This is a genomic window from Bacillus cereus group sp. MG9, assembly GCF_040459995.1.
Lineage (GTDB): Bacteria > Bacillota > Bacilli > Bacillales > Bacillaceae_G > Bacillus_A > Bacillus_A mycoides.
Window position 1 is genome coordinate 661,029 of the sequence record NZ_JARVHC010000001.1, and the last position, 115,343, is coordinate 776,371.

The window sequence follows — 115,343 nt, forward strand, 5'->3', positions numbered from 1 at the left end:
GCTTTTTCGTTATTTGTTTAGCTTCCTTCGTAAGTTGTTTCGATAATTCTTTATTTAGCTTTTTTCTTTCACCCATTTTATAAAGATTATCCCTTGGGGCTTCAAGTGCTACAACTTTTAGTTGGAGCTTAATGTTAGCATAAACATTTCCTTTTTTATCCGTTGTTATTTTTAAGTCTCGTTTTAATTTCCTATTACTCACTTCCATTGTTAAATAATCAGATGTCGTCTCTGATTCATTGCTAGTAAGTTTTTGGGTTATACGGGCACTTGTTCCCATTTTTCCAGTTAATAATACGAAGAGAACCGACTGTCTTAAAGGTAAATGTCCAGTTAATTTGTCTTTATTAAATAAAGCTATTCCATTGGTTACAACTTCTTTTCCTTTTAGCTTTATAGACGGGAGGGTGAAGTCTTTGCCCGGATCTAACATTTTTGTAGCAGCTGTTTCTAAAGTTTCTTCTGGAAACACACTCATATCCTCTAGGCTTTTAATTTTTTTCTTTAGAAAATCCCCAATCAGTAAATTCCCTACTTTCTTTTTGTTGAGTATCTCGGATGTGCCACCATCTACTGAAATAAGTTTTACTAATGCGGTTGGATTTGATGGATCTCTAAATCCAACATCTAAATAGGAAAGTATTCCTTTCTTCTGAATTGTAGTTCCTAATAGCTCTATTCCATATTTAAAATAACGAATGTTACCTGTCACATTTTTTCTCAAAGAATCACTTGTGTCACGCACGTTATAGCCAGTTGCTGAATGCACTTCATTTTCGAATGAAGATTGTTCACCACTCGAGCTTTTTACGAGTTCAATGGTTTGCTGTAGTTTATTATTTTCTATAATGTCAAACCCGAGACTATAGGCTAATCTAGCTTCTCTTAATGGTTCTTGGTCCCAACAACCGGAAAGGAGTAGGCTAAAGCATAGTACTGTACACAGTTTAGCTATTCTTTTGGACATAATTCTCTCCTTTCTTAGTTCTTAATAAGGAATAAAGGAGAAATAAAAAAGGAAGAACGACAATGAAAATATAAGTGAATTTATCTGTGAAATTCGCAAGTATTTTTAGTTGTTCTGGTGTGTCTATAAATATTGCAACAAAAAAGGAGATGAGACCAACAATTGGAACAGCTTTCTTATGATTAGCTATATTGAATATATGACCGATTCCTATTGAAGCTGCACAATAATAACTAGCGATAGAAGCTACAACGGTTATCATCCATATTGGAATGAAAATTAAGTCAGTCCGGTCTACAATTCCGATATGAAGAGAGCGTAGCAAATAAGCAACTGGTTCAGGGATAAGTTCAACTTGTTTCGGACTAAATACGATAAAACAAATCAAAACTGTAAAAGCATAAAATAGTGTTACTAATCCGTTAGCAATAGAAATTGCTTTCAGTCTTGCTGCTGGTTTGCCTTTTACATATGGATAAGCAATAAGAATAATTTCAAAGCCATACATTGCTGTAATGGTTTCTTTTGATGCTTGGATAATGTTCCACCATCCGGCTTCTGCAATTGGAAAGATATAAGAGAAATCAGCGCGAGTTAGTCCAAGAGCAATTAAAAGGGCCATAGGGATAATTAAAATGGAGGCCATGACGTAAAAGCGGACGATAACTTTAAATGTGTTATAAGCTAAATAAACGCAAGTGATTGTAAATAAAATTAGAATTGCAGACCAAGGAGTTGCTTGTAAAATCCATACTTTAATGACATTACAAGCATTTAACATAACAGTCATCCCGATGATGATAAAGTAAACAATATAAGAAAAACCTAGTAGTTTCCCGAACCTATTTCCAAACATTGTACAAACAATTTCATATATATTTTTGTCAGGAAATCTTTTGAGTAAAAGCCACATAAGCAAAATAATTAATTGAATTGCAAGACCAGCTATGAGTGCAGAAATCCAGCCGCCGCCTTTAGCAATTGGATGAAGACGATTTGGAAGAGACAGTATACCAACACCAATTTGACACTGAACAACGAAGAAGGTGAACTGTGGAAGTGTAATTTTACTTTGCGTGTTTGTCACCGTTCTCATCCTCTCTCGTTACATGTTGTCTTTGCATTTTTTTCGGCTTTGGATCATGGGGGCGTTCCCAAAATGACCAAATAGGAAGTCTTACAAAAGAATCTTTCATGTCTTTTATTCGCATGGGCGCAATAGGAGAAAGGTATGGCGTATGGAAAGAATGCAGCTGACATAAGTGGACGAAAGTAATAATTAAACCGAAAGAAATTCCAACATATCCAAATAGAGCAGCTAAAATCATTAATGGAAACCGAAGAATTCGAACGGCTGAACTCATATCATTTGATGGAACGAGAAAAGACGCAATTGCAGTTAAAGCTACAACGATAATCATTGTATAAGAGACAAGTCCAGCCTTTACAATCGCATCACCAATTACTAAACCTCCTACGATACCGATTGTTTGTCCAACTCGGCTCGGCAGACGAATACCAGCTTCTCTTAATAATTCGAAGATTAATTCCATTAAGAGTGCCTCAAAGATCGGAGGGAGTGGTACCTTTTCTAATGAAGCTTTAATTGTATAAACGAGTTCGAGTGGTAATACATCAGGATGAAAGGCGACGGTTGCGATATATATAGCTGGTAGGAGAAAAGCGATTAAGAAACTTACTAAGCGAATCATTCGCACGAAAGAACCGACAATCCAACGGTTATTATAATCATCTGGTGATTGATAAAAAGCAAATAGTGTAACGGGAACAATAAGGGTAGTTGGGTCTCCATCAGATAAAATAGCAACGCGTCCTTCCATTAAGTTAGCGACAGTTCTATCAGGCCTTTCTGTATTTAATTGTTGCGGAAATGGTGAGAAAGAAGTGTCTTCTATAAATTCTTGTATGTAACCTGGTGGCATTAGTGCATCGGTCTTAATCGTTTCTAATCTTCTTTTTACTTCTGTGACGAGATCATCATTAGCTATATTTTGCATATAAACAATTGCTATTTTCGTGTGCATCTCTTCACCAAGGATAAAATATTTAACGACTAAATTTGGACTCTTAATTAGTTTCCGTACGGAAGCTAAATTCGTAACTAAATCTTCAACAAAACCAGAATGTGATCCACGTACAACGCCTTCATTATCAGGCTCTGTTATATCTCTTTTTAAAGATAAAGCCGTTTCAAAAATACAAAAGCTCTCGACATGCTCATGGAAATATAAAGATTTACCTTGTAATAAAAGTTGCACACCATAATTTAAATTTGTTTCTTTTTTCATATTCAATGTAGAAAAAGCTTTTTCTAAAGACAAATCAGATCGAGTTAATAGTGGTTCAAGAGCTAATTGGTGAATTAAATTTGGATCTGCTAAAGATTCGATATATAAGATTGTTCCTTTTCCATTTTGAAAAGGGACATCTAATTTTTTTATGTCATCGGAATGAGAGAGCTTGTTTTCAATGTAATTAATGTTTTCCGAAAGTGATGGAAACATATGCTTTTGATTCTTACTCTTTTGTTGTTCTTTTTGCTCTGTCATAATTTCCACCTCTGTTAGAATAAAGTTACTTCTGTTAATTTTTGTTTTTTGTGAGAAATTTATGCTTGAATTATTTGAAAAAACAGCTTGGAAGCTCTGTTGCGTTATCTTCTATACTTAAAGAAAATGAAAAGTAGGGGGATGGAAAGAAAGCGTATAGTAGATTAGTGATATTAATATATATCTTTTGTACTATAGAGGATAAGCCTAGAGGTATGTATAATTACATCATTTGATGAATAGGAAATTTATGAAAATCAATTTATACTAGTATTGTGTCTTGCCTCTTTAGGTATAGCGCACAGCCGGTGATTGGCTAGTGGGAGTTTTTCCATTTTGCCAGTGCCGGTTTTTTGTTGGATAATAGAGAAAATGAATACTTATAAAGAAAGAAGGGACTGTTTTGAAAGATGTAAATTCTATTTCTACGAGAGAAAAAGTTGCTAGCTTTTATCTTTATTTCATTTCTTTTTTGGGGTTAATTACTATAACTATCTCTTTACTTGAAATTAAAATCCCTTCTCATCCAACAATACTAATATTGTTATTAATATTTATGGGGATTGCGGAATATTTTCCTGTACGATTTTGGAGAGGAACTAGCTCGCTTACCTTTCCAATTATTTACGCCATGAATTGGCAGTTTGGAATACATATAACTATTATTGCTATTGTATTCGTTACACTAATTATTCACCTGCATCGTCGTTCACCGATACAAAGAATGTTATTTAACAGTACACAACATGCTCTTAGTTTGATCTTGGCAGAATGGTTTTCAAATGAATGTCTGTCTTTATTGATTAGCAGAATGGATATGTCAGTACTGTATGAGAAATTAATATCCTTGTTATTGTTTTGCTTGTTTTTTGTTTTTTTCAACAACCGTTTATACGATTTGTTAATGGTGCTCCTTCCACAGCCGTATTCGATATATCAATGGTATAAAAAAACCATAACGGTATTTCTTTGTGAAACTTTTGGTTTATCGTATGCTGCTCTGATGCATTTATTAAGTAGTACGTATAGTGTGGAAATAAACGAGATTACAGTACTGTTTTTCTTTTTTCCACTTGTAGCAATTTCAGTTATCAGCTCTTTTTCTGTGCGAATTAGGATGGAAAAGGAACGATTATACGAACTGTTTCTTATTACAACAGAAATTAGTCGTGGACTAACTGGAGGGAACTTGAAACATATTAAACAGGCACTTAAAGGTTTTTTTGGAATACAAGCATATGTAATATGGACAAAAGATGATGGAAACTGGAATCTTCTATTAAAAGATGGAAAAGTAAAACTTGATATTTCTGATGATTCGGATAAGTTCGAGGCGTTTGGAGAAATCTCTAAAAATCTTGTATTTAATGATTGGAAAACTGGTGCGGCTCCTGGAGATGAAATATTCAATGATGTCATACGCTCGCTTGTTTATTTTCCTCTTAGTGTAAATGATGAATTAGTTGGAATGTTTGTTGCAGGAAAAACTAGAAATGCGGGTTTTTTTCCGGAGGATGTACAGTCTTTAGCTACGTTTTCTAACCAATTAGCTAACGTAGTTAAAACAAGAATATTGATTTCTGAACAGGAAAAAAGAATGATTTTAGAAGAAAGAAATAGAATTGCACGCGAAATTCACGATGGTATCGCGCAAGCATTGGCCGGGGTAATATTTCAACTAGAATCCGCTCAGAAAAAATACCATGATAAACCAACTGATATGCAACAAGTAGTAGAGAAAAGTATTAAGGATTTAAGGGAAAGCTTAGGGGAAGTTCGCTATTCTATTTATGCTTTAAAACCGTATCCGACACAACAATTAGGGCTTAAACAGGCGATAGCAAGTAAAATAAAATCTTTAAAACAAGAATATGAACTAGACATTACATATCATGAAAGAGGCCATTCACGTGCGCTTAGCTTTTCAAAAGAAAGAGTCATTTTTGATACATTACAAGAGAGTTTACAAAACATTGTTAAACATGCACAAGCAGAAAAGATTGATGTTTTGCTAAGCTATCAAAGTGAGCACGTGCTTTTAAGGGTTAAAGATAATGGGGTTGGCTTTTCACTATTTGAGTCTATGGTTAAAACGAAGCATGAACCACATTATGGTATATTACATATGAATGAACAAGCTGAGCAACTAGGGGCTACTTTACAGATTGATAGTTCTGTAGGTAAAGGGACAGAAATTACACTGTTAATTCCAGATTCACAAACAAGGGGTGCGTAAAATGATTAAAATATTAGTAGTGGATGATCATGCTTTTTTACGAGACGCAATTCGGAGCATACTAGAGGTTGAATCTGATATGAAAGTGGTTGGAGAGGCGAGCTCTGGGGACGAGGTATTGGGAAAAGTAGAGGAATGTAGACCAGACTGTATTTTGATGGATATTAATCTTCCGGGAAAAAATGGAATTGAAGCTACGGGATTAGTGAAAAAAAAATATCCTAATTGCCGAGTACTTGTTTTTACAATGTATGAGCATGATGAGTATTTAATGGATGCGCTTCAGTCTGGCGCTGATGGTTATTTATTGAAGGATTCATCATCGGAGCAGGTAGTGGCAGCAATTCGAATGTTATATCAAGGCGATTCAGTCATTCATCCTCGTATGACGAAAAAATTAATTACATATCATCAGCAACAAATGAAATTAGAACCAAACGAAAATGAACTGACAGAGCGTGAAAAGGAAATTCTCTTTGAATTGGTTAAGGGACTGAGTAATAAAGAAATTGCTGAAGTTCTATATATTAGTGATAAGACAGTTAAAATTCACATCAATAAAATTTTTAAAAAACTCAATGTAAAAAGTCGTTCACAAGCAGTGATTTATGCTGTTCGAAATCACTTGGTTCCACTCGATTAAATAAAAAGATGTCTAAAAGAACTACCCGCTTCTTTATTTTGTATTACAAAAAATAAAGAAGCGGGTAGTTCTTTTGTACTATTTAGACATAGAATCATTAGAACAAAAATTACTCCTTTTGTTCAATATTCAGAAAAATCAAAATGTGAAATAATAAAAATAGAATTATTGATTAACACTACTAATAATTCACGTTGTAAGTCACTATTGTTGGAAATAATTCATGGGAGCTTTTATAGAAAGAAGATTAGAAGTGTGGGGATGGCGGTAGGAGTCTTGGAAATTCTCAATCATTTTAAATAGATTTCAGGTTGATAGAATTGCCAATGCTGAACAAGGTTTTGAGAATCAATTTGTTTAGAAAAAATAATTTTGTAATTATAAGGGGATGCCATATGAAGAAAAGGAAATTTGGAAAGATTCTTATTGGAACGCTAACTGTTGGTATGCTATTGTCTCAAGGAATTCCATATAACGTATTGGCAGAAGAGGTAAATACATCTACTTTAACTGGAATTGATGATGCAAGCTCTATATTGAAGGGACTTACAAAGGAACAACGTAATGCTTTAAAGACGTTAGATACAAAACCGGGTTTTGTTATTTCACCAGGTATCAATACAGCAAGTCCTGATAATGTGAATGTGATTGTAGAGTTTAAGCAAGCACCTAGCAAAATCGAGATGTTAAAACAAGCAGCTAAGGGGAAAAAAATAGCCCTTTCAACTGCGGAACAAAAGGTAGAAGCATCTCATAAAGAATTTAAATCAGAGTTTGAACAGCTTCAAAAGAATAAAGATAAAGGGACGAATTTTAAATCTGCCAAAATAACAAGAGAATATAAGAATGCTTTTAATGGTGTAGCGATTTCGTTACCTGCGAATATGATTAAAGACTTAGTTCGCACTGGTATTGTTAAGCGCGTATGGGAAGATAGTGAGGTCAAAATTGATTTACCGAAAGAAACAGCTAAAACGGCTGTTGAACCCAAAATGGCAGATAGCGTACCACAAATTGGTGTGGACAAGCTGCATGCTGAAAAAATAACGGGTAAAGGAATTAAGGTAGGGGTACTGGACACTGGCATTGATTATAACCACCCTGATTTGAAGGATGCATATAAAGGATATCGTGCAAAGCAAGGTGAAGATCCAAGCAAAATAGATCCGAACTCAATAAAAGGGTGGGATTTTGTTAATAATGATGCTGATCCAATGGAGACAACGTATAAGGATTGGCAAAATTCTGGAGGATATCCTGAAATTTATGATGGAAGTGCATACTATACATCCCATGGTACTCATGTAGCTGGGACAATCTCTGCAGACAAAAAGAATAATGTTGATTACGCGGTTACGGGAGTCGCTCCAGATGTAGACTTATATTCATATCGTGTATTAGGACCATATGGAAGTGGTCAAACAAGCGGCATTCTTGCTGCGATTGATAAAGCAGTGAAAGACGATATGGATGTTATCAATTTATCATTAGGTGCGTCTATTAATGATCCTTTATATCCTACTTCTGTGGCAGTGAACAATGCGATGTTAGCTGGTGTTGTTACAGTAGTAGCAGCAGGTAATAGTGGTCCGGGAGAAGGTACCCTTGGATCACCTAGTGCAGCGGCACTTCCGATTACAGTTGGAGCAAGTGACGCTGCGATGACTATCCCAACGTTTTCCGCCAATGCAGGTGATTTACATGTGGATAAGATGATGCTACTTGGAAAAAGCTTTACTGATAAGATTGAAGATTTGAAAGGTCAATCCTTATCGGTTGTATATGCAGGGCTTGGGAAATCAGATGATTTTACAGGGAAAGATGTTAAAGGGAAGTTAGCTCTTATTCAACGCGGTGAGATTACATTTGATGAAAAAATTAAAAATGCTAAGGAAGCAGGCGCAAAGGCGGTAATTGTATACAACAATGTAGATGGGGAAATTACAAGTTATCTTGGGGAAAATACTGCATCTATTCCATCGTTCCGCTTAACAAAAGTAGATGGTGAGAAATTGCAAGCAAAAGCTGTACAAGGAGATGTGTCGTTAGCGTTTGGGGAACTTAGTAATATAAAAACAGAGGGAGATCACTTAGCTGATTTCAGCTCCCGTGGTCCTGCAACTAAAACAGATGATATTAAGCCAGATATTGTAGCACCAGGTGTGTCTATTTTCTCAACTGTTCCTGAATATATTAATGATCCAAAGGATGGAGAAAATTATCCGGTAGCGTATGGACGTATGTCAGGTACATCTATGGCAACTCCTCATACAGCGGGGGTGGCAGCACTCATTTTGCAAGAACATCCAAACTATAGTCCGTTTGAAGTAAAAGAAGCGCTTATGAATACTGCAGTTGACTTAAAAGAAGCGCGCTCTGTATTTGAGGTGGGATCAGGCCGAATTGATGCGTATCGTGCAGTTCATGCAGATACATCTATCGAGGTTATCGATAAAACATCAAATGTTGTAAATGATGAAGAAGTAGAAATTGAAGAAAAAACAGGTTCTATTGCATTCGGATATAAAAATCAACTGGGAAATGGACCAATTAAAGATAGTCGAAAAGTCTTAATTAAGAACAACAGTAAAACAGATGGAAAAGAGTTCAAATTAGAAGTAGATTTTTCACCAACAAGTGTAGGTGTGCAGGATGCAGTAAAGAATGGTGTGAAGCTGAACGTACAAGATTCTATTAAAGTGGCTTCTGGTACATCAGGGGAAATTAGTCCTGAAATTATCATTCCAGAAAACGCAGAATTCGGTAGGTATGAGGGCTATATTCATATTTCAAATAAAAACAATGAAAAAGAAGTATATCAAGTACCGTTTGCAGTTAAATTCACAGAAAAAGGGATTGAATCTGTAGATTTGGATAGAGATGCAATGGCAACAGATGGATCTAAATTCCATCCGTTTATGCAAGCACCATTCTCAGGGTTAGCATTTAAATTAAACAGTCCATTGGAAGCAATTGACACGGTTGTAAAAGATCGAAAAACAGGTAAGGCGTTAGGAATTGTAGGAACACTTAATGCAAGTACATTAACTCCTAATATCGAATATTACATGTTTACTGGCATGGGGGGATATGTATTCCCATTTACAGGAGATCCGAATCATCCGATTGGAGACAAGCGAGTTATGTTGCCTGACGGAGATTACCAATTGGACTTTGTTGGATACGATAAAGATGGAAGATCTTATACAAAAGGCGACAGTATTATCATTGATAATTTGATACCTGAAATGAAATTTACGGATGTACAACCTGGTATTCATGAAGTAAATGATTCCATGTTCAAAGAAGAAGACGGCCAGCGGGCATTATGGGTGCATGGTAATATTTATGATTCTACAGTGGATGCATTAAAGGCAAAAGGCCTGCAGTATGATCAAAAAGCTAATCAAATTGCATATTATCAGAACTCGGCCTTTCCATCAGGTTGGCTGAATACAATTCAAGCAAATGGTGATTTTAAATTTGGAGTACTTCCAGAGGAAATAAATGAGCCGTTAAACTTAAGATTATTTGGATATGACCTCGCAACTGCAGGGAATATGGCAACTGGATTTAAAGATTACGTCTTTGTAAAAGAAGGGACAGAATACGCTGTTCCAAGCTACGACAAAGGTAACATAAAATTAGGAGAAAAAATTACATTAACTTTAAATCTCAATAATGTAAAACAACTTATGTCAGGTGCATTTGACATTCCTTATAGCAAACAGCTGTTTAAATTTACAGATGTGAAACCAAATCCAGCGCTTGCGGAATATGCAAAACAACATGGATTGAATATTAAATTAGAAGATCCGGTGATAAATGAAGAAGGAAACTGGGAAAACAAGGTGAAAGTTGGTGCATCGTTAGAAGGAAAAGAATTTAAAGGACTAGATGGAGATACACCATTTTTAGATGTTACATTCGAAATGACGAGCGATGAATATTTTAATGATGTAACTGCATTTGGAGCAGATAAATTCTCTTATACAAAAGCTGGTACATCAGAAGGTATTGAAATTCCTGTGTTTAAGGATAAATCTTTCTCTATTATTTCGAAACATTCAACAGTTACAGGGTATATTGGACCAGAAGCATTCTTGCATGAAGAGGGGTATTTAGGTAAGAATGATTACACAAAACTAGGAGCAAAAGTGTACGCAGTTGGCAAGGATGGAAAGAAATATACAGGAACGGTTAGTGATAGTGGGCAATTTGAAATTCATAATGTTCCTGTAAGCGATAAAGAATATGATATTTTCGTAGAAATGCCAGGTCATTTAAATAGTAAATTCACAACAAAAATAGGAAAAATGCAGGATGGAGAATTAGTGGGACAAAACTTTAGAGCTGACATGGATGACAACCTTGCAGGTGATGTAAACGGCGATAAAATGGTAGATATTCAAGATGCTAGAATAGCAGCTTTATCGTATGGAAAAGGAAAAGGATCTGTAAAAGATGGAGATATAAATCAAGATGGTGTTGTAGATGAAACAGATATTCGTTTTATCGAGAAAAACTTCTTGAAAAAGGGTCCAGATGCTAAAGAAAATCAGAAACCGAAAGAAAATGTAGGGCCAGTGACGTTAGATAAAATCTTACGCTCTATTGGTTTAGAACCAAAAAAATAAGGGGATACACTTCTAAGGGAAACTAAGCGATAAAGCAATGAACACAGAAGAAAATGGGTTTTGCTAACAATGAACCGGTAATGATTCACTGTAACATTACCGGTTATTTAAAAAAATAGCTATTTGGGTACATGAAGTAAATAGTTTAAAGCTAGTTTGCTTTTGTTATGGGACAAGGTAGTTGCTTAATTATTATTGTTTGTGGGATGGAAATAAGGTTTGTAGTTTGAACTTTAAAAATAGGGGGACTTGTGAAATGAGTATTAAGAAAAAACTTGGTATGGGTGTTGTAACTGCAGCGCTTGGTTTATCTTTAATTGGCGGGGGAACATATGCGTATTTTAGTGATAAGGAAGTATCACAAAACACGTTTGCAGCGGGTACTTTAGATTTGAGCGTTAATCCTGAAGTTGTTATTAATGTCGACAATATTAAACCAGGTGATGAAATGGAGCGCGGTTTTCAATTAGTTAACAAAGGAACCTTAGCGATAGGAGACGTGAAACTTCTTACAGATTATAGTGTAATCGATGCTAAAGGAGATAATGGAAATGCTGATTTTGGTGATCATATCCGTGTTGATTTCTTATGGAATTTGGATAAAAATGAGGTTCCAATTTGGTCTACTACATTATCTGAATTAAAGGTAGCTACGCAAAATGGAAGTATTCCTGACCTTGTACAAAAAGGTGTTGTAGACCGAGAAGGAAATGGACTTGCTCCTGGTGATGATGATACTTTCTATGTAATGTTCACATTTGTAGATAATGATGAAGAGCAAAATGTATTTCAAGGAGATGCACTGAAGTTAAATTGGACCTTCAATTCAATGCAGACAAAGGGTGAAGATAAGTAAATATAAAGGTAAATGTTATATATAAGAATGAATTGATGAAGAATTGAGCAATAGTATTTTTAATAGTGTAAAGGTTGATTTAGTGAATCAGCCTTTTTTGTTTTTAGATTTTTTTATGTGTAGGGATTGAATTTTTTATAGTATTCATAGCAGTACCTCTCACAGTTATGGCGAATTAAATAGAGGATATATAGGAGGGATGGAAACATATGCTTTTTGCTAGTATCTTGTTATGAATTTTCGTGTTCGGCCATAATTTCCACCTCTTTTAAAGTACAATTGTTTCTGTTAATTTTTGTTGTTTGTGAGAAATTTATGTTTGGATTATTTGAAAAAGTAGCTTGAAAGTTACGTTACGTCATCTTTTATACTAAAGAAAATAGGATATAGGGGATGGTATAGATGACTTTAAGAAATATGTGGGGATGGAAAGAAATCTTATATTTATTTGTGTTTGTATTCATGATTGTTCCAGTAACAATTGAATCTCTTTTTTATGATTATGCTTTAAAAATACTAGGGAACTCATTATATGCTGGAGTATTAATGGGACTTATAATGGCAGTGATATTTACGTTTGTAGTATATCTTTTTTGCATAAAAAGATATAAACTGTCGTGGAAAGATATTGGAATTCGGAAGCTTTCATGGAAAGATTTATTGTGGACATTTGTAGCGGTTATTTCTTTGATTGTAGTTAGTATTGGTGTATTAATGATAATGGAGAAACTGGGGATTTCTTTTGAAAATAGTAAAACGGAGACGATCCAAGATGATAAATCAATATATTCGTTTTGCATCGCGGTAATTGGAGCGGCGGTTATATCACCAATCTATGAAGAGATTTTATATAGAGGTGTTTTTTATACATTTTTTCGTGATAGGTATGGTATATGGGGCGGTATGCTTATAAGTTCAACAATATTTACTGTTGTTCATATCCCGACATATAACACATTACCGGTGAATTTTTTAAGCGGAGTAGCATTTGCGTGGTTATATGAGAAAACAAATTCTATTTTATCGGCTATGATTGCCCATGCACTATTTAACTTCATAGCAGTACTTCTCACATTCATGTCGAATTAATTATAGGGTACATATAGGAGGGAATAAATATGGAAATAGCTGTGGAACGAGTTTTTACAAATGAGATTTTAGCAGAATCTGCAAAGATATTTAATGTGAAAGTAGAAGAAAACCGACTTGGTGATTTTGAAAATTATATTTTTAAGGCGAAGGGTAAAAATAATGAAGATTACGTATTACGCTTAACTCATTCTTCTCATCGTTCTAAAAAAGAGGTAGAGGCCGAACTAGATTTTTTACGGTATGTTGCGGAGCATGGGGCGAAAGTGGCGGGACCTCTTAATTCAATATCTCAAAATCTTGTAGAAGAAATCGGAGCGGAAGATGGTACTTTCTTTTTTGCGTCTTTATTTACATATGCAAAAGGTGAGCAAGTAAAAGGAGAAGAATCGCCTTATTGGGGAAATGCTTACTTTGAAGCGTGGGGAAAAGCGATCGGACAATTGCACCGCCTTACAATGAATTACCCTAAAACAGACTACCGTGATACGTGGGAAGAGGATGAAAGTAGTATTGTTAATGAATTAGAAGATGAGAAAGTGAAAGAAATTGCTGCTGTATTAATGGAGGAAATAAAGGCTCTTCCAATTGAAAGAGAAACATTCGGCCTTATGCATGGTGATATTCATCCAGGTAATTTTCATTATGATGGAAAAGAGCTAACAATTTTTGATTTTGATGATGCGGCCTATAATTATTTTATTCATGATTTGGCAATGGTTCTTTATTACTCTGTTCTTTTTACACCATGGACAGTGGAGGAGAAGACGACATTCGCTCGTAAACAGTTACAAGTGTTAAGAAAAGGGTATGAATATGAGCACAGGCTAGCGGAAACTTGGTATGAATCATTACCGTTATTTTTACGTTTACGTGATATAGGTTTATACGGTACGCTCCAAAAGAAGTTTAAAGGGAAAGATATGCCAAATCATTTCATAGAATTAGCGGAACAACTCTATGAAAGAATTATAAAGAAGGAAGCAATTGTGAATATATAATACATTCATATCGAAACAAAGTATACAAAATAAATGTATACTTTGTTTTTTTATACAAAAATATGTTTGTTTTATTAAAATAATATTGTCATAGATTCGGTATACATTTATAATTTTTATATATTCTGAAAATTCTTAACAAAAGGAGGTAGAGGAGTATTGGAGGCTATCGTAAGTTGGATAAATAATATTGTTTGGAGTCCCGCACTTGTCTATTTATGTTTAGGAGTAGGCTTATATTTTTCCATTCGAACGAGGTTTTTACAAGTAAGACATGTAGGAGAAATGGTGAAGCTTACATTTAAGGGAGAAAAGTCTGATGCGGGTGTTTCTTCGTTCCAAGCGTTAGCACTTTCGTTATCAGGGCGCGTTGGAACCGGAAATATTGCGGGTGTTGCAACGGCTGTTGCCTTTGGTGGTCCAGGCGCTGTATTTTGGATGTGGGCGGTAGCCTTTCTAGGAGCTGGTTCTGCATATGTAGAATCGACGCTTGCACAAATATATAAGACGAAGCATCAAGGGCAATTCCGCGGTGGTCCTGCTTATTACATTGAAAAAGGACTAGGTGTTAAATGGTACGCATTAGTGTTCGTCGCAGCGACAATTCTTGCAACAGGAATGCTGCTTCCAGGTGTTCAAGCGAATAGTATTGCTGTAAGTCTAGAAACAGCTTTTGGTATTAATACTTCTGTATCAGGGGCGGTATTAGTAGCGGCATTAGCACTTATTATTTTTGGTGGAGTTAAGCGAATTGTTAACGTAGCGCAAGTTGTAGTACCGTTTATGGCGCTTGGCTATATTTTAGTAGCTTGTGTAATTGTAGGTATGAATATTGAAAAATTACCAGACGCTTTCATGTTAATTTTAAAAAGTGCATTTGCATTAGAAGCAGCTTTTGGCGGGATTATTGGTTTAGCAATTTCTTGGGGTGTAAAACGTGGTATTTATTCAAACGAAGCAGGGCAAGGAACTGGGGCCCATGCAGCAGCAGCTGCTGAAGTATCGCATCCAGCTAAACAAGGGTTAGTACAAGCATTTTCCGTTTACATTGATACATTATTTGTTTGTTCAGCAACAGCATTTATGATGATTATTACAGGCATGTATAACGTATTTGATGCAAGCGGAAAAAACTTTATCGTCAATAAATTAAATGGTGCACAGCCAGGTCCTGGTTATACACAGGCAGCAGTAGAATCTGTTTTCCCTGGATTTGGAAACGGTTTCGTAGCAATCTCTTTACTATTCTTCGCATTTACAACAATTATGGCTTATTACTACATTGCAGAAACGAATATAGCTTACTTAAATCGTGATAAAGACCGTCCTTGGATGTCTATCGTACTAAAGTTTGTATTCTTAGGAGTTGTATTCTACGGTTGTGTAAAAACAGCAGAAACAGCATGGGCTTTAGGAGATATTGGTGTAGGAATTATGGCATGGGTTAACATTATTGCGATTCTATTATTACAAAAACCGGCATTGATCGCATTAAAGGATTATGAAAAGCAGAAAAAAGAAGGAAAAGATCCAGTGTTCGATCCGCAGAAATTAGGAATTAAAAATGCTGATTTCTGGGAGCATGAATACGGGAAAGATAAAAAAGAAGAAGTATCTTAATAGAATAGGAATGAGAGAGCAAAGGGAAATCCCTTTGCTTTTTTTATGGACAAAATGCAGATGAAAGTTATTTTTCCGGCTATTTTTGAATATAAAAAGAATGTACATGCTTTGTTAGGGGAAGGGGGGAGTAGGGTGATTGAATTTCGTAATGTAAATAAATATTATGGTGACTTTCAAGTTTTAAAGAATATTAATTTACAAGTTCAAAAGGGGGAAGTAGTGGTGGTCGTTGGTCCTTCAGGATCAGGAAAAAGCACACTGCTACGATGCATAAATCAATTAGAAACTATTACGGATGGAGAGTTAATTGTACAAGAAATGGAAGTACACAATATGAAAACAGATATGAATGAGTTGCGCCGAAATATTGGGATGGTTTTTCAACATTTTTATTTATACCCACATAAAACGGTGCTTCAAAATATTACACTAGCACCAATTAAAGTAAATAAAGTTTCAAAAGAAGAAGCGGAGAAAACAGCGATGTTTTATTTAGAGAAAGTAGGAATTCCGGAGAAGGCTAGTGTATATCCACATCAACTATCTGGAGGACAACAGCAAAGGGTAGCGATTGCAAGAGGGCTTGCGATGCAGCCAAAAATTATGTTGTTTGATGAGCCAACGTCTGCTCTTGATCCAGAGATGATCGGAGAAGTACTTGATGTTATGAAAGCATTAGCCAAAGAAGGCATGACGATGGTTGTTGTCACACATGAGATGGGATTTGCACGTGAGGTAGCAGATAGGATTTTATTTATGGATGAAGGTCAAATTATTGAAGATACAACACCAACACAATTCTTTGCGAATCCTGAACAAGAAAGAGCTCGTTTGTTTTTAAGTCGGGTGTTAAATCATTAAAGGAGGAATTTCATGCTTAAAATGAAAAAGCTGTTTACTTTAATTGTATTTTCATGCTTATTCGTGCTTGTTGTCGCTGGATGCGGGGGTAAAAAAGACGAGGCGAAAGAAACAAATACGAAGCAGGGCGGGGTTGTCGAACAAATTAAGAAGCGCGGGAAATTAGTAGTCGGGGTGAAGAATGATACGAATTTATTTGGATTAAAAAATCCTTCAACAGGGCAGGTAGAAGGATTCGATATTGATATCGCGAAGGCGCTTGCGAAAAAAATTCTTGGTGATGAAAAGAAGCTAGAGCTGAAAGAAGTAACGTCTAAAACACGTATTCCAATGCTGAAAAATGGTGATATTGATGCCATTATTGCGACAATGACAATTACGGAAGAGCGTAAAAAAGAAGTGGATTTTTCAGATGTATATTTTAAAGCGGGGCAATCGTTACTTGTGAAGAAAGGAAGCAATATTAAAAGTATTGATGATGTGAAACAAGGAGTTAAAGTATTGGCTGTAAAAGGCTCAACGTCTACAAATAACATCCGTCAAAAATCACCAGAAGCAACAGTATTAGAGTTTGAGAATTATAGTGAGGCATTTACAGCGTTGAAAGCAGGTAAAGGCGATGTTTTAACGACAGATAATGCGATTCTTTATGGAATGGCAAAACAAGATTCTAATTATGAAGTTGTAGGGAAAAAATTTACGGATGAACCGTACGGAATTGCAGTTCAAAAAGGTGCGGATGATTTAACGAAAGAGATTAATAGCTTGCTAAAAGATATGAAGGCGAATGGGGAATACGATAAATTATATGAAAAATGGATCGGCCAAAAGCAAGAAAAATAAAGTGAAACTTTAATCAGTAGGGGGAGGGTTCATCCCCCTACTGATTATTAGTCTACACCAATCGGGATAAATAGTAAGAATGAGAGGATGAGGGATGCTCATCCTCTTCTTATAAAGAAAGAGGTGATTGTATTTGCCTGATTTTTCTATTTTGACAAACAACATTGATATGTATTTAGAAGGATTTAAATATACGGTAATGTCTAGTGTTATTGCGCTAATAGGAAGTTTTGTTTTAGGGATTATTATGGCAGTGATACGCATTGCACCTATTCGTATTTTGAATTGGATCGGATCCGCCTTTGTAGAGTTTGTTAGAAATATTCCACTCGTATTAATTGCATTCATTTTCTATTTTGCTTTGCCTGTAATAGGAATTACTTTCAACGGTTTTGTAGCAGGGACAGTTGCGCTTACAGTTTATACAGCGGCTTTTATTGCGGAAGTAATTCGTGCTGGTATTTTATCAGTCGCGAAAGGTCAAATGGAAGCAGCACGTTCTTCAGGATTAACTTATACGCAAGCGATGTATCATGTCGTCTTACCTCAAGCGATGAAAATCGTCATTCCTCCTCTAGGAAATCAATTTCTCAATTTAGTAAAAAACTCTTCAATACTCGGAATTATTGCTGGAACGGATTTAATGTATCAAGGAGACTTAATTTCAACGAAGACGTTCGTTACGTTTGATGTATATATATTTGTCGGGATGTTTTATTTAGTATTAACAATACCGCTAAGTATGCTAGTGCGTTATTTAGAAAAACGCTTGGCAAAGGAGGCGGTATAAATGGATTTTAAAGGAGCGATAACAGGTGATCATATCCTCTTTTTATTAAAAGGATTACTCATAACGTTAGAGGTAGCGCTCGTAGCAATTGTACTTAGCTTTATTATTGGTAGTGTAATAGGGATATTGCGCTACATGAAAATACCTGTCGTCTCACAAGTATTAGGAATTATCGTTGAAGTGATTCGAAACTTACCACTACTTTTAATTATATTTTTCACATATTTTGCGCTTCCAGAAGCAGGCTTGAAATTAGAGATTATAACAGCTGTAATTGTTGCTTTAACAATATTTGAAGCAGCAATGATATCTGAAATTGTTCGAAGTGGTTTATTATCGATTGAAAAAGGACAGATTGAGGCCGCAAGATCTTCAGGATTAACGTATGTTCAAGCACTGTGGCATATCATTTTACCACAAGCATTAAGAAGAATGGTCCCGCCGCTTGTCAGTCAGTTTATTTCATTGCTGAAAGATACATCATTAGCAGTTGGTATATCACTGCCAGAGCTTATGCATAATGCTCAAATTATTAGCGGGCAGAATGTAAATTATATGATTCCAACGTTTATAGTAGTAGCTTGTATGTATTTTGTTGTAAACTACGGTTTATCAATTTTATCTAGAAGATTAGAAATACGTTAACTCTTACAAAAAATGTAAGAGTTTTTTTCCTTATAAATCCTTTTTTGCCTCAAATTAGTATCGTGAGCTCTTAATAGTTGAATTTTTATATTGTTTTATCAGAAAAGTTTTAATTTTATATAGAAATTGTAATCGCTTTCGTGTATATTTTTATTATCAGAAAATTTTAAAAAGAGATAGGGGTACTTGTAGGGGGAGGATTAAGATGCAGCAAACAACGAATGAGCAATTACATCGTACGATGAAGAGTAGACATTTATTTATGATCGCACTAGGTGGTGTAATCGGAACTGGTTTTTTTCTAGGTTCAGGTTACACCATTAATCAGGCTGGACCAGGGGGAGCCATCCTTTCATATTTAGTGGGCGGATTTATTATGTATTTAACAATGCTTTGTCTTGGAGAGCTAACGGTAGCAATGCCAGTTTCAGGATCTTTCCAAAAGTATGCGACGAAGTTTATTGGACCAGGAACTGGATTTATGATCGGTTGGCTATACTGGATTGGATGGGCAGTAACAGTAGGATTAGAATTAACATCGATCGGTTTAATGATGAAAAGATGGTTTCCGAATGTTGATGTTTGGGTATGGTGTCTCGTATTCGGAGTTATTTTATATGCTTCAAATGCAATATCAGCGAAGAGTTATGCTGAATTAGAGTTTTGGTTCTCTAGTATTAAAGTAGTTACAATTATTGCATTCATTTTACTTGGTGGTAGCGCATTACTAGGATTCTTACCATACGATGGAAAAGAAGCAGCGCCTCTTTTCTCTAACTTTGTAAGTGATGGTGGGCTATTCCCAAATGGACTAGCTGCAGTGCTTCTTACGATGATTACAGTTAACTTTTCCTTCCAAGGAACAGAGTTAATCGGGATTGCAGCAGGAGAGAGTCAGAATCCTGAAAAAACAATTCCACGTGCGATTCGTAATACAGTATGGCGCATTATGTTATTCTTCATTTTAACAATGACAATTTTAGTAGGGTTAATTTCTTGGAAAGAAGCAGGGATAATTGAAAGCCCATTCGTAGTTGTATTTGATAAAATCGGTATTCCATATGCAGCTGATATTATGAACTTCGTTATTATTACAGCTCTTCTATCTGTAGCGAACTCAGGGTTATATGCAGCAACGCGTATACTATGGTCACTTGCAAATGAAGGAATGGCACCAACTTCTTTCAAGAAAGTAAATAAACGTGGTATTCCGATTACAGCGTTAGTCGTAACGATTGCTGTAGCGGCGTTATCTTTATTAACAAGTTTCCTTGCAGAAGATACAGTATATATGTATTTATTATCTATAGCTGGTTTATCGGCTGTTTCAAGTTGGATCATTATTGCTTTATCACAACTTCGCTTTAGAAGTCAGTATTTAAAAGGCGGAGGGAAATTAGAGGACTTAAAGTATAGAACACCACTATACCCGCTTGTTCCAATTTTAGCGTTAATTACAAATAGCATCGTTGTTATTAGTTTAGCGTTTATTCCAGAACAACGAATGGCGTTATATTGTGGTATTCCATTTATCATTTTCTGCTATATATATTATTATATGAGTAAGAAACGGAAGAAGCCGATGAAAGTGGAGATGGAAGCGAAGTATGAAAATAAAAATTAAGCATGATGATATAGAGGCAGATTTATCGTATGGTCCATTAGCGATTGGAAAAGAAAATGGGTATTCACCGTTACAATTACTCGTTTCTTCTATCGCAGGATGTAGTGCAATTGTTTTTCGAACGATTTTAGAAAAGAAACGTATTGCATACGATACGTTTACAATTGAAACTGAAATTGGTAGAAGTGAAGCTTTATCAAAACCAGTTGAAAGTGTTCATTTGCACTATAAAATTAAAGCGCAAAACATTACAGAAGAACAATTAGACAAGGCACTGCAACTTGCGGTGAAAAATTGCACAATTGTTCAATCTGTAAAGGATAGTATAAAAGTTACAGAAACAATTGAATTAGTAAAGTGAAACATAAAAACGTGAGATAGGGCGCTCACGTTTTTATGTTTTTAATAAAGGGGAAAGTATGTTGGAATGTTTAGGTTGTAAATTAGCAAATGAAGAAGAAATTATATATAAAGTGTATGAAGATGATTATGTAACTTGTTTTTTAGATCATGCGCTTTCTATACAGGGCATACTTTAATCGTTCCAAAGCAGCATGTTGTAGAAGTAGACGAATTAGATGATTGTGTAGCGCAAGCGATTATGGACGCTTCTAAGCTTATTTCAAAGGCTATTAAGTTATTATATAAACCAGACGGAGTTACAATTTGCCCCGCATTAACGGGCAGTAAGATTCCCTACCTCAAAATTCAGTGAAAACAAAGAAGTTAGTTGGGGATCCAACTGCCCGTAAAAGCCCGATTGGTTCAACTAATAATCAGTGGGGGATGAACAAAACCCCCACTGATTAAAGTTTCACTTTATCAAAATGGTGGAATCTTTAACGAGTTAACTCATTATCACATGCATATTGTACCGAGATATAAAGAGCGTTCGTTTGCTGAGTTTTATACGGTGCAGCCAGGAGAACAGCAAAACCATAACTTTGAAGAGACAAAGAATTTATTAAAAGAAGCAATAGAGAAAATAATACATAGCGAAAAGGCGTAAGAGGGGTTTTCTTAAGGGGACAGTCAGGAAAATTCTAATATTAAAAAGCCCAATTTCTCAGTTAAAATAGAGAAATTGGGCTTTTTTTTATTCTATTATTCAATTTTCTCTATTAAAGAATTCTGCAGTGTCACAAAGTATATCGCTCATTCGTTATATAGAATGAGAGGAGGAATTATATGAAAGTTACAAACAAAGATTACGAAAAGATGGAAGAGCTATACGAGTTGTATGAACAAAAAATTTATTATTTAGCTTATTCTATTTTAAATAATATTCAGCAGGCTGAAGATACGGTTCAAGAGACGTTTATTACTCTTTATAAGAACTTGGAAAAGCTCCATAGCTTGAGCACTGAAGAGCTTAAACGCTACATTTTGAGGGTCGCGAAAAACAAGGCGATTGATAGTTACCGGAAAAATAAACGACATGAAACATTTTTAGAAGAATATGAAAGAGAATCAATAGAAGCAGTAGATGAAAATATTGAAGAGTGGGAAAAACGTAAAATGTCTGAGGTTCAAATTGATACATTGCTAACAGAATTAAGTGAATCTAACAGACAGGTGTTTAAGTATAAAGTCTTCTATAACTTAACGTATCAAGAGATTTCAAGTGTTATGGGAATAACCGAGGCTAATGCCCGCAAGCAGTTTGAACGCGCTCGAAAACGAATCCAAAATATTATAGGAGGTATACAACATGACGAATTCAAAGAACTCCAAAGAAATATATGAACTTGCTGAAAAAATTGCTTTAGATGATTTTGATAAACTCGAAGAACAACATGAATTTTCACATACATATACGCGCAAAAAGAAATTGTTCATGGAGGAAATTAAGCTGAAAGGCGAGCGACCACAGACAAAGCGTAAAAGAAACCATATGTTAATCGCTGCTGCCTGCTTATTGATTGGTATGCCGACAACTGTTTTTGGTGCAGTAAAAGTCTATAATATGATTGTTCAAAAACAAAATTACGAAGTAAATGTTTCAGTAACGAATAAGGAATCGAAAAAGATTGATAAGTGGTATAAGTTGAAAATCGATAAATTACCAGAAAATATGGAGGCAATTGATGACTCTGCTATGAAATATTCATTTAAAGATAACGACGCAAATGGAGGCTTTTCATTTAGTCTTTGGAGAGTAGGGGAAAATGCGGACTTTCAAACTTTATACTCAAAAAGCTACGAAGAAAAAGAGATAAGTGGCAAGAAAGCAGTAATTGTTCATAAAGAAACTGGAAACAACAATATAATGTTTGATAGGAAGGTCTTTCTCTTTTTTGAGAAAGAAGGGATTATGTTAGAAAGCTATATCGGATCCGATGTAAATGAAGAACAAATGATAGATGTGTTAGGGAATATTTCACTGGAGCCTACTTCAAAAGAAAAGGCATCACATATAGCAGATTATGATAAAAAGTATTTTAGCCAAGCAGATGAACCTAAAAAAACTAAGGTTATTCCTTTGAAAAAAGATAGCAAACGACTATTTCATATAGGACAAAAGGTTCCAGTAACGGTATCTATGGATAACAGCCAAATTGAATATGTGATAGAAAAAGTTGAAGTTTTTGATTCGATTAAAGATTTTAAACAAGAGAACTTTAATGAACTTGGCCTAGGGATATTAAGCAAGAAGAAGGCTTTAGATCAGACGGGAAAATTGCTATCGTACAGACGGGATGTATATAAATTAGGGAATGGTAAAGATTCAATTGATACATTAGTAGATTCGAAATTAGTTAATGTTAAATTTGTCTACCTGACAACAACAGTGAAAAATATAGGTGAACAGATGACAGAAGAAATCTATATGACTCCATCCATAAAACAGCTTAAATTTGAAGGGAATGCATGGAACTACGCTAAAGAAGAGGGAATGGACGCAACGCGTATTATGACGGGCGAAGTTGATTATTTAGAACCTCACGGAGAGGGAAAAAGCTTTTACAATATTGGTAGTATCCGACCAGGAGAAACGGTAAAAGTTAAATTAGGTTATTTTGTAGATGAGGATAAACTAGATTCAATCTTCCTGGATGCTTTCCATTACAGAGGGAATGGAAGTACTGAAAATATGAATGCGTCATATCGTTGGTGGATTGATATTCGTCAACAGTCAAAATAATAGGAACAAATACACAAAAAGCTGCTTATATTTAGCAGCTTTTTCAGTCTTCATACATATGTAAAACTTCTTTCGCACGTATACGTAAACCATCTATTAATTCTTTCGGTTCTAAAACTCGTGCATCTTTTCCAAGTCTATAAAATAAAGGGGTAATAAAGTTAATTTCACCTTTATCAATTGTTGAATGTATATAACCTGTCCCGTCTTCGTTTACTATAACGAACTCTTCAAGGTAGGGAACGCTTTTACACTGGCGCACGCCTTCTGTCGTTAATAAAACATGTAACTGAGTAGGAATGTTTATTACGTTAGAGTTAGAGGCGAACCATTCTTCTAAATTCATAAACTTATCTTTATTTTCTTCGGTCGATAATATGGAAAGAATACGATCCACGCGATACAGTAATACTTTGTTTCGACTATAGTCATAGGATGGCAAGTACCATAAACCATCGTGGGCATATACACCGATAGGATGAACATGTTTCGTTTTAATCCCCGATTTAGACTCGTATTGAAAGTGTAAGTTTTTATTTTCAATAGCCGCTGTTAATACTTCGTTTAAAAAAGTTGTCTCAATTGTTCTTTTCGGATTCCAAAAAGCGATATAAGAACGTATTTTATCAACTTTAGCTTTCGCATCATTTTGTAGAGAGCTATACAGTTTATGAGTAACAGAATTGATTTCTGTATTAAAAGGCAAGTTACGATAGTAGCTTAAAGATTGGAAAGCAAAAAAGATGGAGACCGCTTCTTCTTCGGTAAATAAAATGGGGGGAAGCATGCTGCTTGTTAATACTTTATATCCTCCATTACGACCTTGTTCAGCGTAAATGGGTAATCCCATATCACTTAAATCTAAAATATATCTATGGACCGTACGAACGGAAATATTAAATTCATCAGCTATTTCTTGAGCTGTAAATGTTTTTTTTGCAGAAGCAAATATAAGAATGTCTAGTAAACGTTTTGCTTTTGACAAGGATATCACCTTTTTCTTTTTTAACATGACATAAGTTGTCATGTTTTATGGTTAGTATAGTGCTTATAAGATGATTTTATCAATAGAAGCTGTAAGGAGGAAAAGATATGTCACGTGAAATTGTTTTATTTATTGCAGCGAGCTTAGATGGATTTATCGCGAAAGAAGATGATGATTTAGAGTGGTTAATGGAAACAGAAGGTGAGGGAGACAACGGTTATACAGAAATGTACGAAACAATTGATACGATAATTATGGGAAAGAGAACGTACGATTATGTGGTAGAGCATACGGAAACATTCCCGTACCTAGATAAAAAATGTTATGTTTTTTCTAATTCAGAAAAAGGTTCAAACGAACATGTAGAGTTTGTAAATGAAGATGTATTAGAGTTTACAAAAAGGTTGAAAGAGCAGGAAGGATCTAAAATATGGATGGTCGGTGGAGGGAGTCTACTGAAAGGATTTTTTAAGAATAATTTAATTGATGAATATGTTGTTACGATTACACCTCACATATTAGGTTCTGGAGTTCCGTTATTTAAAGAAAAGAACCCGGAAATTCATTTAACTTTAACGGATACGAAACGTTTTGGCCAATTCGTAAATTTATATTATAAAGTAAAGTCCTAAAGGATAAGAAAACACGACTATTGATGATAGTCGTGTTTCTATATAGATGGCAATGAAATTGTAAAGCAAGATCCGTGATCAATTTCACTTGTGACAGTAATATTCCCGCCGTGTAGTTCTACGATTTCTTTTACGATGGAGAGCCCTAAACCAGTGCCTCCTGTAGCTCTAGAGCGCGCTTTATCAACACGGTAAAAGCGGTCGAAAATGTGAGGGAGGTCTTCAGGGGGAATACCTTCTCCCTTGTCCTTAATTTTGATGGAAATATGTTTATGTTCTTCTGTAACAGAAATATTAATATGAGAATGTTCTTTTGAATGTCTATACGCGTTATTTAAAATGTTAGCCATAACTTGTTCAAAGCGTTGCTCATCTAGCTTTACTAAGAGTGAGGAAGGACATGTGAAAACAACTTTAATTTGTTTTTCTCCGTACATCACATTTATTTTTTCAGTGATGCGAGTAAGGAAGGTGTGTAAATGCACTTCCTGTACTTGAATGAAAAAGTTATGCTTTTCCATTTGAGCGAGTGAAAATAAATCTTGAACTAAGTTTGTAATATAATCAGACTCGTCTTTTATAATGGATAAGTATCGTAAACGTTGCTCTGGGGGTGTGTTTTCTTTTAATGCAATGTCAGCATAACCTCTTACGTACGTTAATGGTGTTCGTAATTCGTGAGCAACACTTGCTAGAAATTCACTTCGCTCTGTTTTCATGTAATGTAAATCATTTGCGAGAGTTTGGATAGATTGTGCTAGTTCACCAATTTCGTCATTTCGAGTAGTTGTTAATGAAACGGATAAATCGCCCTTACTCATTTTTTCAGTCGCTTGTTTCATGTGTAACAATGGTTTTGTTAACAAACGTGATAATAGAAAAATGGTGATGGCTGTTAATAGGAAAGTAATGACTCCAGCGATAATGAATTGCCGTGTGAGCCCGTTAACCATTTCTTCGATTGATTCCGTTCCGAGAAACATATATACATAGCCTTCCGTTTTTCCTGCCACTACAATTGGGCTAACTGTACATATATAATTAGATGTTTTCCAATGATTCTCTATAATTGCTCCATCATGATCTGTTCGTGTTTGCATTCCTTCAATATGTTTTTTTATAGTAGTATTTATTTCATTGGATTTAGCTAGTATTTCCTTATTTGCATTTGTAATAATAACAGTTGTTTCAGCTTCGGATTCCATTAAAGCAACATGGGAGATTGTTTGCCTGTCAAAATATTTTTCAAGGACATCTCGGTGACTATTTCCACGCTTTAATAAAGCAGTCATTTCTTCATTCACTCTATTGTTTACAAGGCTATAATAGAGCAAGACAAATAGAACACTTTCGATTAAAAGTGTAACAATTAGAAAATAAAATCCGAGTTGAATAGAAATTCGCTTCATCGTTTTGCTCCTTAGTTTTCAATATCAATCCATCGATATCCTACTCCGTAAACAGTTTTTAAATGGTGATCAATGGGGAAATTTACTTTTCGTAATTTATCACGTAAATTACGAATATGTGAATCGACTGTTCTATCTTCTGTATTTGTATTTAATCCCCAAATTCGTTCAATGAGCTGATCACGGCTTAATACGTAGTTCACATGACGTAAAAATAATCCGAGTAAAGAGAATTCGATTGGGGTGAGAAGAAGTTCTTCATTATGGACAGAAATGAAATGCTTGGCCTCATCCCATAAAATGCCGTGATATTGGATTTGTGCATGTTGATTGGTTCGGCGTAAAACAGCTTCAATTCTTGCGAAGAGCTCCTCTTCGTGGAATGGTTTCGTCACGTAATCATCTGCTCCAAGTTTTAACCCTTGAACGACATCTACCGTCTGATCACGAGCAGTTACCATAATGATAGGAACGTTACTAAATGATCGAATTCTTTTGCAAGTTTCCCACCCGTCCATCTTTGGCATCATAATATCGAGTAAAACAAATTTGAAGTTTCGATTTTCTATATGTGAAATAGCTTCTTCTCCGGATGCTGCACATACGCAGTTATATCCGATTGGAGTAAGATAAAGCGTTAATAATTCAAGCATTCTCGGTTCATCATCTACGAGTAGTATATCGATCATAGAGTACCTCCGCATTTGTAGTTATTACTTAAATTGTAAGGCAAAATCATGAAGAAATGGTGCAGATTATAATGCATCTGCATAATTTCTTCAGAATTGCTTGTTATTGTAAAGTTGAAATTCCATTTTAGGTAATAATATTGGCTCGAAAACGAATAATACGGAGGCGATATAGTGAAAAAGATGACCCGAATTTTGGGGATAACAATAATTGCAGCAGTCGGTCTTGCGGCATGCGGACAAACGAGTACAGATCATAAAAATCATGAATCTACAGAAGAGAAGAAAACAGAGCAAAAGGAAATGAAAATGAATCAAGGTGCATCGAATGATTTATTAACGACAAGTTTAAAAAATGTAACGAGATTAAATACAAATGATCCTCTGCAAATGGCAGTATTAACTTCGCAAACGATATGGCCAGCAACGCATAAAGAGAATCAGCCAGGCGCTATTATTTTAGTGCCAGTGAACGAGTGGCAATTAGGTATTGCAAGTGCGGATCTTATTCATCACCCGAATAACGGGCCAATTTTATTTATAGAAAAAGAAAATGTACCCGAAATGACGTTAAAAGAAATAAAACGATTAAATCCGCTCGGAACGAAAGATGGAACGCAAATTATGGTGATGGGGGATATAGGGGCATCTAGCCTAGAGCAATTAAAAGAATATAAAGTAAAGCAAATAAAAGAAACGGACCCAGCTAAATTTGCTAAAGATGTTGATAAAGAATATGCCGATATAACAGGAAATTATCCAAATAGCGTTATTATCGGTTCGTCTGAAGAAGAAGGACGTTTATATACAACACCAGCTGTAAATTGGATTTCTCATATGCCAGAACCTCTTCTATATACTGAAAAAAATAAAGTGCCAGAAGCGACAATAGAGGCATTAAAGACGAGAAAAGATAAAGCGAATATATATGTGTTAGGACCAGAAAAAATCGTTTCGAAAGAAGTAGAAAAAGAGTTAAGTAAATACGGGAAAGTAACGCGTATTAGTGGGGAGACTCCAACAGAAAATTCGGTTGCATTTGCGAAATTTAAAGATGAAAAAACGAAATTTGGCTGGGGATTCACAAAACCAGGTCACGGTTTGTCATTTGTTTCAAGCAAAACACCAGACTTAGCAATTGCGGGAGCACCGTTTTCACATATGGGTAAACATGCCCCTGTTGTTTTGCTTGAGGAAGGAAAAGCAAAACAACCAGTTTATGACTTCCTTGCTACTATTCAGCCGAAGTTTAAGGATGACCCAACACTTGGACCGTATAACCATGGTTTCCTATTAGGAAGTACTAGTGATATCTCATTTGAAACACAAGGGATATTAGATGAGAGGTTAGAGATTGTTCAGGAAAGTGGTCAAGGTCACGGTGGACATTAATGAAATGAGAAAAGACGCTGCTAAGGTAGCGTCTTTTCTTTAGGAAACTTTTACATAGCACAACATCCTTTGCTCGTTATATAATAGCCTTCGTGCAGTCGGCCTTGATTTTCTTATGGAGAAAATCAAATGATAAAAGAGTAGAGGGTGGTAGCTTGTTTCAAAAGATAAAAAATGAATGGTTTTCTAATGTGAAAGGGGACGTACTATCAGGAATTGTCGTTGCTTTAGCATTAATTCCTGAAGCGATAGCTTTTTCTGTTATTGCAGGTGTAGATCCGACCGTTGGGTTATACGCCGCTTTTTGTATTGCGGTTACAATTTCGTTTGTCGGCGGAAGACCAGGGATGATCTCGGCGGCAACGGGTGCGATGGCATTATTAATGGTCACTCTTGTGAAGGATCACGGTTTGCAATATTTATTTGCTGTGACAATAGTAACAGGTATTGTTCAAATTATTTTTGGAGTGTTCAAGCTGAGCTCATTTATGAAGTTTGTTCCTAAATCCGTTATGAGTGGTTTTTTAAATTCACTTGGAATTTTAGTTTTTACAGCGCAATTGCCGCATTTTAAAAATGCAACTTGGGAAATGTATGCACTTGTCGCATTAGGACTTGCGATTATATATTTATTTCCACGTATTACGACGGCTGTTCCGTCTACACTTATTTCAATTATTATTGTGACAAGCATTGCACTTATGAGCGGATTACAGTTAAAAACAGTAGGGGATATGGGAAGCTTACCGAAAGAATTACCGTTCTTTAGTATTCCTGATGTTCCATTTACACTTGAGACATTAGCAATTATTTTACCGTATTCAGTTATGCTAGCGGTTATAGGTTTACTAGAGTCATTATTAACGGCGTCGGTTTTAGACGATATGACACATACGGAAAGTAATAAGCATAAAGAGGCACGTGGACAAGGGATTGCGAACGTTGTTGCTGGTTTCTTCGGAGGAATGGCAGGATGTGCAATGATTGGACAATCTGTTATTAACATTAAATCAGGTGGTCGCGGGAGATTATCGACGTTTGTAGCCGGTGGTTTTTTAATCGTATTGCTATTTGTTTTAGGTGATTACGTTGTTCATATTCCGATGGCAGCTTTAGTTGCAGTTATGATTATGGTTTCGATTGGGACGTTTGATTGGAACTCTGTAGCGACGATTCATAAAGTACCAAAAGGAAACGCATTTGTTATGATCGTAACAGTTGTGATTGTCCTAATTACACATAATTTAGGATTAGGTGTAATTATCGGAACGATAATTAGTGCAGTTTTATTTGCATTCAATATGGCAAAGATTCACGTGAAACATTTGTATATTGAAAATAAGAAAATATACGAAATTCACGGCCAACTATTCTTCGCATCTACGGCAGAGTATATAAATGCTTTTTCATACAATGAAGATGTGAAAGAAATTGAGATGAACTTTACTAACGCACACGTATGGGATGATTCAGCAGTAGCGGCAATTGATAAAGTTATCATGAAATATGAACAGAACGGTGTGAAAGTAAGGATCACAGGGTTAAATGAACGTAGCTCGAAGCTCGTTGCGAATTTAGCTACTTATAATAAGAGAATTGCTAGTTAGAAGCCTCCTTTTTAGGGGGCTTTATTATATAATACGGGTAGGATAACGAAAAGGGGATTCAGCATATGTACAAACAAATTTTATTAGCATGCGATGGTTCTGAACATGCACTTCGAGCAGCCGAGCATGCAACATATATTGCGAAATTTAACGAAGAAACACATGTTGAAGTTGTGTACGTAGTGGATAATAGAACGGCAAAGTCAGATATTATACAAGGACAAACGGATTTAGAAACAATATCAGCTAGTCGAAAAGATAAATTAAAAGAGATTGAGGGTTTATTAAAGAAAGAGAACATTTCCTACAAAATTACGATTCTACATGGCGATCCAGGAGATACGATTGTTCAATATGTAAATACAGGAGATATAGATCTTATTATTGCTGGGAGTAGAGGGCTAAATACACTGCAAGAGATGGTGCTTGGTAGTGTAAGTCATAAAATAGCAAAGCGTGTGAAATGCCCGGTTATGATTATAAAGTGAAGCTTTAATCAGTGGGGGTTTTGTTCATCCACCACCTAACTTCTTTGCTTTCACTGAATTTTGAGGTGGGGGTCTTACTGCCCGGCGAATAGCAGGATAAAATAAGTTGAGTGAGATATTATGTAGTGTAAGCAAGACCTTGATATAATTTGAGGTCTTTTTTTGCGTATAAAGAGGGAGAGTGCGGACATACTAGATATATAAGTTTAAAGGGAAATCGTTAACTTACAAATTTGTAAGTTTGTTGTCAGAAAAATCGATGTTATGAAATTTTTCCCATTGGTAAAATAAGAGTATCAAAGGGGAGATAGGGAGGATGGAAGGTATGAAATCATTGCAAAATTTATCATATAGTCAAGGGGTAAGCTTAATTTGTTTAGGCGGATTTGCTGCATCTGTTACGTTAGCTATTTTAATAAAGATGGTTCATCAAATCTTTTAATTTTAGAGTAGGGAAGGAATTGGTTGTTATTAATAGCAAGAGAAGTATTATAAATAAAAAATAGCTCCTAGCATGTATCTTAGTGCTAGGAGCTATTTTCTTATTTCTCTGTTTCTGCTTTATCGCTTGTTACGCTAACTTTACCCCACTTGTATTGATCTTCTGGTGTATATTTATAATCTTTTACGCGATTATTTACACCTTTTAAGTCAAATTTATAATGAAGTGGAATTAATGGTACTTCGTCATGAACTAATTTTTGCCATTTATCGTAGACATCTTTACGGTACTTTTCATCAGCAGCTTCTGGAGAAATACCTTGTTTTAATAATTCTGTGTTTTTGTCAGTAGCCCAACGTGGGTAATTGAACGCTGCATCTTTAGCCCAAATACCAGAAGGATCTGGGTCAGATCCAGTTCCCCAAGCTGCCGCGAAAAGATCAACTTTTGGATCATCTTTTTTAATCATATCGTAGAATGAGTTAAATTCATGTAAGCGACCATCAAGAAGCTCTACTTTTAGGCCGATGTCTTTCCAAGATTGAATAAAGAATTTTGCAAGTGGTTCACTTACATCGCTACCACTCATTGATAAGAAATTAGCTTTAAATTCTTTACCATTCGGATCTTCACGGAATCCATCTCCGTTCGTATCTTTATAGCCAGCTTCATCTAATAATTTTTTAGCTTTCTCTATATCTTTATCATAGGCACCAGCTTTATTGTTATGATATTTTGGTAGAGATGGTGGGATTGGTGAGTTAGCCGGATAACGTAGGCCGTGATATAATTTTTCACCAATTTCTTTTCGATCGATAGCATACGCCATTGCTTGACGTACACGAACATCTTTAAATTTCTCCTTATCCATTACTACTTCTTCTTTTTCTTTATCCATATGGCCTAATTTAAAACCGATATAGCTATAGTATAAATCAGTTTTACCGACTAATTGTGCATTTTTTAATGTACTTACATTTGGATACTGATCTGCACTTACTTCAGCAATGTCAATATCACCATTTTTTAAGGACGCGTTAACAACGGAAGGGTTAACAACTTTTAAAACCATACTTTTTAGTTTTGGTTTTCCGCCATAATAATCATCAAAACGTTCAAATTCAACAGCTTCACCTGGCGTAATTTTCTTCACTTTAAAAGGTCCGAAACCAATTGGGTTTTTACGGATTTTATCAGATTCTGCTAATTTATCGATTGGTACATCTCCTAAGTATTTCTTATGAAGAGGGTATGTCCAAAGCCCAGTTTTCACTGAAGGATTCGGTTCTTTAAACGTAATCGAAATTGTTTTTGGATCCGTTACCTTTATACCTGAAATTTTTTCGGCTTTTCCATTATGGTAATCTTCCATACCTTCAATCATTTGCATTTGAGTGTCATAGCGAGAACCGGCATATTGTTTGTTACCAATCACTAGATAAGAGTATTCTAAATCCTCAGCAGTAACAGGGTTTCCATCATGCCATTTTACATTATCTTTAATTTTAAGGGTAATTGTCTTTTTATCTTTAGAAATTTCATATGTAGCAGCACCATCATTCGTGTATTCCCAGTTTTCGTCATTTGATAATAAAGATTCATCGAAAATTGTAATGACCTGGTTATCAGGATCTCCTTCATATACAGCGAAGTTCAAAAGTCCTTCAAATGGTGTGTTAGAAACAAGACCATATGTTAATGAACCATCTTTAATTTCCTTTTTATCATTTTTAACAGATGCACTAAATTTATTTGTATCTACTTTTTTTGTGCTGCTCGTTTTTTCACTACCACCACTGCCCCCACATGCTGAAAGTAGTAATGTTGAAACCGCAAGTGTACTTAATACTTTGAAAAATTTTGGCTTATTTGTCATTTCTTCCACCCCTTATCCTTTTCTTTGTCTTGCGTCGGCCGAACGACGTAGCGCTTGACCAATAAAATTTATACACAGCATCAATGCTAAAATCATGATTGATGCGGGTAACCAAATCCACCATTTCTCTTGTAATACATCTGGATTTCTAGCATAACTAACAAGTGTACCAAGGCTTGGTGTACTTTCTGGTAGACCAAATCCTAAGAAAGTTAGACCAGATTCAATACCGATGTTTCCAGCAAGATTTAATGTAACACTAACAATGATAATTGAGCTTAAGTTAGGTAGTACTTGGAAAAGAATGATTTTCCAGTTTGGTGTTCCTAAAGTTTTAGATGCAGAGACATAATCTAGTTCTTTTTCAGTTAATACTTTTGAGCGAATTAATCTGGCCTTTCCTGTCCATAAGAACACGCTCATAATTAAAATGAAAGTAAAGATATTGAATGTAGGAACAAGTGTAATAAATACAATTACAAGCATTAAAAATGGTAAAACCATAACAAAGTCGATAATGCGCATAATGATATTATCAATAGCTCCTCCAAAATACCCGGCAATTAATCCAATTGAAAGACCAATTAAACAAGAAAGAATAGTAATTGCTAATCCAATTGTAAAGGAGTTACGTGTACCAATAATAAGTTGGCCGAAAATGTCGCGTCCTCCGTAATCTGTTCCTAACCAATGTTCAGCAGAGGGAGGAGCATAAATAGCGAATAAATCAACTCGTACAATATCTTCTTGTTTCATAATAAAAGATGTTGCGTAGACTGCTACTAATAAGATTGCTAGGAAAATAAGTGAAAACATTGCTAATTTATCTTTACGAAGTTCTCGCCACATAATAGAGAAACCAGAAGGGCTTTTTTCGTAATGAATAACTTCAGTTTGTTTTTCAGGGTTTGCTAACATAACGTCATCTCCTTTCTTTAATCAATACGAATACGTGGATCGACGATGCTTAGAATAATATCTGAAAGGAGAGTTCCAAGTAACGTTGCAAATCCAGTAAACATAACGAGTGTAGTTATTACACTAAAATCACGTTGAGAGATAGATTGTATAAATAGTTGTCCAATTCCTGGATAGCTAAAAATACTTTCTAAAAAGATGGCACCGCCAACTAATCCTGTAATTTCATAGCCTAAGAAGGCTGCAATTGGTAAGAATGAATTTCGTAAAATATGTCTAGAATAGATTTTTGATTCTGGAACACCTTTTGCTCTTACTGTACGAACAAAATCTTTATGTTTCGTATCAATAATTTCGCTTCGTAAATATTGAACAGTACCAACTGTTGCGATTAATGCCCCGGATAAAGCTGGTAGTAGCATGTGATTCAATTTGCTTAAATAGTAAGCAAATGTACCTGTTGCAACTTGAGGATCTACGCTACCGCCGGTTGGGAATATTGCAAACTTAAATCCGAATAGGAAGAGCATAACTAGTGCAAATATAAATAGTGGTGTAGCAAAACCTAGATAGTTGTAAAGGGTAATGAGTCGATCAGCCCAGGTATCATTCCAACGCCCACTTATAACTCCGAGTGGTATGGCAATTAAATAAGTAAGAATAAGAATGACAAGTGCTAAAGATACTGTGTTTCCAAGTCGTTCTCCAATTAAATCGGTTACTTTCATTTTATGTGCATAGGAAATACCAAAGTCACCTTGGGCTGCATTTTTAATCCAGCGAACATATTGTGTTGTAACTGGGTCATTTAATCCAAGCTTTTCTCGCTGTTCTTCAATCACTTTTGGATCCGCTTTTGGATTCATTGCTTTGCCAGTTAAGGCATCGCCTGGCATTGCCTTAGCTAGTAGAAAGACAAGTACACTTAACACGAATAATTGCGGGATCATCACTAAAAATCTCCGTAATATAAACTTCCACATGTTTTATCACTCCCTTATGGTAATGCCACCCGGTGCGTTGGCGAGATTGCTTTTAAGTCATAAGCCCGACCGTTTTCATTGAAATAATTTTCGTATGATTTCTCGTATTCAGAGCTTACTTGTTGACGGATCTTACGCTGTCTCTCTCTGTTTTCAGGACGAATATCAGGAATTGCAGATATTAGGCGCTTCGTATAAATATGTTGCGGATTACTATAAATTTCTGCACTAGTTGCTTCTTCGACAATGCGTCCGCGATACATAACACCGATACGATCACACATATGACGAATTACACCTAAATCATGACTAATGAATAAGTATGTTAGTCCGAGCTCAGCTTGTAAATCTTGCAAGAAGTTTAATACTTGTGCTTGTACAGAGACGTCGAGCGCAGATACTGGCTCATCAGCAATAATAAGCTTCGGTTTTAATGTAAGAGCGCGTGCAATACCAATTCGCTGCCTTTGCCCACCGGAAAATTCATGTGGGTATTTATAAATTGACTCTGGATTTAGACCAACTTTATCAAGATATTCTTGAACTGCTCTACGTTCTTCATCAGGTGAGAGCTTCTCAAAATTTCGAAGAGGCTCAGCAATAATGTCGAGAACACGTTTCTTCGGATTTAATGATGAATACGGATCTTGGAAAATCATTTGAATATCTTTTCGTTGTTCACGTAGCTCCGAGCGACTTAATTTTGTTAAATCTCTATTATTAAAATGAATGCTACCCTCTGTTGCTTTCGTTAAATGCATAATTGCTTTACCCGTTGTTGATTTGCCGCTTCCGGATTCACCAACGATCCCATATGTTTCACCCGGTTGTAATTCAAAACTTACACCATCGACAGCACGCACGTAATCTAATGTGCGGCCGAAGAAGCCACCTTTAATTGGAAAATGTACTTTTAAATCTTCTACTTTAAGCAGTGCCATGAGTTACGTCATCTCCTTTCTTATGTTGGAAGTTGAAGTGCTTATAGCAAGTACAACGTACCCAATGGTCTGGTTTTACTTCATGTAAAACAGGATTTTCCTCATGTTGATCTGGTCTAACCCAAGGGATTCGGGCTTGGAATCGACATCCAGTGCGAGGAAGCTTCGCTAACGAAGGAACCACGCCTTGAATTACATGCAATTTTTCTTTTTCCGCATACGCAGATGGAATTGAGTTTAATAGAGAACGAGTATATGGGTGAAGCGGGTTATTAAAAATCTCTTCTACTGTTCCTGTTTCTACAACTTGTCCTGCATACATAACGACAATACGATCAGCTGTTTCGGCAACAACGCTTAAATCATGTGTAATTAAAATGATGCCCATTTTCGTTTGTTCTTGAATAGATTTTAGTAAGTCTAAAATTTGTGCTTGGATGGTTACGTCAAGAGCCGTTGTTGGCTCATCCGCAATAATGAGTGCTGGGTTACAAGCAATCGCAATCGCGATAACAATTCTTTGTCTCATTCCGCCAGATAATTCGTGAGGGTATTGTTTATATGTAAGTTCTGGTTTTGGAATACCAACTTGATGGAGTAGTTCTAAGGTGCGTTCTTTCTTTTCTGCTTTCGAAAGGTTTGTGTGGTAGTCTAAGTTTTCTTCGATTTGTTTTCCAACTGTCATAAGAGGATCGAGTGCTGTAAGAGGTTCCTGGAAAATCATACCGATGTTTGATCCGCGTACTTTATTCATCTCTGCGGTCGACATAGTAAGTAAATCCTTATCTCTATAGTTAAGTTTCCCTTGTAATTTTGTATTTGCTTCATTATGCAGTCGCATAATGGAAAGGGCAAGTGCACTTTTTCCGCAACCGGATTCACCAACTATCGCGACAATTTCATTTTCATGGACAGTTAACGAAACGTTATCAACTGCTGCATGATATTGATCTTGTATGCGAAAGGAAGTCTGTAAGTTTTCAATGCGAAGAAGTGGATTCTTCATGGTTATCCCTCCATCTTTTCTGAAAAGACTAAATATTTAGTATGTTGTTGCTATTTTAATATAAAGTGACAATGTTTGACAAGAGTAAATATTCAAAAATCTTTTTATATAGAGATGAGATGCAGTAATATAAGGATAAAAACCCTTTTAAAACGCTCACAATTATGGGTTGGATTGATAAATTATTTGTAATAAAAAAGTACTATATGTAGAAAAAAGAGAGGTGTTCTGGAAAGAACTGTCTCTCTTTTTTTTGTAAGTATAATATTAGTGTTTAAGCTTGTTTTTGTTTTGTAGATCCTGTATTTAAAGTAAGAGCAAGGAAGAACATTGCAAGCACACAAGAAGCAAGGAGCAAAATGAATCCGCCGTCCCATCCGAATCCATCTACAATAAAGCCCATAGCTGCGCTAGCAAAAGTAGCTCCCCCTAGGTAACCGAAGAACCCAGTTAACCCAGCGGCAGTTCCAGCAGCTTTCTTTGGTGCTAAGTCAAGAGCGTGTAGGCCAATTAACATAACAGGTCCGTAAATTAAAAATCCAATTGCGACAAGTGCGATGCTATCAACCATTGGATTACCAGGAGGGTTTAGCCAGTAAACAAGAACTGCGATAAATACACCGACCATAAATAAAATACCAGCAGGTGCACGGCGTCCTTTAAATAGTTTATCACTCATCCATCCGCAAAGAAGCGTACCTGGAATACCAGCCCATTCATATAGAGCATAAGCTGTACGTGAGCTACTATGAGTAAAGCTTTTTTCTTCAACTAAATAAGTAGGAGCCCAGTCTACAACGCCGTAACGAACGAAATAAACAAAAACGTTAGCGATAGCGATGTACCATAAAAACTTATTGTTTAATACGTATTTAAATAAAATTTCCTTTACCGAAAGTTCGCGTTCACGGTCCGCTACTTTTTCATCTGATGGATATTCCCCAGTATGTTCTTCAATAGAAGGTAATCCGCAAGATTGAGGTGTATCTCTCATCGTAATTAATACATAAATCCCCACTAAAATTGAAAGAATACCTGGGAAGTAAAATATACTTTTCCAGTCATTTGCAAAGAAATATAAGCCTAATGTAACGAGAGAAGGCATAAGCGCGCCGCCGACATTATGAGCGACGTTCCAAATAGACATTTTTGTACCACGTTCACTAACGGAGAACCAGTGAACCATCGTACGACCACAAGGAGGCCATCCCATACCTTGTACCCATCCATTTAGAAACTGAAGTACAAACATAAGTATAATGCTCGTTGTAATGAAAGAAAATGAGCCGAAAATAATATTAATGATACCGGATAAAAATAGCCCAGCTGCTAAAAAGTAGCGAGGATTACAACGATCGGATACGATACCCATAAGAAATTTACTTAATCCGTAAGCGATAGATACTGCTGAAAGGATAACCCCAAGTTCCCCTTTACTAAAGCCTTGTTCGATTAAGTATGGCATTGCGAGTGAAAAGTTTTTTCGAACAAAGTAGTAACCCGCATAACCGATGAAGATGCCTAAGAATACTTGCAAACGCAATTTGCGGTATTCGCTATCAGTGCGATCAGCTGGTAAGCGTTCTGCGTGGGGCGCAGGTTTAAATAATTGTGTGAAAAACATAAAATGAAAATCCTCCCCTAATTAATTGGAAGCGTTTTAAGACAGAGAGAATACAAAAAGGCTATGAAATATAAAAAAGTTCCCTTTTTTATGATTCATAGCCATATACTCCGATTCTCCGTGACTGTCAATATTAACTTCGACGAAAATTATACAACTTTGTGACAAAAATGTAAACGTTTTTATAAAGAAAGTTGTTGACGTATTTTGTTTGTGGGATTAATATTTAAATACGTTAAATATTTTATTGCTTAAATAAGAGGTGGATAACATGCCAAATGATATGACTCATATTGATAAGATTCAAGCTCTTACATTCGCTATAGGAAAGAAAATGCAAACAGAGCTATTAGAACAAATGCAAGCATCAGGACTTACACCACCGCAGTTTTATATTTTAAAGATTTTAGATCATTACGGAGCTTCAAGAGCGACACAATTGGCGGAGAAAATGTACGTGAAACCGAGTGCGATTACAGTAATGACTGATCGTTTAATTGATCATGGGTTAGTAGAGCGCTATCACGACGATAATGATCGCCGCGTTGTTGTCATTGAGCTAACGAAGAAGGGGAAAGCTACAGTAGAAGAAGCGATGGCGGCTCGTAATGAGCATATTGCAAAGTACTTCTCACACTTAGAATTACAAGAGAGGGAAGATTTGTTACGCCTCTTTGAAAAGCTAGAAACAATTATTTGCGGGAAACCAGAGAAAAAAGAGAAAAAAGAGAAAAACTAAGAGGAATTGAGGAGATTACATGGAGCAACAAGAAAATCAGAATAGAAAGTTGTTGTTAATCGGTTTAGTAATCGCAATGCTATTTGCTGCATTGGACGGAACAATCGTTGGTACAGCAATGCCGCGTATCGTCGGTGAACTAGGTGGATTAAGTTTAATGACATGGTTAACAACAGCTTACATGTTAACATCAACAACGGTTGTACCGATTGCAGGTAAATTAGCGGATTTACTTGGGCGTCGTAACGTATATATAGCAGGATTAATTATCTTTATGGTTGGTTCAGCGTTATGTGGTATGGCAAACGGTATGACAGAATTAATTATTTTCCGTGGTATTCAAGGTCTTGGTGGCGGTATTATGATGCCAATGGCTATGATTATTATCGGAGATATGTTCACGGGAAAAGAACGTGCTAAATGGCAAGGTATTTTTGGAGCTCTATACGGTCTTGCCTCTGTAATTGGACCACAAGTTGGTGGTTGGATTGTAGACGCAGTGAACTGGAGATGGGTATTCTATATTAACTTACCAGTTGGTATTTTAGCGACAATCTTCATTGCAATGGGATTAAAAGCACATAAACAAACAGGACCAATTAAAATTGATATCGCTGGAATCTTCACGATGATTCTCGGTGTTGTAAGTTTATTACTTGCGTTAACGTTTGGCGGGAAAGATTATGCATGGGATTCTTGGCAAATTATCGGGTTATTTGCACTAGCTGCCATTGGTATTGTTAGCTTTGTTATCGTTGAAACGAAGGCTGAGGAACCAATTTTACCGATGCACTTCTTTAAAAACCGTACATTTACACTACTGAATGCGATCGGTTTCTTTATGAGTATCGGAATGTTTGGAGCAATTATGTTCGTACCGTTCTTTATGCAAGGAATTGTAGGCGTAAGTGCTGCTGAATCAGGAACGATTATGACACCGATGATGATTACAATGATCGTTATGAGTATTATCGGTGGTCAGCTTGTATTAAAAATTGGTGTGAAACCACAAATTATTACAGGGATGCTTATTATGGCTAGTGGTTTCTGGTTATTAACAACGATGGATATGCATACAACTAAGCTTACCGCTACTTCTTATATGATGGTTATCGGTTTAGGAATGGGTCTTGTTATGCCGATATTAACATTAGCATTACAAGAAAGCTTCCCGAAAAAAGATCTTGGCGTTGTAACATCATCAAGTCAATTCTTCCGTCAAATCGGTGGAACATTCGGTATTACAATTTTAGGATCAATTATGAATAACACTTCAGGTACAACGTTAACAAATAAATTAGTACCTGTATTAGACACATTCCCAAAAGAAGCGGGACAAATGGTAACAAAATTTAAAGATATGATTCATACAGATCCACAAAGTTTATATTCTATGCTATTTAGTCCAGAGGCATTAAAACAAATGCCAGAAGCATTTTCTAATAGCATCGTACCAATTTTGAAAAGCTCTTTAGTGGACTCACTTCATACTGTATTCTTAACAGGATTGGTATTTATCGTAGTAGGTGCTATCTTTACGATTTTCTTACAGAAAATTAAACTGTCTGATCGTAAAAAAGATGCTGAAGAGCCTGCTGTAGAAGAAAAGGAAAAAACTGTATCATATTCGTAATAAAAAAGCATCGCCTTATGGCGATGCTTTTTTTGAGTATAACCTTAAAAGCTTTTTAGTTAGAAATGATTGACGTATTTTTATAAATGCGTTATATTATTTTCTGTAAACGGTTACATGAAATGAGGAGAAAAGAGAATGAGTACGATTAAAGACGTTGCAAAATTAGCAGGGGTATCTGTTGCGACCGTTTCCAGAGTGTTAAATAAAAATGGATATGTCCATGAGGATACATTAAAGAAAGTAGAGCGAGCAATTGAAATGCTAGATTATAAGCCTAGTACAGTAGCGCGTTCTTTATATAATAAAAAGTCTCGTTTAATTGGCTTAGTTGTTCCAAATATCGTGAATCCATTCTTTCCGGAAGTTGCACGTGCTGTAGAAGATGTAGCACATAAGCAAGGATACACAGTTGTACTTTGTAACTCTGATGAAAATTTAGAAAAAGAGAAGCAATACATTGATGTGCTTAGACAAAATAATGTGGACGGATTTATTGTAGCAACGAATCCACAAAATAGTGTTAATTACATGAATTTGTCTATTCCAGTTGTTGCGATTGACCGTATGTTTAATGAGCGCATTCCTACTGTATATGCAGATAACTATGCAGGGAGCCAGGCGGCGACAAAGTTATTAATAGACAAAGGGTGTAAACATATTGCACATATTCGTGGACCGCGTGATGTGAGCACAGCTAATGAACGTTTTGAAGGTTTTGTAGACGTTATTACGCAAAATAATCTTTCTTATATGATTGCAGAGAGTACATTCGATCCAGCTAATAGTGAACAGGTAGCGGTGGAATTATTAGAAGAATATCCGCATATTGATGGAATTGTTGCTGGGAATGATTTAATTGCAATTGGTATTGTAAAGGCTGCACTTCAAAAGGGAATTTCTATTCCAAACGATTTACAAATTATTGGGTTCGATGGAATTTCTTTAACTGAAATGATGTATCCATCTATTACGACTGTTGCACAGCCAATTTATGAAATGGGGAAAATTGCAACAGAATTGTTGTTAGAGCAGATGGAAGGAAATCCATTAGAAGAGAAACACTATCGTTTACCGATTGAAATTATAGAACGAAATACAACGAAGTAAGGAGATGAGACAGATGCCAAATATTGCAGTAGTAGGTAGCATTTCAATGGACTTAGTGGCTGTTTCAAAAATACGGCCGAAAGCAGGAGAAACAGTAATTGGTGAAGCGTTTCATACGATACCAGGAGGAAAAGGGGCCAACCAAGCAGTTGCTGCAGCTAGATTAGGAGCAAATGTAGCGATGGTTGGTGCAGTAGGAAATGATGATTACGGAACAGTAGTTAGAAAAAATTTGGAGAACGAACGCATTTTTATCGACTATGTGGTACCGGTTACAGATAGGACGACAGGAATCGCTCATATCGTTTTAGCAGAAGAGGATAACAGTATTGTTGTCGTACAAGGAGCAAATGCTCTTGTAAATGAGTCGATTGTAGATCGTTCAAAAGACCTTCTTGTAAAAGCAGATATGGTTGTTCTTCAACTAGAGATTCCGCTTGAAACAGTAAAATACGTTCTGGCTATTTGTGAGGAGCATAACATTCCAGTTATGTTGAATCCGGCTCCAGCACAAATCTTATCAGAAGATATTTTAGAAAAAGCGACTTATATTACGCCGAATGAACATGAATGTCGCATCGTATTAAATGATTTCACATCACCAATTGAAGAGTTACTTGCGAAATATCCAAATAAGCTATTGATGACGGAAGGGTCTAACGGTGTTCGTTTCCATAACGGAACGGAAGTTGTTCAAGTTCCAAGTATTGCTGTAGACGTAGTGGATACGACTGGAGCTGGTGATACATTTAACGGCGCGCTAGCAGTTGCACTTTCTGAAGGAGAAATACTTCAAAAAGCAATTCGTTTTGCGAACATTGCTGGTGGTCTTTCTGTAACGAAACTTGGGGCACAGGGCGGTATGCCAACAAGAGATAGAGTACGTGAAGTGCAGGTGATTGTCGGATGAAGAAACACGGTGTATTAAATAGTGAAATTGCGGCGGTCCTTGCTTCACTTGGACATACAGATACGATTGTAATTGCTGATTGCGGGTTACCTATTCCTGATGGAGTAAAACGAATTGATTTAGCAGTTGAAATCGGAAAACCTAGTTTTTTAGACGTATTACAAGTAGTTGCTGATGATATGGCAATTGAAAAAGTGATGTTAGCAGAAGAAGTTATTATAAATAATGCAGAGGTAAATAAAGAAGTTGAGATGCGATTAATAGAGCCAGCATTTGAATATGTGTCTCATAAGGAATTTAAAGAGCATACAAAGAGAGCGAAGGCGATTATTCGTACAGGAGAAGCAACGCCTTATGCGAATGTTATTTTACATGCAGGCGTGATTTTTTAATAAAGGGATGTGATGAGAATGCATATTGAAATGAAGAACATTTCAAAAGCGTTCAGTGGTAATCCTGTTCTAAAAAACGCACAGTTTATGATTGAAACAGGAGAAGTTCATGCATTGATGGGGGAAAATGGAGCGGGGAAATCGACGCTCATGAAGATTTTAACAGGTGTATATAAAAAAGACAGTGGAACAGTCATGATTGATGGGAAAGAACGAACTTTTAAAAATGCGAAAGAAGCTGAAGAGTATGGTATTGCATTTATCCATCAAGAGTTGAACATATTACCGAATTTAACGGTAGCTGAAAATATGTTTCTTGGAAAAGAGTTAATGTATGGGAAAACGGGCATTTTACGTACGCGTCAAATGAATGCGATTGCCCAGCAACAATTAGCAGATCTTGGCCTACATGTGAGAGGTGCTATGCTAGCAGGTGAATTATCAGTTGGACAACAGCAAATTATTGAAATTGCTAAAGCATTAATGACAAAGGCGAGCGTTATTATTATGGATGAACCTACAGCAGCATTAACAGATCGCGAAATTGAAACGCTGTTTATTGTTATTAATAAATTACGTATAGAGGGCGTTTCATTCGTTTATATTTCACACCGGATGGAAGAAATTTTTTCAATATGTGATGCTATTACGATTTTGCGTGATGGAGAATATGTAGGGAAGAGATTAATTCCAGAAACATCATTTGATGAAGTAGTTAGCATGATGGTGGGGCGCAGTATTGGTGAACGTTATCCAGAACGAAATAGTCAAATTGGCGAAGTGATTTTTGAAATGCGAAACGGAACGAAAAAGGGGAAATTTGAAAATGTTTCGTTTCAAGTTAGAAAAGGTGAAATCCTTGGTGTTGCGGGCTTGATGGGAGCTGGTCGCACGGATATTATGAAAGCAATATTTGGATATGAACCGCTCGATTCAGGAAAAATTTTCATGAATGGACAAGAAGTGAAAATTGATAGTCCAATTGATGCGATTAGACAACGAATTGCCTTTATTACAGAGGATAGAAAATCTGAAGGGCTTGTGTTAGATTTTTCGATTCGTGAAAATTTAGCTTTACCAAATTTAGAAAGTCTTTCAAAGGGAAGCGTTGTTAATAAAGGTTTAGAACAGCAATTTACTGAGGATATGATGAAGCTTCTTAATGTGAAAGCAGCAAACGGAGAGCAAGCTGTAAAATCTCTTTCTGGTGGAAATCAGCAAAAGATTGTAATTGCAAAATGGTTAGGTATTCATCCGCAGTTACTCATTTTAGATGAACCAACGAGAGGTGTAGATGTTGGGGCTAAAAAAGAAATTTACTCTATTATGAATAAGCTTACCGAGCAAGGAGATGCCGTTATTATGGTATCGTCTGAGCTTCCAGAAGTTTTAGGAATGAGTGATCGGGTTCTCGTCATTCATGAAGGGAAAATCGGTGGTATTTTAGAGAAAGATCAGGCATCGCAAGAGTCTATTATGGCACTAGCTACAGGGGGAGAGTAAGATATGGCTAAGAAGGGGAATGTATTACAACAACTTGGTTCTTTAATTGGATTAGTATTAATTATCGCAGTAATTACAGCTTTAAATCCAGCATTTATTGAAATTCCAAATTTATTTAATATACTGCGCCAAGTATCGATTAATGCACTCATTGCATTTGGAATGACCTTCGTTATTTTAACAGGGGGTATTGACTTATCGGTAGGTTCTATTTTAGCATTATCAAGTGCACTTGTTGCCGGAATGATGGCAAGTGGCATGGATCCGTTCCTTGCAATGGCAGTTGGATTATTAGCAGGTCTTGCAATGGGGATTGTAAACGGTATCATTATTGCGAAGGGAAAAGTAGCTCCGTTTATTGCAACTTTAGCAACAATGACTATTTTTCGCGGGTTGACGCTTGTTTATATGGACGGACGTCCGATCACTGGTCTTGGTGATCATTTAATGTTCCAAATGTTTGGCCGTGGTTATTTCCTTGGTATTCCTGTGCCAGCCGTTACAATGATGATCGCTTTTGCAGTACTGTACTTTATTTTAAAGAAAACAACGTTTGGTCGCCGTACGTTTGCGATTGGTGGAAATGAAGAAGCGGCAGCTTTATCAGGTATTAATGTTACGAGAATTAAAGTAATGATTTACGGTCTTTCCGGAATTTTGGCAGCGCTTGCAGGTATTGTCTTAACATCAAGGTTAGATTCTGCACAGCCGACTGCTGGTACTTCTTACGAATTGGATGCAATTGCTGCAGTTGTGTTAGGAGGAACGAGTCTTTCAGGTGGAAGAGGATGGATTGTTGGTACATTCATCGGTGTGCTTATTATTGGTGTACTAAATAACGGTTTAAATTTATTAGGTGTATCTTCTTTCTTCCAACAAGTTGTAAAAGGACTTGTAATCTTACTAGCTGTACTAATTGATCGTCGAAAAGAAGCGTAATGGAGGGGCAATTCATGAAAAAATGGTTACTGATACTCGTTGCATGCATCATGGTAGTTACTGCTGGTTGTTCAATGGAACCACCAGAATGGGCAAAGGATTCTAGCGATAAAGGTCGAAATAAAACTATTAAAGTTGGATTTTCTGTTTCAACTTTAAATAATCCATTTTTCGTCACGTTGAAAAAAGGTGCAGAAAAGAAAGCAAAAGATAGCGGCATTGAATTAATTGCTGTTGATGCACAAAATGATGCAGCGAAGCAAACAAACGATGTTGAAGATTTAATTCAAAAAGGTGTCGATGTAATTGTTATTAATCCAACCGACTCAGATGCTGTTGCTTCAGCGGTAAGTGCAGCCAATGCAGCCAATGTTCCTGTTATTACAGTAGACCGAGTTGCAAATTCAGGTAAAGTTGTTTCTCACATAGCTTCCAACAATGTAGAAGGTGGTCAAATGGCTAGTGATTACATTCGGGAAGTAGTTGGTGAAGGAACAAATGTCGCTGAGTTAGAAGGAATACCTGGATCGTCTGCTGCTCGTGAGCGTGGGAAAGGATTCCATAACGTAGCTGATAAGTCTTTAAAAGTAGTAGCAAAACAAGCAGCTGATTTCGATCGTGCAAAAGGGTTATCTGTTATGGAAAATATTTTGCAAGCAAATAGCGATATTAAAGCGGTATTTGCTCATAATGATGAAATGGCATTAGGCGCAATTGAGGCATTAAAATCTGCTGGTAAAACGGATGTAGTCGTTGTTGGATTTGATGCAACGGATGATGCTGTAAAAGCGGTTAAAGATGGGCGTATGGCAGCAACAGTCGCTCAAAAACCGGAATTAATCGGAGAGAAGGCGATGGAAACAGCAAAAGAGATAACACAAGGTAAAAAAGTGGACAAATTTATTCCGATTGAATTAGAGCTTATTAAGAAAAAATAAATAAATATAAAATGAAAATTAGGAAGGAAGAATAACAAATGAAATTTTTTATTGATACAGCAAACATTAACGAAATTAAAGAGGCAAATGCATTAGGCGTAGTAGCTGGAGTAACGACAAACCCATCACTTGTAGCAAAAGAAGGCGTAGATTTCCATGAGCGTATTCGTGAAATTTGCAGCTTTATTGAAGGACCTGTAAGCGCAGAAGTAATTAGCTTAGAAGCTGACAAAATGATTGAAGAAGGAAAAGAGTTAGCAAAAATCGCTCCAAATGTTGTTGTAAAAGTTCCAATGACAACAGAAGGCTTAAAAGCAGTAAAAGCATTCTCAGATTTAGGAATTCGTACAAACGTTACATTAGTATTCTCAGCAGTGCAAGCATTACTTGCAGCTCGCGCTGGTGCGACATACGTTTCACCGTTCTTAGGTCGCCTAGATGATATCGGTCATAACGGTATGGACTTAATTCGCCAAATCGCAGAAATCTTTGCAATTCACGGCATTGAAACAGAAATCATTGCAGCATCTGTACGTCATAGTGTTCACGTAACAGAAGCAGCATTAAACGGTTCACATATTGCAACAATCCCAGCAAACGTAATCGCTTCATTAGTGAAGCATCCATTAACAGATCAAGGAATTGAGAAATTCTTAGCTGATTGGGAAAAAACACAAGAGAAATAATACGAAATGGAGAACCCATGTTTAATTAACTTGGGTTCTTTTTTTTGTTTGAAAGAATTTTCATGCAATTGTGCATATTATCTTTTAAATTTTTAATATAAGCTATTTAATATATACAAATCACTCTTTATTTTTCACATTTCGACATAAAAAGATAGAGGGTCTGACCAGAAAACTGGAGGGCATGATTCTATAACAGAAAGCTTATTTCTTATAGAATCATGTCTTTTATTATACAAGGGAGGATGGATTACATATTTTTATCTGAAGTTTAAGATTGATACAAGGGGATGATTAAAATGAGAAAAAAAGCGCCATTTAAAGTGTTGTCATCATTAACGATCGCAACACTCATCGGATGCTCAGCTGTAATGAGTGCTCCGTTAGCATATGCAGAAACGTCAGCAAAAGAAAGTGTGTCTACAACGCCAATTGATCATAACTTAATTCAAGAAGATCGTTTAGCGGAAGCGCTGAAAGAAAGAGGAACAATTAATCCAGCATCGTCTAAAGAAGAGACAAAAAAGGCCGTAGAGCAATATATTGAAAAGAAACAAGGGGATCAGGCGAATAAAGAAATTCTTCCAGATGCTGCTCAAGAAGCATCTGATTTCGTGAAAAAGGTAAAAGAGAAGAAGATGGAAGAAAAGGAAAAAGTAAAGAAAGCTGAAAAAAATGTTAGCCCTGAGCAAAAGCCAGAGCCAAATAGAAAGCAATTAGATGGGAAAGTTCCAACTTCTAAGGCGAAACAAGCTCCATATAGTGGACCTGTCCGCAATGATAAAGTGTTAGTGTTACTCGTTGAATTTAGTGATTATAAACATAATAATATTGAGCAAACACCAGGTTATATGTATTCGAAAGACTTTAGTAGAGAACATTATCAAAAAATGTTATTTGGTAATGAGCCTTACACATTATTTGATGGTTCGAAAGTAAAAACATTTAAGCAATATTATGAAGAACAGTCTGGCGGTAGTTATACGACGGATGGATATGTAACAGAGTGGTTAACTGTTCCAGGTAAAGCTGCTGATTATGGTGCTGATGGTAGTAGCGGTCACGATAATAAAGGACCAAAAGGTGCGCGTGATTTAGTGAAAGAAGCATTAAAAGCTGCAGCGGATAAAGGATTAGATTTATCTCAATTTGATCAATTTGACAGATATGATACAAATGGTGATGGTAATCAAGATGAATCTGACGGTGTAATTGATCATTTAATGGTAATCCATGCTGGTGTTGGTCAAGAAGCTGGTGGCGGTAAATTAGGTGATGATGCGATTTGGTCACATCGTTCAAAATTAGCAACAGATCCAGTAGCGATTGAAGGTACAAAATCAAAGGTAGATTACTTTGGTGGAAAAGTAGCGGCTCATGATTACACAATTGAACCAGAAGACGGTGCAGTAGGTGTGTTTGCACATGAATTTGGACATGACCTTGGCTTACCGGATGAATATGACACGAAATATACTGGAACTGGTTCACCTGTTGAAGCGTGGTCATTAATGAGTGGAGGTAGCTGGACAGGAAAAATCGCAGGAACAGAGCCAACTAGTTTTTCACCACAAAATAAAGACTTCTTACAAAAGAATATGGGTGGAAACTGGGCGAAAATTTTAGAAGTAGATTACGATAAAATTAAGAGTGGTGTAGGCGTTCCTACATATATTGATCAAAGTGTTACGAAATCCAATCGTCCAGGCGTTGTACGTGTTAACTTACCAGGTAAAAGTGTTGAAACAATTAAACCGGAGTTTGGAAAGCATGCATATTATAGTACAAGAGGAGATGATATGCATACGACATTAGAAACACCATTCTTTGATTTAACAAAAGGAACAAATGCGAAATTTGATTATAAAGCGAATTATGAACTAGAAGCAGAGTGTGATTTCATCGAAGTACATGCTGTAACTGAAGATGGAACGAAAACATTAATTGATAGATTGGGAGAAAACATAGTCCAAGAAGATAAAGATACAACAGATGGAAAATGGATTGATAAATCATACGATTTAAGTCAATTTAAAGGGAAGAAAGTTAAACTACAATTCGACTATATTACAGATCCAGCTTTAACATATAAAGGTTTCGCAATGGATAATGTAAATGTAACAGTTGATGGACAAGTAGTATTTTCAGATGACGCAGAAGGACAGTCTAAAATGAAGTTAAATGGATTCGTTGTTTCTGATGGGACAGAACAGAAACCCCATTATTATTATCTAGAGTGGAGAAACTATGCTGGATCAGATAATGGATTAAAAGCGGGAAAAGGGCCGGTGTATAATACAGGTCTTGTCGTTTGGTATGCAGATGATAGTTTCAAAGATAACTGGGTTGGGTTACATCCAGGTGAAGGCTTCCTTGGTGTTGTAGATTCTCATCCAGAAGCGATTGTTGGAAATTTAGGTGGGAAACCAGCATACGGTAATACTGGAATTCAAATTGCAGATGCTGCATTTTCATTTGATCAAACACCTTCATGGAGTGTAAATTCATTTACACGAGGACAGTTTAATTATACTGGATTACAAGGTGTTACAACGTTTGATGATTCAAAGGTATACAGTAATAAGCAAATTGCTGACGCAGGACGAAAAGTTCCAAACCTTGGACTTAAATTCCAAGTTGTTGGACAGGCAGAGGATAAGTCAGCAGGCGCTGTTTGGATTAGACGTTAATAAAGTAAAAGCACATTCTTCATATGAAGAGTGTGCTTTTATATTTGTACAGTAAGTTATTATTTCAGCTTATGTAATACAATCGTCTGTTCATATATAGTGTAGCAAATTATGTGGGGAAAAGAAATATTTCCGAGGAAATTGTCGAAGTATCGTTGGTATTTATAGACTTTCTTTTTTAAAGGAAGAATGTAGTATTGCTTTTATACATAAGTTTATTTACAGTATTACTTGGTTATATGCAAAAGTAATATATATTAGGCGAAAAAAAAGACAATGATGGAATTAACCCATCATTGTCTTTTTTACTTTGCTTCTTACAAAAATCATTCCAGCAAATGTTAACAAGAATGCAGTTCCGATAACGAAGCTAGCGCTAGGTGATGCTCCGATTGCTCCGACTGTAAAGGAGCCAGCAACAACTCCTAACGAGAAGAATGCATAAAACAATCCGAATGCTTTCCCTCGGTTACTATCTGTTGTATTTTCAACAAGTAAAGCATTAATTGCTGGGAAGAGGATAGCGAATCCAATTCCATAAATTATCATAACGATAAAGAGCATGCCTTTTGTTGCAAATAATCCGAGTAAAGATAACGCTAGTGCCATTACTGCAATCCCGATTAGCATTAGTTTGGAACGATTAAATCGATCGTAAATGCGATTTGTTGGCAGTAAGAAGAAGAGGATAGCGGTAATTCCGAATACACTTAACATCATGCCTGTTGTAGATGCTTTAAGTGCTAATGCCTCAACTTTTACTGGTAACATATAAGTGACAATCCCTTGTGAAAACATTAGTGTGAAAGCACCAATATATGCTTGTAATAACGGTTCTGATTTCAATAGTTCAATCATATCTTCTTTGTTCATCATTTGTGTTCTTGATGTATCTTTTCTTGATACGTTATTTGGTAAGAAGAATAGAGATACGATTGTACCAAGGACCATTAAAATAGAAATAGTAATGAACACCCACTCTATACCAGCTGTTGCTTTCATAATGCCGCTGAAAGCAGGTCCTACGATTGCAGCTGTTCCAACAGCGGCACCAGATAGAGCCATTGCTTTACCTTGCCTTGCTGAATTCGTTTGCTTTGATAAAAACGTAAAGGCAGCAGGAATTAAAAATCCGTCACTAAAACCGTGCATAAAGCGCACAACTAATAGTTGTTCACCACTTTGAACAACGGTGTATAACAAGACTATGAAACTCGTAATTCCCATGCTTATATAAAGGATTTTTTTTGCACCAAATTTATCGACAGCGGCACCAGCGATAATATTACCGATCATATTAGCGAATGAGTACATACCGATAACTAGCCCGATAACAAGAGGGGTTCCTCCAAGACTTTGAGCGAAAGTACTCATAATAGGTAATTGTGAAAATGTATCTAAAAACGCTACGATAACAATAAAGTAAATAAAATATTTCAAGCGATATTCACCTCTCCTATGCTATTATGGCATAATGCTAATTTCAACCGCAATGAAATTAGCATTAACAGATGTGGAAAAAAGTACAAAGTGACAAAATATTGAACGTTATTTGTTAAAATTTAGTGGAAATGAGATTGTTTTTTTGAAATATATGGATGGAAGTATTATAATAGATTTGTAAACTTCACCAGGTTAAGTATATACGTAGAGAGGGATGTATAAAATGAAAGCACTACTTTGGCATAATCAACGTGATGTACGAGTAGAAGAAGTACCAGAACCAACTGTAAGACCAGGAGCAGTTAAGATTAAAGTTAAATGGTGTGGTATCTGCGGAACAGACTTGCATGAATATTTAGCAGGACCTATTTTTATTCCAACAGAAGAGCACCCATTAACACACGTAAAAGCACCGGTTATTTTAGGTCATGAGTTTAGTGGTGAGGTAGTTGAAATCGGTGAAGGCGTTACTTCTCATAAAGTGGGAGATCGCGTCGTTGTAGAACCAATTTATTCTTGTGGTAAATGTGAAGCTTGTAAACACGGACATTACAATGTTTGTGAACAACTTGTTTTCCACGGTCTTGGCGGAGAAGGCGGCGGTTTCTCTGAATATACAGTAGTACCAGAAGATATGGTCCACCATATTCCTGATGAAATGACGTATGAACAAGGTGCACTTGTAGAACCAGCAGCAGTAGCAGTTCATGCAGTACGTCAAAGTAAATTAAAAGAGGGAGAAGCTGTAGCGGTATTTGGTTGTGGTCCGATTGGGCTTCTTGTAATCCAAGCAGCAAAAGCAGCAGGAGCAACTCCTGTTATCGCAGTGGAACTTTCTAAAGAACGTCAAGAGCTAGCTAAATTAGCAGGTGCTGATTACGTATTAAATCCAGCAACTCAAGATGTACTAGCAGAAATTCGTAACTTAACAAATGGTTTAGGTGTAAATGTGAGCTTTGAAGTAACAGGTGTCGAAGTAGTACTTCGTCAAGCGATTGAAAGTACAAGTTTTGAAGGACAAACTGTAATTGTTAGTGTGTGGGAAAAAGATGCGACAATTACGCCAAACAACCTTGTACTAAAAGAAAAAGAAGTTATCGGTATTCTTGGATACCGTCATATCTTCCCAGCTGTTATTAAATTAATTAGCTCTGGCCAAATTCAAGCAGAGAAATTAATTACGAAAAAAATCACAGTGGATCAAGTTGTTGAAGAAGGATTTGAAGCACTTGTAAAAGATAAAACACAAGTGAAAATTCTTGTTTCACCTAAATAATAGAGAATAGTAAAAAGTAGCCCTTTTCTAGAAATAGAAGAGGGCTACTTTTTTTCTATACAGAAAGGTGATAGACTTTCCTTTAACTACAGGTATTTTGTTTGGAAGGGGAAGTCTAATGCTTTCATTTATGTTGACATTGAAACGGATGCTAAAAGCTTGTTTACGAGCGTGGAAAGATAAAGAATTTCAAGTATTATTCGTATTAACATTTTTAACATTAACATCTGGTACGATTTTTTATAGTACAGTTGAAGGATTACGTCCTCTTGACGCCCTATATTTTAGTGTGGTCACGTTGACGACTGTCGGTGATGGGAATTTTAGTCCGCAAACTGATTTCGGAAAGGTATTTACGATCTTATACATATTTATCGGGATTGGATTAGTGTTTGGATTTATTCATAAGTTGGCAGTTAATGTACAGCTGCCAAGTATATTATCGAAAAGAAAAAAAGAGTAAAGCATGTGGATGCTTTACTCTTTTTTTACATTAGTTTAGACAATCATTTGCAGTAGCTTAACAATACTTTATTACAATGTAAGTGTATTCATTCATTATATTCACTATGTATAAAGTTATAATGATATGAACATTTGCATATTTTAATTTATTGATAGAAATTTCATGAAAGGTGGGATATTCTAGTCATAGGTTAACCAGACGATATCATAGGATCCTAACAAAAAGTTTACAATAATTCAATTAAAAAATGGAGGGTTTTATATGAAAAAGAAAGTACTTGCTTTAGCAGCGGCTATTACATTAGTAGCTCCGTTACAAAGTGTTGCATTTGCTCATGAAAATGATGGGGGAAGTAGAATAAATATAGTTCACCGCTGGTCTGCTGAAGATAAGCATAAAGAAGGCGTAAACTCTCATTTATGGATTGTAAACCGTGCAATGGATATTATGTCTCGTAATACAACACTTGTAAAACAAGATCAGGTTGCACTATTAAATGAATGGCGTACGGAGTTAGAGAACGGTATTTATGCTGCTGACTATGAAAATCCTTATTATGATAATAGCACATTTGCTTCACACTTCTATGACCCTGACAATGGAAAAACTTATATTCCATTTGCAAAGCAGGCAAAGGAAACTGGAGCTAAATATTTTAAATTAGCAGGTGAGTCATACAAAAATAAAGATATGAAACAAGCATTCTTCTATTTAGGGTTATCACTTCACTATTTAGGGGATGTAAATCAACCGATGCATGCGGCAAACTTTACAAATCTTTCTTATCCACAAGGGTTCCATTCTAAATATGAAAACTTTGTAGATACGATAAAAGATAATTATAAAGTAACGGATGGAAATGGATATTGGAACTGGAAAGGTACAAATCCAGAAGATTGGATTCATGGAGCGGCAGTAGCTGCGAAACAAGATTATTCTGGCATTGTAAATGATAATACGAAAGATTGGTTCGTGAAAGCAGCTGTATCACAAGAATATGCAGATAAATGGCGCGCTGAAGTTACACCAATGACAGGTACGCGATTAATGGATGCACAACGTGTTACTGCTGGGTACATCCAGCTTTGGTTTGATACGTACGGAAATCGTTAAATATTTGAAAAAGGTCAAATCTCAGAATAGAGTATTTGGCCTTTTTATCACTACACAGTACATGGAGGTATGAAACGTGAAAAGTAAATTGCTAAAAGGTGTACTAAGCTTTGGTATTGGTTTAGGAGCTTTATATAGTGGATCTTCAGCTCAAGCAGAAATGTCTATAAATCAAAATAATACATTAAAAGTTATGACGCATAATGTATACATGCTATCAACAAACCTATATCCCAACTGGGGACAAAGTCAGCGTGCTGATTTAATTGGAGCGGCAGATTATATAAAGAATCAGGATGTTGTTATATTAAATGAAGTGTTTGATAATAGTGCTTCAAATCGCTTATTAGGAAATTTGAAGAAAGAATATCCAAATCAAACGGCAGTATTAGGTCGTAGTAGTGGAAGCGAGTGGGATAAGACGTTAGGAAACTATTCATCTTCGACTCCTGAAGATGGAGGTGTAGCGATTGTGAGTAAATGGCCAATTGTTGAAAAGATTCAATATGTATTTGAAAAAGGCTGTGGACCAGATAACTTATCAAATAAAGGATTTGTATACACAAAAGTTAAGAAAAATGATCGTTTTGTACATGTGATTGGGACTCATTTACAAGCTGAAGATAGTATGTGTGGAAATACTTCGCCAGCATCTGTACGTACAAAACAGCTACAAGAAATTCAAGAGTTTATTAAAAATAAAAATATACCAAATAACGAGTATGTGTTAATTGGTGGTGATATGAATGTAAATAAAATAAATGCTGAGAATAATAGCAATTCAGAGTATGCATCGATGTTTAAAACATTACATGCGTCTGTTCCATCTTATACAGGACATGCAGCAACTTGGGATGCGACGACAAACAGTATTGCGAAATACAATTATCCAGATGCACCTGCTGAACATTTAGATTATATTATTGCGAGTAAAGATCATGCGAATCCATCATTCGTAGAGAATAACGTATTACAAGTGAAATCTCCAAAGTGGTCTGTTACATCATGGTTCAAAAAATATACGTATGATGATTATTCTGATCATTATCCAGTAGAGGCGACTATTTCTATGAAGTAGAGTAGTCTTAAAAAAGTTTCTTCGTGAAGAAGAAACTTTTTTTATTTGAAAACAGGAAAATCATTTTTTCTTTCCAATATGTATAAGACATATATAGAAGAGGAGAGAAAAATGTGGATAGAGGAATTTTTAAGGAAGTTCCATTACCGTGTGCATTTTTAGATGAAGTGGCTTTAGAGAGGAATATTCAATCGATTATAGAGTTAAGTGGAGATAAGAAAATTCGTATAGCGAGTAAATCATTACGCTCTGTTCCAGTTATGAAAAAGATTTTAGCTGCAAATAATCGGTTTCAAGGTATTATGTGTTTTTCTCCTAGAGAAGCTTTGTTTTTAATTGAACAAGGATTTAATGATTTATTGCTCGGATATCCTGTTTATGATGAAAGAGCTTTACATGAAATTAGTTTGCTAACAAAGCAAGGGCACATTATAACTTGTATGGTGGATTGTGAAGACCATATTACTTATTTAGAAAAGATTGCTGAGAAGTCTAAAGGGTGTTTTCGCGTTTGTTTGGATATTGATATGAGTAGTCGTTTTTTGAAATTTCATTTTGGTGTAAAAAGATCCCCGGTAAAAGATGTGCAGAGCGCTTTGAAAATAGTAGAAAAGGTGAAGGGCTCATCATATTTAATACTAGATGGTGTAATGGGATATGAAGCTCAAATTGCCGGGGTGGGGGATCATATACCGAATCAATGGATGAAAAGTAAAGCTGTTTCGTATTTAAAGAAGAAATCAGTGTTAGAGGTTAAAGAAAGAAGAGAACGTATCGTAAAAGAAATACAAAACCTTGGTATTGAACTAAGATTTGTAAATGGGGGAGGAACAGGAAGTATAAAAACAACTGAGCAAGATAACTCAGTTTCAGAGATTACTGTAGGATCCGCCTTTTACTCTCCTAAACTGTTTGACTATTATAAAGAAGTGAAATTTCAGCCAGCTGCCGGATTTGCTTTACCAGTTGTACGTAAACCGGATCCTTTTATTTATACTTGCCTAGGTGGCGGATATATTGCCTCAGGTGCAGTTGGTAAAGATAAAGAGCCTGAGGTTTGGATGCCGCATGGTGCAAAACTATTAGCTTTAGAAGGTGCTGGTGAAGTGCAAACACCAATTTTTTATAACGGCGAGGAACGAGTGGATATAGGAGATTCTATCTTGTTTCGCCATAGTAAAGCTGGGGAGTTATGTGAGCGTTTTCCTATTTTATATCGCATTAAACAAGGGGAAATTGTTGGAGAGTATTCAACATATCGGGGGGATGGACAATGCTTTCTATAAAGGGACAAAAATGGAGAAATTGGACAGGGAATGTAGAAGGAACGCCGCATTATACGATGTATCCAAAAAGTATACAAGATGTAGTAGAAGTTGTGGGGCTTGCACGAAAAAAAGGAAAGAAAATTCGTGTTGTCGGTTCAGGTCATTCGTTTACACCTCTTGTGCAAACGGAAGAAATTTTAGTTTCTTTAGATGAATTGAAGGGCATTGTGAATATTGATGCAGAGAAGAAGGTTGCCGAAGTATGGGCGGGAACAAAGCTACATGATTTAGGGAAGTTACTTCAGGAAAAAGGTTATGCGCAAGAAAATTTAGGAGATATTGATTCACAATCTATTGCAGGAGCGATTAGTACGGGGACTCATGGGACGGGTGTTACATTTGGGAGTTTATCAACACAAGTTATAGAGATCACGGCAGTTTTATCAACAGGTGAGAGTATAGTTTGTTCAGAAACCGAGAACGCCGAATATTGGAAAGCATTTCAGTTGTCGCTTGGAATGCTAGGTATCATTGTAAAGATAAAATTGAAGGTTATCCCAGCGTATTCGCTTGTTTATGAAAGTGAAAAACAATCATTGTCTACTGTAATGAACAAACTAGAAGAATATAAGAAGAATCGTCATTTTGAATTTTTCGTTTTTCCTTATTCAGATGAAGTGCAAGTGAAATTTACAAACGAAACAACGAGTAAAGAAAGTGATTTGAAATGGCATAAACTAAAGGTGGAGTTACTTGAAAATAGGATGTTCTCTTTATTATCTAAAGGGTGTAAATGGTTTCCTTCTATAAGTAAAGGAGTAAGCCGATTATCAGCTAAGGCTGTACCGAACACGAAAATAATTGGACCAAGCTATGAAGTATTCGCTACATCACGTACAGTTCCATTTTATGAAATGGAGTACAGTGTCCCTTCAAAGTATATGAGGGCTGTTGTAGAAGAAATTTCAAATCTTATTGAAAAGAAAAAGTATAAGGTGCACTTCCCGATTGAATGCCGCTACGTGAGAGGTGATGATATATGGCTCAGTCCAGCATATGGAAGAGATTCAGCGTATATAGCTGTTCATATGTATAAAGGTATGAAGTATGCCGCTTATTTTGGTGAAGTGGAGAAAATTTTTCTAAAGTATGAAGGGCGCCCACATTGGGGGAAAATGCATACGTTAACGTACGAAAAATTGCAAAATATATATCCAGAATTGCATTCGTTTCTAAAAGTGAGGAAGTCACTAGATGAAACAGGAATATTTTTAAGCCCTTATACAGAAAAGTTATTTACGATTATGAAAAAAAGCTGACAAATTAGTATTTGTCAGCTTTTTTAAGTGTAATTGCATTTCTTGTATGACTAATACGCTCGTAAAATAGTAATTTATCACTACTAAATAAATGTAATAAAACATGAATAATAAATAGCCCGTTAATTACAAATTGGAATAACAGTATAACTAGTAATACTAAAGGCTCTGTATGATTTAAAATAGAGCTACTAGAAAGAATGTAATTGATTCCACCTAAAATGAAATAGAATATACCGTAACGAATGAATAATTCTTTTAGTGTAATACGCTCTGCTTGTCCTTTAATGTAAATACGAAGCAACGCTTTCCCTATTGTTCTTCCATTTGTAAAGTATGGGATGATAATAAAGTAAATTAAGATTGAACATGCGATGAAAAGGAGTTCGTATACATTTGTATAAGATTGGATGTTAGAAATAAATAGTGAGTTTCCTTTGTTTTTAATGAAAGGTACAACGATAGATAAGAAGATCCAATCAATTTGCATAGCGATGAGACGACGAACGAATCCGACTGGTTTCGTTTCCAAATCAATATGACTATCTAATTCGCTTGTTTTTGGCAGGAAGTACGTAAATATTGGTGCAATGATAAAACCGATTACGCCGCCTAGTGTGTTTAAAAACAGATCGTCGATATCGAATAAGCGATATGCACAATTATAAATACCATATAATCCAGTTACTTGTGTTAATTCAAAGAACAGTGAAAGGCAAAAAGAAATGCACACTGTTTGGAAGAAACTACGTCGGAAATAATAACGTAAGTAAATACCGAATGGAACGGTTAATAGAACGTTAAAAGCAACTTGTAAAAATGCAGATTCTTTTAATAACAAGAAATAAGTAGTAGGTTTCGTTAAAATTGCCGATGTATGATTACTAATCTCTTGTATGAAATAAAATGGTGAGAGTTGCATATGTTGTGTATTAGCGGGTTGTAGGCTACAAGTATCATACGTTTGTGGTAACGGCAAAATAACAAGAAAATAGGCATTTAATAAGTAAAGTAATAATGAGTATAAAATAAATGAGCGCCATTTATTTAAATAACCGTATTTTCGATAATTAAATATTAAAAAAGGAATTAATAGAAACATTGCTAAAATAGGAAATAAAATAAAAGCTGTTTTTACTGGAAATAAATATGCAGTCAAAATGAAGCTCCTTTCAATGAAATTTCGTTTACCATTATAGCGCTTAAAAGAATGTAAAACAAAGTTGAAATAGCTCGAAATAGAAAAAATTACAAATTTAAAATAGATTAAGTTATAATAAGTTTAATATAAAGATATTATGATTATACAAGTTGAAAGAGGGTACATGATATGCAATATGAGCTTTTTTCGGTAAGCGGGGATCATATTACAACTTTTGAAAGCACATGGCGTTTTCAAGAGGGGGAACAGATTTTTGTTCATGATGATAATACAAAACGAAATTTTATTATTATTCGCTTAACACATGATTTATTTCAAAAAAATACACATGTTATTCGCTTGTATTGTCAGGAAAAGAAAGTTTATGCATAAGGAAAAACCACTTACTGTATGAGGGCAGTAAGTGGTTTTTTATCCCGCTATTTGTGGGCAGTAAAACTCCCACCTCAAAATTCAGGTGGAGCAAAGAAGTTATGTGGGAGCCCTGCTGCCCATAAAAGCCCGATTGGTGAGGGCTAATAATCAGGGGGGATGAACAAAACCCCCACTGATTAAAGTTTCATTTTATAAGAAAATGATAGTTAGCACACCTACGATAATACAGTAGAAAGAGAAGTATTTTAAATTTCCCTTTGCCATAATGTTCATAAACCATTTTAATGAAATATATGTCATGACAAATGTTGCGATGAAAGCAACAATATAAGGTACAAATAATGTATCTAAATTTGGATCGTTTGCAATGTCTGTAATACTTAACAATAAACCACCTAAGCTAACAGGAATGTATAGTAAGAATGAGAAGCGAAGAGCTGTTTCTTGCTTCATACCAAGTAACATTGCTGCCACGATTGTAGCACCTGATCTGCTTATACCAGGAATTAGTGCACAAGCTTGTGCTAGACCAATAATGATTGCATCTTTCATAGAAAGGTCGCCATCATTTTTACGTCCACGCAAGTTTCGAATAATCCAAAGGCCGATAGCAGTAATAAGAAGGGAAATCCCAACCATTTTAACACCTTTTAAATAGTGGTCGATATAATCTTTAAATAAAACTCCAATTACACCTGCTGGAATGGTTGCAATAACAAGGTAAATAATAAAAAAGAAATCGGATTTTGCATCTTCTGCTCTTGTGAATATATAAGATAGACCATTCTTTGTTAGACGAATTAAGTCATTTCTATAAATAAGTAATACAGCTAATAATGAAGCTGAATTAACAAGTAGCTCAAAGCTAAACCCTTCTATTTTTAGTCCTAGCAAATGCTGTGCTAAAACGAGGTGACCGCTTGAAGAAATCGGAATTGGTTCTGTTAGTCCTTGGAATAGACCAAGAATTAAATATTTTAAAATGTAATAAAATTGTTCCATAACATCCTCCTTGTGTATTAGTCGAAAGAAATAACTTTTCTATTATAACAAAAGAGAGAGCGAATATTGAGAAGAAAATAATATTCGAAATATAATAAAAATCCCCTATGACGTCATAGGGGATTTTTTACATTACTGAAAACCTACTATTTTTTGAATACTTTTTGATAATTGAACATCGACTTTTTCAGCATCATTAATATGATTCATAATAGTAGTATTTAATTTGTGGAACATTTGTTGTGTGTTTGCAAATTCTCGTAATATATCATCGTTACAAGATTTTTGGTTTTCGATAGCTTTAATAACATTTGTAGCGCCACTTTGTAATGTTTGAATCATCATTAAAATATTTTCAATTCTAGCGTTAGTATCAGCGCTCATTTCTACACCTTCATCAACTAAATGTAAATTATCTTTTGTATTTTCATATGCTTTTTCAATTTCTTCTTGAATTTTTTTCGTTAAGTTACCGATGTTTTTTGTACTTTCAGCTGTACTTTCAGCTAGTTTTCTTACTTCATTAGCAACAACAGCAAATCCTTTACCGTGTTCTCCAGCACGTGCAGCTTCAATACTTGCATTCAACGCTAGTAAATTTGTTTGTGCTGCAATGTTTTGAATCACTTCTACAATTTGTTCAATTTCTTTAGAGCGTTCGCTTAAATGATTCATACTATTAGAAGTACGTTGAGATTGTTCACCTAATCTATTAATTACAATGAGTAAGCGATGAACGGATTCTTTTCCTTCATTAGAGCAATCGATAATTTCTTCAATAGATTGAATTAAGTTTTGCTCTTTTTGTAGCATTTCGTTATTTAATTCGTTGGAATGTGTAGTACGCGTAGAAACATTTTCAAAGCATGCGTTCAATTGTTGAATTAAGTTTTGGAGTGTATGATGTTGGCTATTTACAAGTTCGTGCTCTTGCATAACGCTTTTTACACGATTATGGATAGAAGATATAATTTCTTGTTTTTCCACATCTTTTTGTTTTAATTCTGCTTCTAGTTCATGTATATGAGTTTCTAGTTGATCAATTTTATGTTGGAGTGATTTCTTTTGAGTAAACATTTTATTTAATTCAACCGCCTTTAGGATTTTTAATTTCTCTATATTTGGATTTTAGCATCTTTTATAATTTTTAAATATAGGAATTGTTAAATATTTAAGAATCTATTACATTTTGTTCACAATTCTCTTTTTTTGTCATGAAAAATAAACTGTATTTAATGGTTCTGTAAACAAACTGTAAAATAAATCATGTATAACTGTATAAGAAGGGAGTCGGATTATGAACTATTTTAAGCGAATCAGTAGTCTAGTATTAGCAGGAATTATCGTTCTTTCTAGTACAGTCGCTGTAAAAGCAGAGTCAAACGACGAGAAACTTAACAACATGCAACAGCAATTGCAGCAAAACGATGCAGATATGCAGAAGAAAGAGCAAGAGAAGCAAGCTGTTAGTAAAGAAATTCAAGGTATCGAAAATGAACTACATAATTTAAATAATACAATTGCAAAAAATAAAGAGGATCAAGCTGCTATTCAACGTAAAATCGATGAAACACATAAGCAGATTGAACAAAAAAAGAACGAAATTGTCGTTTTAGAAGATAAAGTCCTTGCTCGTAAGGATATTATGAAAAAACGTATGGTTTCTGTTCAAAATAGCTCAAATACGAGTTTAGTAGTAGAAGTTGTTGTAGAATCAAAAAACTTTGCAGATTTCATACAACGTATGAACGCAGTTACGACTATTCTAGAAGCAGATAAAGAAATTTTACGTCTACAAGAACAAGATCTTCGTCAAATTGAAGAAGATAAAAAAGAGATTGATGAAAAAGAAGCATCTTTAGTAGTAGATAAACAAAAATTAGCAAAAGCACAAGCTGATTTGCAAGATAACTTGAAAAAACGTCAAGATAACTTACAAACAGTTCAAGCTAAATATAATCAGGTTGCAAGCCAACTTAATTTAGCAGCGGAAGAGAAAGCAAAAGTTGAAGCAAATATGAAAGCAGTACAAGAAACAATTGCTCGTGAACAAGAAGCAGCAAGAATTGCAGCAGAAGAGCGCGCAAAAGCTGAAGCAGCTGCAAAGGCTGAGCAAGAAGCTTTAGCGAAAGCGCAAGCGGAATTTGCTGAAAAGCAAAAGCAAGAAAAAGCTAATAAACCAGCTGAACCAGTTGCTAATAAACCAGCTGAACCAGTTGCTAATAATAGTTCGAAAGTAGAGCCTGAACAGCCTAAAGTAACTGCTGGCGGAAAAGAAATGTATGTACACGCAACAGCTTATACAGCAGATCCATCTGAAAATGGTTATGCAGCAGGTCAACAAGTATATTCTGCATGGGGACCGGGTGGTAAGCCTTATAACTTAACTGCAAACCCAGGAATGAAATTAATTGCGGTGGATCCATCTGTTATTCCATTAGGATCTACTGTAAATGTTGAAGGCTATGGAATTGCAATTGCAGCAGATACTGGTGGCGCGATTAAAGGTCACAAAATCGATGTTTTAATGCCGGATAAAGCCTCGTCTAGTAATTGGGGCAGAAAAAATGTTAAAGTTACAATTTTAAACTAAAACGTAATCCAACTTTACAAAACGTAAAGTTGGATTTTTTTGTAAAAATAATGTTAAGTTGAGTTTACATTTTGTTAAGGACAGCATACAATGATGGTAAGAGGTGGTAAATTTGACCATTTGCAATAAGGTGAAGGAATTAAGAGCTCGCTTTAATTTTACGCAAAGTGTATTAGCAGAAAAGGTTGGGGTGACGAGACAAACGATCGCTGCAATTGAAAAAGGGGATTACGTTCCTTCATTATTACTAGCATTGACGATTTGTGATGTATTCGAGTTAAAGATGGAAGATGTATTTGTTTTAAATAAGGAGGGGGAAGAGGATGAATAGAATTGGGGTTTCTTATATCTTAAATGTGCTGAGATTTGTGATAGCTTTTTGGGCGTTTATTGAGCTCTATTATGCTTGGATAGAGCTGGCAAATATTATTGAAACTGAGAAATTACCGTTTGAAGTAACAATCAACATGATGCCATTAGGATTGTTAACAATTGTAGCTATTATAACGACGATTTTTTATAAAGTTCAAAAGAAGAAACATAAAGCTCTTTCTTATTGGATGTACCCGTTATTATTTCCACAAGAAGACGAGCGGGAAAAAGCAATTACACAAAAGGCATGCCGGACAACATTTATTTCATTTTGGTATGGAATAGTTATTGCTATTGGATTTTTAACACTTTCTCCTGTAGCTAATTTATATATTCCTGGATATCCATTATATATTTTATTTTTCATGCTTTTTATTCAAATGACAGTCTTTTACGTATCCCTGTACAGAAATAAATTAGTCTAAAAAAAACCTTCTTGCTGATGCAAGAAGGTTTCTTTTTTAGCTTACACTTGTACATATAGCAATATTGTCTTATCATTTTATATAGAGTAAGATTTTGTAACGGAAAGGAATTGTATATGAATAAGCAAAGAATTTATAGTATAGTAGCAATCCTTCTATTTGTTGTAGGTGGTGTATTAATCGGAAAGCCATTTTATGATGGATATAATGCAGAGAAGAAGCAGACAGCGAATGTACAAGCTGTTCAAAAGATGGAATATGAAAAGCATGATACAGAATTTGTAGATGCTTCAAAAATTAATCAACCAGACTTGGCAGAAGTAGCGAGTGCATCGTTAGATAAAAAACAAGTAATCGGTCGTATTTCAATTCCGAGCATCTCATTAGAACTTCCTGTTTTAAAAGCGTCGACTGAAAAGAATTTATTATCAGGTGCGGCAACTGTAAGAGAAAATCAAGTAATGGGACAAGGGAATTATGCACTTGCAGGGCATAATATGTCAAAAAAAGGTGTTTTATTTAGTGATGTATCAACTTTAAAGAAGAACGATAAAATTTATTTGTATAACAATGCAAATGAGTATGAGTATACTGTTACCGGTGTATCTGAAGTGACTCCTGATAAATGGGAAGTTGTAGAGGATCATGGGAAAGATGAGATAACACTTATTACATGTGTATCTGTTAAGGATAATTCTAAGCGTTTTGTTATTACGGGTGATTTAGTAGGAACAAAGGCTAAGAAATAAAGAAAAAAGAAGGTTCACTCTTTAAAGAGTGAACCTTCTTTTTTTATCCAATGTTGAGAAATAAAAGAATATTTTAGTTGGTATTTAAATATTTTTCTATTTTTATATAATAAAGTAATGATTCTAGATTTTGGGAGGAACAAAAGTGAAACAGCAAGTAAAAAGACTTCTTTTAACAACAAGTGTAGCGTTATTGGTAGCGCCAATTTCTGCTTATGCACATCCAGGACGTACAGATGCTAATGGTGGACATACGTGTCGTACAAATTGTGAAAAATGGGGATTGCAGTACGGGGAATATCATTATCACAATAAACCAGCTTCTAGCGGCGGAACAACAAGCCCTGCGCCTAGTCAAAATAATAATGGTGCTGTAGAAGCTGAAAGACAAGCAGAAGCGCAGCGCAATGCTGAGGCTGAAAAACAACGTGCTGCAGAAGCACAGCGTAAAGCAGAGGAAGAGAGACAGCGTGCTGCAGAAGAACAACGCAAAGCTGAAGAAGAGAGACAACGTGTAGCCGAAGAGCAAAGAAAAGCAGAAGAGGCACGTAAGCAAGAGGAAGCCCAGCGTCAAGCTGACATGGAAAAAGGGCAGCTTGAAGGTCAAAAAAGTGGAGAGACAGATTTTAAAGCAGGAAAGAATAATGCAGAAGGACATGTAGCTGGAAAGTCAGACGCATATAAACAAGCATTTACAACTGCGTATGCTGCGGCATGGTCTTTAGAAGAACAGAAAAAAGCACATTTTGAAAAAGGTAAAGAGCAAGGGTTAACACAAGAAGCAATGGACGATAGTCAAATTACTCCTGAGTTTAAGGTGAACTTTGCAGAAGGTTTCCAAGTAGGTAATAAAGAGAGAACCGAAAAGATTGAAAAAGAACAAGCGGAACTTGGTGAAAAGGCTGGTAAAGAATTAGCTGAAAAGAAACCTGGAAATACTGAAAAGGATACATATGTGAAAGTATATGAAACCGCGTATGAAAAGGGATATAAGGCTGCTAAAAAGGCAGCGGAAAAAGCTGGATATACACATGCATTTGAAAACTACGACTTAAAAGTTCCTGCTAAGTATGAAAAGAATGAAACATTAAAGAAATGGTTTACTGAAGGATTTAAATCAAATAAAAAGGCAGCGGAAATTCGAGAAGAAGGATATAAAAAAGGAGACAGCTGGCTTTCGTTCTTCTATAAGAGTTTCGTGCCAAGTGAATATAAAGAACATAAAGGCTTGTATGAACAAGCAATAGAAAAGGGAAAGAAAGCGTAAAAAAAGATGAGGAATTTTCCTCATCTTTTTTTAATCCATCCATTTCACTAATTTCTTAGAAATTGATAATAAAACACAACCTAAAACAATCGCCACAGCGCCAATAACTGTGAATACTTCAGCATATCCAAGTGAAGTTGTGAAGCTTGCAAGCTGTCCGCCTAAAATATTAGCAATACCTGAGCTTGCTAACCATACGCCCATTAATAAAGAGGCTAGTTTTACTGGAGCGAGAGCACTAACCATTGATAGCCCGACAGGTGATAAGAATAGCTCACCTAACGTATGGAAAAGATACGTAAAGACGATAAATAGTAAGTTTGCTTTTTCTGTAATGTTATGTTCGTCACTGCCTGTTTTTAATGTAGCGATAACAAGAACAATATAACCGATACCGAGTAAGATCATACCAAGTCCCATTTTTGTTGGGATTTTCATGTCACCATTTTTTCTAGTTGCCAGTTTCGCCCATAATGCTGAAATAGCTGGTGCAAGTAAAATAATAAATAACGGATTGACCGATTGGAACCAAGATGTTGGAACTTCCCATCCGAACACAGAGCGGTCTACAAATTTGTTTGTATATAATGTTAACGAACTACCAGCTTGTTCAAATCCAGCCCAGAAGAAGACAACAAAGCATGTTAAAATGACGATAACTGTTGTACGTTGTTTTTCTTTTTTTGTTAACGGTGTATTTCCTATTGTTTGTTGTCCAGCATCCGTTTGCAAATCGCGAGTTGGTTTTTTACCGATATCACCAAGGAAGCGATTTGATAGTGTTGTAAATAAAATTTGTCCAATGATCATTCCGATTGAAGCGGCTAAGAAACCGTAACGGAATCCGAAATGAGCAACGCCATCTATTGTTGTTTTGAATAAATTTTCTGATAAAAACCCGCAAACGAGTGGAGCTAAAAATGAACCGACGTTAATACCCATATAGAAAATTGTAAATGCACTATCACGTTTTGGATCATTTTCTTCGTATAATTCTCCAACAAGTGTAGAGATATTCGGTTTGAAGAATCCATTACCGATAATAATAAGCGCTAATCCGAGGTATAGACCGACTTGGTTTTGCAAGGCGAATAGTGTAAGGTTACCGATTGCCATTGTTATACCACCAATTGTGATGGCTTTTCGTTTGCCTAGAAAACGGTCCGTTAAGTATCCACCGATCAATGGTGTGAAATAACAAGCACCAGTATAAAATCCGTAAATAGAGAGTGCCCAAGCGGGACTAAACCCAAGACCACCACTTACTAAAGCTGTTGTTAAATATAATGTTAATAATCCTCGTAATCCATAGTAACTAAATCTTTCCCACATTTCTGTAAAGAAGAGTAAGTATAAACCTGGAGGATGTTTCTTTTTTCTTTGTTGTTCTCTTTCTAGTTGTATCGCTGATTCCATAATATTTTCCTCCTGACACAAGCAAAAAACAAAGTTAATAGTATTGTATGATTAATATTTTACCTTATTAACTATTATAAGTCAATAAAGGTTGATTTTTCAGAAGAAATTTGAAAAGGGAAATAGCTATAGAATGGGTGTTTCTTTTGTGATAGACTATGGACTATGTTTTCTTTGTAAGGAAGCGGATTACCGCATTTTTTTATTTGTGGAATTGATTTCATGTAAGGTGAAATTGAAGAAGGAGAAAGAAATGAAATTGTTACAGAAAAAAGAAATTTTGCTTATTAGTCTTATGTTATTCTCTATGTTCTTTGGGGCCGGAAATCTTATATTTCCACCTTTCCTTGGATATGAAGCAGGAGAACATGTATGGATTGCATTGTTAGGTTTTATTATATCAGCAACGGGGCTTCCTATATTAGGTGTTATCGCTATTGCGAAAGCAGGGAGTTTTCAAACGTTAGCGGGCAGGGTTCATTCTTCATTTGTAATTATTTTTCCATGTATTGTGTACTTATTTATTGGACCAGGTCTTGGTATACCACGTGCAGGAAGTTTAGCTTTTGAAATGGGGCCAGGCCAGTTGTTCCCAGAAGCGGGTAGCGTAGTTTTGTTATTGTACACGGCTATTTTCTTTAGTATTGTTTATTGGTTAAGTTTATCACCGTCTAAATTAATGGGCTTGTTTGGAAAGGTGTTAACGCCTTTATTATTATGTATGATTGCTATTATATTTATAAAAAGTATGTTTACATCAGTAGGCAGTGTGAAAGAGCCTGCAGGAAATTATGGACAAGCTCCTATGTTCCAAGGATTTTTAGATGGATATTTAACGATGGATGCGTTAGCAGCTTTAATATTTGGGATTGTTATTGCAAATGCTCTGCGTGCAAAAGGTGTAGCGGATGATAAAGGTTTAGCGAAATATATGAGTATTGCTGGTATTGGAGCAGGGCTTTTATTATCTATTATTTATGTCATTCTTGGATATGTTGGTTCAATTAGTGGTTCATTGGGTACATTTGATAACGGTGCGAAAGTGTTAGCACAAGTTATGATTACATTATTTGGACAAGGTGGGTTAGTTTTATTAGGTCTTATTTTTACTGTCGCTTGTCTATGCGTTTCCATCGGACTTGTTACGTCTTGTAGTCAATTTTTCACAAGTGTATTTCCGAAAGTATCTTATAAAGTTTGGGCATTTATATTAAGTTTTGTTAGTATGGTTTTAGCTAATTTAGGATTAACGCAAATTTTAAAAGTATCGGTACCGATTCTTGGATTTATTTATCCAGTTGCACTAACGCTTATTATTTTAGGGTTATTCCATAAGTATATTGGAAAGTATGTATACGTATATTCGGTAACGATTGGACTCGTAGCGGTATTTAGTGCGATTGATATTTTAAACAAAAGTGTACTGATGAATAAATGGACACCACTACTAAAAATGCTTCCGTTTTATTCAGAAGGTGTAGGTTGGATTGTTCCGGCATTTGTAGGTGTCTGCCTCGGTGTAATTGTTAGTATTGCTATAAATAAGAATAAATAAGTAAGAGGTGTTTTCCTATTTCGGAAAACACCTTTCTTTTTTTGGAAAAATAGTATTGAAAATGAATAGACTAAGAGTATGATAAAGATAATTGGTAATATATAGGTTTTACATGAATGATGAGGGGGGAGCATATGAAGGAGGATTTGAATAAGAAAATAGAAGCACTCGAAACGGCAATTGAAACGATGCAAGAGGCACTTTATGAATTGAAAGCGAAACAAAGAAAAATAGAAGTAGATAAAGTTCAACAAAATGTTAATAAAGAAAAGAAAGAATATATTGAAGCGGTAAGTAATGAAAAGTTACAAGAAGATGTAGTTAAGACGAGGAAGTCCATGCAAGAGCCAGAGGTGAAACAAGTAGATATATCTGCATTTAAACCAGAACCATTTAATATTATAAAGTTTTGTCAAACGTGGTTACCACGCATATTTGTCGGTATTATGCTACTTGGCGTTATTTGGTTATTCAAAGCAGGGGTAGATGCCGGATTATTGACACCAGCGATACGAGTTGTGTTTGGTATAGTACTATCTGCCGGTTTGTATTACGTAGGAGATATACAAATTAAAAGAGAGCGGCAAGCGTTAGGGTTAGTATTAGCTGGAGGAAGTATTACGGGAATTGTTTTAACAACGTTTGCGGCACATTATTTATATGAGTTTATTCCTGCAAGTATTGCGTTTGTTTGCAACATTATATGGGTTGTTTTAGGGATTTATTTAGCGAAAAGATATAGATCGGAATATCTCGCTATTTTCGTGGCGGTGGGAGCATTTTTTGTTCCTTTCTTGTTAAATAGTACGACTCCTAATACGTATATTTTCTTTAGTTATGAGACGATATTAACAATTAGCCTATTATGGTATGCATTGAGAAACCTTTATAAGTACTTGTATATGATTTCTTATGTTGTTGCGGCAATTGTCCTATTTGTCTTCTTTGTTGTTATGTCAATATTAGTAGAGAATGTGCAAGTACAGTTAACAGTTGTATACGGTGCAATTCATTTACTATTATTTTGGCATATGTTTTCGGAGAGAAGGTTTATACAAGAAGCACGATTGGCGATATTTAGTGCGAATGCAGTTTTCTTTATTTTAGCCATTTCTCAAATTCCTGAATTTACAACGTGGGGATTAGTTATAAGTGCATTTGTGCATGCTGTTATGTTTGTACTTGAATATAGGAAGAATAAACATTCGGTATTTTCAAATCTAATATTTGGCTTTGCAATGGGATCATTTAGTTTAGCGATTTTATACGAGTATAGTTTGGTGAATGCAGCGATCGTATTATTGTTACAAGGTTTCCTCGGTATGGTTACTGCTATTAAAGTAAAGCAAAATATTAAATTGTATGTAAGTGCAACGATTTATGCTATTGGGATGGTGCAGACGATTTTTAGCCCGTTTGATCATTTCATTTCGGCAGGGTTTGTCGCTCATATTATTTTAATAGGAACGTTCTATTATTGCATGATACAAGCAAAAGAAGTGTTAGCGAGTTTAGGTAAATATGTTTATTCTATAGCGCTCTACTCGTTAATGGTTATTGTATTTATTACAATTACTAGGATCGGTGAAGTTCTTTCTACAGATGGAAGTATAATTAGCGTATCTGTATCATTATTATGGATGGTATATGCTTTATTTGCAGTTTGGTTTGGCCGTTATAGACAGATGAACGAAATATTATATGCTGGATTAGTCGTATTAGTAGTAACAGTAGGGAAGTTATTCCTTCTCGACCTACCAGAGGTGTCGATGATGATTAGAGCGGTGTTATTCTTAATCGTAGGTAGTATAGGTATCGTTATTTCAAGAATGTTTTTCTCAAAAGAAGAGAAGTGAGAAGAAGGCAATCCCTTTACGGATTGCCTTTTCTTTTACTTTACTTCTTACCAATCGTTACAGCCTCATTATATTTAGCTGTTGTGTTTTGTCTTAGACGAAGTGTTGCCTGTCCAGTTGTATTTGGATCAAGTTGTACGTTCACAATTTTTTCAGCAGATCCTTGGTTATTTGTTATGAAAGAGAATGTACTGCTATATCCGAAAGAAGACGGCCAAGTGCCATTTGTATTTTGAACTTTTGCCACCTGTGTTCCGCCAGTTGTGAAGATACCTAAAGAATAATTATTGTATGTTGTATTTGGTAATAAGTTATTTACTTGAATCTTCATTTGGAACACTTCATTGTTTGGTAGAATGCTAGGGTGAGTAATTACGTAATCACTCGTTGTCACTGTGCCGTTATAGCCGTATGAACCTGGTTTGAAAGTATTGGTATTGAACCACTGGTAACCTTGACTTGGTGCGCTCCAAGGTTCTGGTTGTGGTTCTGTTGATAAGCTTGGTTGTTCAAATGTTTGTAGAGCTGTAGGTGCATCAAGCTGTAAACCACTCACTTGATCTAAGCTTGTAAATGTTTCTTGCTTCGCTAACCAATTCACGATGTTTTCTAATAGAACAGCATCGTTTTCTTCTTTATAACCATCATAAGTTTTCTTTGATTGACCTGAATCTTCGCGAACATATTTTGGCGTAGCATCTTCAACAGGAGAGGAATCACCAATAAAGGCTGCTTTTCCAAGGCCAACTTTCGAAATAGCAGCATAAGGCCCCTCTGCAACGCCACCACCGTTATAAACGCCGCTATCAACAGCGTTATTCCATTTTGATGGATTTTCTGGAAGATATACAAGGCCTTTCGCTAGTTTTGGATTTGTAATCGCAAGAGTAGAGCCGGCATGCATCGCTACAGATGAAACGCCAGTTGTAATTCCGAATGATTGCGCAGGTGAGACAATGTTTTTAGCTGAAACATCACCAAGTGCATTGTAACGGAAGCGAATACCGAAATTATTGGATAGCCAATCAGAGCTTTCTACTCCTTGCATAGCTTGTGAAGTTGTTTCTTCATTAGACATTCCCTTTGCTGGATTATCCCATGCCCCGCGTCTATATCCATTGAACACTTCTGAGGAGTCCCAGCGGTTTTTATTACGATCTGCATTATAATGATCGGCAATGAAGAAAATGCTGCCGCCATTTTTCACGTATTGTAACATTGCGTCTTGTTCAGATTTTTTGTAAGGAATATTTGCCTCTGGAACGATAAACACGTTGTAATTTTTTAAGTCGTCGTATGTAATAGGTGTTGATTTACGAAGTTCTTTTACATGATATCCGTTCTGGGCAATGCCGTTTCCGAAATCAGAAAAACCGCCATCAATAACCCAATCAGCTGTCCCGGCAGTTTGACCGTGCGTATTATCAAATAATACTTTCTTCCCATTGTTTTGATTTACAACCTTTGCAGCAATTTCAGGAGCTGGGTCTACAGAGCTTTCGGCATAAGTAGACGGTATGAACGAACTCCCCATACTAAGTGTAATTGCTGTTGCTAAAGAAAATGTAATCCATTTTTTATTCTTCATAGAAGAATCCCCCTAATAATAAATATATGTGCTTTAATAATGTAATTTATTTTTCTGAAAAAATAAAGACAGAAAACGTAAAAAATATTAAAAAATTGTAAAAATAAAGTGAATTTTGTTGAGAAATATTTATATAGACAATAAAAAATCCCTTCCAATTAATAAGGAAGGGATAGCTTGTTTAACTAATCTTTGAATTAGGTGTTTCATCGATCTTATGAAACCCTTTCATGTAATACACGATAGCTAAGCTGATAAGCCAAATTGGGCCAATGATTAATGCAATTCGTGTATCTTCTGAATACGCCATAATACCTAGTACAAGTGCAAGGAAGCCAAGTGAGAAGTAAGAGCTTAATGGATGTAAAGGCATTTTATACGTTAGCTTGTCTTTTTTCTCAGTTGATAATCCTTTACGGAATTTAATTTGAGCGACTAATATAATACCCCAAGTCCAAATTGCCCCGAAAGTTGAAATACTAGTTAACCATGTAAATACTTTTGCAGGCACAAGGTAGTTTAATATAACACCAACAAGTAAAACGATAGCCGTTGCTACAATCCCTTGACTCGGAATACCGTTTTTATTTAAACGACCGAATCTTTCAGGAGCTTTCTTTTGTTGTGCCAAAGTAAATAGCATACGCCCTGTACTAAATAAACCACCGTTACAAGAAGAAAGTGCAGCTGTTAATACAACAAAGTTAATAATACCTGCTGCTTTTGCAATGCCGATTTGTTGGAATGTTAATACGAATGGACTTCCTTTCTCGCCAAGTTCGTTCCATGGATAAATTGCCATCATAACGAATAATGCCCCGACGTAAAAGATTAGGATTCTCCAAAATACGTTATCGATAGCTTTTGCGAGTGTTTTCTTCGGGTTTTGAGCTTCACCAGCTGTAACACCAATTAGTTCAACGCCTAAATAAGCGAATAATACCATTTGTAAGGAAAGCAATAATCCAGAGAAGCCATTTGGGAACCAGCCCCCATGTTCCCAAAGATTTGAAATACCAGTTGCAACGCCGCCATTTCCAAATCCGAATAGAATAATACCAAAGCCAATCACTATCATACAGATAATTGTGACAATTTTAATGAGAGCAAACCAAAACTCAAGTTCTCCAAATACTTTTACTGATAAGAAGTTGAAAGCGCTCATTAATAATAGAGCGAGTAGTGCCCAAGTCCAGCGCGGGATATCTGGGAACCAGTACTGCATGTAAATTCCAGCCGCCGTAATTTCAGCCATACAAGTAACAACCCATAAGAACCAGTAGTTCCAACCAGTAATATAGCCAGCAAGTGGGCCGATATAATCATTAGCATATTTACTAAAAGAGCCGGCAACCGGTTGTTCAATTGCCATTTCTCCGAGCGCTCGCATAATGAAAAAAATAACGAGTCCAGCGATCATATAACCTAGTAAGATGGAAGGACCAGCTAGTTTAATAGCAGAAGCGGATCCTAAAAATAGCCCAACGCCAATAGCCGAACCGAGTGACATTAAAGTAATATGTCGTTCTTTTAAACCTCGATTTAAAGTTCCAGATTTGTTTGTGTGCTGCATAAGAAGAATCCCCCTTGTAGAATGAGCTAACTAAATATTTAACTATTTCAAATTATAAAACATTTCTATCTGTTATGCTACAAAAATAATCAAAATGAACTGTACTACATCTGAACTTGTCAGACTTAAACTTAAAATTCTCACTATTAGAGAATATATTGACTCTTCTTTTTATTGATTGTTAAGATTAAGTATTATATTTTCTCACATACTAGTAAGAAAAGAATGTGTGATAATAATTCAGGTGTAGGAAGGGTACATAGCCATGTTTCAATTACAAAAATATAACACTTCTGTGAAGCAAGAGCTTTTAGCGGGCATCACAACTTTTTTTACATTTGCGTATATTCTTGTCATCAATCCGAAAATATTATCTGATGCAGGTGTACCATTTGATCAAGCGTTTACGGCAACTATTATTGCGACAGTTATTGGGACGCTATGTATGGCGTTTTTAGCTAACTATCCAATTGTTATTGCTCCAGCTATGGGGATGAATGCATATTTTGCTTACTCTGTTGTTCAACAGGCAGAGGGGATTACGTATGTCATTGCGTTTTCAGCAGTATTTGTAACAGGTATCATTTTTCTTTTATTATCTTTCACTTCATTTAGGCAAAAGCTAATTATCGCAATTCCTGACAGTTTAAAACATGCAATTGCAGGTGGAATTGGACTATTTATTGCTTTTATTGGATTACGTCTATCTGGAATTATCGTGGATCATCCATCTAACTTAGTTACGATTGGTGATTTTCATTCTCCAGCAGTTATTTTAACTTTAATTGGTTTAATTTTAGCGGCAGTATTAATGGTATTACGTGTGAGTGGTGCATTATTTATTAGTATGATTGTGACAGGAATTATCGCCTTCTTTACGGGGCAACTGAAGTTTGAGGATAAAATTGTAGCGATGCCTCATTTACCAGAGGGTATTATCGTTTCAAATCCAATTAATGCTTTTTCAGATGTAATTCAGTATGGATTATATGGTGTTGTATTTTCATTTTTACTTGTACTTTTATTTGATACGACAGGTGCATTACTCGGTTTAATTAAACAAGCTGGTTTAATTACAGATAATACAGAGAAACGTTTTGGCAAAGCGTTTATTGCAGATGCGATTGGCGGAACGACAGGTTCTATCTTCGGAACAAGCCCAACAGCAGCAACGATTGAATCGTCAGCTGGTATTGCTGCAGGTGGTAAAACTGGATTAACAGGTATTGTAGTTGTTGGTCTAACGATTATAACGGCATTTTTCAGCCCTGTTATCGCGTCTTTATCAAGTGTAGCTGCTATTACAGCTCCTTCATTAATTATTGTAGGTAGTTTAATGGCACAAAGCATTCGTGATATTAATTGGAATGAATTTGAAGATGCATTACCAGCATTTTTAATTTTCGTTGGTATTCCGTTAACGTCTAGTATTGCAAATGGAATTGCAATTGGATTTTTAGTGTATCCAGTATTAAAAATTGTGAAGGGGAAAGGGATGGAAGTACATCCGTTACTATATTTATTTACAATTTTATTTGGATGTCATTTATTCTTATAGTATAGAGATAGGAAAGGGGGCTTCTTATGAGAGGCTCCTTTTTTGTGTATAATAAAGTGAAAAAAACAAATCAATTACGTAAAATATAAATTACTTAATGGAATATATATGTTACAATAAAGGCAGAGGAGGAACATGAATGGCTGTAAGTAAAATAAAAGTCGCACGTGTTCAGTTAGATTTAACACAACAACAATTAGCAGAAAAAGTAGGCGTCACAAGGCAAACAATTAGTTTAATTGAGAAGGGGAAATACAATCCATCTTTAGATTTATGTTTGAAAATTTGTTATGCAGTAGATAAAACATTGAATGATTTGTTTTGGGAGGAAAAGGAGTGATAGGGTGAAAATCGTGAAAGATGAACGTTTAATGATTGAGGGATTAAAACATATTAGATTGGCTTTCATCTTACAAAATGTCGTCATACTAGGCATTGTTTTTTACCGTTACGTCTTGCAAGGGGCAGGGTATGAAAGTGTTTCGGATTTATTAATGGTATTTATGGGCGGGATAATAGTTATTAACTTTTTAAACTTAAAAAATTCGGTGGAAGTGTATGAGCATACAGGGGGAGTATCTCGTAGTTATTTCATGAAACTATTATTAATTCCAGTAGGGATTGTTATTGGACTGTTAGCTATTTGTATCATTGTAACACCGGATATTGCGATAAAGGAAATTGGTATAACAGGACTTATTATGTTTGCTTGTTTTTTAATTCCTAGTTTGTTTATATACATATATATGAAAAAAATAAAAAGTGAAGATGAAATATAAGAAAAGCTTTCTGCGATATGCAGAAAGCTTTTCTTATATTTCTTTATACATTACTTTATGTAGTCCTATTGGATCAATCTCGAAGATTTCACCATGCTCATGGAAGCCTAATCGTTTGTAATAATCCGCTACGGTAATTCGGGCATTACACCATAGAATATTTGCTTCGCGTTCTTGGAGGACTTGTTCAGCTTTACGGATTAAGGAGCTGCCAGCATGCTGGTTTCGGAAATTAGGTAATGTTGCCATTCCTCGTAGACGATAGTGGGTACCAGCTTGTAAATCAGGATGTATTTCTTTAGAGAAAGAGGCGATACTAACAAGTTCATCATATAAAAATGCACCTAAATGAAAGGCGTCTGTTTCGTAATCTGAATCGTATTTACAATCTTCTAATGATTGATTGGGACGCAAAACCTTTTGACGTAATAAGTATGTTTCAGATGCATCAATATGTTTCACTGTAATCATAATATCATCCTTTCTTATAAGCCTTTTTCTATAAGTTGTAAGAAGAAATATGCGGGTGCAACGAGAAGTCCTAGTATGCTAGCTGTTCCGAGAAGGAGTGAAATTAAGAGACAAAAGTACTTAATTCCATTCGATTTTTTCCATCCATAACTACAAATTTCAATGCTAATACCGATGAGAATAATGGCGACGAGTACTTCTGCTAATAATAAGAGAGCTAAAGTTGAAATAGACATAATGTGATTCATCCCCATAATATGTGATAGTAACATTTTACCATATGAAATTGAAAAAATGCCCCTCATTTATGTGAGGGGCATTTTCTATTCTAATATGTTTTTCATTGTATCAATATGTTCTTTTGAACCCGTTACAAGTAAAGTATCGCCATGCTGTAACTTCGTATCACCATGTGGTATTAATGCTTTATTACCACGGTAAATTTGAATGACAAGTACATCACCTAGAAACGGAAGGCGACGAAGTGCTAAGCCGTTATATTTATTACTTCGTAGTTCAACCTCACGCACCGTTTCATTTGCTGTTGTAATCAAGCGAACGAGACTCGGTTTATCAATAAGTGCACGTAATAAAATACGTGTAGAGTTAATAGTCGAGAATACAGCGATATGTTCTTGAGTCGCTTTTTCTTGTAGAAGGGGATCTTCTACACTTGCAATGACGTGTTCAACACCTAATTCTTTTGCGTGTTCTGCTAATAATAAGTTTTGTTCATCATCACTTGTCGCAACAACAACACGGTCTGCTTCGAAAGCTTGTTGCTCCATTAAAGATTGAATAGTAATCTCATCTAATTTTACAATAGGGAAGTCATGAGATTTCGCTTCCTCATCATTTATTTTATTTTGACGTATCATATATAGTGTTACGTCATAATCTTCACGTTTTAAATCAAGTGATAACGGAAGGGTAATTCTGCTTGCACCAATAATAGATACTTTCGGTTTTGGTGTTTCCACTTTTGGAAACATCTTTTTAAATAATATAGGTGCAAAAATACAAGTAATAACTGCACTTAAAATAAGAGATGCTGATAAACTTGGGCTAATGATGCCTAGCTTTTCACCGATTTGTGCAGCCGCAATAACTAAAGAAAGTGTTGATGTTAACAAAATAGCACTTCCGAGTACGATATTGCGTGGGTACCATTTTCGTAAGACGAGTGATGGCAACAGTTTTGAAATAAAGAGTCCCACAATTAGAATTGGGATCATTAGCATACTAGAAGGCTCGTTAAAAATAGACCATACTTCTAGATTTACACCAACCATTACGAAGAAAATAGGAATGAAGAAGCCATATCCGATGGAATCAAGTTTTTCAACCATATCTTCATTTGGTGATAATAAGGATACGAGTACACCTGCTAAAAAGGCTCCCAAAATATTTTCTGCCCCAACAGATTCAGATAATCCAACTAATATTAAGATGAGTGCAAAAACAGCTCGTGTATCAATTTGTACACTACCGGCTTTTAAGCTTTCTAGGTATGGAATATTTTTAAACCGTCTTGCGACAAAGTAAATTACAATACCAGCACCGAATAGAAGAAGTAGAAGCCACATGCTTTGGCCACTTTCGGAATTTAATCCGACGAATACAGCGAGTAAAATCATTGTAACTAAGTCTGCAATAACAGCGACTAATAAAATGATTTGCCCGATTGCGGTTTTTCCTAAGTTATTTTCTTTCAATGTTGGTACGACAACACCTAAAGAAATAGTTGAAATAATTAAAGTCATGAACATTGCATTGTCTACGAATCCTAGCCATACGAATATTAATGATAGGGCATAAGATAAAATGAAAATAAACAAGAAGATAATGCTTGCTGCTTGAAATGTGTTCGGTTCGTTTGTCGTATTCTTTTTCCCTTTTTGTTTAAAGATCGAAAAGTCAATTTCTAAACCACTTAAAAACATTAGGAAGATAAACCCTAGTGTTGATAAGACTTGAAGCCACATATCTGGCTCAATGATGTTAAATCCACTTTTACCTACAAAGATTCCTGCGATAATTTCTGCAACAACGACAGGAAGTGCTTTTAATTTAAAGCGCTGTAACAAAAGGGGAACGAAAAACGCGATTGCGACGACAACCATAAGTGATAGAACAGAAGAATGATGTTCCATTGCGTTCTCTCCCTTCAAATAAATATAGTAACTATTTAGCCATATAATAGGAAGAAAAGCAACGGATATGGTTTCGATTTCATAAAGAAAGAGTTTTCTTAACATTTGTCATAATAAGTATATTTTGCATGATTTTGTTGTTAATTCCGTAATGTGGATGTAATAGGGGAGGGGATAAAGTGAAACTTTAATCAGTGGGGGTCTTACTGCTCGTTAATGGGGGATAAAAAAAAGACTGCTGAGGAATCCCAGCAGTCTTTTCATGCAAATTACATTGAGAAGAAGATCCATACAGTAAGTCCAACTGTTGCAGTTGCAACGAAGAAACTGTATATCATTGTAAGAACTTGAATTCTTCCTTCTCCTTCTTTTAAGTGCATGAACATAATTAATTGTAATAACGCTTGCGCAACTGCCATTATGATGATAGTTGTTAATATCGTTGAAAGTGGCAGGTCTGTGTAAAGTGCCACGTATAACGCTAGAAACGTTAGTGCAAGCGATAAAATAAATCCGAAAACGTGTGACCATGGGAATCCGCTATGCCCATGCCCGTTTGCTTGGTTGTTATTTTGACCCATTTACGCCACCATCCCGTTCAAGTAAACTAGTGTGTAAATAAAGACCCAAACAAGATCAAGGAAATGCCAGTATAAGCTGATAATAAATACTTTACGAGCTGTAACTGGTGTTAAACCTCGTTTTAAAATTTGGATAATAACACAAGTTGCCCAGATGATACCACCTGTTACGTGGGCACCATGCGTTCCAAGAAGAACGAAGAATGCCGATAAGAAAGCACTTGTTTGAATCGTTGCACCTTCACCAACGTACAAAATGAATTCTTCAATTTCAAAGAATAGGAAGCCTGCACCTAAAAGTAAAGTCAGGATAAACCAAGCTAACATTCCTTTTTGATTGTGTTTACGCATTTCGTGAATTGCGATCCCACATGTAAAGCTACTTGTTAAAAGTAACAGTGTTTGAATTAAAAGTGTTTTAACTTCAAACAATTGCGCTGGTGTTGGGCCATCAGCCGTACGACCAGCAAGGACTAGATAAGAGGCGAAAAGTGTTGCGAACAGCATAATTTCAGCCCCAAGAAAAATCCAGAATCCTAGGATATTCAATCTGCTTTGCTCGGATTGATATTCCAAAGGTAAGCTTTTATCTAAAGCCGCCATGTCATTTCACCTCTCATGCTATATGTTCTGTTTCTTTAATTTCATCAACGCTTACGTAGTAGCCATCATCATAATCGAATGAACGATAGATTAAGCAACCTAAAATACCAATACCACCGATTGCTGCAATCCAGAACCAGCTAAATACTAATGCAAAACCTGCAAGACCGAAGAATAAAGACGCAATAATAGGCACACCAGAATTACTTGGCATGTGAATTGGTTTTAATTCATCTGCTGTTGGTGTAATTGTTTCTCCACGTTTTTTCATGAACCAGAAAGCATCAGCTTCTTTAATTTCAGGAAGTTTCGCGAAGTTGTAATGTTGTACAGGAGATTGAGTTGCCCATTCAAGTGTACGGCCGTCCCATGGATCTCCAGTTGTGTCACGCTCACCGTGACGTGCACTCCAAATTACGTTATAGCAAAGGATTAGGAAGCCAATAGCCATCATTACAGCACCAACAGATGCGATTTGGTTTAGCCAGCCCCATCCAAGACTTTCAGAGTAAGTGTACATACGACGAGTCATACCGTCTAAACCTAAGAAGTACATTGGGAAGAAACAGATGTTAAATCCGCTCATAAAGATCCAGAATGTCCATTTACCTAGGCGTTCATTTAACATATGACCTGTCATTTTTGGATACCAGTATGTGAATCCAGCAAGCATAGCGAATACTGTACCTGCGATTAATACGTAGTGGAAGTGAGCAATTAGGAAGTAGCTGTTATGGTATTGATAATCAGCTGCTGCCATTCCAAGCATAACCCCTGTAACTCCACCAACTACGAAGTTTGGAATAAATGCCAATGACCAAAGCATTGGAACTGTAAAACGAATACGTCCTTTATACAGTGTAAACAACCAGTTAAAGATCTTAACACCGGTTGGAATCGAAATCGCCATTGTCGAAATCGAGAAGAATGAGTTAACCGCTGGACCTGCACCCATAGTGAAGAAATGGTGAAGCCATACGACGAAACTTAGTAAAGAAATTGCAACCATCGAGTACACCATCGCACTGTAACCGAATAGACGTTTACGTGAGAATGTACTAATGATTTCAGAGAAAATACCGAATGCCGGTAAAATAACAATATATACTTCAGGGTGACCCCATACCCAGAATAGGTTGGCCCATAACATTGGCATACCGCCGCTCGCCATCGTAAAGAAGTGAGCATCGAATAGACGGTCAAATGTCATTAATGCAAGAGCAACTGTTAATACTGGGAAAGCGAAAATAATGATAATTGTTGTAATTAAGATTGACCAAGTAAACATTGGCATTCTCATTAATTTCATACCAGGTGTACGCATTTTTAAGATAGTAACAAGGAAGTTAATACCGGTCATTAGCGTACCGAGACCTGAAATCTGTAATGCAATTGCGTAGTAGTTATTTCCTACACCAGAAGTAAACTCTGTACCTGCCATTGGGAAGTAAGAAGTCCACCCAGCGTCTGGAGAACCACCGATTACGAAAGCGATGTTGAATAACATTGCTCCGACAAAGAATAACCAGAAACTTAAAGCATTTAAGAACGGATATGCAACGTCACGAGCACCAATTTGTAATGGTACTACAAGGTTCATTAATCCCATAACGAATGGCATTGCCATGAAAAGAATCATTACCGTACCATGTGTTGTAAAGATTCCGTTATAGTGTTCAGCGTTTAAATAAGTTGTTTCCGGGAATGTTAACTGGGCACGAATCATTAAACCATCCATACCACCACGGAATAACATTATAACGGCAGAGATAATATACATGGTCCCTATTTTTTTATGGTCAACAGTTGTCAACCACTCATCCCAAAGCCATCTCCATTTTTTGTACTTTGTTAGTACGAAAAGAATCGCTAATGTCACAAGAACGATAGAAGCGTCAGCTCCGTAAATAATCGGGTCACCTGTGACAAAAAATTCATCAAGCTTCACTGTGTTCACTCCAATCTGTTGGAATAATAGCTATTATTTTTTGTTTTTGTAGTAGTTGTAATCACAATATTCAAGTGATTTTGGATCTACATAACTTAAGTGGTGACTAGAGAAGGTCATACGCCCCACTACACCAGGTTTAATAATTTCGTTGTATTTCTTTTCTGATAATTTAGGGGCAGTTTCTTGTACTTCTTTTACCCACTTATCATATTTCTCTTTAGTTTTTGCTTCAACTTCGAATTCCATGTGAGTAAATCCTTCACCAGAGAAGTTCGAGCTACGACCTAGGTAAGAACCTGGTTTGTCAGCTTGTAAATATAAGTCCATGATCATGCCATCCATTGTATACTTCATACCACCAAGTTCTGGTACCCAGAAAGCATTCATTGGACCTACAGAAGTCAGTTTAAATTGAATTGGTACACCAGCTGGGATGTTTAAATAGTTAACGGTTTCAATTTTTTCCTCCGGGTAACTAAATAACCATTTCCAGTTTGCAGATGTAACATAAATTTCAACTGGTTTAATATGTTTGGACTCTTGCGGAACCTCTTCCGAAGCATAAGTTGCTTTAACTGTTGGAATCGATAATGCGATAACGATAATAACAGGAATAATTGTCCAAATGATTTCTAATAATGTGTTACCATGTTGATCAGGTGGCTCATAGTCCATATTCTCTGGTTTTTCACGATAACGAATCAAGATGACTGTAAACAAGATGAATACAATTGCGATAATTAATGACATAAGCAAGAATGACCAAACAATTAAATCATACTGTGCTTTTGCAACAGGTCCTTGCGGATTTAATACTGCGAGTTTTTTATCACAGCCACCGAGGAACAGAAGTAATGATAACGGAAGAAGCGAAGCCAACTTCCAAAATGCTTTCTTTAGTTGCACGATTGAAAATCTCCTTTCTCCTTGGATTGAAACTATGCCAATAAAACAATATAAACCTATTAATTTATAGATGGCAATAGTTTTTGTTATATTGTTAAAAAATAGACACAAATGCACGCTTTTTAAGGTGAATATCATTTGTAACTTGATAACATTGTAAACTATTTTCCAGATAAAAACGTGATTGTGGGAATTTTAAGATAAATAAAGTTATACCAACATACCCAATAAATAGAAAAAAATTATCTTATCATAAGGAAAAATACTGAATTTTTAATATATTCAGTTTGTTACCTAAGTTATATTTCTTTTTTGCTCAAATGTGACAACTTTCCGAAACTTTAACTCGGTATAAAATGTAACAAATGATCATAAATGGAACCCCGCAATAAAGAGCAATTCTCTGATCTGGAATGAAAGCTAAACTAACAAATGTAAGGAAATTGAGTGAGAAAGCTATGATTGGAACTATTGGATAAAGTGGTGTGCGGTATTTTAATTCTGCTTGTTCTACTTGTTGATTCATATGTTCCTCCCCCCATATTTTTTTGTATGTTTTAACTAGATTTTATTCGGTGCTTTTAATCATTAGTGGGGGTGAAAAACATACTTGGTTTATTTTGTTGTGAACTGAGTATGTAAAGGAAAAACTAACTATGACTAAATACCTTAGAATGTTTATTAACCTAGTGAAGGAAACGTGATTCTTTCACTAGGTTAATAATTTTGTTTTTCAGTAAAAAATTCTGAAAAATTATATTTTTTCTTTCTATTTCAAACAATCGGAATTTTAAAAAGGTATTTGTGAATAATAATTCACAGAATCTTTCTAGCAAACTAGTAAGAAGAAAGGTACAATGATAGGAGTTGTGCCTTTAAAATAATTGATATAATGGAGTTTGGTTTATGATGAAAAAGTTAAAATATATTTTTATTTTCGGTATTATATTTGCTGTCGTGTTCTTTTTCGAGAAAGATAAAATTATGAAAAAGGCACAAGAATTTCGGTTAGACCTTTTCTCTGAGATGAAAGAAAGTGCAATGATTACAGAGGTTCCGTTTATTAGACAGTTACCTGAATTACCTAGAGGTTGTGAAGTGACAAGTTTAACTATGCTACTACAACATAAAGGTGTACAAGTAGATAAGATGCAACTTGCTAGTGAAATTCATCGCGTTCCATTTAAACAAGATGGTTTGCATGGAAATCCGTATGAAGGATTCGTTGGAAATATTTACACGAAAGCTGAGCCGGGATACGGTGTATATAATCAACCGATTTTTAATTTAGCAGAAAAGTATGTTCCTGAAAAAGTAATTAATTTAACGGGTAGAGACGTGCAAGATCTATATAAAGTAATTAGTTCTGGTTCTCCAGTATGGGTAATTATTAATACAACGTTTAAACCATTAGCCGAAAGTAGTTTTGAAACATGGAATACGAGTTCAGGTGAAGTGAAAATTACATATTATGAGCATAGTGTTGTAGTAATTGGATATGATCAAAACTTTGTATACGTAAATGATCCTCTTGCAAACAATCCACGAAAAGCTGTTCCTCGTGCTGAATTTGAAAAGGCATGGGAGCAAATGGGGAAACAAGCAATTACTATTTTATAAAATGAAAAGTCATCTTGAGATGGCTTTTTCTTTTTGAATATTCGTTATAGAAAATTCTGAAAATTCTTTCAGAAGTTAACAATTCACGCTATAATAACATTTAACTTGGTAAAGAAGGGGAGAAGAGAAATGGATGTCGCAAAGGAACTTGTTTTATCAAAGAATCAGTTGATTGAGTGGAGAAGGCATTTTCATAAGTATCCAGAGTTATCTTTTCAAGAGGAAAAAACATCTCAATTTGTATTCGACATACTTCGGGAAATCCCGTATTTAGAAGTCTCAAGGCCTACTAAATATAGTGTAATGGCAAGGTTAATTGGTAGGCAGCCTGGTAAAACTATCGCTGTTCGTGCTGATATGGATGCTCTTCCTATTCATGAAGAAAATAAGTTTGATTTTATTTCTATATATCCAGGTGTGATGCATGCGTGTGGTCACGATGGTCACATGGCAATATTGCTTGGTGTAGTACATAAGTTGGTAGAGGAAAGAGAGAAAGTTAAAGGAGAGATTCGCTTTTTATTTCAACATGCAGAAGAAAACTTTCCGGGCGGTGCAGAGGAAATGGTTGCAGCGGGAGTGATGACAGGTGTGGATTACATTATTGGTGCTCATCTTTGGGCGTCATTAGAGGTTGGAAAAGTAGGTGTAATTTATGGTCCTGCGATGGCGGCGCCGGACGTTTTTAAAATTACGATAGAGGGAAAAGGTGGGCATGCTGGAATTCCGCATGAAACAGTTGATAGTATCGCCATTGGTGCGCAAGTAGTTTCGCAAATTCAGCAAATTGTATCTCGCCTCACGAATCCGTTAGATTCTCTCGTAGTATCTGTTACGCAATTTCATTCTGGGACAACTCATAATGTTATCCCGGAACAAGCGGAGATTGAAGGGACAGTGAGAAGTTTAAGGCATGAATTAAGAGAAGAAACAAAGAAGAAGCTTGAAAGGATTGTAAAACATATTACAGAATCCTACGGTGCTAAGTATACATTTTCTTATGAATATGGATATCGCCCAGTTGTGAACGATTATGAAGTTACAGAGCTTATTGAACATACAGCATTACAGCTGTATGGAAGAGAAAGAGTTGTTCGTTTACAGCCAACGATGGCAGGGGAAGATTTTTCAGCATTTTTACAAAAGGCACCAGGGACGTTCTTTTTTATAGGGGCAGGAAATGAAGAGAAGGGAATTATATATCCGCATCATCACCCTCGTTTTACAATTGACGAAGATGCATTACCAATTGGAGTGGAAGTCTTTGTATCATCCATTATGAATTTTATAAGTAAAGGAGAATGAGATGAAAAAAATACACGTGCTAGCACTTATTCCAGTTCTTTGTTTAGTAGTTGGACCAGTATTTGCAAATTCGGTCACTCCTTACGTATGGGGGATGCCATTTTTATTATTTTGGGTACTATTATCAGTGCTCATTACGTCTCTTTGTATGGGTCTTGTGTACGTATTCGATCCTGCTAATAAGGGGGACGTAAAATGACTGCATTATTTATCATTATTATATTTTTGTTTCTCGCACTATTTTTAGGAATTCGGGCACAACATGGAAAAGATATGAATTTAGAACAATGGTCAGTTGGAGGAAGAGGATTTGGAACTATTTTCGTTTTTCTCCTTATGGCAGGGGAAATTTATACGACGTTCACATTTTTAGGAGGAAGTGGCTGGGCTTATAGTAAAGGAGCTCCTACATTTTATATTTTAGGGTATGGTGCATTAGCTTATATTTTATCGTATTTCTTATTGCCTCCAATTTGGAAGTATGCAAAAGAACATAACCTCATTTCACAATCAGATTTCTTTGCGAAGAAATACAGGAGTAAGACGCTTGGGGTAATTGTTTCAATTATTGGTGTTATTTCGATTATCCCGTATCTTGTTTTGCAATTAAAGGGATTAGGAATTATCGTTTCGGAAGCTTCCTATGGAAGAGTGACACCTGTTATTGCGGTATGGATTGGTGCTATTGTTATAACTATTTATGTAATGGTTTCAGGTATACATGGATCGGCGTGGACAGCTGCTTTGAAGGACATTATGATACTATTTATCGTTATGTTTTTAGGTATATATTTACCGTATCACTATTACGGAGGATTTCAACCGATGTTTGAAGCTGTAGAAGCTGCAAAACCAGGTTTTTTATCTTTACCTGAAAAGGGAATGAGTATTTCTTGGTTTGTTTCTACTATTATATTAACGGCTCTCGGTTTTTATATGTGGCCTCATACATTTGCCTCAGCTTTCTCAGCGAAAAGTGAAAAAGTATTTAGGAAAAATGCAGCAATTATGCCTCTCTATTCTTTAGTTTTGCTTTTTGTGTTCTTTGCAGGTTTTGCTGCTATTTTACAAGTTCCAGGGTTAAAGGGAGCGGATGTAGACCTTTCATTATTCCGTCTTGCTCTTCAAACTTTTGATCCATGGTTTATTGGGATTATTGGTAGTGCGGGGGTATTAACAGCACTAGTTCCCGGTTCCATGCTTGTTATGGCCGCTTCTACATTGTTAGCGAAAAATATTTATGGAACGATGGTACCATCCGCCTCTGATAAACAAGTTGCAAAAGCAGCTAAGCTATTTGTACCTGTTGTAACGCTTGTTGCAGTATTGTTTACATTTAAAGGGGGAGAAACGATAGGGGCTCTTCTTTTAATGGGGTACAGTATAGTTACGCAACTTTTCCCTGCACTTGTATGTAGTTTGTTTCCACGTCAAATTATTACGAAGCAAGGAGCGATTGCAGGAATGGGGATTGGGTTGTTAATTGTCGCATATATTACCTTATCTGGTTCAACTATAGCTACGATGTTTCCAAGTTTTCCGCAATATATAAAAGATTTAAATGTAGGTATAGTCGCATTGTTAATGAATATGATTGTGATGTTTATCGTTAGTGGATTCACAAGAAATGTATCTGTAAAGACCGACAATATAATAGTAGAAAAGTAATTCGTATGTTAGAGCTATCTTCGAAAAGAGATAGCTCTTTTTTGTATATATTTTCTTCTATTAGCGGAATCTAACTAAAAACTTGTTGAAAAGGAAGTTAGGTGGGGAAATTGTTAGAGCTAAAAGGTAACTTGTTTGAAGTTATGAAGGAAATTAGAGATGAGTTAGGTTCACCTAATGATTTAACAATTAGAGAAGTTGCTCTTGCTGGTAGTTTTACACGTTGTGCGGTTGTTTTCTTATGTGGATTGACAGATAAGGATAATGTTTATAAATATGTAGTTCGTACACTTCAATATGAAGAAATACCAAATGAAGCAGCTGTGGTTCAGATATTATTGGATCGTTTTATTTCTATTGCAGAAGTCGGTATGAAGACGACTTTTCCAGATATTATAAATGCGGTTTTAGCAGGAGATACAGTCATATTAATTGATAATATTCAAACGGCTATTGTTGTTAATAGTAGAGCTTGGGAAAAAAGAAGTCTAGAGCCTCCAGTGACAGAAGATTTAATACGTGGACCGAGAGTTGGATTAAATGAAGATATTAATGTGAACAAAATGCTAATTCGCCGTGGTTTACGTGATCCGAAGTTACGGTTTCAATCTTATATTATGGGGAAGCGATCGCAGAAAGAAGTAACCCTAGTATATATAGAGGATATTATTAACCCTTACATCGTAAACGAGCTAGATCGGCGTCTTCAATCAATAGTGACAGATGTCATTTTTGAGACAGGAACGATTGAACAATTAATTCAAGATAATAATTTATCGCCGTTTCCGCAGTTTTTAAATACAGAAAGACCAGATAATATAGTGGCTGCATTGGCGAAAGGGAAAGCGGCCATTTTAGTAGATGGGTCACCATTTGCTCTTATAGCTCCACTAGTGTTTGTTGATATTTTTCAGTCTGTAGAAGATCATTATGAGCGGTGGGTAATTGGAACGTTATTAAGAATATTACGTATGGGATCAGGTATCGCTGCTGTTTTATTACCTGCCATGTACGTAGCGCTTGTATCGTATCATCAAGGGCTTATTCCATCTAAACTAGCTTATTCCATTGCGGGAGCGAGAGAAGGGGTACCGTTTCCTGCTTATATAGAAACGTTAATGATGGCATTAACGATGGAATTAATACGAGAAGCCGGGATTAGGCTTCCGAAACCGATGGGACAAACAATTGGCATCGTAGGCGGTCTTGTAATTGGAGAAGCGGCAGTAAATGCGGGGATTGTAAATCCGTTTTTAGTAATTATTATTGCGGTTACCGCAATTGCTACATTTTCACTTCCTGTATATAGCATTACGATTACATTTCGAATTTTACTTTTCGTCTTCGTGTTAGCTGCAACTGCTTTTGGGTTATACGGAATCATTTTAGCTCTTATTGCACTGGCGATCCATATTACAAATTTAAAGAGTGTTGGGGTACCGTATACAACACCTATTGCTCCTGCTTTTTATAAAGATTGGGAAGAAGAATTGGTTCGCCTACCAAAATCAATGTTAAAAGAGAGACCAGAATATTTACAAACGAAAGACTCTACACTACGTCCAAAGGAGCGAGAGTAATTGAAACCATTTGAATATGGGGATGAAGAAATTGGATCTCGGGAACTTGGTTTTGCGGTATCGTCAACAATTATCGGTATAGGTGCATTATCTATGCCTCGAGATATTGCTGATCAAACTTTATTTTCGGATGGTTGGATTATTTTGCTTTTGGGTGGATTGATATGTGCGGTTTTAGGTTGGTTTGTAACGAGGATAGCTATTTTATTCCCAAAACAAAACTTTGTTCAATATACAAGTGCACATTTGACGAAGCCTGTTGCATACACAATTAGTAGCATTTTAGTATTAACATTTGCTGCTTTGACCGCATATGAATCGCGAATGATTGCAATTATTTCACAAACATATTTATTTAGTGATACACCAATACAGCTACTCTCTTTCTTCTTCTTATTAGTTGTTATTTATGGAGTAGCAGGATCGAGAGCGGCTTTAGTAAGGTTAAATGTTCTATTCTTACCTATCGTGTTCATTGCGATAGTGTTGCTTTCTTTATTGAATGTGAATTTAATGGAAATAAACAATTTACTACCAGCTTTTCAAACGAACGCAAGTCAATATGCTGTAGGAGTTAAAAATTCTATTTTCACATTTATCGGATTTGAGGTAGCTCTGTTTTATGCTGTGATGTTGAACGATAAGACAGCGAAAAAAGCGCCAATGGCAGTTGCAAAAGCAGTGATGGTAAATGTGCTGTCATACATTTTAATTTATGTAACTTGTATTAGCGTTTTTTCGTATATGACAACCCGTGGATTGACGTATCCAACAATTGAATTGGGTAAAGAAATTGAAATTGGTGGAGGTTTTTTAGAAAGATTTGATGCCATTTTTTTTACTACTTGGATTATTACTATTTATAACACGACAGCAATGTATTATGACGTCGCATCTTTATTATTTTGTGCTATGTTTCCGAAAGTGAAGAAACATATTTTCATTTTTGTAAGTGCCCCGATTATCTTTATGGCGAATATGATACCTAGTAATTTGAATAATTTGTCAAGTTATGGGACTTATTTAGCTTGGATAGATATGGGGTTTGTCGTGCTAGCGCCTTTGTTAGTTTTTATTGTATATAAAATAAAAAGAAGGAATGGTAGAAATGAAACACCTTCTTAAAATTATAATGGTTATGGTTTTAGCTGGATCTATAAGTGGGTGCTCTGAGCTAGAAGAAATAGAAGAAAGAGGATTTGTAGTAGGCGCAGCTTACGATATTGTGAAGGAAAAGAAATCGAATCCAATTATGAAAGGGACGTATCAGATGGTACTTCCCAGTAAGTTAGCGCAACAAGGTGGCCAAGGCGGTGGAGATAGTGAAAATTATATTAATGTTAGTGCGAAAGCAGATAGTGTCTTTGAGCAAATACGAATTATTGCTAAAAAAATTAGTCGCTCATTATTCTTTCCGCATATACAAGTGATAATTTTTTCTAAAGATTTACTAGCGAATCCATATGTTTTACAAAATACGTTAGATGTATATATTCGTGATCACGAGATGAGAAGAAATATTCGTTTGTTCGTTTCTAAGAAAAATGCAGAAGCTATTTTAAAGCAGAGTGCCAAGCCTGAGAACTTACCGGCACAGTATATTGATATGTTAGCTGAGCATCCTCCGAAAAATGCTCAAATGATTGAAGCTGCAAGAATTGGTGAGGTACAGCAAAAAATGATTGCTAACCAAAGTTTCGTATTACCTATTCTCGAACTAACAAAGCAGGGGGTACAAATGAACGGGGCAGCGTTGTTTCGTGGAAAAGATAATAAGTGTGTAGGCAGTTTGAATGGAGAAGAAACATTAGGAATGAATTATGTAATAGGTAAAAAAATTGGAGGGTTCTATACTATCCGTAAACAAGGTCAGCTTGTTACATACGAAATTCATAAGATGCACCGAAAGATTAAAGTATCTACGGAAAATGCTACAAAACCGAAGTTTGATATCCATTTATCTTTGGAAGGGACCTTAGCAGAGTTGCATTTTAGTGATCATAAACAAATTATGAATGAAAAGCGATTAAAGAAAACCATTGCGGAGGAAATGGAGAAGCGTATCCAAAAATCGATTAAGCTTGTTCAAAAAAAATATAAGGTAGATGTATTAGCGTTAGGAGAAGTATATAAGCGGCATAATTATAAAGAATGGAAGAAGATAGATAAGAATTGGGATCAAGGTGAAAATTATTTTAGTAATGCTGAGGTTACTGTTCATGTTCATCCGACAATTGAGCATTCAGGTTCAGCTTTACCGAAGAGAGTGAAATAAGGTGATTTAAGTTGTTTACTGGACTAGGAATTAGTTGCACGATATTAATGGCGATTCTTCCGGGAGCCATATACTCCATTCATAAAAAAATCACAACGTATGGAGCCCAGCCGTGGAAAGAAAAAAAGAAACCTGAATAATTTCAGGTTTCTTTCGTGCAAAGCATATGTGAAGGGGGATACCTTCTATGTATGCTTTGTTTTTTATACAAGTCCTAACCAATGTACCAATTGTGTAGAGAGGAATGTAACAACAATTGCGATAACAGTAGGGATTGCGAACGATAAGAATGTCCATTTTGCACTTTTTGTTTCTTTATATATGTTAACTAGTGTTGTTCCACACGGGAAATGAAGGAGTGAGAACAACATTGTGTTTAAAGCTGTTAACCAAGTCCAACCATTTTCTAAGAATAGATTTTTAATTTGATTAAAATCATCTATTTCAGTTAAAGCGCCAGTTGATAAATAAGACATTAATAAAATCGGTATAACAATTTCATTCGCTGGTAGTCCAAGAATGAATGCAGCTAAAATAAACCCGTCAAGTCCTAACATTTTAGCAAATGGATCTAGGAAGTTTACAAAATACATAAGTAAGCTTGTGTCACCGATGAAAATATTAGCAAGTAACCAAGTTAATGCAGCTGCAGGGGCAGCTACAACTACAGCTCGTTTTAAAACATATATTGATTTATCGAGTGTTGCGCGTACAATTGTATTCCAAACTTTTGGCTTACGGTACGGTGGTAACTCAAGTGTGTAGTGAGTCGGAACACCTTTTAAAGCTGTTTTTGATAGTACCCAAGAAACGGTTAATGTCATAATGACACCAATTACAACCATTCCAACTACAACGCCAGCAGTAACAAGTGTTTGCATACTACCTGTATAACCAGCAGCCATAAATAGTGAAGCCATTAAAATTAACATAGGCCAGCGCCCATTACATGGAACGAAGTTGTTTGTTAAGATTGCAAGCATACGTTCACGTGGTGATTCAATAATACGTGTTGACATAATGGCAGCTGCATTACAACCGAATCCCATTGCCATTGTTAAAGATTGCTTGCCATGTGCACCAGATCGTTTGAATAAGCGGTCCATGTTAAATGCGACACGTGGTAAATATCCGTAGTTTTCTAATAGTGCGAACATAGGGAAAAAGATTGCCATAGGTGGTAACATAACGCTTATAACAGCACTGGTACCGCGGAATAAACCAAGTATTAAAATGCCATGTAACCATTCAGGTGCATGCGCTGCTTGGAACCAAGATGTTAAATATCCTTCTACCCAGCCAAAGAACTTAGCGATCATATCAGAAGGTACGTTAGCGCCTGCAATTGTAAGATAAAAAACAATAGATAAAATACCGAGCATAATTGGGAATCCCCAGATTGGAGATGTGAAAATTTTATCTAGTTTTTCAGAACGATACAATTTATCGGTATTTGTATATTGGACAGCTTCTTTACATATACTTGCGGAGGTTCGATAAATATCTCCGACAATATCATCTCGTATATCTTCTTTTGAAAGTGTTTGTGCATGTTGAACAATATAGTCCAGCGGAAGAGCTTTACTGGCTGAGTGAGATTCCATTTATTACGACCTCCCTTACAAGTGGTTCGTTATGATGTTTTTGAAGTGCAGTTAAGAAATTTTTATCTCCATCTAAAATACGTAACGCAATCCAACGTGCTGGATACGTATTGCCGAACACTTTATAAATTTGTGGTTCTAATTCTTGAATCATATTTTCGATTTTTTCATTATAAGTAATTTTAATTGGTGTTGGAATGAGTTTTTTATTTGCTACTTTAGCGATGACATTTAGCAAATGACCAATGCCTACTCGGTTGCGAGCAGAAATCTTCACTACAGGTACACCGAGTGATTTTGCTAATTTCTTTTCGTCAATAATGATTCCTTTTTTCTCCGCTTCATCAATTAAGTTAATACAAATGACCACATCGTTTGTCATTTCCATCACTTGGAGTGCTAAATTTAAATTTCTCTCCATTGCAGTTGCATCTATAACAACTACAGTTACTTCTGGTTTTTCAAATATAATATAATCTCGTGCTACTTCTTCATCTGCCGAATTTGAATACAGTGAGTAAGTTCCAGGTAAATCTATTATTGTATATATATTTCCGCCATGCTTATATTCCCCTTCAGCCTTTAAAACAGTTTTCCCCGTCCAGTTTCCAGTATGTTGTTTTAAGCCTGTTAAAGTATTAAATAATGTACTTTTCCCGGTATTCGGGTTACCAGCTAACGCAATGCGATGGTTACTCATCTGAAATCATCTCCTATTAATACCCCGAAAATAAGGGAGCTTTCTTCACTACGCAGTGCAATAGTTGTGTTGCTTACTTGATAAGCGACTGGGTCTCCAAGTGGGCTGCGTTGTAATACTTTAATTGTCGCTCCAGGAAAAAAGCCTAAATCTAATAAACGTCGTTTCATAGTTCCTTCTAATTGTATCTTCTCAATTTGTACAAATTCCCCTGTTCTGAATTCGGAAAGGGGTTTAGTATTAGCCGATACCATAAAAGTTACCTCATCTCTATATTTTTAGTTTTAGTTTAAAAAGTTTCCTTAGGTAAACTTTTTGATACTAATATAGTAGACTACATTTAATGATGCTGTCAATTAGTACTTTAAAAATATTCAAATATTTTTAGAATTGTTCCAATTTATTTAGTTGTACCGAAAAATATTACTGGAATTCTTCTTAAAGTAAGAGTGTAAAAGCTTAAAAATATAGGGGAATTGTAAATGTAGTTTTAACCTAAAGGGAAAAATACAGAAAATCATTTACATTGAATTTACATTGTTAAGATTAAATTTACAATACTACGTGTTTAGTGTGGGTTTTGTTGGCTTTTTCAACTGTAAATGTTGGAATGTCTAGCTTTTAGGGGATGTTATCTCTATTTACTTAAACTTAAAAATTGCTTAACACTCACATAATATTGTTGTCCTACAATGAATTTGTGTTCGAAAGAAGATGAATTCGAAAAGTGATAATCCAAATGGGGGTACAAGACATGGTTATGAAAAAGGGTATTAAATTTTCTTTAGCGGCTTTAGTTGTTGCAGGTGCATTAGTTGGATGTGGAAAAGCAGAAAGTACGGATAATAAGGAAGCTGCTAAAGGTAGCGATGCAAAACAAGAATTATCAGGTACGATTGCAGCGGCTGGCTCTACAGCTCTTCAACCTCTTGCGGAGGAAGCTGGAAAGAAATTCATGGAGAAAAATTCAAAAGTTTCTATTCAAGTTCAAGGTGGCGGTAGTGGAACTGGGATTAACCAAGTAGCATCTGGTGCGGTACAAATTGGTAACTCAGATGTTCCAGCTGGAGATAAAATAAAAGATGCTGAAAAAGCAAAAGAATTAGTAGATAACAAAGTTGCGGGTATCGCATTCGCACTTGTCGTAAATAAAGATGTAAAAGTTGATAACTTAACAGTAAAACAAGTGCAAGATATCTTCACTGGAAAAGTAACGAACTGGAAAGAAGTAGGCGGAAAAGATGAAAAAATCAATGTAATTAACCGACCGGCTTCATCTGGTACACGTGCTACTTTTGAAAAGACAGTGATGAAAGACGCGAAGATTAATGATGGAACTGGTACAACACAAGATTCTAATGGTGCTGTAGAGCAAGCGATTAACTCTACTCCAGGTTCAGTTAGTTACTTAGCAATGTCTTACATGGTTGGTGAGAAAAAAGGTGCGTTACAAACGGTTAAAATTGATGGATCTGAACCGAAAGTTGAAAATATTTCTGCTGGTAAATATCCATTCTGGTCTTACGAGTACATGGTAACTAAAGGTGAGGCAAAAGAAGCGACAAAAGCTTACATTGACTATGTAAAAGGTAAAGATTTCGAAAAACAAGTAGAAGATATGGGTTACATCCCAATGTCTAAATTAGATAAGTAATAAAATTTTATGGGGCTGGCTGCAAGGTCAGTCCTGTTCAATGCAATCTATGAAGTGGGGTCTGTCCTGTGATGAAGGGGAAAAAACAAATTAATTACGTAAAGAGTGAATATATAGGTAGATCACTTGTTACGTTTTGCGGTATCTTTATTGTTTTTATTACATTAGCTATTATTGCGTTTATTTGCGGCAAAGGAATTCAATCTTTCACGCAAAGTGGTATCTCATTTTCTGAGGTGTTAACTTCGACAAAATGGAATCCAAATGCTGATCAAGGTACGTATGGTGCTGTCATCTTTATTGTCGGTTCGACGCTTGTGTCGTTAGGTGCTGTTGTCATTAGTGCACCAATTGCTATAGCTCTTGCTATATTCATGAATTTAATTTCGCCGAAGTTTGGGAATAAAGTATTAAAGCCTGTTTTAGAATTATTAGTTGGTATTCCATCAGTTGTATACGGATTATTAGGGGTTACGATCTTGGTTCCTCTATTACGTGATTCGTTCGGTGGAGTGGGATTTAGTTTAATTGCGGGTATTATTGTCCTGAGTATTATGATTTTACCTACTATTGCTAGTATTGCCTCTGATGCAATACGCTCTGTTCCGTTTGATTACTTGGAAGCTTCTTACGGTCTAGGATCGACGAAATGGCAAGCGATTAGCCGAGTTATTGTTCCTGCTGCAAAACAAGGAATTTTAACAGGTATAGTTTTAGGGTTAGCGCGTGCTTTTGGTGAAGCGTTAGCGGTTCAAATGGTAATCGGGAACACGATTAAATTACCGGAAGGAATATATAGTCCAACAGCAACGTTAACAGGTATTCTGACAATGGATATGACGAATACATTGAACGGAACAGCTTGGAACAATGCGCTATGGACGTTAGCAATGATTTTACTTGTTATTTCATTCCTGTTTATTTTAGTAATTCGAGCGATTGGTCAAAGAGGTGAGCGATAATAATGAATGCAAGAACGGTAAATAAAGTTTGGACAGGTATCTTTTATGGGGTTGCAGCTTTAGTTGTAGCTTTGCTGGCTTTTTTAATGTACGAAATTCTGCAAAAGGGATGGGGATTTTGGGATCCTAGTTTCTTATTCGGAGAACCAAGCAATACAAGAGCTGGTGGGGGAATTGGTCCACAGTTATTCAATTCTTTCTACATGCTTGTTATAACACTTATTATATCTATTCCTCTTGGACTAGGGGCTGGAATATATTTAGCGGAGTATGCAAAACAAGGTCGTTTTTTAAGTTTTGTTCGTTTATGTATTGAAACAATGGCGTCTTTACCTTCTATTGTTGTTGGACTATTTGGCTTATTAGTATTTGTTACCATGACAGGCTGGGGATATACAGTAATGGGTGGAGCTCTTGCTTTAACTATTTTGAATTTGCCTGGTTTAACACGTGTTTGTGAAAATGCGATTTCTGAAGTTCCTCATAATGTAAAAGAGGCGAGTCTTGGACTAGGTGCAACGAAATGGCAAACAATTGCCCGCATCATTATCCCGTCTTCGTTACCACAAATCATTACAGGTATTATTTTAGCGGCAGGCCGTATATTCGGTGAAGCTGCGGCGTTAATTTATACAGCGGGTTTAACATCACCTATTTTAAATTCAGCAGCGGACTTCTCGAGCCCCTCGCATCCTTTAAATCCATTTAGACCAGCTGAAACGTTAGCTGTTCACATTTGGAAATTAAACTCTGAAGGGATTATCCCGGATGCGAAGTTAATTGCAACAAAATCTGCAGCTGTATTAATTATTATGGTATTACTCTTTAATATCATTTCTCGTTTCGTAGCATCTGTATTACACAAGCGTTTTACAGGAGCGAAAAAAAGTCGTAAAACGACGAAGAAGGTAAAAGCGGCATAAGTTGAAGATGAAAACTCTCTGTTTATAAAACAGGGAGTTTTTTTACGGTCATTTTGTTGCTGGAAGGAAAAGAAGGAGAGTTGTTGAATAGGTAATTTGATATGTGGATATTCGGATGAAAATAGGGAGGGGTTTGAAGGTGTTTTTTCTGCAAATGTCGGGATTTCCTGGATCAGGGAAGTCGACTCTTTCTAAGTATATCGCTAAGTTAACAGGTGCTGTTATTGTAGATCATGACGTCGTGAAATCAGCTTTATTAAAATCATTAAAGGCAAAAGGTGTTGAACCAACAGTGGTTGGGGGGATCTCCTATGATATTGAGTGGGAACTGATCGATTTTTTGTTGGAGCAAGAGCACAGTGTGATATTAGATAGTCCATGTCTCTATGAAGGGATGGTTAAAAAAGGAATAGATTTATGTCAGAAACATGGTGCTACATATAAATATATTGAATGTTATCTTAATAATATAGAAGAAATTAATCGTAGGTTACAAACGCGTGAACGTAAGATAAGTCAAATTACAAAAGTAGAATCAGAGGTAGCATTTAAAAAATGTCTGGCTGGCAGTAAAAGGCCTTTACATGGTGAATATCTTATTGTGGATTCTGGAGAGCCGCTAGAGAAGTATGGTAAAAAAGTGATGGATTATATTATGGATAGATAGAGGGATAAAAAAGGCGTTATCTTCATAATTGAAGATAACGCCTTTTGGTTTAAATATCAGGTGTTTCTGTAGAAGTGCTTATTTTTCTGCGGGAGCGTCTTTTTCTCCCGATTTTATCTAATAGTTCATACATAACGGGAACGACTACTAATGTAAGAACGGTTGAGACTGCCAAACCACCGATTACAACGACGGCCAGACTTTTCGATACCATACTTCCTGCTTGAGATTGCCCGAAGAGGAGTGGTAGCATAGCGACGATTGTTGTTATAGCTGTCATAATAATTGGGCGTAATCTAGTAGATCCTGCTTCTAGTAAGGCTTCTCTAGTTTCCATACCGTTTTCCCGATTTTGTTGCACTCTTTCTATTAATACAATAGCATTTGTAACGACAATCCCGATTAACATTAATGCGCCGATTAATGAATTTACGTCAACAGGTGTTCTGGAAATGATTAATCCTAAAATACCGCCGACAGCAGCTAATGGTAAAGAGAATAAAATTGCGAAAGGAGCGCGTGCTTGCCCGAATGTGATAACCATAATTAAATATACAATCCCGATTGCGATCCCCATAATTTTGAATAAATCTGTGAAGTTCTCTTGCATAGATTCAGTAGCACCTGCGATATTTACTTTTGCTCCGGTAGGTAAATCTAAGTCGGCTATAGCTTTGTTTACTTCTGCGCTTACTTTACTTAAATCTTCACTTGAAGCTTCTGCAGTAATTTGAATCGTTTCTTTCCCGTCTTTATGGAAGATTTCCGTTTGAAGTTGTTTTTCTGAAATAGTTGCAATGTCTTTTAAAGGAATTGGTCCGTTAATAGGTGATAGTATGTTTGTATTTAAAATATCTTCTTGTTTGTTAATGGATGCCTTTTTATGTTCTATCATAATGGTTGTTTTTTCATTATTGATTGAGATTTCCCCAAGAGGAGATTTCTTCATAAGGAATGATACTTGTTGTGCTACTAATTCTGGTGTTAAACCATGTAGTTCCGCTTTTGTTTGATCGATATGAATTTGCCATTCTTTTTTAGAGTCTTCCATATTTGTTTTTACTTTAGAGAGATCGTCCATACCTTTTAGTTTTGTTTCGACGATGTTAGCGGCCTTTTTTAAATTTGTTTCGTTAGTAGCGGTTACGTTAAATTGTAAGTTGTTTCCGCCTCCAGAGTCAGAGTAACTCGTTTTTATATAATCAAGTTCAGCTGGTTCAAAAGTATTATGATCCTTTTTTAATTCTTTAATATATTGGTCGATATTAGATCCTTTTTTAAAGACTACAAATATAGTTGCAAGATTGTTTTGAGTTGTCTGTCCCCATTGTGCATCTTCTGCGCTAGATCCCATTCGCAAAATAACATCTGTTACATCAGAATTAGAGAGGAGTTTCTTTTCGAAATCAAAGGCTTTTTGTTTTTTAGCTTCAGAATCATAATCACCTGGAAATGTCATGTTAACGGAAAGCATTGTATCGTCCTCAGACTTTATGTTAGCTTTCGGAAGTAGTATGTAGGCTGCAATTGATCCTGCAAATAATAAAAAAGAAGTGAGTAGAATGATAAACTTATGAGAAAGAGCCCACTTTAATGTAGCGACATATCGCGGTGAAGAATGTGAATTGCGACGTTTTGTTTTTTTGAGCAGTAAAAAAGCCATAAGTGGAACGACCGTTAATGCCACAATTAAGGAAGAAAGTATAGAATACACAACTGCTAACACCATAGGTAACATTAGTTTTCCGATTACTCCCGATACGAGACCGATAGGTAAAAAAACGGCGACTGTCGTTAAAGTAGAAGAGGTAATTGCGACGGCGACCTCTTTTGTTGCATCGAGAATAATATCTTTAGAGAAAGATTCTTTTTGTAAACGACGGAAAATATTCTCGATGACAACGATACTATCATCGACGAGACGTCCAACTGCAACGGCTAAGCCACCAAGAGTTAGAATGTTAAGTGTGATGTTAGATTGATGGAGTAAAAATAGTGTTAATAAAATAGATAATGGAATACTAACGACAGCGATGAGTGTTGTTCGGAAGTTGCGTAAAAAGATTAAGATAATGAGAGTTGCAGCAATTGCCCCAAGGATTACTTCTTTTCCCATACTAGTAACAGCATTTTCAACTTGCTCATGAGTTGAAGCTAAAAGTTTAATAGAGAATTGATCTTTATATTGCTTGCTTATATCTTTAATCTTTTTATCAATCTCTTTTCCGATTGCAACCGCATTTTTACTCGGCTCTTTCATGATGATTAATCCTGTTCCTTCTTCCCCGTTTATGTGCGAGATTGTATCGTAATGTTGTTTTAATTCAATTTGAGCAACATCTTGTAATTTTACTTGAGGTGTAACGGTGATATTTTTTATGTCATTTACATTTTTTATATCCCCGATGACACGAAGATTGTATTCTGCCTTATTAACGGTAATTGCTCCGGCTGGAGTGGAAGTTTCTTTTCCTTGTAAAACTGTTAATACTTGCTGTGATGTTACATTTTTATCTTTTAGTTGGTTAGGATCAAGTACGATGGATAATTCGGAAGTTGATTTTCCGAAAAACATAACATTGGCAACACCATCAATGCTTTCGAGTTGTGGTACGATTTCTTTCTCAATTTGTTTTTCGTCAGCTTTTGAAAATCCGTTTTGCTTCTGGATGGTAATTTGAGCGAGTGGAATCATAGAAGTGTTTAATTGGCTAACAACAGGTTTAGTTACATCTTTAGGTAATTTAATCGTATTAATTGTTTTTTCGACTTCGCGTGCCGCGTCTTTCATATTTGCCTTGGATGTATATGCAATGTCGATGCGTGATAATCCTTCATGTGTGGAAGAAGTGATGCCATCGATATGTTCTAAATTACGAAATTGTTTTTCAAGGGGATCAGTTACGTCCTTGGTCATCGTTTCAGCATCGAGCCCTTGAGATAATGTCGTAACAGTTATTGCAGGGTTATCGATGCTTGGTAAAAATTCCATAGGTAATTTAGAGCCGGAATAAACACCGAGTATGGAAATGAGAAAAACCATGATAATAATAGCGGCTCGGTTTTTTAATGAAAATTTTGTTAACCTATCCATAAAATAATTCCTCCATTAGTTTATTTATAGTTTTGTGGGCACTTTCTTACTATATAACAAAAATTGGATATCTTTCATTAATTAAATGTAAAAAAATTCTAACAATAATCTTAATTTAATATTTCGAGGGGAAGTTTGTTATTTGTGGAAGCAAAATTCCTGATTGGAGAGAAAAATCAGGAATTAAAGTTTTGCTCTAGTATAGTGGCCTCGTTTTTTGTTACTCTACATTTAAATGATTATTTGTCCTTCTTAAGCAGAACTATAGTAATTATAAAATTAAAAAAGGAGAAGACTATAGGTTAGGAAGTTATTGTGAAATACTGCCTGGTTGATGATAGTGTATAGTAACTTGTATACAATCAAAATGAATGTTTTTAGTAGAAAGGATAAGGGTTCTTTCTATAGAAGAAAGTAGGATAGATAACTTTTTGTATTTTTTTATAAAAAATACTTGTTATTTAAAAACCATGATGGTATATTAATAAACGTCGCTGATGCGGAAACGCAGAAAACGACAAAAAAGAAATTCAAAAACATAGTTGACATCGAAAAATGAAGATGTTAATATGATGAAGTCGCTTTTGAAGCGGCAGACAAGTTCTTTGAAAACTGAACGAAACAAACAACGTGAACGTCAATTTTTATTTTTAGATGCTAGACAAACTAACTTTATTGGAGAGTTTGATCCTGGCTCAGGATGAACGCTGGCGGCGTGCCTAATACATGCAAGTCGAGCGAATGGATTAAGAGCTTGCTCTTATGAAGTTAGCGGCGGACGGGTGAGTAACACGTGGGTAACCTACCCATAAGACTGGGATAACTCCGGGAAACCGGGGCTAATACCGGATAATATTTTGAACTGCATAGTTCGAAATTGAAAGGCGGCTTCGGCTGTCACTTATGGATGGACCCGCGTCGCATTAGCTAGTTGGTGAGGTAACGGCTCACCAAGGCGACGATGCGTAGCCGACCTGAGAGGGTGATCGGCCACACTGGGACTGAGACACGGCCCAGACTCCTACGGGAGGCAGCAGTAGGGAATCTTCCGCAATGGACGAAAGTCTGACGGAGCAACGCCGCGTGAGTGATGAAGGCTTTCGGGTCGTAAAACTCTGTTGTTAGGGAAGAACAAGTGCTAGTTGAATAAGCTGGCACCTTGACGGTACCTAACCAGAAAGCCACGGCTAACTACGTGCCAGCAGCCGCGGTAATACGTAGGTGGCAAGCGTTATCCGGAATTATTGGGCGTAAAGCGCGCGCAGGTGGTTTCTTAAGTCTGATGTGAAAGCCCACGGCTCAACCGTGGAGGGTCATTGGAAACTGGGAGACTTGAGTGCAGAAGAGGAAAGTGGAATTCCATGTGTAGCGGTGAAATGCGTAGAGATATGGAGGAACACCAGTGGCGAAGGCGACTTTCTGGTCTGTAACTGACACTGAGGCGCGAAAGCGTGGGGAGCAAACAGGATTAGATACCCTGGTAGTCCACGCCGTAAACGATGAGTGCTAAGTGTTAGAGGGTTTCCGCCCTTTAGTGCTGAAGTTAACGCATTAAGCACTCCGCCTGGGGAGTACGGCCGCAAGGCTGAAACTCAAAGGAATTGACGGGGGCCCGCACAAGCGGTGGAGCATGTGGTTTAATTCGAAGCAACGCGAAGAACCTTACCAGGTCTTGACATCCTCTGAAAACTCTAGAGATAGAGCTTCTCCTTCGGGAGCAGAGTGACAGGTGGTGCATGGTTGTCGTCAGCTCGTGTCGTGAGATGTTGGGTTAAGTCCCGCAACGAGCGCAACCCTTGATCTTAGTTGCCATCATTAAGTTGGGCACTCTAAGGTGACTGCCGGTGACAAACCGGAGGAAGGTGGGGATGACGTCAAATCATCATGCCCCTTATGACCTGGGCTACACACGTGCTACAATGGACGGTACAAAGAGCTGCAAGACCGCGAGGTGGAGCTAATCTCATAAAACCGTTCTCAGTTCGGATTGTAGGCTGCAACTCGCCTACATGAAGCTGGAATCGCTAGTAATCGCGGATCAGCATGCCGCGGTGAATACGTTCCCGGGCCTTGTACACACCGCCCGTCACACCACGAGAGTTTGTAACACCCGAAGTCGGTGGGGTAACCTTTATGGAGCCAGCCGCCTAAGGTGGGACAGATGATTGGGGTGAAGTCGTAACAAGGTAGCCGTATCGGAAGGTGCGGCTGGATCACCTCCTTTCTATGGAGAATTGATGAACGCAGTTCATCAATAAACGTTGACTTGTTTTGTTTCGTTCAGTTTTGAGAGAACTATCTCTCAAGTTTAAATGTATGTTCTTTGAAAACTAGATAACAGTGTAGCTCATATTTTTTTAATTTTAGTTTGGTTAAGTTAGAAAGGGCGCACGGTGGATGCCTTGACACTAGGAGTCGATGAAGGACGGGACTAACGCCGATATGCTTCGGGGAGCTGTAAGTAAGCTTTGATCCGAAGATTTCCGAATGGGGAAACCCACTATACGTAATGGTATGGTATCCTTACCTGAATACATAGGGTATGGAAGACAGACCCAGGGAACTGAAACATCTAAGTACCTGGAGGAAGAGAAAGCAAATGCGATTTCCTGAGTAGCGGCGAGCGAAACGGAATCTAGCCCAAACCAAGAGGCTTGCCTCTTGGGGTTGTAGGACATTCTATACGGAGTTACAAAGGAACGAGGTAGACGAAGCGACCTGGAAAGGTCCGTCACAGAGGGTAATAACCCCGTAGTCGAAACTTCGTTCTCTCTTGAATGTATCCTGAGTACGGCGGAACACGTGAAATTCCGTCGGAATCTGGGAGGACCATCTCCCAAGGCTAAATACTCCCTAGTGATCGATAGTGAACCAGTACCGTGAGGGAAAGGTGAAAAGCACCCCGGAAGGGGAGTGAAAGAGATCCTGAAACCGTGTGCCTACAAATAGTCAGAGCCCGTTAATGGGTGATGGCGTGCCTTTTGTAGAATGAACCGGCGAGTTACGATCCCGTGCGAGGTTAAGCTGAAGAGGCGGAGCCGCAGCGAAAGCGAGTCTGAATAGGGCGTTTAGTACGTGGTCGTAGACCCGAAACCAGGTGATCTACCCATGTCCAGGGTGAAGTTCAGGTAACACTGAATGGAGGCCCGAACCCACGCACGTTGAAAAGTGCGGGGATGAGGTGTGGGTAGCGGAGAAATTCCAATCGAACCTGGAGATAGCTGGTTCTCCCCGAAATAGCTTTAGGGCTAGCCTTAAGTGTAAGAGTCTTGGAGGTAGAGCACTGATTGAACTAGGGGTCCTCATCGGATTACCGAATTCAGTCAAACTCCGAATGCCAATGACTTATCCTTAGGAGTCAGACTGCGAGTGATAAGATCCGTAGTCAAGAGGGAAACAGCCCAGATCGCCAGCTAAGGTCCCAAAGTGTGTATTAAGTGGAAAAGGATGTGGAGTTGCTTAGACAACTAGGATGTTGGCTCAGAAGCAGCCACCATTTAAAGAGTGCGTAATAGCTCACTAGTCGAGTGACTCTGCGCCGAAAATGTACCGGGGCTAAATACACCACCGAAGCTGCGAATTGATACCAATGGTATCAGTGGTAGGGGAGCGTTCTAAGTGCAGTGAAGTCAGACCGGAAGGACTGGTGGAGCGCTTAGAAGTGAGAATGCCGGTATGAGTAGCGAAAGACGGGTGAGAATCCCGTCCACCGAATGCCTAAGGTTTCCTGAGGAAGGCTCGTCCGCTCAGGGTTAGTCAGGACCTAAGCCGAGGCCGACAGGCGTAGGCGATGGACAACAGGTTGATATTCCTGTACCACCTCTTTATCGTTTGAGCAATGGAGGGACGCAGAAGGATAGAAGAAGCGTGCGATTGGTTGTGCACGTCCAAGCAGTTAGGCTGATAAGTAGGCAAATCCGCTTATCGTGAAGGCTGAGCTGTGATGGGGAAGCTCCTTATGGAGCGAAGTCTTTGATTCCCCGCTGCCAAGAAAAGCTTCTAGCGAGATAAAAGGTGCCTGTACCGCAAACCGACACAGGTAGGCGAGGAGAGAATCCTAAGGTGTGCGAGAGAACTCTGGTTAAGGAACTCGGCAAAATGACCCCGTAACTTCGGGAGAAGGGGTGCTTTCTTAACGGAAAGCCGCAGTGAATAGGCCCAAGCGACTGTTTAGCAAAAACACAGGTCTCTGCGAAGCCGTAAGGCGAAGTATAGGGGCTGACACCTGCCCGGTGCTGGAAGGTTAAGGAGAGGGGTTAGCGTAAGCGAAGCTCTGAACTGAAGCCCCAGTAAACGGCGGCCGTAACTATAACGGTCCTAAGGTAGCGAAATTCCTTGTCGGGTAAGTTCCGACCCGCACGAAAGGTGTAACGATTTGGGCACTGTCTCAACCAGAGACTCGGTGAAATTATAGTACCTGTGAAGATGCAGGTTACCCGCGACAGGACGGAAAGACCCCGTGGAGCTTTACTGTAGCCTGATATTGAATTTTGGTACAGTTTGTACAGGATAGGCGGGAGCCATTGAAACCGGAGCGCTAGCTTCGGTGGAGGCGCTGGTGGGATACCGCCCTGACTGTATTGAAATTCTAACCTACGGGTCTCATCGACCCGGGAGACAGTGTCAGGTGGGCAGTTTGACTGGGGCGGTCGCCTCCTAAAGTGTAACGGAGGCGCCCAAAGGTTCCCTCAGAATGGTTGGAAATCATTCGTAGAGTGCAAAGGCATAAGGGAGCTTGACTGCGAGACCTACAAGTCGAGCAGGGACGAAAGTCGGGCTTAGTGATCCGGTGGTTCCGCATGGAAGGGCCATCGCTCAACGGATAAAAGCTACCCCGGGGATAACAGGCTTATCTCCCCCAAGAGTCCACATCGACGGGGAGGTTTGGCACCTCGATGTCGGCTCATCGCATCCTGGGGCTGTAGTCGGTCCCAAGGGTTGGGCTGTTCGCCCATTAAAGCGGTACGCGAGCTGGGTTCAGAACGTCGTGAGACAGTTCGGTCCCTATCCGTCGTGGGCGCAGGAAATTTGAGAGGAGCTGTCCTTAGTACGAGAGGACCGGGATGGACGCACCGCTGGTGTACCAGTTGTTCTGCCAAGGGCATAGCTGGGTAGCTATGTGCGGAAGGGATAAGTGCTGAAAGCATCTAAGCATGAAGCCCCCCTCAAGATGAGATTTCCCATAGCGTAAGCTAGTAAGATCCCTGAAAGATGATCAGGTTGATAGGTTCGAGGTGGAAGCATGGTGACATGTGGAGCTGACGAATACTAATAGATCGAGGACTTAACCATATAATATGAAGCAACGTTATCTAGTTTTGAGAGAATATAAAAAACTTATTGACTTTCTAAGTGAATCAAGTAAAATAATGTTTGTCTCAATCGAATATAGTCTGGTAATGATGGCAGAGAGGTCACACCCGTTCCCATACCGAACACGGAAGTTAAGCTCTCTAGCGCCAATGGTAGTTGGGACCTTGTCCCTGCGAGAGTAGGACGTTGCCAGGCAAAATGGAGGATTAGCTCAGCTGGGAGAGCACCTGCCTTACAAGCAGGGGGTCGGCGGTTCGATCCCGTCATCCTCCACCATATATGTCGGAGGGGTAGCGAAGTGGCTAAACGCGGCGGACTGTAAATCCGCTCCTTCGGGTTCGGCAGTTCGAATCTGCCCCCCTCCACCATTTCTTAATTATTGGGCTATAGCCAAGCGGTAAGGCAACGGACTTTGACTCCGTCATGCGCTGGTTCGAATCCAGCTAGCCCAGCCATTAAGAGCCATTAGCTCAGTTGGTAGAGCATCTGACTTTTAATCAGAGGGTCGAAGGTTCGAATCCTTCATGGCTCACCATTTTCTTTAAAAATATGCGGGTGTGGCGGAATTGGCAGACGCACTAGACTTAGGATCTAGCGCCTTTGGCGTGGGGGTTCGACTCCCTTCACCCGCACTTTTAATAAAATAACTCAAACATGTCTTGCGGAAGTAGTTCAGTGGTAGAATACAACCTTGCCAAGGTTGGGGTCGCGGGTTCGAATCCCGTCTTCCGCTCCAATTTTCAGTATGACATGCCGGGGTGGCGGAACAGGCAGACGCACAGGACTTAAAATCCTGCGGTGGGTGACCACCGTGCGGGTTCGACCCCCGCCCTCGGCACCATATGCGCCCGTAGCTCAATTGGATAGAGCGTTTGACTACGGATCAAGAGGTTAGGGGTTCGACTCCTCTCGGGCGCGCTTTTATTAACGGGAAGTGGCTCAGCTTGGTAGAGCACCTGGTTTGGGACCAGGGGGTCGCAGGTTCAAATCCTGTCTTCCCGATTTTCCCAAAAACATGGGGCCTTAGCTCAGCTGGGAGAGCGCCTGCCTTGCACGCAGGAGGTCAGCGGTTCGATCCCGCTAGGCTCCACTTTATTTTTTATATGTCGGAGGTATACCCAAGTTCGGCTGAAGGGATCGGTCTTGAAAACCGACAGGCGGCGAGAGTCGCGCGGGGGTTCGAATCCCTCTACCTCCTCCATTTTTTTAAAAAGTGGTTTAGTTACATATAAAAATGAATAAGATATTAATTTTTCCTTCATGGAGGTATACCCAAGTTCGGCTGAAGGGATCGGTCTTGAAAACCGACAGGCGGCGAGAGTCGCGCGGGGGTTCGAATCCCTCTACCTCCTCCATTTATTTTTAAAACATAATATCGTCGCGGGGTGGAGCAGTACGGTAGCTCGTCGGGCTCATAATCCGAAGGTCGCAGGTTCAAATCCTGTCCCCGCAACCAATGGTCCCGTGGTGTAGTGGTTAACATGCCTGCCTGTCACGCAGGAGATCGCCGGTTCGACCCCGGTCGGGACCGCCATTTTATGTTGGCTCGGTAGCTCAGTCGGTAGAGCAGAGGACTGAAAATCCTCGTGTCGGCGGTTCGATTCCGTCCCGAGCCACCATTTTTTGTTTTTTTTTTATGCCGGCTTAGCTCAATTGGTAGAGCAACTGACTTGTAATCAGTAGGTTGGGGGTTCAAGTCCTCTAGCCGGCACCATTTAGGGGCATAGTTTAAAGGTAGAACTGAGGTCTCCAAAACCTCCAGTGTGGGTTCAATTCCTACTGCCCCTGTAAAGTATATGGGCCTATAGCTCAGCTGGTTAGAGCGCACGCCTGATAAGCGTGAGGTCGATGGTTCGAGTCCATTTAGGCCCACCATATATATTCCGCAGTAGCTCAGTGGTAGAGCTATCGGCTGTTAACCGATCGGTCGTAGGTTCGAGTCCTACCTGCGGAGCCATGGCCCGTTGGTCAAGTGGTTAAGACACCGCCCTTTCACGGCGGTAACACGGGTTCGAATCCCGTACGGGTCATAAAAAAAGAGTCAGCATATTGCTGACTCTTTTTTTATTATGTATAAGCCTCTTTTTATCACCTTATTTTCCTGAAATAAATAAAGGGATTTAGGAAAAGCTATGGTATGTATTAAAAGGAGGAGATGAAAAATGACGCAAGTTAGAGAACTTATGAGTACTCATATCGTACATTGTACACCATTAGACAATGTATATGAGGCAGCTGTAAAAATGAAGGAAGAATCGGTTGGATTGATTCCTGTTATTGAAAATAAACAAGTTGTTGGGCTTGTTACTGATCGAGACTTAGTTGTTCGTGGGATTGCTGAAAAACATCCTGGATCTAATCAAATTACAAATGTAATGACAACAAACATTGTTTCAGTTTCTCCAGACGATTCTATTGAAAAAGCTACAGAATTAATGGCACAATATCAAATTAGACGGTTACCGGTTGTTGAGAGCGGTCAACTTGTTGGGATGCTAGCACTAGGTGATTTAGCTATAAGAAAATCAGCAGATGATCAAGCAGGGTTTGCTTTAAGTGAAATCTCAGAGCATATGGAATAAATTATGTATAAAGATCAGATACATTATTCTAGTATATACGGATTAAACTAATATGTTAGCGTGATGTATCTGAGACATTATATAATAAGTATAGAGTCAATATTTTTGACAGTTTTTTTAAATTTGTCATTCCTAATTTTTAATAAGAGAAAAAATGATATACTGAGAGATATAAGTGTTATTATAGATTTTGAATATAACAATATTCGTTGTTAATGATGTAATAATGAATTAATATTTCCTACGTAGATAAAGTGAAACTTTAATTATTGGGGGGTGTCCATCCCCCAATAATTATTAGTTGAACCAATCGGGCTTTTATGGGCAGTTTTATCTCCCACCTAACTTCCTCGCATTCGCAGAATTTTGAGGTGGGAGTCTTACTGCCCGCAAATAGCGGGATAAAAAGGGAAGGGGAATTATATGAGGGCTGTACAGGGCGATCCAAATTGGAATTTGGTTACAGATACATATATAGAACCAAATAATTTCGCTGAGTTATTTTCTTTGCTTGTACCTTGTCATCCAAAAGGTGAAAGGAAAGAGCGAACTATATTAGTATGGAAAGAAAAAGAATTTTATAAAGAAGAAAATTTAGCGGCATTTATCGTATATGGCATGAATAAAGTAAAGAATTTACCGCAGTTTCATAAAGATGAAATTCCAACTCTAGTACGTATTCTTCGTTTATGTCAAGAGATTGGTTGGTATGAAGAGGCAAATGCTTTTATGATAACCCAAGGGCTAGATGAATTTGTCCGAACTTCATTGGAGTATGAAACATGGGATCTTTTGACGAAAGCAGTTGCTTTAAACTATTTAATTATTAAATATCGTATTGGTGAATTAACAGCTGAGGATGTAGAAATTTGGGAGCGAGTTAAATTTAGTGAGAAATGTATAACAGATTGCAAACATCTATTATCTCATAAAGAAGTATTGGAATTTACATTCTTTTATATGTGTAAGCGAGCTAAAACACTGTCAAAAGAGCAATTAAATAGTGATATGATGAGTCTGGCAATGTATTGTAATACTTTTGTATATGATTTATATACACATGACTTATTACGAAAGTATCGTAAGTGTACAGACTTCCTATCATATTATGGACCTAGTCAAGCAGTTTTAGCTTGTCAAAGAGCTGTACTTTCACAAATTTCCGATCGATTAGACCCTTTAAAGACAACTCATGTAGATGATTATTTATATGTGATGAAAGAAATGATGGAGCATATGACGATAGGGGTAATGGATCGGTATGGTCATTTTATTGGAAAGCTACTATCATATGTACCATTTTTCGAAATGATCCAAGTTCCACAGCATGCATATTATTGTGAAGAATTACTGTATATTTGTAAGGGAATTGAATACAAAGAAGAAATACTACGCAATTATATATTTATACAATTACATGATTGTTTACCATCATTCTTTAAACTATTTCTTAAAAATAAGCGTTATGCAACGATTCATGATATTCTTTTCTATTGGTGCGACGATGAACAAAGAATGAGCTTAGAGAAAAAATATAATCTTAGTTTCATTTATGAAAAATATGCTTGTGGATAAACCATATTTTACATATTAAAAATTAATATAAATTAAAAAGGATCTCAAGTTTATGTGAGATCCTTTTTTTGTTAGTAGAGCAAGGAGAAAGTAACTAAGATAAGAAATAACATTCCATAAAGGAGAAATTGTGCAGTATAACTTCCTTGTATACCAAAAAAAGTATTCATTTTTTCATATAAATTCAATATATATTTCATTGGATTATCTTTGAAAGATTGGTACACAGTGTCTCCTCTTTCTAAGCTTCTTGTTCATGTTTTTGGTTATTAGGAACATGAACGTATCTAGCTATGAATAATAAAACACCTATAAAGAATACAGGAAGTACGGTAGATAAATAAAAACCATTACTAATTATATTTGTTATAAGAGCACTTAAAAGAAAAATTACATTATAAATATGGGCAATTTTTTGTTTTAGCCGCATTTGTAATGCTTCCATAATGATTTCTAAAGCAACAAAAGCAATAATAATAGATAAAAATACAGTGTTCGTATTATAAATGATTAAACAACAGATTAAACCTAAAAAGGCCAGGTATTCAATAAAGAGAGGTATATTGCGTGGCATATAATTTACCTAACTAAATATGGCAGTGGGTTTACTGCATTTGTTTTTTCAAAATTCCATTCCCCATTATGTAATTCAAAATGGAGATGTTGCCCGTATGAATGACCTGTGTTTCCCATATGACCTACTAATTGTCCAGTTTGTACTTGATCACCAGCTTGTACAGTGCGATCCTTCATATGAGCATAAACTGTTGTATATAATTTCCCATTTATTTGATGGGCGATGAACACGACATTGCCGTAGCTAGCCGAATAATAAGATTTCACAACCTTACCTGCAGCAGCAGCTTGAATAGAGACATTTCCTTGTGCTGCTATATCTATACCATAATGCATTTGCTCCCAGCGCATATCAAAAGTGGAGCTGATTTTCCCTTGAGTAGGGAATTTGAAAACTGCTGGAATTGATGCAGGTTGAGCTGTTTTAGCTTGTGCTTGATTTTGATTTTGCACTACATAGTGTTTTGCTACATATCCGTATCCTGTGCCAAAACGAATTTTATACCAAGTACCTACCGTTTCTACTACTTGCACTTGTGTACCATTTTGTAATGAGCCAAGTAGAGTGCCACTTGTGCTAGCATTGCTACGTACATTTAATTTTGGTGTTGCAACAGTATAAGAAGGAGAACCTTGTACTGTTACACCTTTTACTAAAGGTGTGGATCCATTAGATACAAATGTTTTTTGTACGTAACCAATTTGACCGTTATGTAATATTTTGTACCAATCTCCTTGTTCACCTTGAATGGTAATGAATTGACCATTTGGTAATATATCTAGAATAGAAGACTCTGTATTAGGTTCAGAACGAACGTTTAATGCGTTTGCATTTACGATATATTGAGACTTTGGTTGAACATTTTTTTTGAATAGAATTGCATCTTTTTTCATATAGCCTGTTTTGTTGTTAACAGATACTTTATACCAATCTTGAACTGTTTCAAGAATAGTAACCGGGCTATTAAATCGAATGGTATCAACTATTGCACTGTCTGTATGGCTATTTTGATGTAGTGCAACGTTGTCAATTTTTACATATCCAGTTTTTACTGTAGATGGTTGCTTAGCAGCCGCTGTTTGTATATCGGATTCTCCCATAGAAGGAAGTAAAGAAGCAATTGCGATAGTAGTTGCTGTTAAAGCTGTGGCTTTCATATTCATGTAATAAAGACCTCCTCTAGTTGTATAGTTGTAATTTTATTATAGTATAAAGATATAATATATTGGTCGTATTCACATAAATGTAATATGAAATCAATAAAAATAATGTCAGAAGAGAGATTCGTATATAAATATTGTATATATCATTTGTGAGGTCGCATTTATATTTGTTTAACACGTTAAGATTTAATTCGCAATTAAGAAAATTAAAACAGTTGATGATGTCTTATGGCGATGTTATACTGACAGTGATAATTTTATAGTTTGCTAGGAGGGCTGGTGTTGCCAGCTGAGAGTAGGGCCATAAGCCTTTGATCCTTTTTATTACCTGATCTAGATTATGCTAGCGTAGGGAAGCAATTCGGACATTAACAATGAGTCCCCGTTTCTTTGCGTATAGAAACGGGGCTTTTTTATTTGAAAATTTCATATTAACACCACTAGGGGTGCTTTTCGTGCTGAGAGAGGAATAATCCTTAACCCTTACAACACCTGATCTAGATAATACTAGCGAAGGGAAGTGGAACAACGAATAAATTATAATTTTATTTGCTGTAACCACTTCTTATATACAGAAGTGGTTTTTTTATTGAGATAAATAGATATATAGGAAGGGGAATTATTAATGAAATTTTGTGAAAGATTATTTGATACGGTGCAGCCTGTTTGGGAGAAAAGTCATAATCATCCGTTTGTAGTAGGTATGGGGGATGGTACGTTGGAAAAAGACAAATTCCAGTACTATATTATTCAAGATTATTTATATTTGTTAGATTATGCAAAGCTATATGCAATTGGGGTTGTAAAGGCAACGAATCCACAAGTTATGGCAAAATTTGCAGAGCAAATTGATGGGATTTTAAATGGAGAAATGACGATCCATAAACAGTATGCAAACAAACTTGGCATTACTGTAGAGGAGATAGAATCTGCGAAACCATCTGCTAAAAATTTAGCCTATACAAATTACATGATGTCTGTATCTCAAAATGGCACACTTGCAGAATTAATATCAGCTTTACTTCCATGTATGTGGAGCTATTGGGAGATCGGAAAGCGTTTAAATGATATTCCTGGAGCAAGCGATCATGAGTTCTTTGGAGAGTGGATTCAAGGATATAGTTCTGAAGAATACGGTAACCTTTGTATTTGGTTAATAGATTTATTAAATGAAATGGCAGTTGGAAAGTCAGAGAAAGAGCTAGACCGATTAGAGGAGATTTTCTTATATTCCAGCCGATTTGAATATTTATTCTGGGATATGGCTTATCGTAAGGAGATGTGGGGTTTTGAGGAGCAAGAACATACTACAGTTTCATAATGTTACCTTTCATTATGATGAGAAACCAATCATCAATGAATTAAATGCTTCTATACAAGATAAAGAGTTTGTAAGTATTATCGGGCCGAGTGGATGCGGGAAAAGTACTTTATTTCGCCTTATTACAGGCTTAGAAGAGGCAAGTACTGGACAGATAGAGCTGACAAAAACAAAGAGTCATCCTGTAGGGTATATGCCCCAAAAAGATATGCTCTTGCCGTGGAGGACGATTATTGAGAATGCTGCCCTGCCGCTAGAGTGCCAAGGTGTGCAGAAGAAAGAAGCGCAAGTAAAAGCGAAAGAACTGTTACATAAATTTGGTTTACAAGGGTACGAGAAAAAATATCCGAAAGATTTATCTGGTGGTATGAGGCAACGCGTATCTTTTATCCGAACTTTATTAACAGGCGGGGAGATATTATTGTTAGATGAACCGTTTAGCGCATTGGACGCTTTAACGAAGGCATCTTTGCAAGAATGGTTGTTTGAACAATGGAAAGAGTGGGAAAAAACAATTTTATTTATCACTCATGATGTTGAAGAAGCATTGTTTCTTTCTAATCGAATTTTGGTTGTAGAAAATCGACCGATAGCAACTTTAACTGAGCGAATTGTGCCGCTTGATCGTAACCGAACAAGAAAAGATTTATATAAGCCTGAAGTGTTAGCGCTTAAAGAAGAGCTCCTTAGTATGTTACAAAGGCAGGTACTCGTATGATGAATCGCTTGAAGGAGTTATTACCTGCCCTAATATTAAGTGGAATTTTACTTGCTCTGTGGGAAGTAGGAGCAAGAATTGTAGATGAGATGTACATTTTGCCATCACCTTCTGCAATTGTAATGAAGATATGGGCGCTGAAAGATATATTATTTACGGTTCATTTACCTGCAACGTTGTACGTCGTTTTAATAGGCGTTGTTATTTCTATCGTACTGGGCGTAGGGCTAGCAATGTTAATGAATGCGAGTACGTGGATGGAAAGAGCATTTTATCCGTTATTAGTTGCTTCACAAACCATCCCGATTACTGCGCTTGCACCGCTCTTCGTTTTATGGTTTGGATATACCATCTGGAGTAAGGTTGTTGTTACCGTTTTAATTACGTTTTTCCCAATTGCGGTCAATACGTATGATGGACTGCGCAGTACGAAAAAAGAATGGGAGGAGCTATTAGTTACATATGGTGCAACGAAAAAAGATGTTTTTCTAAAGCTAAAGTTGCCATCTGCTCTTCCTTACTTTTTTTCAGCGTTAAAAATTGCGGTACCACTTAGCGTTATTGGGGCAGCGATTGGTGAATGGCTCGGTGCACAAGCTGGGCTTGGATATTTCAGTAAAAGAATGATGACGCAGTTAGACGGAGCTGGTGTATTTGCACCAATTGTATTGTTATCATTATTAGCTATTTTCTTCGTCATACTTATTTCTATATTGGAAAATAAATTTATTAGTTGGAGGAAACATTCATGAAATTATTAAAACGCATCTTTGTGTTTACATTATTAGTTGCAATGATTGCAGGATGTTCGAGTAACTCGGCATCAGATAAGAATAAATCAGAAAAAGAAATAACAGTAATGCTTGATTGGTACCCGAATGCGGTACATAGCTTTATTTATACGGCAATTGAAAAAGGATACTTTAAAGAAGAAGGAGTCAAGGTGAATATTAAATTCCCTTCTAATCCGACTGATCCATTAACGCTAGCGGCAGCAGGGAAAGTGACAGTTGGTTTGTATTATCAACCAGATGTTGTCATGGCAAAAGCAAATGAACAAATTCCAGTGAAATCAATTGGAG

The 115,343-nt window shown here is 36.6% G+C and carries 95 protein-coding genes, 20 tRNA genes, 3 rRNA genes, 4 pseudogenes and 2 riboswitches (2 of these 124 cut by a window edge); of the genes and pseudogenes, 89 read left to right on the forward strand and 33 right to left on the reverse strand.

Annotated features, from left to right (window positions below):
• The 3 genes in view from QCI77_RS03285 to gerKA are tightly spaced (each overlapping or abutting the next) and all read right to left on the reverse strand, a layout consistent with a single transcriptional unit that may run on beyond the window.
• Positions 1 to 967, reverse strand: partial view of a Ger(x)C family spore germination protein gene (locus QCI77_RS03285; protein ID WP_353824495.1) — the 5' portion only. Its footprint begins 158 nt before the window's first position; only the first 967 of its 1,125 coding nucleotides appear in the window; its start codon is at positions 965 to 967; its stop codon lies off the left edge, out of view.
• Positions 948 to 2,054: a GerAB/ArcD/ProY family transporter gene (locus tag QCI77_RS03290; RefSeq protein ID WP_353824496.1), complete on the reverse strand. Its 1,107-nt coding sequence runs from the start codon at positions 2,052 to 2,054 to the stop codon at positions 948 to 950. Before QCI77_RS03290 ends, QCI77_RS03285 begins: the two co-directional genes overlap by 20 nt.
• Complete coding sequence (gene gerKA / locus QCI77_RS03295) at positions 2,035 to 3,537, reverse strand: spore germination protein GerKA (RefSeq protein ID WP_088031303.1); 1,503 nt, start codon at positions 3,535 to 3,537, stop codon at positions 2,035 to 2,037. The genes QCI77_RS03290 and gerKA overlap by 20 nt, the downstream gene beginning before the upstream one ends.
• Before the next feature lie 403 nt (positions 3,538 to 3,940).
• Here gerKA and QCI77_RS03300 point away from each other — a divergent pair, with 403 nt between their 5' ends.
• The 17 genes and pseudogenes from QCI77_RS03300 (at position 3,941) to QCI77_RS03380 (ending at position 23,530) form a co-directional block, all read left to right on the forward strand.
• Complete coding sequence (locus tag QCI77_RS03300; RefSeq protein WP_131247572.1) at positions 3,941 to 5,773, forward strand: GAF domain-containing sensor histidine kinase; 1,833 nt, start codon at positions 3,941 to 3,943, stop codon at positions 5,771 to 5,773.
• 1 nt (position 5,774) lies between these two features.
• Positions 5,775 to 6,416: a response regulator gene (locus QCI77_RS03305; RefSeq protein ID WP_215576765.1), complete on the forward strand. Its 642-nt coding sequence runs from the start codon at positions 5,775 to 5,777 to the stop codon at positions 6,414 to 6,416.
• Between the two features lie 395 nt (positions 6,417 to 6,811).
• Positions 6,812 to 11,053: a S8 family serine peptidase gene (locus tag QCI77_RS03310; protein ID WP_353824497.1), complete on the forward strand. Its 4,242-nt coding sequence runs from the start codon at positions 6,812 to 6,814 to the stop codon at positions 11,051 to 11,053.
• A 256-nt stretch (positions 11,054 to 11,309) separates the two neighbouring features.
• Positions 11,310 to 11,909 carry a TasA family protein gene (locus QCI77_RS03315; RefSeq protein ID WP_060751645.1) on the forward strand — a complete coding sequence of 200 codons (600 nt, stop codon included), beginning with the start codon at positions 11,310 to 11,312 and terminating at the stop codon, positions 11,907 to 11,909.
• A gap of 402 nt (positions 11,910 to 12,311) precedes the next feature.
• Positions 12,312 to 12,998 (forward strand): CPBP family intramembrane glutamic endopeptidase, encoded by a 687-nt coding sequence (locus QCI77_RS03320; protein ID WP_353824498.1) that lies wholly within the window; start codon positions 12,312 to 12,314, stop codon positions 12,996 to 12,998.
• Positions 12,999 to 13,027: 29 nt separating this feature from the next.
• Positions 13,028 to 13,999 (forward strand): phosphotransferase enzyme family protein, encoded by a 972-nt coding sequence (locus tag QCI77_RS03325; RefSeq protein ID WP_353824499.1) that lies wholly within the window; start codon positions 13,028 to 13,030, stop codon positions 13,997 to 13,999.
• A gap of 159 nt (positions 14,000 to 14,158) precedes the next feature.
• Positions 14,159 to 15,619 (forward strand): alanine/glycine:cation symporter family protein, encoded by a 1,461-nt coding sequence (locus tag QCI77_RS03330; RefSeq protein ID WP_002029764.1) that lies wholly within the window; start codon positions 14,159 to 14,161, stop codon positions 15,617 to 15,619.
• Between the two features lie 45 nt (positions 15,620 to 15,664).
• The gene (locus QCI77_RS03335) at positions 15,665 to 16,483 is read left to right on the forward strand and encodes an amino acid ABC transporter ATP-binding protein (protein ID WP_353824500.1); all 819 of its coding nucleotides are present in this window, start codon (positions 15,665 to 15,667) and stop codon (positions 16,481 to 16,483) included.
• 12 nt (positions 16,484 to 16,495) lie between these two features.
• Complete coding sequence (glnH, locus tag QCI77_RS03340) at positions 16,496 to 17,326, forward strand: glutamine ABC transporter substrate-binding protein GlnH (protein WP_353824501.1); 831 nt, start codon at positions 16,496 to 16,498, stop codon at positions 17,324 to 17,326.
• A gap of 133 nt (positions 17,327 to 17,459) precedes the next feature.
• Entirely contained in the window at positions 17,460 to 18,116 is a 657-nt protein-coding gene (locus QCI77_RS03345) for an amino acid ABC transporter permease (protein WP_353824503.1), read from the forward strand.
• Positions 18,117 to 18,761, forward strand: a complete 645-nt coding sequence (locus QCI77_RS03350) for an amino acid ABC transporter permease (RefSeq protein ID WP_002029756.1) — start codon at positions 18,117 to 18,119, stop codon at positions 18,759 to 18,761.
• A 205-nt stretch (positions 18,762 to 18,966) separates the two neighbouring features.
• Positions 18,967 to 20,385, forward strand: a complete 1,419-nt coding sequence (locus QCI77_RS03355; protein WP_002029755.1) for an amino acid permease — start codon at positions 18,967 to 18,969, stop codon at positions 20,383 to 20,385.
• Positions 20,369 to 20,746: an OsmC family protein gene (locus QCI77_RS03360; RefSeq protein ID WP_098635230.1), complete on the forward strand. Its 378-nt coding sequence runs from the start codon at positions 20,369 to 20,371 to the stop codon at positions 20,744 to 20,746. Before QCI77_RS03355 ends, QCI77_RS03360 begins: the two co-directional genes overlap by 17 nt.
• A gap of 58 nt (positions 20,747 to 20,804) precedes the next feature.
• Positions 20,805 to 21,055, forward strand: a pseudogene (locus QCI77_RS03365) (HIT family protein); the annotation flags it as partial.
• Positions 21,056 to 21,208: 153 nt separating this feature from the next.
• Positions 21,209 to 21,394, forward strand: a pseudogene (locus QCI77_RS03370) (HIT family protein); the annotation flags it as partial.
• Positions 21,395 to 21,573: 179 nt separating this feature from the next.
• A complete protein-coding gene (locus QCI77_RS03375) occupies positions 21,574 to 22,131 on the forward strand; it encodes an RNA polymerase sigma factor (RefSeq protein WP_113770311.1) in 558 nt (185 codons plus the stop codon).
• Complete coding sequence (locus tag QCI77_RS03380) at positions 22,097 to 23,530, forward strand: DUF4367 domain-containing protein (RefSeq protein ID WP_353824505.1); 1,434 nt, start codon at positions 22,097 to 22,099, stop codon at positions 23,528 to 23,530. The genes QCI77_RS03375 and QCI77_RS03380 overlap by 35 nt, the downstream gene beginning before the upstream one ends.
• Positions 23,531 to 23,573: 43 nt before the next feature.
• On the opposite strand, the gene QCI77_RS03385 is transcribed toward QCI77_RS03380, so the two are convergent.
• The gene (locus QCI77_RS03385) at positions 23,574 to 24,557 is read right to left on the reverse strand and encodes a helix-turn-helix transcriptional regulator (protein WP_353824506.1); all 984 of its coding nucleotides are present in this window, start codon (positions 24,555 to 24,557) and stop codon (positions 23,574 to 23,576) included.
• Positions 24,558 to 24,622: 65 nt separating this feature from the next.
• On the opposite strand from QCI77_RS03385, the gene QCI77_RS03390 reads away from it, so the two are divergent.
• The gene (locus QCI77_RS03390; protein ID WP_341023196.1) at positions 24,623 to 25,147 is read left to right on the forward strand and encodes a dihydrofolate reductase family protein; all 525 of its coding nucleotides are present in this window, start codon (positions 24,623 to 24,625) and stop codon (positions 25,145 to 25,147) included.
• Between the two features lie 38 nt (positions 25,148 to 25,185).
• Here the strand turns inward: QCI77_RS03390 and QCI77_RS03395 are convergent, their stop codons facing one another.
• Both QCI77_RS03395 and QCI77_RS03400 read right to left on the reverse strand, forming a co-directional pair.
• Positions 25,186 to 26,556 carry a sensor histidine kinase gene (locus tag QCI77_RS03395; protein ID WP_002167094.1) on the reverse strand — a complete coding sequence of 457 codons (1,371 nt, stop codon included), beginning with the start codon at positions 26,554 to 26,556 and terminating at the stop codon, positions 25,186 to 25,188.
• Positions 26,557 to 26,567: 11 nt separating this feature from the next.
• Positions 26,568 to 27,245, reverse strand: a complete 678-nt coding sequence (locus QCI77_RS03400) for a response regulator transcription factor (protein ID WP_044444490.1) — start codon at positions 27,243 to 27,245, stop codon at positions 26,568 to 26,570.
• Between the two features lie 174 nt (positions 27,246 to 27,419).
• Between QCI77_RS03400 and QCI77_RS03405 the strand changes: the two genes are divergently transcribed.
• The 4 genes from QCI77_RS03405 to QCI77_RS03420 all read left to right on the forward strand — a co-directional run bounded on the left by QCI77_RS03405 (position 27,420) and on the right by QCI77_RS03420 (position 31,174).
• Entirely contained in the window at positions 27,420 to 28,637 is a 1,218-nt protein-coding gene (locus QCI77_RS03405) for a cell wall-binding repeat-containing protein (RefSeq protein ID WP_353824507.1), read from the forward strand.
• 155 nt (positions 28,638 to 28,792) lie between these two features.
• Positions 28,793 to 30,244, forward strand: coding sequence for a SulP family inorganic anion transporter (locus QCI77_RS03410; protein ID WP_353824508.1), 1,452 nt, complete (start codon positions 28,793 to 28,795; stop codon positions 30,242 to 30,244).
• 65 nt (positions 30,245 to 30,309) lie between these two features.
• On the forward strand, positions 30,310 to 30,732 hold the full coding sequence (locus QCI77_RS03415) for a universal stress protein (RefSeq protein ID WP_002010593.1): 423 nt from the start codon (positions 30,310 to 30,312) through the stop codon (positions 30,730 to 30,732).
• A gap of 316 nt (positions 30,733 to 31,048) precedes the next feature.
• Positions 31,049 to 31,174, forward strand: coding sequence for a DUF4027 family protein (locus QCI77_RS03420; RefSeq protein ID WP_088031288.1), 126 nt, complete (start codon positions 31,049 to 31,051; stop codon positions 31,172 to 31,174).
• A 100-nt stretch (positions 31,175 to 31,274) separates the two neighbouring features.
• Here QCI77_RS03420 and opp4A read toward each other — a convergent pair whose 3' ends face one another.
• The 6 genes from opp4A to glpT form a co-directional block, all read right to left on the reverse strand.
• Positions 31,275 to 33,050 (reverse strand): oligopeptide ABC transporter substrate-binding protein, encoded by a 1,776-nt coding sequence (gene opp4A / locus QCI77_RS03425; RefSeq protein WP_033708792.1) that lies wholly within the window; start codon positions 33,048 to 33,050, stop codon positions 31,275 to 31,277.
• 12 nt (positions 33,051 to 33,062) lie between these two features.
• Complete coding sequence (locus QCI77_RS03430; RefSeq protein ID WP_078176720.1) at positions 33,063 to 33,968, reverse strand: ABC transporter permease; 906 nt, start codon at positions 33,966 to 33,968, stop codon at positions 33,063 to 33,065.
• 17 nt (positions 33,969 to 33,985) lie between these two features.
• Positions 33,986 to 34,951: an oligopeptide ABC transporter permease gene (opp4B, locus tag QCI77_RS03435; RefSeq protein WP_033655978.1), complete on the reverse strand. Its 966-nt coding sequence runs from the start codon at positions 34,949 to 34,951 to the stop codon at positions 33,986 to 33,988.
• 14 nt (positions 34,952 to 34,965) lie between these two features.
• Positions 34,966 to 35,892, reverse strand: coding sequence for an ABC transporter ATP-binding protein (locus QCI77_RS03440; RefSeq protein ID WP_088031286.1), 927 nt, complete (start codon positions 35,890 to 35,892; stop codon positions 34,966 to 34,968).
• The gene (locus QCI77_RS03445) at positions 35,879 to 36,898 is read right to left on the reverse strand and encodes an ABC transporter ATP-binding protein (RefSeq protein ID WP_088031285.1); all 1,020 of its coding nucleotides are present in this window, start codon (positions 36,896 to 36,898) and stop codon (positions 35,879 to 35,881) included. Before QCI77_RS03445 ends, QCI77_RS03440 begins: the two co-directional genes overlap by 14 nt.
• A gap of 274 nt (positions 36,899 to 37,172) precedes the next feature.
• Positions 37,173 to 38,522: a glycerol-3-phosphate transporter gene (glpT, locus tag QCI77_RS03450; protein ID WP_002029809.1), complete on the reverse strand. Its 1,350-nt coding sequence runs from the start codon at positions 38,520 to 38,522 to the stop codon at positions 37,173 to 37,175.
• A 271-nt stretch (positions 38,523 to 38,793) separates the two neighbouring features.
• On the opposite strand from glpT, the gene QCI77_RS03455 reads away from it, so the two are divergent.
• From QCI77_RS03455 to inhA2, 10 genes are all read left to right on the forward strand, one after another.
• Complete coding sequence (locus tag QCI77_RS03455; protein WP_002029807.1) at positions 38,794 to 39,261, forward strand: MarR family winged helix-turn-helix transcriptional regulator; 468 nt, start codon at positions 38,794 to 38,796, stop codon at positions 39,259 to 39,261.
• A 19-nt stretch (positions 39,262 to 39,280) separates the two neighbouring features.
• Positions 39,281 to 40,894 carry an MDR family MFS transporter gene (locus QCI77_RS03460; RefSeq protein WP_353824509.1) on the forward strand — a complete coding sequence of 538 codons (1,614 nt, stop codon included), beginning with the start codon at positions 39,281 to 39,283 and terminating at the stop codon, positions 40,892 to 40,894.
• A gap of 138 nt (positions 40,895 to 41,032) precedes the next feature.
• Positions 41,033 to 42,004: a ribose operon transcriptional repressor RbsR gene (gene rbsR / locus QCI77_RS03465; protein ID WP_002029805.1), complete on the forward strand. Its 972-nt coding sequence runs from the start codon at positions 41,033 to 41,035 to the stop codon at positions 42,002 to 42,004.
• A gap of 13 nt (positions 42,005 to 42,017) precedes the next feature.
• Entirely contained in the window at positions 42,018 to 42,914 is an 897-nt protein-coding gene (rbsK, locus tag QCI77_RS03470) for a ribokinase (protein WP_002140386.1), read from the forward strand.
• Positions 42,911 to 43,306, forward strand: a complete 396-nt coding sequence (rbsD, locus tag QCI77_RS03475; RefSeq protein WP_002125248.1) for a D-ribose pyranase — start codon at positions 42,911 to 42,913, stop codon at positions 43,304 to 43,306. The genes rbsK and rbsD overlap by 4 nt, the downstream gene beginning before the upstream one ends.
• Positions 43,307 to 43,324: 18 nt before the next feature.
• Entirely contained in the window at positions 43,325 to 44,809 is a 1,485-nt protein-coding gene (gene rbsA / locus QCI77_RS03480; protein WP_353824510.1) for a ribose ABC transporter ATP-binding protein RbsA, read from the forward strand.
• A 3-nt stretch (positions 44,810 to 44,812) separates the two neighbouring features.
• The gene (locus QCI77_RS03485; RefSeq protein WP_353824511.1) at positions 44,813 to 45,748 is read left to right on the forward strand and encodes an ABC transporter permease subunit; all 936 of its coding nucleotides are present in this window, start codon (positions 44,813 to 44,815) and stop codon (positions 45,746 to 45,748) included.
• A 14-nt stretch (positions 45,749 to 45,762) separates the two neighbouring features.
• Entirely contained in the window at positions 45,763 to 46,686 is a 924-nt protein-coding gene (gene rbsB / locus QCI77_RS03490; protein ID WP_002090926.1) for a ribose ABC transporter substrate-binding protein RbsB, read from the forward strand.
• Positions 46,687 to 46,724: 38 nt separating this feature from the next.
• Positions 46,725 to 47,372: a fructose-6-phosphate aldolase gene (gene fsa / locus QCI77_RS03495; protein ID WP_000667669.1), complete on the forward strand. Its 648-nt coding sequence runs from the start codon at positions 46,725 to 46,727 to the stop codon at positions 47,370 to 47,372.
• A 299-nt stretch (positions 47,373 to 47,671) separates the two neighbouring features.
• A complete protein-coding gene (gene inhA2 / locus QCI77_RS03500) occupies positions 47,672 to 50,062 on the forward strand; it encodes a M6 family metalloprotease immune inhibitor InhA2 (protein WP_353824512.1) in 2,391 nt (796 codons plus the stop codon).
• 285 nt (positions 50,063 to 50,347) lie between these two features.
• Here the strand turns inward: inhA2 and QCI77_RS03505 are convergent, their stop codons facing one another.
• Complete coding sequence (locus QCI77_RS03505) at positions 50,348 to 51,502, reverse strand: MFS transporter (RefSeq protein WP_002140391.1); 1,155 nt, start codon at positions 51,500 to 51,502, stop codon at positions 50,348 to 50,350.
• Positions 51,503 to 51,728: 226 nt separating this feature from the next.
• On the opposite strand from QCI77_RS03505, the gene bdhA reads away from it, so the two are divergent.
• The 6 genes from bdhA to QCI77_RS03535 all read left to right on the forward strand — a co-directional run bounded on the left by bdhA (position 51,729) and on the right by QCI77_RS03535 (position 58,025).
• Positions 51,729 to 52,781, forward strand: a complete 1,053-nt coding sequence (gene bdhA / locus QCI77_RS03510) for a (R,R)-butanediol dehydrogenase (RefSeq protein ID WP_000645834.1) — start codon at positions 51,729 to 51,731, stop codon at positions 52,779 to 52,781.
• Positions 52,782 to 52,899: 118 nt separating this feature from the next.
• Positions 52,900 to 53,244 carry a potassium channel family protein gene (locus QCI77_RS03515; RefSeq protein ID WP_000948238.1) on the forward strand — a complete coding sequence of 115 codons (345 nt, stop codon included), beginning with the start codon at positions 52,900 to 52,902 and terminating at the stop codon, positions 53,242 to 53,244.
• Between the two features lie 264 nt (positions 53,245 to 53,508).
• Positions 53,509 to 54,360 carry a phospholipase CerA gene (cerA, locus tag QCI77_RS03520; RefSeq protein ID WP_002029789.1) on the forward strand — a complete coding sequence of 284 codons (852 nt, stop codon included), beginning with the start codon at positions 53,509 to 53,511 and terminating at the stop codon, positions 54,358 to 54,360.
• A gap of 76 nt (positions 54,361 to 54,436) precedes the next feature.
• Entirely contained in the window at positions 54,437 to 55,438 is a 1,002-nt protein-coding gene (gene sph, locus QCI77_RS03525) for a sphingomyelin phosphodiesterase (RefSeq protein WP_002140392.1), read from the forward strand.
• A 113-nt stretch (positions 55,439 to 55,551) separates the two neighbouring features.
• Positions 55,552 to 56,724, forward strand: a complete 1,173-nt coding sequence (locus tag QCI77_RS03530) for an amino acid deaminase/aldolase (RefSeq protein ID WP_002140393.1) — start codon at positions 55,552 to 55,554, stop codon at positions 56,722 to 56,724.
• The gene (locus tag QCI77_RS03535; protein WP_002188323.1) at positions 56,712 to 58,025 is read left to right on the forward strand and encodes a D-arabinono-1,4-lactone oxidase; all 1,314 of its coding nucleotides are present in this window, start codon (positions 56,712 to 56,714) and stop codon (positions 58,023 to 58,025) included. Before QCI77_RS03530 ends, QCI77_RS03535 begins: the two co-directional genes overlap by 13 nt.
• A 4-nt stretch (positions 58,026 to 58,029) precedes the next feature.
• On the opposite strand, the gene QCI77_RS03540 is transcribed toward QCI77_RS03535, so the two are convergent.
• Positions 58,030 to 59,184 (reverse strand): VanZ family protein, encoded by a 1,155-nt coding sequence (locus QCI77_RS03540; RefSeq protein ID WP_012260320.1) that lies wholly within the window; start codon positions 59,182 to 59,184, stop codon positions 58,030 to 58,032.
• A 171-nt stretch (positions 59,185 to 59,355) separates the two neighbouring features.
• Here QCI77_RS03540 and QCI77_RS03545 point away from each other — a divergent pair, with 171 nt between their 5' ends.
• Positions 59,356 to 59,559 carry a hypothetical protein gene (locus QCI77_RS03545; RefSeq protein WP_002010557.1) on the forward strand — a complete coding sequence of 68 codons (204 nt, stop codon included), beginning with the start codon at positions 59,356 to 59,358 and terminating at the stop codon, positions 59,557 to 59,559.
• A gap of 192 nt (positions 59,560 to 59,751) precedes the next feature.
• Here QCI77_RS03545 and QCI77_RS03550 read toward each other — a convergent pair whose 3' ends face one another.
• Together QCI77_RS03550 and QCI77_RS30890 are read right to left on the reverse strand one after the other, a co-directional pair.
• The gene (locus tag QCI77_RS03550) at positions 59,752 to 60,564 is read right to left on the reverse strand and encodes an undecaprenyl-diphosphate phosphatase (protein WP_002010553.1); all 813 of its coding nucleotides are present in this window, start codon (positions 60,562 to 60,564) and stop codon (positions 59,752 to 59,754) included.
• A 132-nt stretch (positions 60,565 to 60,696) separates the two neighbouring features.
• Positions 60,697 to 61,200: pseudogene (locus QCI77_RS30890) on the reverse strand (methyl-accepting chemotaxis protein); the annotation flags it as partial.
• A gap of 661 nt (positions 61,201 to 61,861) precedes the next feature.
• On the opposite strand from QCI77_RS30890, the gene QCI77_RS03560 reads away from it, so the two are divergent.
• The 5 genes from QCI77_RS03560 (at position 61,862) to QCI77_RS03580 (ending at position 65,970) form a co-directional block, all read left to right on the forward strand.
• Complete coding sequence (locus tag QCI77_RS03560) at positions 61,862 to 63,157, forward strand: 3D domain-containing protein (protein ID WP_002029782.1); 1,296 nt, start codon at positions 61,862 to 61,864, stop codon at positions 63,155 to 63,157.
• A 103-nt stretch (positions 63,158 to 63,260) separates the two neighbouring features.
• The gene (locus QCI77_RS03565) at positions 63,261 to 63,488 is read left to right on the forward strand and encodes a helix-turn-helix transcriptional regulator (protein ID WP_078185072.1); all 228 of its coding nucleotides are present in this window, start codon (positions 63,261 to 63,263) and stop codon (positions 63,486 to 63,488) included.
• Complete coding sequence (locus QCI77_RS03570) at positions 63,481 to 63,954, forward strand: DUF2178 domain-containing protein (RefSeq protein ID WP_002134421.1); 474 nt, start codon at positions 63,481 to 63,483, stop codon at positions 63,952 to 63,954. The genes QCI77_RS03565 and QCI77_RS03570 overlap by 8 nt, the downstream gene beginning before the upstream one ends.
• Before the next feature lie 116 nt (positions 63,955 to 64,070).
• Positions 64,071 to 64,703 (forward strand): class A sortase, encoded by a 633-nt coding sequence (locus tag QCI77_RS03575; protein WP_353824513.1) that lies wholly within the window; start codon positions 64,071 to 64,073, stop codon positions 64,701 to 64,703.
• Positions 64,704 to 64,848: 145 nt separating this feature from the next.
• A complete protein-coding gene (locus QCI77_RS03580; RefSeq protein WP_113770294.1) occupies positions 64,849 to 65,970 on the forward strand; it encodes a YHYH domain-containing protein in 1,122 nt (373 codons plus the stop codon).
• 30 nt (positions 65,971 to 66,000) lie between these two features.
• On the opposite strand, the gene QCI77_RS03585 is transcribed toward QCI77_RS03580, so the two are convergent.
• Complete coding sequence (locus QCI77_RS03585; RefSeq protein WP_002029777.1) at positions 66,001 to 67,386, reverse strand: peptide MFS transporter; 1,386 nt, start codon at positions 67,384 to 67,386, stop codon at positions 66,001 to 66,003.
• 253 nt (positions 67,387 to 67,639) lie between these two features.
• On the opposite strand from QCI77_RS03585, the gene brnQ1 reads away from it, so the two are divergent.
• Together brnQ1 and QCI77_RS03595 are read left to right on the forward strand one after the other, a co-directional pair.
• Positions 67,640 to 68,941 (forward strand): branched-chain amino acid transport system II carrier protein BrnQ1, encoded by a 1,302-nt coding sequence (brnQ1, locus tag QCI77_RS03590; RefSeq protein WP_483298973.1) that lies wholly within the window; start codon positions 67,640 to 67,642, stop codon positions 68,939 to 68,941.
• A 134-nt stretch (positions 68,942 to 69,075) separates the two neighbouring features.
• Positions 69,076 to 70,797 carry a DUF2339 domain-containing protein gene (locus QCI77_RS03595; protein WP_353824515.1) on the forward strand — a complete coding sequence of 574 codons (1,722 nt, stop codon included), beginning with the start codon at positions 69,076 to 69,078 and terminating at the stop codon, positions 70,795 to 70,797.
• Positions 70,798 to 70,837: 40 nt separating this feature from the next.
• On the opposite strand, the gene QCI77_RS03600 is transcribed toward QCI77_RS03595, so the two are convergent.
• Both QCI77_RS03600 and QCI77_RS03605 read right to left on the reverse strand, forming a co-directional pair.
• Positions 70,838 to 72,385: a DNA-binding protein gene (locus QCI77_RS03600; protein ID WP_353824516.1), complete on the reverse strand. Its 1,548-nt coding sequence runs from the start codon at positions 72,383 to 72,385 to the stop codon at positions 70,838 to 70,840.
• A gap of 181 nt (positions 72,386 to 72,566) precedes the next feature.
• Complete coding sequence (locus tag QCI77_RS03605; RefSeq protein ID WP_353824517.1) at positions 72,567 to 73,958, reverse strand: amino acid permease; 1,392 nt, start codon at positions 73,956 to 73,958, stop codon at positions 72,567 to 72,569.
• A 265-nt stretch (positions 73,959 to 74,223) separates the two neighbouring features.
• On the opposite strand from QCI77_RS03605, the gene QCI77_RS03610 reads away from it, so the two are divergent.
• The 3 genes from QCI77_RS03610 (at position 74,224) to QCI77_RS03620 (ending at position 76,295) form a co-directional block, all read left to right on the forward strand.
• A complete protein-coding gene (locus tag QCI77_RS03610) occupies positions 74,224 to 75,516 on the forward strand; it encodes an NCS2 family permease (RefSeq protein ID WP_002029772.1) in 1,293 nt (430 codons plus the stop codon).
• 139 nt (positions 75,517 to 75,655) lie between these two features.
• Positions 75,656 to 75,856: a helix-turn-helix transcriptional regulator gene (locus QCI77_RS03615; RefSeq protein ID WP_000301182.1), complete on the forward strand. Its 201-nt coding sequence runs from the start codon at positions 75,656 to 75,658 to the stop codon at positions 75,854 to 75,856.
• Between the two features lie 4 nt (positions 75,857 to 75,860).
• Positions 75,861 to 76,295 (forward strand): hypothetical protein, encoded by a 435-nt coding sequence (locus tag QCI77_RS03620; RefSeq protein ID WP_353824518.1) that lies wholly within the window; start codon positions 75,861 to 75,863, stop codon positions 76,293 to 76,295.
• A 33-nt stretch (positions 76,296 to 76,328) separates the two neighbouring features.
• On the opposite strand, the gene QCI77_RS03625 is transcribed toward QCI77_RS03620, so the two are convergent.
• The 8 genes and pseudogenes from QCI77_RS03625 to QCI77_RS03660 form a co-directional block, all read right to left on the reverse strand.
• Positions 76,329 to 76,766 (reverse strand): GNAT family N-acetyltransferase, encoded by a 438-nt coding sequence (locus tag QCI77_RS03625; protein WP_002029848.1) that lies wholly within the window; start codon positions 76,764 to 76,766, stop codon positions 76,329 to 76,331.
• A 14-nt stretch (positions 76,767 to 76,780) separates the two neighbouring features.
• Positions 76,781 to 77,071 carry a DUF4022 family protein gene (locus tag QCI77_RS03630; RefSeq protein WP_002090894.1) on the reverse strand — a complete coding sequence of 97 codons (291 nt, stop codon included), beginning with the start codon at positions 77,069 to 77,071 and terminating at the stop codon, positions 76,781 to 76,783.
• Between the two features lie 18 nt (positions 77,072 to 77,089).
• Positions 77,090 to 78,919 carry a monovalent cation:proton antiporter family protein gene (locus QCI77_RS03635; protein ID WP_088291940.1) on the reverse strand — a complete coding sequence of 610 codons (1,830 nt, stop codon included), beginning with the start codon at positions 78,917 to 78,919 and terminating at the stop codon, positions 77,090 to 77,092.
• A 269-nt stretch (positions 78,920 to 79,188) separates the two neighbouring features.
• Positions 79,189 to 79,500 (reverse strand): cytochrome aa3 quinol oxidase subunit IV, encoded by a 312-nt coding sequence (gene qoxD / locus QCI77_RS03640; RefSeq protein ID WP_353824519.1) that lies wholly within the window; start codon positions 79,498 to 79,500, stop codon positions 79,189 to 79,191.
• Complete coding sequence (qoxC, locus tag QCI77_RS03645) at positions 79,501 to 80,103, reverse strand: cytochrome aa3 quinol oxidase subunit III (RefSeq protein ID WP_002029841.1); 603 nt, start codon at positions 80,101 to 80,103, stop codon at positions 79,501 to 79,503.
• Positions 80,104 to 80,116: 13 nt separating this feature from the next.
• Positions 80,117 to 82,051, reverse strand: a complete 1,935-nt coding sequence (qoxB, locus tag QCI77_RS03650; protein ID WP_002063826.1) for a cytochrome aa3 quinol oxidase subunit I — start codon at positions 82,049 to 82,051, stop codon at positions 80,117 to 80,119.
• A gap of 33 nt (positions 82,052 to 82,084) precedes the next feature.
• Positions 82,085 to 82,960 (reverse strand): cytochrome aa3 quinol oxidase subunit II, encoded by an 876-nt coding sequence (locus QCI77_RS03655; RefSeq protein WP_002010605.1) that lies wholly within the window; start codon positions 82,958 to 82,960, stop codon positions 82,085 to 82,087.
• Between the two features lie 294 nt (positions 82,961 to 83,254).
• Positions 83,255 to 83,462, reverse strand: a pseudogene (locus QCI77_RS03660) (amino acid permease); the annotation flags it as partial.
• Between the two features lie 407 nt (positions 83,463 to 83,869).
• Here QCI77_RS03660 and QCI77_RS03665 point away from each other — a divergent pair.
• The 7 genes from QCI77_RS03665 (at position 83,870) to QCI77_RS03695 (ending at position 91,408) form a co-directional block, all read left to right on the forward strand.
• The gene (locus QCI77_RS03665; protein ID WP_033708611.1) at positions 83,870 to 84,580 is read left to right on the forward strand and encodes a C39 family peptidase; all 711 of its coding nucleotides are present in this window, start codon (positions 83,870 to 83,872) and stop codon (positions 84,578 to 84,580) included.
• Between the two features lie 129 nt (positions 84,581 to 84,709).
• Positions 84,710 to 85,885, forward strand: coding sequence for an amidohydrolase (locus QCI77_RS03670; RefSeq protein WP_002167120.1), 1,176 nt, complete (start codon positions 84,710 to 84,712; stop codon positions 85,883 to 85,885).
• Position 85,886: 1 nt separating this feature from the next.
• Positions 85,887 to 86,084, forward strand: coding sequence for a DUF3311 domain-containing protein (locus tag QCI77_RS03675; protein ID WP_002029838.1), 198 nt, complete (start codon positions 85,887 to 85,889; stop codon positions 86,082 to 86,084).
• Positions 86,081 to 87,553 (forward strand): sodium:solute symporter family protein, encoded by a 1,473-nt coding sequence (locus tag QCI77_RS03680; RefSeq protein WP_353824520.1) that lies wholly within the window; start codon positions 86,081 to 86,083, stop codon positions 87,551 to 87,553. The genes QCI77_RS03675 and QCI77_RS03680 overlap by 4 nt, the downstream gene beginning before the upstream one ends.
• Before the next feature lie 101 nt (positions 87,554 to 87,654).
• On the forward strand, positions 87,655 to 89,133 hold the full coding sequence (gerLA, locus tag QCI77_RS03685) for a spore germination protein GerLA (protein ID WP_080019353.1): 1,479 nt from the start codon (positions 87,655 to 87,657) through the stop codon (positions 89,131 to 89,133).
• The gene (gerLB, locus tag QCI77_RS03690) at positions 89,134 to 90,258 is read left to right on the forward strand and encodes a spore germination protein GerLB (RefSeq protein WP_012260328.1); all 1,125 of its coding nucleotides are present in this window, start codon (positions 89,134 to 89,136) and stop codon (positions 90,256 to 90,258) included.
• A complete protein-coding gene (locus QCI77_RS03695; protein WP_012260329.1) occupies positions 90,242 to 91,408 on the forward strand; it encodes a Ger(x)C family spore germination protein in 1,167 nt (388 codons plus the stop codon). The genes gerLB and QCI77_RS03695 overlap by 17 nt, the downstream gene beginning before the upstream one ends.
• Before the next feature lie 203 nt (positions 91,409 to 91,611).
• Here the strand turns inward: QCI77_RS03695 and QCI77_RS03700 are convergent, their stop codons facing one another.
• From QCI77_RS03700 to QCI77_RS03710, 3 genes are read right to left on the reverse strand one after another with little or no spacing between them, the layout of a single operon-like run.
• Positions 91,612 to 93,012: a nucleoside recognition domain-containing protein gene (locus QCI77_RS03700; RefSeq protein WP_131247887.1), complete on the reverse strand. Its 1,401-nt coding sequence runs from the start codon at positions 93,010 to 93,012 to the stop codon at positions 91,612 to 91,614.
• On the reverse strand, positions 92,990 to 93,712 hold the full coding sequence (locus QCI77_RS03705; RefSeq protein WP_002090874.1) for a FeoB small GTPase domain-containing protein: 723 nt from the start codon (positions 93,710 to 93,712) through the stop codon (positions 92,990 to 92,992). The genes QCI77_RS03700 and QCI77_RS03705 overlap by 23 nt, the downstream gene beginning before the upstream one ends.
• Positions 93,709 to 93,966: a FeoA family protein gene (locus QCI77_RS03710; RefSeq protein WP_002090873.1), complete on the reverse strand. Its 258-nt coding sequence runs from the start codon at positions 93,964 to 93,966 to the stop codon at positions 93,709 to 93,711. Before QCI77_RS03710 ends, QCI77_RS03705 begins: the two co-directional genes overlap by 4 nt.
• Positions 93,967 to 94,466: 500 nt before the next feature.
• Between QCI77_RS03710 and QCI77_RS03715 the strand changes: the two genes are divergently transcribed.
• From QCI77_RS03715 to QCI77_RS03730, 4 genes are all read left to right on the forward strand, one after another.
• Positions 94,467 to 95,366, forward strand: a complete 900-nt coding sequence (locus QCI77_RS03715; RefSeq protein ID WP_002167124.1) for a phosphate ABC transporter substrate-binding protein PstS family protein — start codon at positions 94,467 to 94,469, stop codon at positions 95,364 to 95,366.
• 71 nt (positions 95,367 to 95,437) lie between these two features.
• Complete coding sequence (gene pstC / locus QCI77_RS03720; protein ID WP_002090872.1) at positions 95,438 to 96,328, forward strand: phosphate ABC transporter permease subunit PstC; 891 nt, start codon at positions 95,438 to 95,440, stop codon at positions 96,326 to 96,328.
• Between the two features lie 2 nt (positions 96,329 to 96,330).
• Positions 96,331 to 97,251: a phosphate ABC transporter permease PstA gene (gene pstA, locus QCI77_RS03725; RefSeq protein WP_002010630.1), complete on the forward strand. Its 921-nt coding sequence runs from the start codon at positions 96,331 to 96,333 to the stop codon at positions 97,249 to 97,251.
• Between the two features lie 139 nt (positions 97,252 to 97,390).
• Positions 97,391 to 97,918, forward strand: a complete 528-nt coding sequence (locus tag QCI77_RS03730; protein ID WP_353824521.1) for a P-loop nucleotide/nucleoside kinase family protein — start codon at positions 97,391 to 97,393, stop codon at positions 97,916 to 97,918.
• A gap of 49 nt (positions 97,919 to 97,967) precedes the next feature.
• Here QCI77_RS03730 and QCI77_RS03735 read toward each other — a convergent pair whose 3' ends face one another.
• Entirely contained in the window at positions 97,968 to 101,012 is a 3,045-nt protein-coding gene (locus tag QCI77_RS03735) for an efflux RND transporter permease subunit (protein WP_353824522.1), read from the reverse strand.
• Positions 101,013 to 101,684: 672 nt separating this feature from the next.
• Between QCI77_RS03735 and QCI77_RS03740 the strand changes: the two genes are divergently transcribed.
• The 25 genes from QCI77_RS03740 to QCI77_RS03860 all read left to right on the forward strand — a co-directional run bounded on the left by QCI77_RS03740 (position 101,685) and on the right by QCI77_RS03860 (position 110,482).
• Positions 101,685 to 103,236: ribosomal RNA gene (locus QCI77_RS03740) — 16S ribosomal RNA — on the forward strand.
• Between the two features lie 146 nt (positions 103,237 to 103,382).
• Positions 103,383 to 106,304, forward strand: a 23S ribosomal RNA gene (locus tag QCI77_RS03745).
• Between the two features lie 100 nt (positions 106,305 to 106,404).
• Positions 106,405 to 106,520, forward strand: a 5S ribosomal RNA gene (rrf, locus tag QCI77_RS03750).
• The 16S, 23S and 5S rRNA genes sit together here with 20 tRNA genes alongside, the layout of an rRNA operon.
• 5 nt (positions 106,521 to 106,525) lie before the next feature.
• A tRNA-Val gene (locus tag QCI77_RS03755) sits at positions 106,526 to 106,601 on the forward strand.
• Positions 106,602 to 106,609: 8 nt separating this feature from the next.
• Positions 106,610 to 106,693, forward strand: a tRNA-Tyr gene (locus tag QCI77_RS03760).
• 12 nt (positions 106,694 to 106,705) lie between these two features.
• Positions 106,706 to 106,780 (forward strand) — tRNA-Gln (locus QCI77_RS03765).
• A gap of 4 nt (positions 106,781 to 106,784) precedes the next feature.
• Positions 106,785 to 106,860 (forward strand) — tRNA-Lys (locus tag QCI77_RS03770).
• Positions 106,861 to 106,876: 16 nt separating this feature from the next.
• Positions 106,877 to 106,957 (forward strand) — tRNA-Leu (locus QCI77_RS03775).
• Positions 106,958 to 106,986: 29 nt separating this feature from the next.
• Positions 106,987 to 107,061 (forward strand) — tRNA-Gly (locus QCI77_RS03780).
• Between the two features lie 16 nt (positions 107,062 to 107,077).
• A tRNA-Leu gene (locus tag QCI77_RS03785) sits at positions 107,078 to 107,166 on the forward strand.
• Between the two features lie 3 nt (positions 107,167 to 107,169).
• A tRNA-Arg gene (locus QCI77_RS03790) sits at positions 107,170 to 107,243 on the forward strand.
• Between the two features lie 10 nt (positions 107,244 to 107,253).
• A tRNA-Pro gene (locus QCI77_RS03795) sits at positions 107,254 to 107,327 on the forward strand.
• A 15-nt stretch (positions 107,328 to 107,342) separates the two neighbouring features.
• Positions 107,343 to 107,415, forward strand: a tRNA-Ala gene (locus tag QCI77_RS03800).
• A gap of 18 nt (positions 107,416 to 107,433) precedes the next feature.
• Positions 107,434 to 107,526, forward strand: a tRNA-Ser gene (locus tag QCI77_RS03805).
• A gap of 61 nt (positions 107,527 to 107,587) precedes the next feature.
• Positions 107,588 to 107,680 (forward strand) — tRNA-Ser (locus tag QCI77_RS03810).
• A gap of 24 nt (positions 107,681 to 107,704) precedes the next feature.
• Positions 107,705 to 107,781 (forward strand) — tRNA-Met (locus QCI77_RS03815).
• 2 nt (positions 107,782 to 107,783) lie between these two features.
• Positions 107,784 to 107,859 (forward strand) — tRNA-Asp (locus QCI77_RS03820).
• Positions 107,860 to 107,868: 9 nt separating this feature from the next.
• A tRNA-Phe gene (locus QCI77_RS03825) sits at positions 107,869 to 107,944 on the forward strand.
• A 19-nt stretch (positions 107,945 to 107,963) separates the two neighbouring features.
• Positions 107,964 to 108,039, forward strand: a tRNA-Thr gene (locus QCI77_RS03830).
• A 3-nt stretch (positions 108,040 to 108,042) separates the two neighbouring features.
• Positions 108,043 to 108,113, forward strand: a tRNA-Trp gene (locus tag QCI77_RS03835).
• A gap of 10 nt (positions 108,114 to 108,123) precedes the next feature.
• A tRNA-Ile gene (locus QCI77_RS03840) sits at positions 108,124 to 108,200 on the forward strand.
• Between the two features lie 7 nt (positions 108,201 to 108,207).
• Positions 108,208 to 108,282 (forward strand) — tRNA-Asn (locus tag QCI77_RS03845).
• Between the two features lies 1 nt (position 108,283).
• Positions 108,284 to 108,355, forward strand: a tRNA-Glu gene (locus tag QCI77_RS03850).
• A 132-nt stretch (positions 108,356 to 108,487) separates the two neighbouring features.
• Positions 108,488 to 108,907, forward strand: a complete 420-nt coding sequence (locus QCI77_RS03855; protein ID WP_002010634.1) for a CBS domain-containing protein — start codon at positions 108,488 to 108,490, stop codon at positions 108,905 to 108,907.
• Between the two features lie 423 nt (positions 108,908 to 109,330).
• Positions 109,331 to 110,482 (forward strand): DUF3965 domain-containing protein, encoded by a 1,152-nt coding sequence (locus tag QCI77_RS03860; protein WP_012260335.1) that lies wholly within the window; start codon positions 109,331 to 109,333, stop codon positions 110,480 to 110,482.
• Positions 110,483 to 110,723: 241 nt separating this feature from the next.
• Here QCI77_RS03860 and QCI77_RS03865 read toward each other — a convergent pair whose 3' ends face one another.
• Positions 110,724 to 111,056, reverse strand: a complete 333-nt coding sequence (locus QCI77_RS03865; protein ID WP_002010638.1) for a hypothetical protein — start codon at positions 111,054 to 111,056, stop codon at positions 110,724 to 110,726.
• Positions 111,057 to 111,061: 5 nt separating this feature from the next.
• Positions 111,062 to 112,222, reverse strand: a complete 1,161-nt coding sequence (locus tag QCI77_RS03870) for an SH3 domain-containing protein (protein WP_002029853.1) — start codon at positions 112,220 to 112,222, stop codon at positions 111,062 to 111,064.
• Between the two features lie 259 nt (positions 112,223 to 112,481).
• A riboswitch (TPP riboswitch) is annotated at positions 112,482 to 112,594 on the forward strand.
• A gap of 60 nt (positions 112,595 to 112,654) precedes the next feature.
• Positions 112,655 to 112,758: riboswitch (TPP riboswitch) on the forward strand.
• An 89-nt stretch (positions 112,759 to 112,847) separates the two neighbouring features.
• On the opposite strand from QCI77_RS03870, the gene tenA reads away from it, so the two are divergent.
• The 4 genes in view from tenA to QCI77_RS03890 are tightly spaced (each overlapping or abutting the next) and all read left to right on the forward strand, a layout consistent with a single transcriptional unit that may run on beyond the window.
• Positions 112,848 to 113,543, forward strand: a complete 696-nt coding sequence (tenA, locus tag QCI77_RS03875; RefSeq protein WP_061675219.1) for a thiaminase II — start codon at positions 112,848 to 112,850, stop codon at positions 113,541 to 113,543.
• Positions 113,512 to 114,261 (forward strand): ABC transporter ATP-binding protein, encoded by a 750-nt coding sequence (locus QCI77_RS03880; RefSeq protein WP_078176273.1) that lies wholly within the window; start codon positions 113,512 to 113,514, stop codon positions 114,259 to 114,261. The genes tenA and QCI77_RS03880 overlap by 32 nt, the downstream gene beginning before the upstream one ends.
• Positions 114,261 to 115,013, forward strand: a complete 753-nt coding sequence (locus QCI77_RS03885; protein ID WP_340780029.1) for an ABC transporter permease — start codon at positions 114,261 to 114,263, stop codon at positions 115,011 to 115,013. Before QCI77_RS03880 ends, QCI77_RS03885 begins: the two co-directional genes overlap by 1 nt.
• Positions 115,010 to 115,343 carry the 5' portion of an ABC transporter substrate-binding protein gene (locus tag QCI77_RS03890; protein ID WP_242237848.1) on the forward strand. The gene runs 668 nt beyond the window's last position, so the window shows 334 of its 1,002 coding nt (coding positions 1-334); its start codon is at positions 115,010 to 115,012; the stop codon falls past the right edge of the window. Before QCI77_RS03885 ends, QCI77_RS03890 begins: the two co-directional genes overlap by 4 nt.

Excerpts from the sequence above, each read along its gene's own strand:
- inhA2 (WP_353824512.1), top strand. The coding sequence starts at position 47,672 with ATGAGAAAAAAAGCGCCATTTAAAGTGTTGTCATCATTAACGATCGCA.
- QCI77_RS03440 (WP_088031286.1), bottom strand. The coding sequence starts at position 35,892 with ATGGCACTGCTTAAAGTAGAAGATTTAAAAGTACATTTTCCAATTAAA.
- QCI77_RS03445 (WP_088031285.1), bottom strand. The coding sequence starts at position 36,898 with ATGAAGAATCCACTTCTTCGCATTGAAAACTTACAGACTTCCTTTCGC.
- QCI77_RS03865 (WP_002010638.1), bottom strand. The coding sequence starts at position 111,056 with ATGCCACGCAATATACCTCTCTTTATTGAATACCTGGCCTTTTTAGGT.
- QCI77_RS03675 (WP_002029838.1), top strand. The coding sequence starts at position 85,887 with ATGAAAAAAATACACGTGCTAGCACTTATTCCAGTTCTTTGTTTAGTA.
- rbsB (WP_002090926.1), top strand. The coding sequence starts at position 45,763 with ATGAAAAAATGGTTACTGATACTCGTTGCATGCATCATGGTAGTTACT.
- rbsA (WP_353824510.1), top strand. The coding sequence starts at position 43,325 with ATGCATATTGAAATGAAGAACATTTCAAAAGCGTTCAGTGGTAATCCT.
- QCI77_RS03715 (WP_002167124.1), top strand. The coding sequence starts at position 94,467 with ATGGTTATGAAAAAGGGTATTAAATTTTCTTTAGCGGCTTTAGTTGTT.
- QCI77_RS03870 (WP_002029853.1), bottom strand. The coding sequence starts at position 112,222 with ATGAATATGAAAGCCACAGCTTTAACAGCAACTACTATCGCAATTGCT.
- QCI77_RS03315 (WP_060751645.1), top strand. The coding sequence starts at position 11,310 with ATGAGTATTAAGAAAAAACTTGGTATGGGTGTTGTAACTGCAGCGCTT.
- QCI77_RS03430 (WP_078176720.1), bottom strand. The coding sequence starts at position 33,968 with ATGTTAGCAAACCCTGAAAAACAAACTGAAGTTATTCATTACGAAAAA.
- QCI77_RS03585 (WP_002029777.1), bottom strand. The coding sequence starts at position 67,386 with ATGGAATCAGCGATACAACTAGAAAGAGAACAACAAAGAAAAAAGAAA.
- QCI77_RS03360 (WP_098635230.1), top strand. The coding sequence starts at position 20,369 with ATGAAAATAAAAATTAAGCATGATGATATAGAGGCAGATTTATCGTAT.
- QCI77_RS03700 (WP_131247887.1), bottom strand. The coding sequence starts at position 93,012 with ATGGAATCTCACTCAGCCAGTAAAGCTCTTCCGCTGGACTATATTGTT.
- QCI77_RS03415 (WP_002010593.1), top strand. The coding sequence starts at position 30,310 with ATGTACAAACAAATTTTATTAGCATGCGATGGTTCTGAACATGCACTT.
- QCI77_RS03625 (WP_002029848.1), bottom strand. The coding sequence starts at position 76,766 with ATGATTACAGTGAAACATATTGATGCATCTGAAACATACTTATTACGT.
- QCI77_RS03670 (WP_002167120.1), top strand. The coding sequence starts at position 84,710 with ATGGATGTCGCAAAGGAACTTGTTTTATCAAAGAATCAGTTGATTGAG.
- QCI77_RS03560 (WP_002029782.1), top strand. The coding sequence starts at position 61,862 with ATGAACTATTTTAAGCGAATCAGTAGTCTAGTATTAGCAGGAATTATC.
- qoxC (WP_002029841.1), bottom strand. The coding sequence starts at position 80,103 with ATGGCGGCTTTAGATAAAAGCTTACCTTTGGAATATCAATCCGAGCAA.
- QCI77_RS03570 (WP_002134421.1), top strand. The coding sequence starts at position 63,481 with ATGAATAGAATTGGGGTTTCTTATATCTTAAATGTGCTGAGATTTGTG.
- tenA (WP_061675219.1), top strand. The coding sequence starts at position 112,848 with ATGAAATTTTGTGAAAGATTATTTGATACGGTGCAGCCTGTTTGGGAG.
- QCI77_RS03605 (WP_353824517.1), bottom strand. The coding sequence starts at position 73,958 with ATGCAGCACACAAACAAATCTGGAACTTTAAATCGAGGTTTAAAAGAA.
- QCI77_RS03665 (WP_033708611.1), top strand. The coding sequence starts at position 83,870 with ATGAAAAAGTTAAAATATATTTTTATTTTCGGTATTATATTTGCTGTC.
- QCI77_RS03695 (WP_012260329.1), top strand. The coding sequence starts at position 90,242 with ATGAAACACCTTCTTAAAATTATAATGGTTATGGTTTTAGCTGGATCT.
- QCI77_RS03485 (WP_353824511.1), top strand. The coding sequence starts at position 44,813 with ATGGCTAAGAAGGGGAATGTATTACAACAACTTGGTTCTTTAATTGGA.
- opp4B (WP_033655978.1), bottom strand. The coding sequence starts at position 34,951 with ATGTGGAAGTTTATATTACGGAGATTTTTAGTGATGATCCCGCAATTA.
- QCI77_RS03355 (WP_002029755.1), top strand. The coding sequence starts at position 18,967 with ATGCAGCAAACAACGAATGAGCAATTACATCGTACGATGAAGAGTAGA.
- QCI77_RS03350 (WP_002029756.1), top strand. The coding sequence starts at position 18,117 with ATGGATTTTAAAGGAGCGATAACAGGTGATCATATCCTCTTTTTATTA.
- pstC (WP_002090872.1), top strand. The coding sequence starts at position 95,438 with ATGAAGGGGAAAAAACAAATTAATTACGTAAAGAGTGAATATATAGGT.
- QCI77_RS03595 (WP_353824515.1), top strand. The coding sequence starts at position 69,076 with ATGAAGGAGGATTTGAATAAGAAAATAGAAGCACTCGAAACGGCAATT.
- QCI77_RS03400 (WP_044444490.1), bottom strand. The coding sequence starts at position 27,245 with ATGATCGATATACTACTCGTAGATGATGAACCGAGAATGCTTGAATTA.
- opp4A (WP_033708792.1), bottom strand. The coding sequence starts at position 33,050 with ATGACAAATAAGCCAAAATTTTTCAAAGTATTAAGTACACTTGCGGTT.
- cerA (WP_002029789.1), top strand. The coding sequence starts at position 53,509 with ATGAAAAAGAAAGTACTTGCTTTAGCAGCGGCTATTACATTAGTAGCT.
- glpT (WP_002029809.1), bottom strand. The coding sequence starts at position 38,522 with ATGTTTTTCACACAATTATTTAAACCTGCGCCCCACGCAGAACGCTTA.
- QCI77_RS03855 (WP_002010634.1), top strand. The coding sequence starts at position 108,488 with ATGACGCAAGTTAGAGAACTTATGAGTACTCATATCGTACATTGTACA.
- QCI77_RS03535 (WP_002188323.1), top strand. The coding sequence starts at position 56,712 with ATGCTTTCTATAAAGGGACAAAAATGGAGAAATTGGACAGGGAATGTA.
- pstA (WP_002010630.1), top strand. The coding sequence starts at position 96,331 with ATGAATGCAAGAACGGTAAATAAAGTTTGGACAGGTATCTTTTATGGG.
- QCI77_RS03385 (WP_353824506.1), bottom strand. The coding sequence starts at position 24,557 with ATGACAACTTATGTCATGTTAAAAAAGAAAAAGGTGATATCCTTGTCA.
- glnH (WP_353824501.1), top strand. The coding sequence starts at position 16,496 with ATGCTTAAAATGAAAAAGCTGTTTACTTTAATTGTATTTTCATGCTTA.
- QCI77_RS03550 (WP_002010553.1), bottom strand. The coding sequence starts at position 60,564 with ATGGAACAATTTTATTACATTTTAAAATATTTAATTCTTGGTCTATTC.
- QCI77_RS03575 (WP_353824513.1), top strand. The coding sequence starts at position 64,071 with ATGAATAAGCAAAGAATTTATAGTATAGTAGCAATCCTTCTATTTGTT.
- QCI77_RS03375 (WP_113770311.1), top strand. The coding sequence starts at position 21,574 with ATGAAAGTTACAAACAAAGATTACGAAAAGATGGAAGAGCTATACGAG.
- QCI77_RS03310 (WP_353824497.1), top strand. The coding sequence starts at position 6,812 with ATGAAGAAAAGGAAATTTGGAAAGATTCTTATTGGAACGCTAACTGTT.
- brnQ1 (WP_483298973.1), top strand. The coding sequence starts at position 67,640 with ATGAAATTGTTACAGAAAAAAGAAATTTTGCTTATTAGTCTTATGTTA.
- QCI77_RS03615 (WP_000301182.1), top strand. The coding sequence starts at position 75,656 with ATGGCTGTAAGTAAAATAAAAGTCGCACGTGTTCAGTTAGATTTAACA.
- QCI77_RS03395 (WP_002167094.1), bottom strand. The coding sequence starts at position 26,556 with ATGAAGCGAATTTCTATTCAACTCGGATTTTATTTTCTAATTGTTACA.
- QCI77_RS03515 (WP_000948238.1), top strand. The coding sequence starts at position 52,900 with ATGCTTTCATTTATGTTGACATTGAAACGGATGCTAAAAGCTTGTTTA.
- QCI77_RS03610 (WP_002029772.1), top strand. The coding sequence starts at position 74,224 with ATGTTTCAATTACAAAAATATAACACTTCTGTGAAGCAAGAGCTTTTA.
- gerKA (WP_088031303.1), bottom strand. The coding sequence starts at position 3,537 with ATGACAGAGCAAAAAGAACAACAAAAGAGTAAGAATCAAAAGCATATG.
- QCI77_RS03885 (WP_340780029.1), top strand. The coding sequence starts at position 114,261 with ATGAATCGCTTGAAGGAGTTATTACCTGCCCTAATATTAAGTGGAATT.
- rbsK (WP_002140386.1), top strand. The coding sequence starts at position 42,018 with ATGCCAAATATTGCAGTAGTAGGTAGCATTTCAATGGACTTAGTGGCT.
- QCI77_RS03380 (WP_353824505.1), top strand. The coding sequence starts at position 22,097 with ATGACGAATTCAAAGAACTCCAAAGAAATATATGAACTTGCTGAAAAA.
- bdhA (WP_000645834.1), top strand. The coding sequence starts at position 51,729 with ATGAAAGCACTACTTTGGCATAATCAACGTGATGTACGAGTAGAAGAA.
- QCI77_RS03545 (WP_002010557.1), top strand. The coding sequence starts at position 59,356 with ATGCAATATGAGCTTTTTTCGGTAAGCGGGGATCATATTACAACTTTT.
- QCI77_RS03680 (WP_353824520.1), top strand. The coding sequence starts at position 86,081 with ATGACTGCATTATTTATCATTATTATATTTTTGTTTCTCGCACTATTT.
- rbsR (WP_002029805.1), top strand. The coding sequence starts at position 41,033 with ATGAGTACGATTAAAGACGTTGCAAAATTAGCAGGGGTATCTGTTGCG.
- QCI77_RS03735 (WP_353824522.1), bottom strand. The coding sequence starts at position 101,012 with ATGGATAGGTTAACAAAATTTTCATTAAAAAACCGAGCCGCTATTATT.
- rbsD (WP_002125248.1), top strand. The coding sequence starts at position 42,911 with ATGAAGAAACACGGTGTATTAAATAGTGAAATTGCGGCGGTCCTTGCT.
- qoxD (WP_353824519.1), bottom strand. The coding sequence starts at position 79,500 with ATGGGTCAAAATAACAACCAAGCAAACGGGCATGGGCATAGCGGATTC.
- QCI77_RS03320 (WP_353824498.1), top strand. The coding sequence starts at position 12,312 with ATGACTTTAAGAAATATGTGGGGATGGAAAGAAATCTTATATTTATTT.
- QCI77_RS03600 (WP_353824516.1), bottom strand. The coding sequence starts at position 72,385 with ATGAAGAATAAAAAATGGATTACATTTTCTTTAGCAACAGCAATTACA.
- QCI77_RS03630 (WP_002090894.1), bottom strand. The coding sequence starts at position 77,071 with ATGAGGGGCATTTTTTCAATTTCATATGGTAAAATGTTACTATCACAT.
- QCI77_RS03860 (WP_012260335.1), top strand. The coding sequence starts at position 109,331 with ATGAGGGCTGTACAGGGCGATCCAAATTGGAATTTGGTTACAGATACA.
- QCI77_RS03335 (WP_353824500.1), top strand. The coding sequence starts at position 15,665 with ATGGACAAAATGCAGATGAAAGTTATTTTTCCGGCTATTTTTGAATAT.
- QCI77_RS03710 (WP_002090873.1), bottom strand. The coding sequence starts at position 93,966 with ATGGTATCGGCTAATACTAAACCCCTTTCCGAATTCAGAACAGGGGAA.
- QCI77_RS03420 (WP_088031288.1), top strand. The coding sequence starts at position 31,049 with ATGGAAGGTATGAAATCATTGCAAAATTTATCATATAGTCAAGGGGTA.
- QCI77_RS03460 (WP_353824509.1), top strand. The coding sequence starts at position 39,281 with ATGGAGCAACAAGAAAATCAGAATAGAAAGTTGTTGTTAATCGGTTTA.
- QCI77_RS03325 (WP_353824499.1), top strand. The coding sequence starts at position 13,028 with ATGGAAATAGCTGTGGAACGAGTTTTTACAAATGAGATTTTAGCAGAA.
- QCI77_RS03390 (WP_341023196.1), top strand. The coding sequence starts at position 24,623 with ATGTCACGTGAAATTGTTTTATTTATTGCAGCGAGCTTAGATGGATTT.
- QCI77_RS03305 (WP_215576765.1), top strand. The coding sequence starts at position 5,775 with ATGATTAAAATATTAGTAGTGGATGATCATGCTTTTTTACGAGACGCA.
- QCI77_RS03705 (WP_002090874.1), bottom strand. The coding sequence starts at position 93,712 with ATGAGTAACCATCGCATTGCGTTAGCTGGTAACCCGAATACCGGGAAA.
- QCI77_RS03635 (WP_088291940.1), bottom strand. The coding sequence starts at position 78,919 with ATGGAACATCATTCTTCTGTTCTATCACTTATGGTTGTCGTCGCAATC.
- fsa (WP_000667669.1), top strand. The coding sequence starts at position 46,725 with ATGAAATTTTTTATTGATACAGCAAACATTAACGAAATTAAAGAGGCA.
- QCI77_RS03455 (WP_002029807.1), top strand. The coding sequence starts at position 38,794 with ATGCCAAATGATATGACTCATATTGATAAGATTCAAGCTCTTACATTC.